The sequence below is a fragment of the Streptomyces sp. NPDC001315 genome, from assembly GCF_042896175.1.
GTDB lineage: Bacteria > Actinomycetota > Actinomycetes > Streptomycetales > Streptomycetaceae > Streptomyces.
The window spans coordinates 287199-402541 of sequence record NZ_JBIAWZ010000004.1 but is presented as its reverse complement, the minus strand read 5'-3'; the positions used below and the strand labels follow the sequence as shown (position 1 = coordinate 402541).

At 71.0% G+C, this 115343-nt stretch carries 95 protein-coding genes and 3 pseudogenes (2 of these 98 cut by a window edge); 63 read left to right on the top strand and 35 right to left on the bottom strand.

The genetic code is table 11. The annotated features are described in order from the left end of the window. Positions 1-222 carry the 3' end of an alpha/beta fold hydrolase gene (locus ACFY16_RS15225; protein ID WP_390647575.1) on the top strand. The gene continues 651 nt to the left of window position 1, outside the view, so only the last 222 of its 873 coding nucleotides appear in the window; its start codon lies beyond the left edge, outside the window; it ends in the stop codon at positions 220-222. A gap of 187 nt (positions 223-409) precedes the next feature. Here the strand turns inward: ACFY16_RS15225 and ACFY16_RS15220 are convergent. Next, positions 410-631, bottom strand: a pseudogene (locus tag ACFY16_RS15220) (response regulator transcription factor); the annotation flags it as partial. 353 nt (positions 632-984) lie between these two features. Here ACFY16_RS15220 and ACFY16_RS15215 point away from each other — a divergent pair. Then, a complete protein-coding gene (locus ACFY16_RS15215) occupies positions 985-1821 on the top strand; it encodes an alpha/beta fold hydrolase (RefSeq protein WP_390647574.1) in 837 nt (278 codons plus the stop codon). 81 nt (positions 1822-1902) lie between these two features. On the opposite strand, the gene ACFY16_RS15210 is transcribed toward ACFY16_RS15215, so the two are convergent. Genes ACFY16_RS15210 through ACFY16_RS15195 form a run of 4 tightly spaced genes read right to left on the bottom strand, consistent with a single transcriptional unit; the run spans position 1903 to position 7898 of the window. Beyond that, positions 1903-3543, bottom strand: a complete 1641-nt coding sequence (locus ACFY16_RS15210) for an ATP-binding cassette domain-containing protein (RefSeq protein WP_390647573.1) — start codon at positions 3541-3543, stop codon at positions 1903-1905. Beyond that, positions 3540-5267 carry an ABC transporter ATP-binding protein/permease gene (locus ACFY16_RS15205; protein ID WP_390647572.1) on the bottom strand — a complete coding sequence of 576 codons (1728 nt, stop codon included), beginning with the start codon at positions 5265-5267 and terminating at the stop codon, positions 3540-3542. Before ACFY16_RS15205 ends, ACFY16_RS15210 begins: the two co-directional genes overlap by 4 nt. Next, a complete protein-coding gene (locus ACFY16_RS15200) occupies positions 5264-6538 on the bottom strand; it encodes a cytochrome d ubiquinol oxidase subunit II (RefSeq protein ID WP_390647571.1) in 1275 nt (424 codons plus the stop codon). Before ACFY16_RS15200 ends, ACFY16_RS15205 begins: the two co-directional genes overlap by 4 nt. Continuing rightward, on the bottom strand, positions 6531-7898 hold the full coding sequence (locus ACFY16_RS15195) for a cytochrome ubiquinol oxidase subunit I (protein ID WP_390647570.1): 1368 nt from the start codon (positions 7896-7898) through the stop codon (positions 6531-6533). The genes ACFY16_RS15200 and ACFY16_RS15195 overlap by 8 nt, the downstream gene beginning before the upstream one ends. 401 nt (positions 7899-8299) lie before the next feature. On the opposite strand from ACFY16_RS15195, the gene ACFY16_RS15190 reads away from it, so the two are divergent. After that, positions 8300-9385: an LLM class flavin-dependent oxidoreductase gene (locus ACFY16_RS15190; protein WP_390647569.1), complete on the top strand. Its 1086-nt coding sequence runs from the start codon at positions 8300-8302 to the stop codon at positions 9383-9385. Next, on the top strand, positions 9382-9996 hold the full coding sequence (locus tag ACFY16_RS15185; protein ID WP_390647568.1) for an FMN reductase: 615 nt from the start codon (positions 9382-9384) through the stop codon (positions 9994-9996). The genes ACFY16_RS15190 and ACFY16_RS15185 overlap by 4 nt, the downstream gene beginning before the upstream one ends. 22 nt (positions 9997-10018) lie before the next feature. Here the strand turns inward: ACFY16_RS15185 and ACFY16_RS15180 are convergent, their stop codons facing one another. Next, positions 10019-12769 (bottom strand): ATP-binding protein, encoded by a 2751-nt coding sequence (locus ACFY16_RS15180; RefSeq protein ID WP_390647567.1) that lies wholly within the window; start codon positions 12767-12769, stop codon positions 10019-10021. A 198-nt stretch (positions 12770-12967) separates the two neighbouring features. Here ACFY16_RS15180 and ACFY16_RS15175 point away from each other — a divergent pair, with 198 nt between their 5' ends. From ACFY16_RS15175 to ACFY16_RS15150, 6 genes are all read left to right on the top strand, one after another. Continuing rightward, complete coding sequence (locus ACFY16_RS15175) at positions 12968-13960, top strand: helix-turn-helix domain-containing protein (protein ID WP_390647566.1); 993 nt, start codon at positions 12968-12970, stop codon at positions 13958-13960. A gap of 157 nt (positions 13961-14117) precedes the next feature. After that, the gene (locus tag ACFY16_RS15170) at positions 14118-14558 is read left to right on the top strand and encodes an SsgA family sporulation/cell division regulator (protein ID WP_390647565.1); all 441 of its coding nucleotides are present in this window, start codon (positions 14118-14120) and stop codon (positions 14556-14558) included. A 317-nt stretch (positions 14559-14875) separates the two neighbouring features. Beyond that, positions 14876-15901, top strand: a complete 1026-nt coding sequence (locus ACFY16_RS15165; protein ID WP_390647564.1) for a helix-turn-helix domain-containing protein — start codon at positions 14876-14878, stop codon at positions 15899-15901. A gap of 269 nt (positions 15902-16170) precedes the next feature. Further along, positions 16171-18918 carry an AAA family ATPase gene (locus tag ACFY16_RS15160; protein WP_390647563.1) on the top strand — a complete coding sequence of 916 codons (2748 nt, stop codon included), beginning with the start codon at positions 16171-16173 and terminating at the stop codon, positions 18916-18918. Between the two features lie 25 nt (positions 18919-18943). Further along, positions 18944-19750, top strand: coding sequence for an alpha/beta fold hydrolase (locus ACFY16_RS15155; RefSeq protein ID WP_390647562.1), 807 nt, complete (start codon positions 18944-18946; stop codon positions 19748-19750). Between the two features lie 173 nt (positions 19751-19923). Beyond that, on the top strand, positions 19924-21141 hold the full coding sequence (locus ACFY16_RS15150) for an extracellular solute-binding protein (RefSeq protein WP_390647561.1): 1218 nt from the start codon (positions 19924-19926) through the stop codon (positions 21139-21141). Between the two features lie 108 nt (positions 21142-21249). Here the strand turns inward: ACFY16_RS15150 and ACFY16_RS15145 are convergent, their stop codons facing one another. The 6 genes from ACFY16_RS15145 to ACFY16_RS15120 all read right to left on the bottom strand — a co-directional run bounded on the left by ACFY16_RS15145 (position 21250) and on the right by ACFY16_RS15120 (position 27116). Then, positions 21250-21588, bottom strand: a complete 339-nt coding sequence (locus ACFY16_RS15145; protein ID WP_390647560.1) for a GNAT family N-acetyltransferase — start codon at positions 21586-21588, stop codon at positions 21250-21252. Positions 21589-21664: 76 nt separating this feature from the next. Further along, positions 21665-22402 (bottom strand): YoaK family protein, encoded by a 738-nt coding sequence (locus ACFY16_RS15140; protein WP_390647559.1) that lies wholly within the window; start codon positions 22400-22402, stop codon positions 21665-21667. Next, positions 22383-22907, bottom strand: coding sequence for a DoxX family protein (locus ACFY16_RS15135; RefSeq protein ID WP_390647558.1), 525 nt, complete (start codon positions 22905-22907; stop codon positions 22383-22385). Before ACFY16_RS15135 ends, ACFY16_RS15140 begins: the two co-directional genes overlap by 20 nt. 43 nt (positions 22908-22950) lie before the next feature. Further along, positions 22951-23613: a hydrolase gene (locus tag ACFY16_RS15130; protein WP_390647557.1), complete on the bottom strand. Its 663-nt coding sequence runs from the start codon at positions 23611-23613 to the stop codon at positions 22951-22953. Between the two features lie 134 nt (positions 23614-23747). Then, positions 23748-25646 (bottom strand): amidohydrolase, encoded by a 1899-nt coding sequence (locus ACFY16_RS15125; RefSeq protein WP_390647556.1) that lies wholly within the window; start codon positions 25644-25646, stop codon positions 23748-23750. Positions 25647-26159: 513 nt separating this feature from the next. Continuing rightward, positions 26160-27116, bottom strand: a complete 957-nt coding sequence (locus ACFY16_RS15120) for a LysR family transcriptional regulator (RefSeq protein ID WP_390647555.1) — start codon at positions 27114-27116, stop codon at positions 26160-26162. Between the two features lie 344 nt (positions 27117-27460). Here ACFY16_RS15120 and ACFY16_RS15115 point away from each other — a divergent pair, with 344 nt between their 5' ends. The 6 genes from ACFY16_RS15115 (at position 27461) to ACFY16_RS15090 (ending at position 31730) form a co-directional block, all read left to right on the top strand. Then, positions 27461-27985, top strand: a complete 525-nt coding sequence (locus ACFY16_RS15115; RefSeq protein ID WP_390647554.1) for an SRPBCC domain-containing protein — start codon at positions 27461-27463, stop codon at positions 27983-27985. Further along, a complete protein-coding gene (locus tag ACFY16_RS15110; protein WP_390647553.1) occupies positions 27940-28929 on the top strand; it encodes an NAD(P)-dependent oxidoreductase in 990 nt (329 codons plus the stop codon). The genes ACFY16_RS15115 and ACFY16_RS15110 overlap by 46 nt, the downstream gene beginning before the upstream one ends. 17 nt (positions 28930-28946) lie before the next feature. Next, on the top strand, positions 28947-29369 hold the full coding sequence (locus ACFY16_RS15105) for a PPOX class F420-dependent oxidoreductase (RefSeq protein WP_390647552.1): 423 nt from the start codon (positions 28947-28949) through the stop codon (positions 29367-29369). Between the two features lie 98 nt (positions 29370-29467). Further along, positions 29468-30229 (top strand): DUF3592 domain-containing protein, encoded by a 762-nt coding sequence (locus ACFY16_RS15100; RefSeq protein WP_390647551.1) that lies wholly within the window; start codon positions 29468-29470, stop codon positions 30227-30229. 75 nt (positions 30230-30304) lie between these two features. Next, on the top strand, positions 30305-30976 hold the full coding sequence (locus ACFY16_RS15095) for a hypothetical protein (RefSeq protein ID WP_390647550.1): 672 nt from the start codon (positions 30305-30307) through the stop codon (positions 30974-30976). A gap of 160 nt (positions 30977-31136) precedes the next feature. Further along, on the top strand, positions 31137-31730 hold the full coding sequence (locus ACFY16_RS15090) for a sigma-70 family RNA polymerase sigma factor (RefSeq protein ID WP_390647549.1): 594 nt from the start codon (positions 31137-31139) through the stop codon (positions 31728-31730). Between the two features lie 49 nt (positions 31731-31779). Here ACFY16_RS15090 and ACFY16_RS15085 read toward each other — a convergent pair whose 3' ends face one another. After that, entirely contained in the window at positions 31780-32292 is a 513-nt protein-coding gene (locus ACFY16_RS15085; RefSeq protein WP_390647548.1) for a MarR family winged helix-turn-helix transcriptional regulator, read from the bottom strand. A gap of 114 nt (positions 32293-32406) precedes the next feature. Between ACFY16_RS15085 and ACFY16_RS15080 the strand changes: the two genes are divergently transcribed. After that, positions 32407-32919, top strand: coding sequence for a YceI family protein (locus ACFY16_RS15080; RefSeq protein WP_390647547.1), 513 nt, complete (start codon positions 32407-32409; stop codon positions 32917-32919). Here the strand turns inward: ACFY16_RS15080 and ACFY16_RS15075 are convergent. Continuing rightward, positions 32903-34630, bottom strand: coding sequence for a hypothetical protein (locus ACFY16_RS15075; protein ID WP_390647546.1), 1728 nt, complete (start codon positions 34628-34630; stop codon positions 32903-32905). The genes ACFY16_RS15080 and ACFY16_RS15075 overlap by 17 nt on opposite strands. A 193-nt stretch (positions 34631-34823) precedes the next feature. Between ACFY16_RS15075 and ACFY16_RS15070 the strand changes: the two genes are divergently transcribed. The 4 genes from ACFY16_RS15070 to ACFY16_RS15055 all read left to right on the top strand — a co-directional run bounded on the left by ACFY16_RS15070 (position 34824) and on the right by ACFY16_RS15055 (position 37537). Beyond that, complete coding sequence (locus tag ACFY16_RS15070) at positions 34824-35213, top strand: cell division protein SepF (RefSeq protein WP_390647545.1); 390 nt, start codon at positions 34824-34826, stop codon at positions 35211-35213. A gap of 75 nt (positions 35214-35288) precedes the next feature. Beyond that, complete coding sequence (locus ACFY16_RS15065) at positions 35289-36542, top strand: ATP-binding protein (RefSeq protein WP_390647544.1); 1254 nt, start codon at positions 35289-35291, stop codon at positions 36540-36542. Beyond that, the gene (locus ACFY16_RS15060) at positions 36539-36883 is read left to right on the top strand and encodes a nucleotide pyrophosphohydrolase (RefSeq protein WP_390647543.1); all 345 of its coding nucleotides are present in this window, start codon (positions 36539-36541) and stop codon (positions 36881-36883) included. The genes ACFY16_RS15065 and ACFY16_RS15060 overlap by 4 nt, the downstream gene beginning before the upstream one ends. A gap of 192 nt (positions 36884-37075) precedes the next feature. Continuing rightward, a complete protein-coding gene (locus ACFY16_RS15055) occupies positions 37076-37537 on the top strand; it encodes a DUF6099 family protein (protein WP_390647736.1) in 462 nt (153 codons plus the stop codon). Positions 37538-37740: 203 nt separating this feature from the next. Here ACFY16_RS15055 and ACFY16_RS15050 read toward each other — a convergent pair whose 3' ends face one another. Continuing rightward, positions 37741-37932, bottom strand: a complete 192-nt coding sequence (locus tag ACFY16_RS15050) for a hypothetical protein (RefSeq protein WP_390647542.1) — start codon at positions 37930-37932, stop codon at positions 37741-37743. 236 nt (positions 37933-38168) lie between these two features. Here ACFY16_RS15050 and ACFY16_RS15045 point away from each other — a divergent pair, with 236 nt between their 5' ends. From ACFY16_RS15045 to fxsT, 7 genes are all read left to right on the top strand, one after another. Then, complete coding sequence (locus tag ACFY16_RS15045) at positions 38169-39092, top strand: LLM class F420-dependent oxidoreductase (protein ID WP_390647541.1); 924 nt, start codon at positions 38169-38171, stop codon at positions 39090-39092. Between the two features lie 356 nt (positions 39093-39448). Then, positions 39449-40327: a DUF4232 domain-containing protein gene (locus ACFY16_RS15040; protein WP_390647540.1), complete on the top strand. Its 879-nt coding sequence runs from the start codon at positions 39449-39451 to the stop codon at positions 40325-40327. A 78-nt stretch (positions 40328-40405) separates the two neighbouring features. Next, complete coding sequence (locus tag ACFY16_RS15035) at positions 40406-41875, top strand: 3' terminal RNA ribose 2'-O-methyltransferase Hen1 (protein WP_390647539.1); 1470 nt, start codon at positions 40406-40408, stop codon at positions 41873-41875. Next, positions 41872-44412 carry a polynucleotide kinase-phosphatase gene (locus tag ACFY16_RS15030; protein ID WP_390647538.1) on the top strand — a complete coding sequence of 847 codons (2541 nt, stop codon included), beginning with the start codon at positions 41872-41874 and terminating at the stop codon, positions 44410-44412. The genes ACFY16_RS15035 and ACFY16_RS15030 overlap by 4 nt, the downstream gene beginning before the upstream one ends. 182 nt (positions 44413-44594) lie before the next feature. Next, complete coding sequence (locus ACFY16_RS15025) at positions 44595-46142, top strand: hypothetical protein (RefSeq protein ID WP_390647537.1); 1548 nt, start codon at positions 44595-44597, stop codon at positions 46140-46142. Next, on the top strand, positions 46139-47248 hold the full coding sequence (locus ACFY16_RS15020; RefSeq protein WP_390647536.1) for an AAA family ATPase: 1110 nt from the start codon (positions 46139-46141) through the stop codon (positions 47246-47248). The genes ACFY16_RS15025 and ACFY16_RS15020 overlap by 4 nt, the downstream gene beginning before the upstream one ends. After that, the gene (fxsT, locus tag ACFY16_RS15015) at positions 47249-51865 is read left to right on the top strand and encodes an FxSxx-COOH system tetratricopeptide repeat protein (RefSeq protein ID WP_390647535.1); all 4617 of its coding nucleotides are present in this window, start codon (positions 47249-47251) and stop codon (positions 51863-51865) included. 48 nt (positions 51866-51913) lie between these two features. On the opposite strand, the gene ACFY16_RS15010 is transcribed toward fxsT, so the two are convergent. Then, a complete protein-coding gene (locus tag ACFY16_RS15010; protein ID WP_390647534.1) occupies positions 51914-53245 on the bottom strand; it encodes a cation:proton antiporter in 1332 nt (443 codons plus the stop codon). Between the two features lie 218 nt (positions 53246-53463). Here ACFY16_RS15010 and ACFY16_RS15005 point away from each other — a divergent pair, with 218 nt between their 5' ends. The 4 genes from ACFY16_RS15005 to ACFY16_RS14990 all read left to right on the top strand — a co-directional run bounded on the left by ACFY16_RS15005 (position 53464) and on the right by ACFY16_RS14990 (position 57955). Next, positions 53464-54570: an alpha/beta fold hydrolase gene (locus ACFY16_RS15005; RefSeq protein ID WP_390647533.1), complete on the top strand. Its 1107-nt coding sequence runs from the start codon at positions 53464-53466 to the stop codon at positions 54568-54570. Continuing rightward, the gene (locus ACFY16_RS15000; protein WP_390647532.1) at positions 54567-55703 is read left to right on the top strand and encodes a caspase family protein; all 1137 of its coding nucleotides are present in this window, start codon (positions 54567-54569) and stop codon (positions 55701-55703) included. The genes ACFY16_RS15005 and ACFY16_RS15000 overlap by 4 nt, the downstream gene beginning before the upstream one ends. 101 nt (positions 55704-55804) lie before the next feature. Further along, a complete protein-coding gene (locus tag ACFY16_RS14995) occupies positions 55805-56038 on the top strand; it encodes a hypothetical protein (protein WP_390647531.1) in 234 nt (77 codons plus the stop codon). 117 nt (positions 56039-56155) lie between these two features. Then, a complete protein-coding gene (locus tag ACFY16_RS14990) occupies positions 56156-57955 on the top strand; it encodes an HEXXH motif domain-containing protein (RefSeq protein ID WP_390647530.1) in 1800 nt (599 codons plus the stop codon). A gap of 49 nt (positions 57956-58004) precedes the next feature. Here the strand turns inward: ACFY16_RS14990 and ACFY16_RS14985 are convergent. Next, positions 58005-58127 (bottom strand): annotated as a pseudogene (locus ACFY16_RS14985) (SPFH domain-containing protein); the annotation flags it as partial. Between the two features lie 68 nt (positions 58128-58195). On the opposite strand from ACFY16_RS14985, the gene ACFY16_RS14980 reads away from it, so the two are divergent. The 3 genes from ACFY16_RS14980 (at position 58196) to ACFY16_RS14970 (ending at position 62119) form a co-directional block, all read left to right on the top strand. After that, a complete protein-coding gene (locus ACFY16_RS14980) occupies positions 58196-59419 on the top strand; it encodes an arginine deiminase (protein WP_390647529.1) in 1224 nt (407 codons plus the stop codon). Between the two features lie 95 nt (positions 59420-59514). Beyond that, entirely contained in the window at positions 59515-60522 is a 1008-nt protein-coding gene (gene argF / locus ACFY16_RS14975) for an ornithine carbamoyltransferase (RefSeq protein WP_390647528.1), read from the top strand. A gap of 127 nt (positions 60523-60649) precedes the next feature. Continuing rightward, on the top strand, positions 60650-62119 hold the full coding sequence (locus ACFY16_RS14970; protein ID WP_390647527.1) for an amino acid permease: 1470 nt from the start codon (positions 60650-60652) through the stop codon (positions 62117-62119). Here the strand turns inward: ACFY16_RS14970 and ACFY16_RS14965 are convergent. Further along, complete coding sequence (locus ACFY16_RS14965; RefSeq protein WP_390647526.1) at positions 62079-62531, bottom strand: ATP-binding protein; 453 nt, start codon at positions 62529-62531, stop codon at positions 62079-62081. The two genes, ACFY16_RS14970 and ACFY16_RS14965, sit on opposite strands and share 41 nt — an antisense overlap. 379 nt (positions 62532-62910) lie before the next feature. On the opposite strand from ACFY16_RS14965, the gene ACFY16_RS14960 reads away from it, so the two are divergent. Both ACFY16_RS14960 and ACFY16_RS14955 read left to right on the top strand, forming a co-directional pair. Beyond that, on the top strand, positions 62911-63738 hold the full coding sequence (locus ACFY16_RS14960; protein ID WP_390647525.1) for an enoyl-CoA hydratase family protein: 828 nt from the start codon (positions 62911-62913) through the stop codon (positions 63736-63738). An 11-nt stretch (positions 63739-63749) separates the two neighbouring features. Continuing rightward, the gene (locus ACFY16_RS14955) at positions 63750-66017 is read left to right on the top strand and encodes a bifunctional salicylyl-CoA 5-hydroxylase/oxidoreductase (RefSeq protein ID WP_390647735.1); all 2268 of its coding nucleotides are present in this window, start codon (positions 63750-63752) and stop codon (positions 66015-66017) included. Positions 66018-66032: 15 nt separating this feature from the next. Here ACFY16_RS14955 and ACFY16_RS14950 read toward each other — a convergent pair whose 3' ends face one another. The 5 genes from ACFY16_RS14950 to ACFY16_RS14930 all read right to left on the bottom strand — a co-directional run bounded on the left by ACFY16_RS14950 (position 66033) and on the right by ACFY16_RS14930 (position 71377). Further along, positions 66033-67253, bottom strand: coding sequence for a sulfate adenylyltransferase subunit 1 (locus tag ACFY16_RS14950; RefSeq protein ID WP_390647524.1), 1221 nt, complete (start codon positions 67251-67253; stop codon positions 66033-66035). Positions 67254-67255: 2 nt separating this feature from the next. Then, entirely contained in the window at positions 67256-68158 is a 903-nt protein-coding gene (cysD, locus tag ACFY16_RS14945; protein ID WP_390647523.1) for a sulfate adenylyltransferase subunit CysD, read from the bottom strand. Next, a complete protein-coding gene (cysC, locus tag ACFY16_RS14940) occupies positions 68155-68706 on the bottom strand; it encodes an adenylyl-sulfate kinase (RefSeq protein WP_390647522.1) in 552 nt (183 codons plus the stop codon). The genes cysD and cysC overlap by 4 nt, the downstream gene beginning before the upstream one ends. A 129-nt stretch (positions 68707-68835) precedes the next feature. Then, complete coding sequence (locus ACFY16_RS14935; RefSeq protein WP_390647521.1) at positions 68836-69657, bottom strand: PaaX family transcriptional regulator C-terminal domain-containing protein; 822 nt, start codon at positions 69655-69657, stop codon at positions 68836-68838. Between the two features lie 43 nt (positions 69658-69700). Next, positions 69701-71377, bottom strand: a complete 1677-nt coding sequence (locus tag ACFY16_RS14930) for an AMP-binding protein (RefSeq protein WP_390647734.1) — start codon at positions 71375-71377, stop codon at positions 69701-69703. A gap of 62 nt (positions 71378-71439) precedes the next feature. Between ACFY16_RS14930 and ACFY16_RS14925 the strand changes: the two genes are divergently transcribed. Together ACFY16_RS14925 and ACFY16_RS14920 are read left to right on the top strand one after the other, a co-directional pair. Beyond that, the gene (locus ACFY16_RS14925; RefSeq protein ID WP_390647520.1) at positions 71440-72747 is read left to right on the top strand and encodes an acyl-CoA dehydrogenase family protein; all 1308 of its coding nucleotides are present in this window, start codon (positions 71440-71442) and stop codon (positions 72745-72747) included. Further along, the gene (locus ACFY16_RS14920; RefSeq protein WP_390647519.1) at positions 72744-73145 is read left to right on the top strand and encodes a RidA family protein; all 402 of its coding nucleotides are present in this window, start codon (positions 72744-72746) and stop codon (positions 73143-73145) included. The genes ACFY16_RS14925 and ACFY16_RS14920 overlap by 4 nt, the downstream gene beginning before the upstream one ends. Positions 73146-73194: 49 nt before the next feature. Here the strand turns inward: ACFY16_RS14920 and ACFY16_RS14915 are convergent, their stop codons facing one another. Beyond that, on the bottom strand, positions 73195-73404 hold the full coding sequence (locus ACFY16_RS14915; RefSeq protein ID WP_390647518.1) for a DUF5999 family protein: 210 nt from the start codon (positions 73402-73404) through the stop codon (positions 73195-73197). Between the two features lie 243 nt (positions 73405-73647). Between ACFY16_RS14915 and ACFY16_RS14910 the strand changes: the two genes are divergently transcribed. Continuing rightward, positions 73648-74082: a DUF6299 family protein gene (locus ACFY16_RS14910; RefSeq protein WP_390647517.1), complete on the top strand. Its 435-nt coding sequence runs from the start codon at positions 73648-73650 to the stop codon at positions 74080-74082. A gap of 130 nt (positions 74083-74212) precedes the next feature. On the opposite strand, the gene ACFY16_RS14905 is transcribed toward ACFY16_RS14910, so the two are convergent. From ACFY16_RS14905 to ACFY16_RS14890, 4 genes are all read right to left on the bottom strand, one after another. Beyond that, complete coding sequence (locus tag ACFY16_RS14905; protein ID WP_390647516.1) at positions 74213-75742, bottom strand: helix-turn-helix domain-containing protein; 1530 nt, start codon at positions 75740-75742, stop codon at positions 74213-74215. A 64-nt stretch (positions 75743-75806) separates the two neighbouring features. Then, complete coding sequence (locus ACFY16_RS14900) at positions 75807-76004, bottom strand: DUF4236 domain-containing protein (RefSeq protein WP_390647515.1); 198 nt, start codon at positions 76002-76004, stop codon at positions 75807-75809. Between the two features lie 111 nt (positions 76005-76115). After that, complete coding sequence (locus ACFY16_RS14895) at positions 76116-76685, bottom strand: shikimate kinase (protein WP_390647514.1); 570 nt, start codon at positions 76683-76685, stop codon at positions 76116-76118. After that, positions 76682-77446, bottom strand: coding sequence for a class I SAM-dependent DNA methyltransferase (locus tag ACFY16_RS14890; RefSeq protein WP_390647513.1), 765 nt, complete (start codon positions 77444-77446; stop codon positions 76682-76684). Before ACFY16_RS14890 ends, ACFY16_RS14895 begins: the two co-directional genes overlap by 4 nt. Positions 77447-77661: 215 nt before the next feature. Here ACFY16_RS14890 and acnA point away from each other — a divergent pair, with 215 nt between their 5' ends. The 4 genes from acnA (at position 77662) to ACFY16_RS14870 (ending at position 83967) form a co-directional block, all read left to right on the top strand. Beyond that, positions 77662-80379 (top strand): aconitate hydratase AcnA, encoded by a 2718-nt coding sequence (gene acnA, locus ACFY16_RS14885; RefSeq protein WP_390647512.1) that lies wholly within the window; start codon positions 77662-77664, stop codon positions 80377-80379. Positions 80380-80548: 169 nt separating this feature from the next. Continuing rightward, complete coding sequence (locus ACFY16_RS14880; protein WP_390647511.1) at positions 80549-81088, top strand: response regulator transcription factor; 540 nt, start codon at positions 80549-80551, stop codon at positions 81086-81088. Then, positions 81085-82632, top strand: coding sequence for a sensor histidine kinase (locus ACFY16_RS14875; RefSeq protein WP_390647510.1), 1548 nt, complete (start codon positions 81085-81087; stop codon positions 82630-82632). The genes ACFY16_RS14880 and ACFY16_RS14875 overlap by 4 nt, the downstream gene beginning before the upstream one ends. 234 nt (positions 82633-82866) lie before the next feature. Further along, complete coding sequence (locus tag ACFY16_RS14870) at positions 82867-83967, top strand: lytic polysaccharide monooxygenase (RefSeq protein WP_390647733.1); 1101 nt, start codon at positions 82867-82869, stop codon at positions 83965-83967. 253 nt (positions 83968-84220) lie between these two features. Here the strand turns inward: ACFY16_RS14870 and ACFY16_RS14865 are convergent, their stop codons facing one another. Further along, positions 84221-85225, bottom strand: coding sequence for an acetylxylan esterase (locus tag ACFY16_RS14865; protein ID WP_390647509.1), 1005 nt, complete (start codon positions 85223-85225; stop codon positions 84221-84223). Positions 85226-85511: 286 nt separating this feature from the next. Here ACFY16_RS14865 and ACFY16_RS14860 point away from each other — a divergent pair, with 286 nt between their 5' ends. Genes ACFY16_RS14860 through ACFY16_RS14835 form a run of 6 tightly spaced genes read left to right on the top strand, consistent with a single transcriptional unit; the run spans position 85512 to position 93275 of the window. Next, a complete protein-coding gene (locus tag ACFY16_RS14860) occupies positions 85512-86507 on the top strand; it encodes an ABC transporter permease (protein ID WP_390647508.1) in 996 nt (331 codons plus the stop codon). Next, positions 86501-87382: a carbohydrate ABC transporter permease gene (locus ACFY16_RS14855; protein WP_390647507.1), complete on the top strand. Its 882-nt coding sequence runs from the start codon at positions 86501-86503 to the stop codon at positions 87380-87382. Before ACFY16_RS14860 ends, ACFY16_RS14855 begins: the two co-directional genes overlap by 7 nt. Positions 87383-87425: 43 nt before the next feature. Next, positions 87426-89084, top strand: coding sequence for an extracellular solute-binding protein (locus ACFY16_RS14850; RefSeq protein WP_390647506.1), 1659 nt, complete (start codon positions 87426-87428; stop codon positions 89082-89084). Beyond that, positions 89081-90592: a xylan 1,4-beta-xylosidase gene (locus ACFY16_RS14845; RefSeq protein ID WP_390647505.1), complete on the top strand. Its 1512-nt coding sequence runs from the start codon at positions 89081-89083 to the stop codon at positions 90590-90592. The genes ACFY16_RS14850 and ACFY16_RS14845 overlap by 4 nt, the downstream gene beginning before the upstream one ends. Further along, positions 90589-91272: a hypothetical protein gene (locus ACFY16_RS14840; RefSeq protein WP_390647504.1), complete on the top strand. Its 684-nt coding sequence runs from the start codon at positions 90589-90591 to the stop codon at positions 91270-91272. The genes ACFY16_RS14845 and ACFY16_RS14840 overlap by 4 nt, the downstream gene beginning before the upstream one ends. After that, positions 91269-93275 carry a beta-galactosidase gene (locus ACFY16_RS14835; protein WP_390647503.1) on the top strand — a complete coding sequence of 669 codons (2007 nt, stop codon included), beginning with the start codon at positions 91269-91271 and terminating at the stop codon, positions 93273-93275. Before ACFY16_RS14840 ends, ACFY16_RS14835 begins: the two co-directional genes overlap by 4 nt. A gap of 58 nt (positions 93276-93333) precedes the next feature. On the opposite strand, the gene ACFY16_RS14830 is transcribed toward ACFY16_RS14835, so the two are convergent. The 3 genes and pseudogenes from ACFY16_RS14830 to ACFY16_RS14820 all read right to left on the bottom strand — a co-directional run. Further along, on the bottom strand, positions 93334-95316 hold the full coding sequence (locus ACFY16_RS14830; protein WP_390647502.1) for an alpha-glucuronidase: 1983 nt from the start codon (positions 95314-95316) through the stop codon (positions 93334-93336). Positions 95317-95359: 43 nt separating this feature from the next. Next, positions 95360-95887, bottom strand: a complete 528-nt coding sequence (locus ACFY16_RS14825) for a hypothetical protein (RefSeq protein ID WP_390647501.1) — start codon at positions 95885-95887, stop codon at positions 95360-95362. Positions 95888-96052: 165 nt separating this feature from the next. Further along, positions 96053-96724 (bottom strand): annotated as a pseudogene (locus tag ACFY16_RS14820) (discoidin domain-containing protein); the annotation flags it as partial. 363 nt (positions 96725-97087) lie between these two features. On the opposite strand from ACFY16_RS14820, the gene ngcE reads away from it, so the two are divergent. The 10 genes from ngcE to ACFY16_RS14770 all read left to right on the top strand — a co-directional run bounded on the left by ngcE (position 97088) and on the right by ACFY16_RS14770 (position 110736). Continuing rightward, a complete protein-coding gene (ngcE, locus tag ACFY16_RS14815) occupies positions 97088-98542 on the top strand; it encodes an N-acetylglucosamine/diacetylchitobiose ABC transporter substrate-binding protein (protein WP_390647500.1) in 1455 nt (484 codons plus the stop codon). A 41-nt stretch (positions 98543-98583) separates the two neighbouring features. Then, complete coding sequence (locus ACFY16_RS14810; RefSeq protein WP_390647499.1) at positions 98584-99510, top strand: carbohydrate ABC transporter permease; 927 nt, start codon at positions 98584-98586, stop codon at positions 99508-99510. Positions 99511-99514: 4 nt separating this feature from the next. Beyond that, positions 99515-100438 (top strand): carbohydrate ABC transporter permease, encoded by a 924-nt coding sequence (locus ACFY16_RS14805; protein WP_390647498.1) that lies wholly within the window; start codon positions 99515-99517, stop codon positions 100436-100438. A 183-nt stretch (positions 100439-100621) separates the two neighbouring features. Then, positions 100622-101821: an ROK family protein gene (locus ACFY16_RS14800; RefSeq protein ID WP_390647497.1), complete on the top strand. Its 1200-nt coding sequence runs from the start codon at positions 100622-100624 to the stop codon at positions 101819-101821. Between the two features lie 121 nt (positions 101822-101942). Continuing rightward, complete coding sequence (locus ACFY16_RS14795) at positions 101943-103037, top strand: sugar ABC transporter substrate-binding protein (RefSeq protein ID WP_390647496.1); 1095 nt, start codon at positions 101943-101945, stop codon at positions 103035-103037. A gap of 245 nt (positions 103038-103282) precedes the next feature. Further along, positions 103283-104074 carry an ATP-binding cassette domain-containing protein gene (locus ACFY16_RS14790; protein ID WP_390647495.1) on the top strand — a complete coding sequence of 264 codons (792 nt, stop codon included), beginning with the start codon at positions 103283-103285 and terminating at the stop codon, positions 104072-104074. Further along, the gene (locus ACFY16_RS14785; RefSeq protein WP_390647494.1) at positions 104071-105393 is read left to right on the top strand and encodes a sugar ABC transporter permease; all 1323 of its coding nucleotides are present in this window, start codon (positions 104071-104073) and stop codon (positions 105391-105393) included. Before ACFY16_RS14790 ends, ACFY16_RS14785 begins: the two co-directional genes overlap by 4 nt. A 211-nt stretch (positions 105394-105604) precedes the next feature. Further along, a complete protein-coding gene (gene dxs / locus ACFY16_RS14780; protein WP_390647493.1) occupies positions 105605-107533 on the top strand; it encodes a 1-deoxy-D-xylulose-5-phosphate synthase in 1929 nt (642 codons plus the stop codon). A gap of 149 nt (positions 107534-107682) precedes the next feature. Further along, positions 107683-109194: an amino acid permease gene (locus ACFY16_RS14775; protein WP_390647492.1), complete on the top strand. Its 1512-nt coding sequence runs from the start codon at positions 107683-107685 to the stop codon at positions 109192-109194. Between the two features lie 72 nt (positions 109195-109266). Beyond that, positions 109267-110736: an ArnT family glycosyltransferase gene (locus tag ACFY16_RS14770; protein WP_390647491.1), complete on the top strand. Its 1470-nt coding sequence runs from the start codon at positions 109267-109269 to the stop codon at positions 110734-110736. Here ACFY16_RS14770 and ACFY16_RS14765 read toward each other — a convergent pair. Continuing rightward, a complete protein-coding gene (locus tag ACFY16_RS14765; protein WP_390647490.1) occupies positions 110708-111079 on the bottom strand; it encodes an NTP pyrophosphohydrolase in 372 nt (123 codons plus the stop codon). The genes ACFY16_RS14770 and ACFY16_RS14765 overlap by 29 nt on opposite strands. Before the next feature lie 68 nt (positions 111080-111147). Here ACFY16_RS14765 and ACFY16_RS14760 point away from each other — a divergent pair, with 68 nt between their 5' ends. Continuing rightward, positions 111148-112164, top strand: a complete 1017-nt coding sequence (locus tag ACFY16_RS14760; protein WP_390647489.1) for a hypothetical protein — start codon at positions 111148-111150, stop codon at positions 112162-112164. Positions 112165-112200: 36 nt separating this feature from the next. Here the strand turns inward: ACFY16_RS14760 and ACFY16_RS14755 are convergent, their stop codons facing one another. Both ACFY16_RS14755 and ACFY16_RS14750 read right to left on the bottom strand, forming a co-directional pair. Further along, positions 112201-112515, bottom strand: a complete 315-nt coding sequence (locus ACFY16_RS14755) for an FG-GAP repeat domain-containing protein (protein WP_390647488.1) — start codon at positions 112513-112515, stop codon at positions 112201-112203. Positions 112516-112540: 25 nt separating this feature from the next. Next, a complete protein-coding gene (locus ACFY16_RS14750) occupies positions 112541-113626 on the bottom strand; it encodes an LCP family protein (RefSeq protein WP_390647487.1) in 1086 nt (361 codons plus the stop codon). A 267-nt stretch (positions 113627-113893) separates the two neighbouring features. Here ACFY16_RS14750 and ACFY16_RS14745 point away from each other — a divergent pair, with 267 nt between their 5' ends. Both ACFY16_RS14745 and ACFY16_RS14740 read left to right on the top strand, forming a co-directional pair. Next, a complete protein-coding gene (locus tag ACFY16_RS14745) occupies positions 113894-115012 on the top strand; it encodes a hypothetical protein (RefSeq protein ID WP_390647486.1) in 1119 nt (372 codons plus the stop codon). 284 nt (positions 115013-115296) lie between these two features. Then, a protein-coding gene (locus ACFY16_RS14740; RefSeq protein WP_390647485.1) for a stealth family protein crosses the window boundary here: on the top strand, positions 115297-115343 show its 5' end (the start). 1777 nt of this gene lie beyond the right edge of the window; 47 of the gene's 1824 nt are visible here — the first part of the coding sequence; the start codon lies at positions 115297-115299; the stop codon falls past the right edge of the window.

The following is a 115343-nucleotide window of genomic DNA, read 5'->3' as shown; positions in this document are numbered from 1 at the left end:
GGTCCGGTCAAGTACACCGAGGACGAGCTGGCGGCCATCGGACACCAGGCACTCGTGCTGCACGGCCGCGAGGACCGGATGCTGCCGGTGGCGGCCGGCTACTACCTGGCCGAGAACCTGCCCAACGCACGGCTCCACGTGCTCCCGCACGCCGGTCACTGGATCCAGATCGAGCGGGCGGCCGACTTCACCGCACAGGCCAAGCTCTTCCTCGCCGATTGACCCGCTCCGCGGGGCACGCCTTCCGCGAGGGTGACCACACCTCGCACGAGCTGGGCCAGGAGTCGGCGTTCCCGACTTCGATGGGCCCAGCTCGGGCGAAGCCGAGCGTGGGGGAGAGCACGCGGGGTCGGACCAGGGATGATGACGGCGTCTCCGGCGGCCACGATGCGGCCGGGCGCTCCCGTGGCTATGACCTGGCCCTGACCAGCCCGGCGTCGTACGCCATGATCACGGCCTGGATGCGGTCGCGCGCCCCGATCTTGGCGAGGACTCGTCCGACGTGCTTCTTCACCGTGGACTCGGTCAGGACGAGCCGGTCGGCGATCTCCGTATTCGTCCAGCCCTGACCGATGGCGACCAGGACCTCACGTTCGCGGTCGCTGAGGGTCCGCAGCCGGGGATCCTCCGGGGCGGACGCGGGGCCGACAGCGGACCCTGGTCCACTCCCTCCCGGACAGGATCCAGGAGGGCTCCGACTACGGGTTCACGTCGGCGAGCGTCGGCAGGGGCGGCTCGTTCGGCTCTCGCGCCTGCGGTCTCCGCGCTGCCGACCTCTGCGCCTGCGAGCAAGGAATGGTGCACTGTGCGACAAAAGGCTGCGTGGCGTCCGCCCTAGCGTGAACGGTGTTCCGTGCCGCGCATGCCCGCAGTCCGGCCGCCGACGGTCCGGTCTCCCCCATACGAACCGTACGACGGTGCCCTTCCGCACCGAAGGGGGGCATGGCCGCGCGCACCAGTCAATCCGGGAAGAGGAAGCAACGCATGCCGTACATCACCGTGGGTCAGGAGAACTCGACCGCCATCGACCTCTACTACGAGGACCATGGAACCGGGCAGCCGGTCGTCCTCATCCATGGCTTCCCGCTCGACGGCCATTCCTGGGAGCGGCAGAGCGCCGTCCTGCTCGACGCCGGCTACCGCGTGATCACTTACGATCGCCGTGGTTTCGGCCAGTCCAGCCAGCCGACGACCGGATACGACTACGACACCTTCGCGTCCGACCTGAACACCGTGCTGGAGACCCTCGACCTGACGGACGCCGTCCTGGTCGGGTTCTCGATGGGCACCGGCGAGGTCGCCCGGTACGTGTCCCGCTACGGCTCCGCCCGGGTCGCCAAGGTCGCCTTCCTGGCCTCCCTGGAGCCGTGCCTGCTCAAGAGCGACGACAACCCGGACGGGGTCGCCCCGAAGGAGTTCTTCGACGGCGTAGTCGCGGCGGTCAAGGCAGACCGCTACGCGTACTACACCGACTTCTACAAGGACTTCTACAACCTCGACGAGAACCTCGGCACCAGGATCAGCGAGGAAGCCGTACGCAACAGCTGGAACGTCGCCGCCGGCGGTGGGTTCTTCGCGGCGGCCGCCGCACCCTCGACCTGGTACACCGACTTCCGTGCCGACATCCCGGCCATCGATGTGCCGGCCCTGATCCTGCACGGCACGGGTGACCGCATCCTGCCCGTCGAGGGAACCGCGCGGCCGTTCCACAAGGCGCTCCCGTCCGCCGACTACGTGGAGATCGAGGGCGCCCCGCACGGCCTGCTGTGGACCCACGCGGAGGAGGTCAACGCGGCGCTCCTCACCTTCCTGGGGAAGTGACCGAACGGGAGACGGGTTCGCCTTCGAAGGCGAACCCGTCTCCCGTATGTCTTCGTGCACCTGTCCCCGTCGGTCGGCCTGCTAGGTCACCGGCTCGGGACGGAGCGGCCGTTCGGCGGCCTGGTCCAGCCGGACGACGAAGGTCGGTGTCCGTTTCAGGACGCCAAGGTCCTGCTCCTGCAGGGCGATCACCAATGCTGTCTCGGGCAGTGCCTCGGGCAGTGCGGCCAGGAGCGCTTCGGCGGTGGGGCGGTCCAGGCCGGCCACCGGCTCGTCGAGCAGGAGGATCGGTGGACGCCTCAGTACGGCGCGTGCCGTGGCGAGGCGCCTCCGCTGCCCCTGGGAAAGCAGACGTCCGCCCGGGCCCACCGGTGTGTCGAGCGGCAATGCCGACAAGCCGACGAGTTCCAGTGCGCCCCGTAGCGCGACGGTGTCGGCCGACGGTGCCGCCTGGCGCAGATTCGCCGCGACCGTGTCGTCGGCCAGCCAGTCGTCGGCCTCGACGAGGGTGACCGACTCGGCGACGGTCCGGGCGGGCAGCTCGTGCAGCGGGGTGCCGTCGAGGAGGACCGTGCCGGCGGGAGCCGCTACGCGCCCGGCGAGTCGGCCGAGCAGCGTGGACTTCCCGCTGCCATTGGGACCGGTGACCAGAACCAGACCAGGGCCTTCCACGGTCATGGTGAGTTCCGTGGCCGAGTCCAGGACAGGAAGGCCCATGGTTTCGACGGAGCGGGCGGTCGGCCGCAGTTGCCGACCTGCGGGCTGATCGTCGGCGGCAAGGGCAGCGAGGCGGCCGACCGCGTCCCCCGCCTCAGTCATCCCCTGCATCAGCCGAGGAAGCCTCTCCAAAAGCTCCCACCCGGCAGCTACCGACAACACCTCACCCACCACGACCTCGATCGGCTGGCCGGGCGCGGCGCACAAGGCGACGACCAGTACCGCCGCCTGCCCCAGCGCGGCAAGGAGACGCAACGCCGTACGCCCATGTCGCTCGGCCCCGGCAGCGGCGCTCTCGGCGGACTCGACGGCGGCCATGGCGGCGGCCGCCGCCTGTTGCGCCTGGGGCACGGCGTCCAGGCACCGCAGCTCGTTGAAGGCGGCCCGACTGCCGAGCAGCACGGTACGGTGCGCGGCCCTGGCATCGGCGGCCTCGGCGAGGTGGGTTCGCGCGCGGTGGTGTGCGTGCCGGGCACAGGCGAGGCCGACTGCCTGGACGACCAGTTCGGCCACACCCAGGACCGGCATGGCCCACAGCAGCAGGGCATCGACCACGCACGCGGTCGTGATCACCGCCCCCAAGGGTGCGATGACGTTCGCGGGCAGGCCCGCGACTGTCTCCACGTCGGTGGTGAGCCGGGTGAGCAGCGTCCCGTCGCGCTGTCCGCGCAGCTCACGAGGGGTGAGGCCGGCGGCGCCGCGGGCCAGCCGAGCGCGCAGGGCCACCTGGGTGGCGAGCAGGATCCGGTGGTTGGCCAGGCGTTCGAGGTAGCGCAGACCGGTGCGGGTCAGGGCCAGCGCCCGGACGGCGCCCGAGGGGTACATCCAGGACCAGGTGGTGTTGGCCTGGAGGGTGACCACGGCGCAGGTCGTCAGGAACCAGCCGGACACACCGAGCAGTGCGGCGCCGCTGAGCTCTCCCGCCGCGGCGAACAGCATGCCGGTCAGGAGGGCGCGACGCGGAGCCGCTGTACGCAGCAGCCGCCAGGCGCTGATCCGGTTCATCGGGCTCTCCCGTGGTCCAGCGTGATGACGTGGTCCGCCAGCGGCAGCAGTGCGGGACTGTGGGTGGCCAGCAGGACCGTACGGTCGCGGGACAGCGTGCGCAGCGCGGACAGGACGCGCTGCTCCGCTTCCGGGTCGAGGTGGGCGGTGGGTTCGTCCAGGCACAGCAGGGACGCGTCCCGCAGCAACGCCCGGACGAGGGCGAGCTGTTGGGACTGACCGGAGGACAGGCCGGTGCCGCGTTCGCCGAGCGGCGTGTCCAGCCCCTGCGGCAGCGCGGCGACGAGGTCGTCGAAGCCGAGGGAGGCGACGGCGTCCAGCAGGTCGTGGTCGCTCGCGGTGGGCCGGGCAAGGAGGAGGTTCTCGCGCAGGGTGCCCGGCAGCAGGTGAGCGGGCTGGCCCACCCAGGCGACCCGGCTGGGGTCGGCGGGGACGGACCGGCCGTTCAACAGGTGGAACGCGCGTCCGCCGTGGGGGGCGTACAGCCCGGCAGCGACGGCGAGCAGCGTGGACTTGCCGGCCCCGCTGGGGCCCGTGACGGCAAGGCACCTCCCCGGTGCGAGGTGCAGGCCGACGCGGTCCAGAGCGGGTGCCTCCCGGCCGGAATGATGGACCGTGACGGCTTCCAGGCGTACCCCGGGTGGCGCCGCGGCCCGTCGGGCATGCCGGGCAGGCGGCACCACGGTTTCCCGATGCGCGTCCAGGACCTGGGCCAGCAGGGCGGCGGCGGCGCTCGCCCGGGCGCGGGCGTGGTAGCCGGCGGCCAGGTCCCGGGCCGGCGCGAAGTAGGCGGGCACCAGGACCAGGACGAACAGCGCGGAGGAGAGGCTCATGTGGTCCGGTACGACGGGCAGGTCCAGGTAGTCGAGCAGGACCAGTCCGCAGTAGGTCGCCACCACGGCGAGGGTGCCGGTGATGAGCAGTTCGACCCACGCGGTCGACAGGAACGCGATCCGCAGCACCTTCTCGGTACGAGCGGCGACCTCCCGGTCGTGCCGGGCCAGCGAACCGGCCGCCTGGTCGTGCGCGCCGAGCCCGACCAGGGTGGGCAGGCCGCGCAGATGGTCCAGCAGTCGGGCCTGGTGGGTGCGGATCGCCGACAGTTGGGCGCGTACGGCGGTCTGCGTGCCCAGGCCGATGACCTTGAGGTTGGCCGGGAGCAGTGGGGTGGCGGCCAGCACGAGCAGGGCGACGAACCAGCTGCGGGAGGCGATCGCGGCCAGGGCGAGACCGCTGCCGAGCAGCATGGTGGTCCGCGCGGGCAGGTAGTCGGTGAGCCAGTCGGTCAGCTCGCCGACCTCGCCGTCGACGGCCTGGACCAGTGCCGCGTCGTCCAGATCGGTGCGGGCAGGGCCGTGGGCGGGCAGCACCGTCTCGATGAGCCGGCCGCGCAGGGTCTCGCGTACGGTGCGGGCGCCGCGCGCGGCCGCCGCGTCGCCCGCGGCCAGCAGCACGGCGCGCAGGGCCACACCCGCCGCGATCAGCAGGGCGGGCGGCAGTACGGCGGACGCGGGGGCACCGTGGAGTGCGGACAGGCCGCGCTGGGCGCCCCAGGAGAGCCCGCCCGCCCAGACGACCGTGCCCAGCTGGGCCGCGCCGCGCAGCAGGCCCGCGCGGCGCAGCTCCCGACGGCCGACGGCAGCCCATTCCTTCAACCGGGCGGGCACCGGGTCTTCAGCCCGTTCCACGGCCAGTTCGTCCAGGAGCGCGACGGTGGCGCTCACGAGGTGGTCTCCGCCTCGACGCCCGCTGTGTCCGCGTGGAAGTACCCGGCGCGCCGGTCCCGGCGGTCGCCCACGATCCAGGCGGCCAGGGCCGTGCAGCCCAGGACGGTGACGCCGACGGGACCGATCCAGTCGGCGACACCCGCGAACACGTCCTGGGACAGGCCGGTCGCCAGGATGCCGAGCACCACCAGCAGGGTCCGTCGCGCGACCGTCCGCAGCGTGGTGCCGGAGGGCGCCGGGGAGACCGCCAAGGGGTGGGTACGGGCAGGCAGCGGTGGGATCGCACGCTCCACCGGATCGGTGTACTTGCCGCGGAAACTGCGCCAGGCGTAGATGTTGTAGGCCAGTACGAACGGCATGCACAACCCGACGCCCAGGACCAGGAAAAGCTGGGAGGAGTGCGGGCTCGCAGCCTGATGGACGGTCAGTCCGGGCGGCACGACGACCGGTACGGAGAGCACCGCCAGGCCCAGCAGCCCACAGGCCGTCACCGTGGCCACGGCGGCGAACGGCCGCCAGTCGGGGCGGCGGCCGAAGCCGTACCAGGCGACCGCACCGGCCACGACAGCGGCGACGACCGTGAGCCAGAACAGCATGGCCCGCACGGGCTGGCCCAGCTGCAGCTGCTGCGGGTCCGCGCTCGGCAGCAGCAGGCCCAGTACGACCGCCATGACCGCGGTGACCACCAGCAGCGACCGTCCGGTGCGGCGGACGCCCGACCGCGACCAGCCCTCGGTCTTGTCCTGCAGCCAGGCGGCCCCGGCCAGCAGGTAGACGGCGACCAGACCGACCGCGCACAGCACGCTGTAGCCGCTGAGCCAGTCGAAGGTCCCGCCCTGGAAGGTACCGTTCCGCTGGTGCGGGCCGGTGAGCACGGCGCCCAGGACGAGACCTTGGCACACGGTCGCGGCGAGCGACGCCCCGCCGAACAGCAGCGCCCAACCTCGCCGGTAGCCGGTGGCCGCGCTCTGCATCTCCAGGCCCAGGCCGCGCAGGATGACGGCGATCAGCATGCCGATCAGCGGCAGGTAGACGCTGGGCAGCACCACGGCGTAGGCGCCTGGCAGGCCGGCCCAGAGGACGACGCCGGCCAGGATGATCCAGCTCTCGTTGGCGTCCCAGGCGGTGGCGACGATCTCGCCGTACTCGCGTCGGCGATCCGGCCGGGCCGCCAGGCTGAGCATGCCCACCCCGAGGTCGTAACCGTCGAGGACGACGTACATGGCGAGCGAGAAGAGGACGAGCGCGTAACTGGCGTACTCAAGCAACGAGGGCCTCCGATGCGTCGGGCGCGGTGGGTCCCGTGGACAGCGCCTCGGGGCCGGCCTTGACCGTGCGGATGATGTAGCGGGCCCAGATGGCCAGCAGGGTGACGTAGAGCAGGACGAAACCGGCCAGGCCGGCGGCGACTTCGAAGACACCGAGGTGGGAGACCGCGTCGGCGGTGCGCAGCTGGCCGTAGACCACCCAGGGCTGGCGGCCCGTCTCGGCGACGATCCAGCCGCCGGTGATGGCGATGATCCCGGCCGGGGTCATCCACACCATCCACCGCAGGAAGCGGGGGGAGTCGAACAGGCGTCGCCGCATGCGCAGGACCACGCCCGCGAAGGCCGTGCCGAACATGAGCAGCGCGGTGAAGTACATCGCGCGGAAGCCGTAGAAGGTGGTCCACATGTTGGGGCGCTCGTCGGGCGGGGTCTGCAGCAGTCCGGGCGTCGTCGTCTCGCCGCTGAGGTCCTGGGCGATGACCGAGCCGAGATGGGGAATCTCGACGTGCAGCCGGTTCTCGCCCTGGTCCGTGTCGGGGACGACGAGCAGGTTGTAGCCGTTGTTGTCGCTCTTCCAGTTGCCCTCGAACGCCTCGAGCTTGGGGAGCTGGTGCTGTCCCATGAAGACCGCCGTGCCGTCTCCCACGTACAGCTGCACCGGCATCAGCACTCCCAGCACGCCGAGTGCGATGGACAGGCAGCGGCGGGCCATGGGCTGGGCGTGGACCCGGTTCTTCACCAGGTACCAGGCGGAGATACCGCCGACGAACCAGGCGGCGCTGATCAGCACGGCCAGCAGCATGTGCGGGAAGCGGTGCGCGAAGGCGGGGTTGAGCAGGATGCTGATCCAGTCCGTGGCGTGGAACTGGCCGTCGGCCTTCCGGTAGCCGACGGGGTCCTGCATCCAACTGTTGGCCGACAGGATCCAGGTGGTGGACAGCAGCGTTCCGAAGGCGACCATCCAGCTGGCCAGGGCCATGGTGCGCGGGCGGATCCGCCCGTCCCCGTAGAGCATCAGGCCGATGAACCCCGCCTCCAGGAAGAAGGCGGTGATCACTTCCATGCCGATGGTGACCCCGATGATCGGCCCGACCGCGTGGGCGTACGTGCCCCAGTTGAGGCCGAACTCGAACGTCATCACCGTGCCCGCGACGACGCCCAGGCCGAAGCCGACGGCGAAGATCTTCTTCCAGAACCGGAAGATCTGCAGGTACAGAGGGTTCCCCGTGCGCACGTAGACCGTGTACACGACGGCCAGGAGCACGGAGAGGCCGACGGTGAGCGCGGGGAAGGTCATATGGAAGATCGCGGTGATCGCGAACTGCCATCGGGACAGTTCGACGACGGTTGACGAAGCCATGGGTACTCCCGGGGAGGCAGCGTTCTTGACGGGGTTCGCGCGTGTCGACGGCACCCGCGCGGGGCGAGGCATCAGGCGTGGGCTGCCCTGGTGGGCCTCGGCCGGAGCCGCTGCGGCGTGCCGGGGTCCGGCGCAGCGGTCGAGCCGGCCCGGGGAGAGAGGACGCGGTCGCCGCCCTGTGGCACTGACACGCTAGACGGCTGACCGGGTACGACGATTGCCTCGGAGTGCCGTGCGATTGCCCGACCGTGCACGGTGACGGCCGGACAGGCCCCGGCCCGCCGCACGGGCCGGGAGAGGGCGCTGACGGGCAAGCTCCTCTGCACGCACAGGCAGGACGACCGTCCGACCGGTGCCTACATTTCCGGCACTCACACAGCCGCCGGAACGAAGAGGCTCGCATGCAGTTCGGAATTTTCTCGGTGGGGGACGTGACCCCCGACCCGACCAACGCCCGTAACCCTTCGGAGCACGAACGCATCAAGGCGATGGTCGCCATCGCGCTGAAGGCGGAGGAGGTCGGCCTGGACGTGTTCGCGACCGGCGAGCACCACAACCCGCCGTTCGTACCGTCGTCGCCGACCACGATGCTCGGCTATATCGCCGCCCGCACCGAGAAGTTGATCCTTTCCACCGCCACGACGCTGATCACCACCAACGACCCGGTGAAGATCGCCGAGGACTACGCGATGCTTCAGCACCTGGCCGACGGCCGGGTGGACCTGATGATGGGGCGCGGCAACACCGGCCCGGTGTACCCGTGGTTCGGGCAGGACATCCGGGAGGGCATCAATCTCGCCAAGGAGAACTACGCGCTGCTGCGCCGGCTGTGGCGCGAGGACGTGGTCGACTGGGAGGGGAAGTTCCGCACGCCCCTGCAGGGCTTCACGTCCACGCCCAGGCCGCTGGACGGCGTACCGCCGTTCGTCTGGCACGGCTCGATCCGCTCACCCGAGATAGCGGACCAGGCGGCCTTCTACGGCGACGGCTTCTTCCACAACAACATCTTCTGGCCCGCCGACCACACGAGGCAGATGGTCCAGCTGTACCGGCGGCGCTACGCCTATCACGGTCACGGCCGGCCCGAGGAGGCCATCGTCGGCCTCGGCGGGCAGGTGTTCATGCGGAAGAACTCCCAGGACGCCGTGCGGGAGTTCCGCCCCTACTTCGACAACGCGCCTGTCTACGGACACGGGCCGTCGCTGGAGGAATTCACCGAGCAGACGCCGCTCACCGTGGGCTCCCCCCAGCAGGTCATCGAGAAGACGCTGTCCTTCCGTAAGACCGTCGGCGACTACCAGCGACAGCTGTTCCTGATGGACCACGCGGGCCTGCCCCTGAAGACCGTCCTGGAGCAGATCGACATCCTCGGCGAAGAGGTGGTGCCGGTGCTGCGGAAGGAGTTCGCGATCGGCCGCCCGGCCGACGTACCGGACGCTCCCACCCACGAGTCCCTTCGGACCGTTCAGGAGGTGTCCGCCGCATGAAGCTCGTCGCCGTGTCCGCGGGACTGAGCACCCCGTCCTCCACCCGCCTGCTCGCCGACCGTCTCGCCGAGTCGGCCCGCGGCGAACTCGCCGCCCAGGGCCACGACGTGCAGGTTGACGTCATCGAGCTGCGGGAACTGGCCGTCGCCGTCGCCAACAACCTCGTGACCGGCTTCCCGTCGCCCCCGCTGGCCGCCGCGATCGACGCGGTGACGGGCGCCCACGGCCTGATCGCCGTGACCCCTGTGTTCACCGCCTCCTACAGCGGGCTGTTCAAGTCCTTCTTCGACCTGATCGACCCGGACGCCCTCACCGGGAAGCCGGTGCTGATCGGGGCGACGGGAGGCACGGCCCGCCACTCCCTGGTCCTGGAACACGCCCTGCGCCCGCTCTTCGCCTACCTGCGCGCCGGCGTCGTACCCACCGCGGTGTACGCGGCGTCCGAGGACTGGGGATCCGGCGGCGACGAGTACACCGAGGGCCTGCCCGCGCGCATCAGGCGGGCGGCCGGCGAGCTGGCCGCCGTCATGGCCGCCCGCCCGGCCGAGGAGACAGCCGAGGACGACATCACCGCGCTCGAACGGCAGCTCTCCGACCTGCGCTTCGACTGACGTTGCCGGCTGTGCGGAATTCTCATCCGTCCAGCTGGAGCTTCTCCCGCAACTGGCCACGGGAGGTGATCCCCAGCTTCGGATAGATCCGGTACAGGTGTGCTCCGATGGTGCGATGGGAGAGGTAGAGCTGCTGGCCTATCTCCCGGTTGGAGAGTCCCGTGGCGGCCAGCTGCGCGATCTGCAGCTCCTGTGGCGTGAGGAGATCCGAGTCCGCGGGCATGGGCTGCGTGCCCCCCTCGCCCGCGGAGCGGAGTTCCTGGCACGCGCGCTCGTGCCAGGGCCGGGCCCCCAGCGAGGCGAAGGACTCCCTGGCAATGCGCAGCGGCGCCCGGGACTCCATCACCCGGCGTCTACGACGCAGCCAGGTGCCGTAGGCGAGCAGGAGGCGGGCCCGCGTGAAGGGATCCCGGGACAGGTCCAGGTCGAGCGCCGACCGGAATGACGCCTCGGCGTCCTCGTCGTCGGCCAGGAGGGCGTGTGCGAACCCCAGGTTGGCTCTGATCAGCCGGGCCGTGGTGGCCGCGGCCGACGCGTCGAGCCGGCTCAGGGCGTCGCGCGCCATCGCCCTGTCCTCGTCGCTCACGGCGGCCTCGGCGAGCGCCGTGATCGCCATGGTCTGCAGATACGGATGGTGGGCGGGGTCCGCGCGGTCGAAGACCCGCCACACGCACGAGAACGCTTCGGCGTGACGGCCGGCCGCCAGTCCGATCATGCCCCGCGTGATCTGGATGAAAGCGAGCATGGAGGGGTTCACCACGGCGAGTACCTGGCGTTCGGCCTGTTCGATGGCGGCCTGCGCCGTGTCCAGGTTTCCGAGCACCGCCGAGAAGTGCGCCTTCGCGATGAGCGCGCCGCCGAGCCAGCGAGCCTGGGTGGTCTCTTCCGCGAGCCGGATGGTCTCGGCCACGCTCGGCAGGCCCGATTCCCAGTCCACGATGTGCGCCGAGGTGAACGACAGGGACACCAGGGTCTGCGCGAGGAGCCCCAGCCGCCCCTGGGCCCGCAGACCGGAGACCGCTTGCCGGAGGAAGCCCGCCGCGTGGTCGTAGCCCCCCATGCACGTGGCCGCCGTACCGAGCGTGGCGGCGGCGAGGGCGTCGTAGCCGCCCTCGCTCTCCAGGCGCTCGAACCGCTGGATCACCGTCGCGCCGCGCTCGAGCGGAGCGGCGGCGGCCAGGACGTACACCAGATCGGGATGCAGCTCCGGCACGGGCAGCCGCTCGGCCGCGGCCACCACACGCTCGCGCACAGCGCGCCCCGGGTCGAACCACCAGCATCGTCGGGCGGCGGCCCGCAGAAGGCGGAGCGCGAGCTCGGGGGCACCGGCGGCCGCCGTCTCCTCCGCCGTGGCGATGAGGAGGTGCAGGCGCGGGATGCTGGTCGACACATCGATCTCGAGGCCCTCGCGCAGGAACACCGTGCGGGCCCGCTCCAGGACGTCGAGCTCCAGCGGTGCCGCCAGGTGGAGAAAGGTCGCGGCCTGGTACGTCCTGCCGAGTTCGAGGGCCAGTTCCGCCGCTTTGAGCAGGCGCTCTCCCTTGCGTGAAGGGTCTTCGCCGAGTGCGACGGCCCGCTCCAGGGCCGCCAGGGCCACGGCCGGCGCGCCTCGCGCCTCCGCTCTGGCGGCTGTCCGGTCCAGTTCCACGGCGACGGATTCGTCGGGCCGACCACTGGCGGCGGACCTGTGCCAGGTCTGACGGTCGGGCTGGCCGTCCAGGACCGTGGCCAGCGCGCCGTGCGCGGCGAGGCGCTCGGCGAGCGTAGCGGTCTGCAGGACCGCCGACCGCACGAGCGGGTGGCTGAACCGGATCCGGTATTCGTCCGCCGTGACCAGGCCGGTCGCCACCGCGGGAGACACGGATTCCGGCGAGACGACGGAGCCCGTCAGCTCCGAAGCTGCCGCGAGTACCTCGCCCAGCGCTCCTTCGTCGTCGGAGGCGGCGACGAGCAGCACGCTGCGCGCGTCGGACGGCAGGTCAAGCAGCCGTGAGGCGAATGCCCGTTCGAGTCTTGAGGTGAGAGGAACGGCTGAGGAGGTCAGGGCCGCGGCCGGTGCGCCCTGCTCGCGCAGCGCGGCGGGGAGTTCGATGAGGGCCAGGGGGTTTCCCGCCGCCGCGTCGAGCACCCGGTACCGCAACGGTGCTTGCAGCTGCGGTTCCATGGCGTCCAGGAGGGCCCCGGCGTCGGCCGTGGTGAGGGGGAGGAGCCGGAGCTCGGGCAGTGCGAGGGCATCCAGGCATGTCGTGTGTCCGTCCCGGACGCCGACCAGCATTCCGAGGGGCTCGGCCCCGAGCCGCCGGGCGATGAACGCGAGGACGTCCAGGGTCGGCGAGTCGAGCCACTGTGCGTCATCGACAACCAGCAGCACGGGCGCCTGGCCGGCCTCTTCACTGAGTAGATTGAGCGTGGCAAGAGCGATCATGAAGGACTGCGGGGCGCCCCCCGCGGGGGACGGCTCGGCCATCCCGAAGGCCCCCAGCATTGCTTCCGCCTGAACCGGCGGCAGATCCGGAACACGGCCCAGCATCGTCCGCGTCAGCTGGTACAGCCCGGCGAAGGGCAGACGGGTCTCGGCCTCCACGCCTGACGCGGTGATCACGGTGGTGCCCAAGCGCTCCGCCTGGCGCGCGGCTCGTGCCAGGAGCGCGGACTTGCCGATGCCGGGAGCGCCGCGGACCACGAGCGCCCCGCCCTCCTTGGGCAGTCCGTCGACTAGCGCATCGAGGGTGGCCAGCTCCTTGGCCCTGCCGAACAGTTCCTGATCCGACACCCGAGGACCCCCAGACACCATCTGTGAGCAGCAGAAACATTGTAGATGCGCAGGGGGATCAGGGGGTCAGGGGGCGGTCCGAGCGCAGCGCACGCCGAGCCTCACGATCGCAGTCACTTCGCAGTCATCGTGCTGATGGCCCGGACGCACACTGATCCCAGGCTGGCCGGGATGCTTGAAAGTTCGAAAGGCCCGATCATGACGCCAAGCGCTCTGCTACCCGATGCACACGGCTTCGCCGGCAATCTGCTCACCACCGACACGGTGCCCGCCCACCAACGACGGGCCTACTGGCGCGAGGCACTGTCCCAGACCTTCGGCGCCGTGGACATGTCGGTCCCCGACGAGGTGCACTCCGGCACGATCCGTACGGCGCCCCTGGGCCCGGTCCAGGCCACCACGGTCGAGGGCGACCCTCTGGAGGCCCTGCGCACGCGGCGGCTCATCGCGCAGGGCGACGAGGACGCGTACGTGGTCGTGAAGCTGTTGAGCAGGGGGGTCGCCCGACTCGAGCAGGACACCCGCGACGTGGCGTTGCGGGCCGGGGAAGTCTTCGTCTACGACCTGGCACGCCCGGTCCGGCTGATCCTTCCCCAGTGCTTCCAGACGAAATCCCTCGTTCTGCCACGGCAGGTTCTGGGCCTGAGCGAGTCGGACCTGCGGCAGATCACAGCTTCTCCCCTCAGCCCCGACACGGGACTCGGCGGGCTGCTGGCCGTCCTTGTGTCCCGGCTCGCGGACACCGCGGGATCGTATCGACCGCACACCGCCGAGCTGCTCGCGCGCAACGTGGCGGATCTGCTGGCCGGCCTGGCCGATGAGCGCCTGGGCAGGAGTTCCGAGGGGACGCCGAGCGGCGATGCGGCGATGCTGCTGAGGATCCGGACGTTCATCGGCCGGCACCTTGCCGATCCCGGCCTGACCCCGGAGGTCATCGCCCGCGCTCACCACATCTCCGTGCGCTACCTGCACAAGATCTTCGAGGGCGAGGACACCACGGTCAGCCGCTGGATCCAGAGCCGCCGCCTGGAAGCGTGCCGGCGGGATCTGGCTCACAGGGATGCTGCGGGTCTTGCCATCGCAGCGGTGGCACATCGGTGGGGTTTCGCCAGTGCCGCCCACTTCAGCCGGGTGTTCCGCGCCGCCTATGAGATGTCCCCCAGCGAGTGGCGTGCCGCCAACAGACCGTAGTCGCGGCCCCTGCGGGCTTCTCGATCAGTGGAAGTCCGCGCTCGGTGCTCTCACGGACAACGCCTCGTACGTTCCTCGGCAAGCCACTGCCGCCGGCGGTTTTAGCGTCATTTGCATAGACGCTGCCCCCCAAAGAACCCGCTGATCGGGGTAAAGAATGACTCAGCCGTTTTCCAGCGCCGACGGGACCTCGGTCACCCATGAGGTGGTGACACACGTCGTCGTCGCGGACGAACCGCCGGTATCACTGCCCGCCGAGCTGCGCTATGACAGGGCAGACCCCTATGCCGTATGCCTCTCCCTCGGAGCGGCGTCGACCGGCACGGTCGACTGGGTGTTCGCGCGCAGCCTCCTGTCGGAGGGATTGAGCCGACCGGCGGGTGTCGGAGACGTCCTGGTGATACCCCGGCACCGCTGCCATCGGGACTCGGTACGCATTGTCGTCAGGTCCACCGCGGGGTCCGCCCTGCTGGTCATCGCGGCTTCGGCGGTCGCCGCGTTCTTGAAGCAGACCGAAATGGTGGTGCCGCCGGGCACGGAGGGACTCCACATCGACCTGGACCGCGTCGTGGCCGAAATCATGGCGGGAAGCGAGTGACGTGTCGGCTCGGGAGGCAAGCCGCCCCTCGCTGTCGCCGACTTGGCCGCAGGGGCGCTCCACACACGTGTCGACGACCTCGCGGAGGGGGACGGCCGGTTCGTGAGGTCGCCCGGCCGGAGGCGATTGCGACCTGGGCAGGGGCGGCCGTCCGCCCGCGTGCCGCCGGCAGCACCGGCAACGCCTCGGCTGTGCTCCGGCGCATCGCGAAGGTCAGAACCCCTTCTTCATGCCTGATCTAGCGGATTCGCGCGATGTGCCGCCGCACGCCCGTCGGCACGATATCTGGAGAACACATCGGCTGAAGGGTGGAGACCATGGCGGACGCAGCGACACGGGAGGCCGGACTGCAGCCTTCGGGCACATTCCACACCACGGATTCGGTGCCCAGGCAGCGAAGACGAACCTACTGGCGCGAGGTCCTGTCCCAAACCTTCGGAGCTGTGGACATCAGCGTGCCCGAAGAGGTGTATTCCGGCACGCTCCGTACGTCACCGCTGGGCCGCATCCGGGGCGTCACGGTGGACGGCGACTCCATGCAGACCCTGCGCACCCGGCGGCTCATCGCAGGGAGCGCCAACGACGACCACGTGGTCGTGATGCTGCTGAGCAGCGGGGCCGCCCGGGTCGAGCAGGACGCGCGCGATGCGTACGTGCGGCCGGGGCAGCTCTTCGTCTATGACAGGGCGCGCCCGCTACGGCTGACCTTCCCCGAGACCTTCCAGACGAAGTCCCTCGTCCTGCCACGGCACGCCCTGAGCCTGAGCGAGTCGGACCTGCGGCAGATCACGGCGTCTCCCCTCGACTCCGGGACGCCGCTCGGCGGACTGCTGTCGCCCTTCCTGTCCCGGCTCGTGGACACCGCGGGAACGTATCCGCAGCGCACGGGCGAAGCGGTCGCCCGCAACGTCGTGGACCTGCTCACCTTGCTGGCCTACGAGCGAGGCAGCGGTGACACCACCGGCACACCGAGCGCCGCCCGGGTGTTGCTGCTGCGGATCCAGGCGTACATCGTCCGACACCTGGCGGATCCGGACCTGACACCGGAGGCCATAGCCCACGCCAACCGGATCTCCCTGCGCTACCTGCACAAGCTCTTCCAGACCGAGGGCATCACCGTCGGTCGGTGGATCCAGCGCCGCCGGCTGGAGCAGTGCCGACGCGAGCTGGCCCGCCGGGAGGCGGCGGGCCGGACCATCGCCGCGGTGGCCCACCGGTGGGGTTTCACCAGCGCAGCCCACTTCAGCCGGGTGTTCCGGGCCGCTTACGGGATGTCTCCCGCCGAGTGGCGGGACTCCGCGGCACGAGAGCCCCGTACCTACTCGTTGCCACCCGCCGCTTAGAGCCACCGTCCTGGCGCGGACGCTCACCTGCGACGAGTACCACCGTCGATCCCCACACCGGGACCTTCGCCTGCGGCGTGACCCGAATCACGGGCCCATGGGTCGGGGTGTGGCACTGAGCTGCAGATTTGCGATAGTGGACCCGCGGACCGTCGTCTGCGCCCCGCCGACCTCCCACCGGCACGGGCGGGCGACGACGAAGGGTGGAATCGCCGGTCCGCGCGGATTGACCGGTATTCGGCCGGCGAGTGCGGACAGGGGGCGTGAGAGTGGCGAGGGCAGGCGGATCGCTGTCCCGAAGCGGTCTGCGCGGACGTGAGGACGAGCTCGAAGAGCTGGGCGCACTGATCGCCTCGGTGGCCCGCACCGGAAGCGGTGCGCTGGCCCTGATCCGGGGCGAACCGGGAATCGGCAAGACCACGCTGCTCGCCGAGGTCGTCGCCGAGGCCACGGCAGCCGGATTCTCGGTCGGCCTCGGGAAGGCCGATGACCTGCATCACATCGTGCCGCTCTCGTCGCTGGCGGCCTGCGTCCTGCACGGCGATCAGCCGCTGCTGTCCCCCGACGCCTTCGCTGACCTCGCACACCGTCACGATCAGCGGATCTGGCTGGTGGAGCGCCTGGCGGAGGCGGTCGAAGCCAGAGCCGGCCGCGTGCCGGTGCTGATCGCGCTGGACGACGTGCAGTGGGCCGACCCGCTCAGCCTGTTCGCCTTGAGGCAACTGCCGACCCGCCTGCGCAGCTCGCCGGTTCTGTGGATACTCACCGGGCGACAGGGCCCCGCCGGGCCCGCGGAGGAGATCGTCGCAGCGACGAGCGACGCACTCCCGACGGTCACTGTGCGGTTGGGCCCCCTGTCCGGCGCGGCCATCACCCAACTGATCGGCGACACACTGGGGGCAGCCGTCGACGAGCGGGTGCGGGATCTGCTCGACGGAGCCGGCGGGAACCCGTTTCTGGCGGTCGAGATGCTCGCCGGACTGCGCACCGCCGACCTCACGGACGAGGCTGTGCCCCCGGGGCTCGTGGTGGGTGTGCGCGGCAGACTCGGATCGCTGCGGCCCGGCACCCTGCAGTTCCTTCAGATGGGAGCGGTGCTGGGACGCCGGTTCGCCTTCCACGACGCCGCCGCGCTCTGTGGCCAACCGCCCGCCACGTTGATCGCGGCGCTCGAGGAGGCGGTGGGTGCCGGACTGCTGGACGACGACGGCGACCAACTCGTCTTCCGGCACGATCTGCTGCGCCAGGCGGTCTACGTCGACATCCCGCCGTCAGCCCGGAAGGCTCTGCACCGAGAGGCCGCCAACCACCTTGTCTCCGTGGGCCACCAGCCGATCGACGCGGTGTCGCACATTCTCCGGAGCGCCCTGCCCGGGGACGAGGAAGCGGTGGCGCTGCTGCAGCGAGCCGCGGACGACGTACTGCCGGTCACGCCGGGTCTCGCGGCCGACCTGGCGATGCGCGCCCTGGAACTGGTGCCGTCCGCGCGGCCGTTGAGGTTCGTGGTGGGGGAGCAGGCGATCGTCTGCCTGACCCGGGCCGGCCGGAATCGAGAGGCGTTGCTGACCGGCGACCGACTGCTGGCCGGCCGGCCGCCCCTGGAGGCGTTCAGCCGGCTGCAGGCCGCCCTCGGCGGGACGCTGTGGAACATGGATCTCGCCGAGGAGCTGCGCCACCGGGCCGAAGCGGCCCTCGCGATCGGGGGCGCCGCCCCGGAGGTCGCGGCGAGGCTGGCCGCCCTGCGTGCGCTGGCCCTGTCCCGGGGCCATGATCTTGTCGCGGCTCGTGCGGCCGGCGAGAACGCGCTGCGTGCCGCCACCGCGATCGGTGACCGGGAGGCGCACGTCCTGGCCCTGTCCGGGCTCGGTGAGATCGCGCTCAACGCGGGTGAGAACGCCCTCGCGCTGGAGCGCTTCACCGCGCTCAGCGCCGTCGACTCCGCCTTCCTTCCCGAAGAGATCGTCGCGTACCAGCATCTGGACGACTTCGAGTCCGGCGAACGGCTGCTCCTTCGGGCAGCGGACAACGCCGGGTCGCCCCGCCAGGCCATGCTGCTGTGGGCACAGGGCCAGCAGCATCTGGGGCTCGGCAGGCTCGACGACGCCGACGCCGACTTCATGACCATGGAGCGCCTGGAAAACGACGTACAGGTACCCGTCCAGCAGGTGAACGCCAGTGTGATCCGCTCCCGGATCGCCCTTCTGCGCGGCGACCGGGAAGCGGCGCGGCAGCACCTGGCCACGGCGCGGGAAAGGCTGGCGGTCAAACCGAATCCGGGCAACACGGCCGCGGTGCGCTTCCTGGAAGCGGTCCACGCCGAGGCCGACGGGGACATCGGGCTCGCCGTCGACCGGATTCGTCAGGTGCAGGAGGAAGGCCCCTTCATGCGCTGGCGGCTGCTGCGCACCTGGGTCGATGCGGCGATACGCATGGCCCTGCACGGCGCGGACCACGGGCTCGCCGAGGATCTGGCCGCCCAGGCCGAAGCCCACGCCGACCGCAACCCGGCCGTGCCCACCGCCGCGGGCATCGCGGCGCAGGCCATCGGCCTCCTGACAGACGATCCCGCCTCGCTGGAACGCTCCGTGGCACTGCTCAAGGCGAGCCCTCGCCCGCTGGTCCGGGCCGCCGCCTGCGCCGACCTCGGACGGGCACTGCTGGCAGCGGGCCGGAAACCTCAGGCGGTGGCCGCCCTGACTCAGGCCCACGGCACGTTCGCCGAGTCAGGCGCGCACGCGGCAGCGGCACGCGTACAACGCGATCTGGAGGGTGTGGGGGCCGGCAGCCGCAGGGCGGCGACCACCCAACGCCCCGTCCAGGGATGGGGGGCCCTCACGACCTCGGAGAAGAAGGTCGCGCGCCTCATCGCCGAGGGCCACACCAACAGGTCGGCCGCCGACCTGCTCGTCGTATCTCCGCACACGGTCAACACCCATCTGACCTCCGTCTTCCGCAAGCTGTCGGTCAACTCCCGGGTACAGCTCGCCAACCTGGTCCTGGCCTTGCGCGACGACTGAGCAGACCCATTGGTACGTTCACGCGATGCCGGCCACACCTGAACGCGCTTGGCTGGGGAACCCCACGCATTCGGAGGCCATCGCCGTGCACGGATCCACCCCCGTACCGCCGACCGTCGTGCTCGTGCACGGAGCGTTCACCGACGCCTCCTTGTGGGCGGGAGTCATCAGCCATCTGCGCGCCGTCGGACTGAGTGTGCGCGCCGCGGCGAACCCGCTGCGCGGCCTGGCGCAGGACGCCGCCCACATCAGGAGCGTCGTGCGCCACCTCGACGCCCCGGTCGTGCTGGTGGGCCACGGCTACGGTGGCGCGGTCATCACCCAGGCCGCCACCGATGCCGACAACACCGTGGCGCTGTGCTACGTCGCGGCACTCGGCCTCGACGCCGGCGAGTCCGTCCTGGACATCACGAGCCGCTTCGCCCCCATGCCGGTGATCGACGCGACCCTCACCGCCGCCCTCCCCGCTTCGTGCGGCGCCGCTCCGGAACGCGAGCTGTACATCCGTAGGGAACGGTTCCCGGAGGTGTACGCCGCCGATCTGCCGTCCCGCGTCACGGACGTGTTGGCCGTGGCGCAACGTCCGATCGCCTGGAGCGCGCTGACCGGAAGGTCGGGGCCGCCGGCCTGGGCCTCCAAGCCGTCCTGGTACGCCATCGCGACCGCCGACCGGACGCTCAACCCCACCGCTCAGCGCTTCATGGCGCAGCGCATGGCCGCCACCGAGTGTCTGCTGGACGGTTCGCACGCCGTTGTGCTGTCGCAGTCCGGCGCCGTTGCGGCGATGATCCGGGAAGCCGTCGAGCAGGGCACCGGCAGGACGGGGGTATAAACCGTTCGGTTCCGGCCCGGTCACCCCGGTTCTTTCCTGTGTGTTTACTCTGACCGAGTCGCGATGGGACCCCTTGGATTCCGCCAGCATTCCCGAGACCGACACTCCGGCCACAGATGTCACTCGGGAAAGGCACCACCATGGTCTCTTCAGTCAGACCGACAGCGCGGCGGATGGCCGCTGTCTTCGCAGCCGCCGCCCTGGTCCTGGCCGCCACCGGGTGCGGTGGCGCGACCGGCGCAGGATCCGCCACCGGCGAGGTGACCTCCATCACCGCGCTCGACTATTACACCGACGCGGCGGAACACGCCCAGTGGAGCGAGCGGCTCACCACCTGCGGCAAGGCCGCCGGCGTAACGGTCGAGCACACGAGCGTTCCGGGGGCGTCGCTCATTCCCAAGGTCCTGCGGCGGGCGTCGTCGCGGACCCTTCCCGACCTGTTGATGCTGGACAATCCCGATCTTCAGCAGATCGCAGGGACCGGTGCGCTGACCCCGCTGGACCAGTACGGCATCGACGCCGACGGCTTCGCCGAGGGCATCCTGTCGGCGGGCACCTACAAGGGAGAGGTGTACGGACTCGCGCCCACCGTCAGCACCGTCGCCCTGATGTACAACAAGGACATGCTCTCCGAGGCCGGTGTCGCCGTGCCGAGGACCTGGGACGAGCTGAAGAAGGCGGCGGCCGAGCTGACCCGCCCGGGGCGCTACGGCATGGCGGTCGACGCGAACGCCACGTTCGAGGGCACCTGGCAGTTCCTGCCCTTCCTGTGGTCCAACGGCGGGGACGAGAAGCAGCTGGACAGCCCGCAGGCCGCGCAGGCACTCCAGCTGTGGGTCGACCTGGTGAAGAGCGGATCCATGTCGAAGTCGGTACTGAACTGGACCCAGGCCGATGTCCATGACCAGTTCGTCGCCGGCAGGACAGCCATGATGGTCAATGGCCCCTGGCGGATCTCCGCCCTGAACAAGGCCGAGAACCTGCACTGGGGGGTGGCCCCGCTCCCCGTCCGCCGGACGGGGCAGGCCCTCGTCACACCGCTCGGCGGGGAGGTGTGGACGGTCCCGCACACCGCTTCCAAGGCCCGGCAGGGGAAGGCCGCCCAGGTGCTCGCCTGCCTGAACGACCCCCCGCACATGCTCGCCCTGGCCAAGCAGAACCTCACCGTGCCCTCCCGCTCCGCGGTGGCCGCCCGGTACGCCCAGCAGGTCCCCTCGATGGCGGCGTTCGTCAAGAGCGTCGAAGGAGCCCGGGCCCGCACCAGCGAGCTCGGCGACAAGTGGCCCAAGGCCGCGACCGCCATCTACACCGCGATCCAGGCCGCGCTGACCGGCGAGCAGACACCGGAAGAGGCACTCAAGCGTGCGCAGCAGACGGCGACCAGCCCCTGACAGCGACCGGGACGTGGCCCGGGCACGCTTGTGGGAGCTGATCGCTCAGTGGATGTTCCTCGTGGGGGGCGGTCCCCTTTCCGCCCGGTCCGTGTATCGACTCGGCCGTCAGCCCAACTCCGTGTCCAGCCACTGCAGGACCTCCGGGGTCACCGGGTCGGTGATGTCGTCGAACTCCCCATGCTTGTGAAGGTACTTGGCGACATAGGGGCAGACCGGCACGATGCGCTTGCCTGACGCGCGCACGTCGGTGAGCGCCTCCCGCACCAGCTGCGCGGCCAGCCCCTGCCCGGCGAACGCGTCGTCGACCTCCGTGTGGTAGAAGACCCGCTGCTCACCACGGTCGCGGTACGCGGTCAGGCCGGCGCGCTCTCCGTCGACCAGGATTTCGTAACGGTGTCGGTCGTCCACTCGCTCGACGGTCGGAGTGGCGGAAGGCTGGCTCATCGGGATCGGGATCCTTTCGGTCGGGGCGGTGCGGGTCGGCGGGGCGGGCGGTGCCACCGGTGGGCCGGTCTGTCGTTCAGGGCCGAGGCCGGATCCAGGCGGCATCGGCGGTCGAGAGACGATGGGTGGTCACGGAGGTGACCGCGAGCAGGACCAGCGCGAGGGTCAGGGTGATGACGAGATGCCCGTGCAGCACGAGCTGGGCTCCGATGAGGGCGCCGAGGAACATGGCGAGCACGGAGAGGATCCGGCGGCCGGGGCGGGGTGCCTCGCCGCCGGCCGGGGTGGAGTCCGCGGCCAGGCCCGTCAGCGTCAACGTGAGCACGGTCGTGGTCAGGTCCGGGACACCGAGGCGCCGGGCGACCGCGTTCTGCAGGCCCATGGCGAGCCCCAGGAACACGATCAGCGTGTACCGGACGCCGGTGGTGACCTCGCCGTCCGACACTGCGGCGACCGCCACCGTCACCGCGACCAGGATCGTCTGCACGGCCGTGGCCGCGCCCAACAGGTGCCCGCGGTGCGTGGCGAACCGCGTGCCGAGTCTGCCCCCCGCCAGCGCGCCGAGGAGGAACGCGGCCAACGAGACGACGGACGCGAGCGCGGACAGGCCCTCGGCGCCGGCCAGGGCGAACCCCAGGAAGACCACGTTGCCGGTCATGTTCGCGACGAAGACGTGCCCGAGCGCCAGATAGCTCACGGCGTCGATCAGGCCGGTGCCCACCGTCAGGGCCAGCATCAGGGGCGGCAGCGGACCGTGACGTTCCTCTCCACGCGGCACCAGCGTGCGGACCGCGTCACTCAGCAGTGCGCGCATATCGATTCCCTTCTGTCGTGGTGGCGGGCCGGTGCAGCACCACGCGGGTGAGCAGTGCGCTCACCGGCCCGACCACGATCGCGACGACGGCGACCCAGGCCGGCCAGGGGGTGACGCCCAGCGCGTGGTCCACGGACCATCGTCCTGGCCCGGTGAGGGCCAGTGCGGCGGAGACGACGACAAGGACGAGGGGGTATTCGTAGCCGTCGTTCTGCACCCACAACCCCTTGGGCCACTTCACGGTGCCGGCGACCGTCATCACGCCCATCGCGGCCATCGCCGCCAGGGGCGTGAGCAGCCCGACCGCCAGGAACAGGCCGGAACCGATCTGACTGGCCCCCGCGACGAGGGCGGTCAGCCGCCCGCCGCGGAAGCCGTCGCGGCGGAACTCCTCGGTCCCGCCCGCCAAGCCGTTGCCTCCGAGTCGGAAGCTCACCTTCTGTACCCCGTGCCCGGCGATGAGCAACCCCACCACCAGCCGGAGGACCAGCAGTCCAGCGTCCATCGTGTTCCTGCCTGTTTCTGACGTTCCTGTTCCGGTGCGGGGATCAGCCGGCGGCGTGGGCGCCGATGACGGCCTGCGCGTAGACGAGCCCGAGGCCGTAGGCGCCGCCGTGCTCCTTCACCACGTCCGTCACGGCGGTGTACGTCTCCGCACGAGCCCAGTCCCGCTGGAGCTCCAGCAGCACCTGCACCCAGGTCACCGGGACCGCGCCGCCCTGCACCATGCGCTGGATCGCGTGCTCGTGGGCCTGCGGGCTGACACCGCCGGACGCGTCGGTGACGACGTAGACCTCGTAGCCCTGGGCGATCGCGGACAGCGCGGGCAGGACGACGCAGACCTCGGTCCACAGGCCGGCGATGACGAGCTTCTTACGGCCGGTCGCCTTGACGGCCTCGACGAAGTTCACGTCCTCCCAGGCGTTCATCGTGGTGCGGTCGATGATCTTCTGCTCGGGGAAGACGGCCGCGAGCTGCGGCATGATCGGGCCGGAGAACGACTCGGCGGCCACGGTGCTGAGCACGACCGGCACGTCGAACGTCGCGGCGGCCTTGGCCAGGCCCACGGTGGAGTTGATGATGGCGGTGCGGTCGCCGCTGCCGGTGCCGAAGAACATCTGCGGCTGGTGGTCCACGAAGAGCACCGCGCAGTTGTCCGGGGTGAGCAGGTCGGGGCTGGGGGCGGCGGTGACGTTGGCGATGTCGACCATGATGGTGAACCTTTCTCGGTTACGGTGACACGGACCGCTGTCCGTGTCGTGCTGCGGGAAGAACCCGTCCGGTCGGACGGAGCTGGTGGGTGTCCCGGAAGGGGCGGCTCAAGGGCCAGGCCCCTTCCGGGAGTTCAGAGGTCGAAGCAGGGATCGAAGGGGGTGCTCGCGGACTCCGGGACGAGGCCGCGCGCGATGCGCCACTGGCGATGCTGCTCCGACTCGGCGACGGCCTGGCCGAGCGACTCCGCCTGACGTGCGCCCGCCAGTCCGGCCCCGAGGGCCCGCCCGGCCGCCTGGTAGCCGCCGAAGTGCGCCACCGGGCTCCAGGCCGGGCTGACAGGGGGAAGTTCCTCGTCGAGGCCCTCGTACTCGGCGGCGGCGTAGACGATCCGGCCGCCGGTGACCGTCAGCAGCGACTCGATGTGCGCGATGTCCGGCTCGGGCACGGTGAAGTAGTCCTCGGACAGCACCGCGAGGTCCCCATAGCACCCCGGGCGCAGTACGCCCTTGACCTGGTCCTCGCCGGTCAGTGCGGCGCCGGCGCGGGTGAACATCGCCAGCGCCGTCTGCCGGTCGACGCGGTTCGCCGGCGGGCGGAGGGTCAGATCGCCGACGGTGCGGCCGCTGACGAGCCAGTGCAAGGCGACCCAGGGGTTGTAGGTGGACACCCGGGTGGCGTCGGTGCCGGCGCCCACGGTCAGCCCGCGGTCCAGCATCGCCCGGACCGGCGGGGCGTCCGCGGCGGCGCCGGGGCCGTAGCGGCGTAGGAACGCCTCGCCCTGGAAGGACAGGCGGTTCTGTACGGACATGGCTCCGCCGAGGGCGGCGATGCGGTCGAGGCTGTCGGCGGAGACGGTCTCCGCGTGGTCGAACAGCCATCGGTTCCCGGCCGGGAAGAGCCCGTCCGCGGCGAGCTTCTCGAACACCGCGAGGTCACGGCGGATGGTTTCGTCGTAGGTGGCGTGCAGCCGGAATCCCCAGCCGTTCTCCATGAGCAGGCGCACCGCCTTCTCGAACTCCACCTCGTAGTCCGGGGCGTGTTCCGGCCGTGGCTGGGCGAAGTTCTCGAAATCGGCGGCCGCCCAGGTGAGATTCTCTCCCGCACCGTTGAGCCGTAGCCATTCGTCCCCGTCCTCGGGGCGGGCCATTTCGATCCAGCGGGCGAGATCGTCGATTTCCTGGCCGGCTGTCTGCGGGAACAGGTGATAGGCGATGCGCATCGACAGCTGTCCGGCCTTGGCCAGTTCGATGACGGTGGCGTAGTTGTCGGGGAAGTTCTGGAACCCGCCGGCGGCGTCGATCGCCGAGGTCAGTCCGAATCTGTTCAGTTCGCGCAGGAAATGCCGGGTCGAGATCTTCCTGTCCTCGCCCTCCAGCACCGGCGCCTTGGCGAGGGTCGAGTAGAGGATGAGGGCGCTGGGGGCGGCCAGCAGCATGCCCGTGGGTTCCCCGTCCCGGCCGCGCACGATCTGTCCGCCCTTGGGATCCGGCGTGTTTCTGTCGTAACCGGCGGCCTTGAGCGCCGCGCGGTTGAGTACCGCCGACTGGTACAGGTGCAGGACGAACACCGGGGTGTCCGGGGCGGCGGCGTTCAGTTCGGCGACGGTCGGCAGCCGGCGTTCGGCGAACTGCTCGGCCGACCAGCCCCCGACCACGCGTACCCACTGCCCCTTGGGGGTACGGGCGGCCTGCTCACGCAGCATCGCCAGGCCCTGACGCAGGCTGCGCACGCCGTCCCAGCGCAGTTCCAGGACGTAGTTGAGGCCGCCGCGGATCACGTGCAGGTGGGCATCGTTGAGGCCGGGGATCATCCGCCGGCCGAGGGCGTCGACCACCTTCGTCGCCGGACCGATGTGCGGGGCCACGTCCTTGTCGTCGCCGACGACCGTGATGACACCGCCCCGGACGGCGAGCGCCTGCGCATGCGGGCGGCTCGGGTCCCCGGTGTGGATCCTCGCATTGCGGACGACGAGCTCCGCGGCATCGTCGATGGCGTGCGGAACCAGCCCACCGACCGGCATTGTTGACATCTCTTGAAAACCCCCTCCGGGAAAAGTGACTTCGACTCAAGTCGTGGCCGGCAACGGCGGACGAGGGCGATCCGGTCTTGTGGTGAATGCCCGTCTGCTCGAATCGAACCGAGAGTGAATTCCACCGACTCTCGTCGTGCCCTGAGAACCAGGGCAGACCCTGTGTGTGAGGGGTCGCGGTTGCTTCGCCATTCACGGTAGGGGCGTTTATCTGCTCCCAGTGTTCTCCCAGTGCACTGGAATTTGCCTCAGCGGGCACCTGTGCATCCGTGCTCCGGATGACCTCGGATGGCCGGAGGCCGGCAGTGCCTCGCTCCGTGCGCTGCAGAGCACCACCGCATGCGTCCTGGCCCGTGCCTTAACGGCTGTGAGCCGTCGGTGCGCGCGATGACTCGATGCGAGCACCACCGCGTCGTCAAGGGGAATGCTGCCTGCCGCTGCACACGGGCCGGAAGTCCGGGAGAACGTACCCGCGCTTGCGCCTGGCCCCTGTCGCCAGTCGCGGGCCGCTCATCACCAGTCGCGGGCCGCCGCCCGGAGGCGCTCGCGTACGTGGATCACGTCCGGGTTGGCGTCGGAGCCGGGCCGTTGGACCAGGAAGAGGGTGTTGAGCGGTGGTTCCTCCGGATCGTGGAGGAGTGTGAGGCGGCCGGCGTCCAGGTACTCCTGGCACAGCGAGCGGGGGAGCACGCTGTAGCCGGCGCCCGCGTTGACCGCCGACAGGACGGCGTACAGGTTCGGCACGGTCACCGCGGCCCGCTCGGTGAGCTGTTTGCCGAACACGGTGCGCCAGTAGCGGCGGGCGATCGGCAGGTCTTCGGCGTAGGTGACCAGGGGGACGGTCCGCAGGGCGGCGCAGAGGTCGTCGGCCTCGGGGCGCTCGGCGATGCGCTCGCCCCAGGTGGGGTCCGCGACCAGCACGTATTCCTCGTCGGCCAGCGGCGTCGAGGGCAGCGCGCGACCACGGGGCCGCCGGGTGGCGATGACCAGGTCGTGCTGTCCGGCCCGCATCTCCTCCAGGAGGGGCTCGGTCACCCCCTGCGTGACGCGCAACTGCACGCCGTCGGCGACGAGGGGTGCCAGCGCGGGCAGCACCCGTACGCAGAGCAGCTCGGACGGGCCGGCGAGATGGACCGGCAAGGCGTGTCCCGCGAGCGTGCCCTTGCCGCCTTCGAGCGAGGTGAGCGCGTCCAGGGGGCCCGCGACCCGACCGGCCAGTTCATGGGCGGGCCGGGTGGGCTCCACGCCTCGCGGGAGCCGGGTGAACAGCTCGCGTCCCGTCTGCTGTTCCAGGGTGCGGATCTGGGCGGTCACCGTCGGCTGCGACAGCCCGAGCAGCGGGGCGGCGGCGGTGAACGATCCGGAGCGGTACACGGCCAGGAAGGTGCGCAGCAGGTTCAGGTCGGCGTGTGACGGAAGCCGCCGCCCGTCGCTCTCGGTTCCGTCGGCAGGGAGCGTCCGGTTCCTCATACCGGCCAGAGTAGCGCCGTACGGCATCGGAGTTCCGATATCAGAAATCGGTGCATCTATTGGTAGTCCGATGGCACGGGGGCCTACCGTCCAGAACGTCGCCGAGTGGCGGCAGCCGCCGCGAGCGGCAAGCATGCAGCCAAGGGCACCACGGGCAGTCCAGGGCGAAGATCCTGTTCCCGAGACCGGCGTGGTTCCGCTTGTCGACCCCGCCCGCCTCGCCGTGCGGGCCGACGGCGGCCCGGAGCGCGCCGGCCGGAACCCCGTCTCCTACGGCCCCGCCCGGCGCCGAGCCGCTCAAGAAGTTCGGCTGGCTCCCCGGTGCCCCGGAAAGGATCATGAGCATGACCGTGCAGAACGCGATCAACTGGCCCGAGCGCTACCTCCCGGGCACCGGCGACAACTTCGTGTCCAACGAGGTGATCGTCAAGGGCCTGACCGCCGCGCAGGTATGGCACTACCTGGTCGACACCTCCATCTGGGAGTCGTACTACGACAACGTCGCCGACATCTCCTTCCCGCAGGGCGATGGCCCCGAGCTGAAGGACGGCGTCGGCTTCAGCTTCGGCACCTTCGGCTTCCCGCCCCTGACCGCGCGGGTGGTGGAGTTCCAGGAGCCCGCCGATGGTGTGCCGGGGCGCCTGTCGTGGACGGCGAAGCAGGACGGCCTGCCGCAGGAGCGGCTGGACGTGCTGCACGCCTGGCTGGTGGAGGACCTGCCGGGCGGCCGGGTCCGGATCCTGACCCAGGAGACGCAGATCGGGCAGCCTGCCGCGGCCCTGGCCGACGAGCGCCCGAACCCCATGCTCAACGGCCACCAGGCGTGGCTGGACGGACTGGTCCGCGCCGCCGCCGGGCACTCGGACTGAGCGCCGTACCACCCCGGCCCACGACGAACAGGAAGAACAGGAAGCCGACGAAGATGACCGACAAGCGCACCGTGAGCGTCCTGGGCACCGGCATCATGGGTGCCGCGATGGCCCGTAACCTCGCCCGTGCCGGACACACCGTCCGGGCCTGGAACCGCAGCCGGGACAAGGCCGAACCGCTGGCCGCCGACGGTGCGCACATCGCCGGCACACCCGCCGAGGCGGTCCAGGGCGCCGACGTCGTCCTGACCATGCTGTACGACGGCCCCACCACCCTGGACGTGATGCGCCAGGCGGCGCCCGCACTGCGTCCCGGCGCGGCCTGGGCGCAGTCGACCACCGCGGGCGTCGAGGCGATAGGTGAGCTGGCCGCCTTCGCCCGCGAGCACGGCCTGCACTTCTACGACGCCCCCGTGCTGGGCACCCGCCAGCCCGCGGAGGCCGGTCAGCTGACCGTGCTGGCCGCCGGCCCGGCCGAGGCGCGGGACGTCGTGACGCCGGTCTTCGACGCCGTGGGTGCCCACACGGTGTGGACCGGTGAGGACGGTGCGGCCGGCAGCGCCACCCGGCTGAAGCTGGTGGCCAACAGCTGGGTCCTCGCGGCCACCGCCGCGGCCGGCGAGGTGCTGGCCCTGTCGAAGGCGCTGGGGGTGGCTCCGCAGAGCTTCTTCGATCTGATCGCGGGCGGCCCGCTGGACATGGGCTATCTGCGGGCCAAGGCCCAACTCGTGCTGGACGACCGGCTGTCCCCGCCCCAGTTCGCGGTGGCGACCGCCGCGAAGGACGCCCGGCTGATCGTCGAGGCCGGCGCGCGCGACGGAGTCCGGCTCGACGTGGCCGCCGCGAGCGCCGAACGCCTGGAACGCGCCGCCGCGCAGGGACACGCCGACGAGGACATGGCCGCCGCGTACTTCGCCAGTTTCGACGACAAGCCCACCGCCTGACACAACAAGGAGTCCCGATGTCCAAGCCACCGCTGCCCCCGGAGGCCGTCGCCCTGCTGCGACGCCCCAACCCCTGCGTCATGGCCACTCTGCGCGCCGACGGCGCGCCCGTGTCCACCCCCACCTGGTACCTGTGGGACGACGGCCGGGTGCTGATCAGCCTGGACGAGGGCCGGGTACGCCTGAAGCACCTGCGCCGCGACCCGCGCGTGACCCTCACCGTCCTGGCCGAGGACGACTGGTACACGCACGTCACGCTCATCGGCCGTGCCGCCGAGATGTACGGCGACGAAGGCCTGGCGGACATCGACCGCCTCGCCGCTCACTACATCGGCAAGTCCTACCCGGACCGGGTGCGGCCCCGCGTCAGCGCCTGGATCGAGGTCGAGCGCTGGCACGGCTGGGGCGCGATGAAGGACAGCGACCAGGCGTCCACATAAGCCGCAGCGGCGGAGCGGAGCGGCGGCCGAGTGCCGTCCAGAACGACGAACACCGGACCGGTGCGCAACCTCCTGGTGCCCTCGACGGTCACACCCGAGTGACCACGACCCAGATATTGCGCGGCCGCGGTGTCTCCGCCGCCCTTGACGCCGACGGCGTCCACCTCACCCGTTCCGGAGAACGCGTCGACATCCCGCTGGCGGCGGTCCGGGAGGCCCGTGCCGCCGGTGACAGGGCCGTCGAGATCGTGCTCACGGACGGTGTCGCGCACCGCGTGGAGGGCGGCAACCCGACCGCCAACGCCGCCTTCGCCGCTGCTTTGACCACCGCGCTGCCCGAGCGGCGCGACCCGGCCGGGAGCGCCCTGGTCACCGTCGTCGCCGAGCCGCGCCGCGGCATCGACTACCGCTGGCTGGCACTCTTCGCCTCCGGCCCGCTCGCGTTCGTCGCCTACGCCGTGTGGGTCGGCGTCACCCACGGCACGCGCGTCCTGGGGGTGGTCGTCGGGGCCGTACCGCTCGTGCTGGGCATCGCCTTCATCGGCACCGCCATACACGAGGTGTTCCGCCGTACGATCCTGCGGCGGCGGGGCATCACCGTCCTGGCCGAGGCGGTCGGCAGGTCCGGCAAGAAGCACACCGTGTACGAGTACACCGACACCGACGGCGCCGTGCGCCAGTACCGGTGCAAGCGCAACAAACCGCGGCTCCAGCTCGCTTACGACCCGCTCAAGCCCGAGCGGGCCGCCCACGCCATATGGCTGCCCGAACTCCTGTTCAGGCTCGTGGTGCTCGTCGGCGGCTCGGTCTTCTGGCTGTTCGTCGGGGTGACGATGGTCTTCGGTGTGCTCTGGGACTGACCGGACCCGCGTTCCGGCCGTGAAAATCCGTACTCACGTCTGACGACCGGAACACCAATGCAAGGATGGGGCGCCATGACAGCTGGGCGGTGTGTTCGCACGGTACGGGCCGCGGTGTTCGCGGCCGTCTGTGTGCTGCTCGCCGCCCTGGGTCACGTCATGATGTCCGGTTCGCATGTGCCCGGTCGGGTGCTGGCTGCGGGTCTGGCCATGACCGGTGCCGCCGGCTGGTGTCTGGCAGGCCGTGAACGCGGGCTGCCGCTGGTGGTGGCCGTCGTCGTCGCCGCTCAGACGGTGCTGCACTCGGCGTTCTCGCTCGCCCGGCCGACATCCGGGGGCATGACCTCCATGGGCATGGGCCACACGGGCCACCTGGACATGAGCCGCATGGATCACATGGACATGAGTCACATGGACATGGCTCACATGGATTACATGGGGCAGTCCATGGGCGGCTCGTCCATGGGCGGCGGCACGTCATCCTTCGGCATGCTCGCCGCCCACCTCCTCGCCGCGCTCCTGTGCGGGCTCTGGCTGGCGTACGGCGAGAAGGCCGCCTTCCGCATCCTGCGGGCCGTGGCCGGCCGGCTCGCGGCACCGCTGCGGCTGCTGCTCGCCCTGCCCGCCACCCCGGACCGCCCGCGCATCGGCGCACGCCGCCCCCGCTCGGACCGGGCGCCGCGACTGCTCCTTCTCGTCCACGCGATCACCTCTCGAGGGCCGCCCGTGGGGACCGCTGTCGGCTGACGACAGCTGGTATCCCGAGGCCGCCGTATGCGCCTCGGTCACGGCCGCGCGCCCGCGCAGGCGCCGTAGGCCGTCTCCCCGCTCACCGGACCGTCCGCGCCGTCGTATGCGCCGAGGTCCGGATCCGGGACGACCCGGACGAACCCGAGAAGGACACCAGGTGATCCCCTCCACCCTGCCCGTCGCGCACACCGAAGGCGACAAAGCGACATCGGCCGACGAGTCGACAACCGCGTGGGCGCTCGCCGCCCGCGGCGGTGACGCGCGGGCGGTCGAGCAGTTGGTGCGCGCGCTGCAGCGCGACGTCCTGCGGTACGTCGCCCATCTGTGCGCCGATCCGCAGGCGGTCGACGATCTGGCACAGGACACGTTCCTGCGGGCGCTGGGCAGTCTGCACCGCTTCGAGGGGCGCTCCTCGGCCCGGTCCTGGCTGCTGTCCATCGCCCGCCGGGCGGTGATCGACAGCTATCGGTACGCGGCCGCCCGGCCCCGGCTGTGCGACGTGGCGGACTGGCAGCTGGCGGTCGAACGCGCCCAGCCGCACGACCTGCCCGGCTTCGACGACGGAGTCGCTCTGCTGGACCTGCTGGCCCTGTTGCCGGTCGAGCGGCGGGAGGCGTTCGTCCTGACCCAGCTGCTCGGCCTGCCGTACGCGGACGCGGCCGCGCTGAGCGACTGCCCGGTCGGGACGGTCCGTTCCCGCGTCGCGCGGGCTCGGGCGACCCTGCTGGACCTGCTGGCCGAGGCGGCCTGAGTCCGGCGGAAGGCGAGGGCGCCCCGCTTGCTCCGCGGCGGCGCCCCGCTTACTCCGCGGCGGCGCCCTGCTCGCCCCCGGTGAGGTCGGGCAGCAGCCCGCACACCGCCTCGCGCTGGGCGGGGCCCATGACGCCGGCGAGGGCCTGGGTCACCGTTTCGGCGAGGGGGCCCGAGGCCTCCCGCAGCAGGCTCCGGGCCTTTTCGGTGAGGGTGACCTCGACGCCGCGCTTGTCGCCGCACACGGACTTGCGGGTGACGAGCCCGGAGTGCTGGAGGCAGGCGATCTGGTAGGTGAGCCGGGTCTTGGGGCGGCCCAGGAGCTCCGCGATCCGGGTCATCCGCACGCCCTCGCGGGGCTGCTCCGCGAGCAGGCACAGGACGAGGAACTCGTCGTGCGAGACGTCCAGCCGTTCCTTGACCACGGAGCGCAGCCGTTGTTCCACCGCCCCCGTCGCGGCGAGCAGGAGCATCCAGGCGCGCAGCTCGGCGGGGAGCAGCCCGGCGCCCTGCGCGGACGGACATTCGGGCAGGTCGGCGGGGTGCTCAGCGGGGTCTGCCATGGTCCAGAGTCTACCTGTTGTCCAAATTTGCACGACTAGGTTGTTCAATTTTGGATATCCGGCTACTGTGGCGCACCTCGAACATCCAAATTTGGACCACTTGGGAGAAGGATCATGACCGTCGCCGTGGAAACCGGACTCTGGCAGCTCGACCCGAGCGCCTCCACCGTCGCCCTCGGGCACCGGACGATGTGGGGCCTGGTCAACGTCAAGGGCACCTTCTCCGGCGTGTCCGGACGGGGCGAGGTCGCCGCCGACGGCACCGCCACCGGCACCCTCACCCTGGACGTCGCCTCCCTCGACACCAAGAACGCCAAGCGCGACACCCACCTGCGGTCCGCCGACCTCTTCGACGCCGACAACCACCCCGAGATCACCTTCGTGGCGCGCCGCGCCGAAGTGCGCGACGGCGGCACGGCGCAGGTCTCCGGTCAGCTGACCGTGCGCGGCGTCAGCCGGCCGCTGTCCTTCTCCGCGCGGCTGACCGGCGCGGACGCCGATGCGCTCACGCTGGACGCCGAGTTCACCGTGGACCGGGAGCAGTTCGGCATGGGCTGGAACCAGCTGGGCATGATCCGCGGCCTGACCACGGTCACCACCACGCTCCGCTTCACCCGCGCTTCGTGAGCCGCACGTCCGTGCTCGACAGCGTCTGCGGCGCGGGCGTGAAGGCACGCAGCCGGATCCGTACGCCGGCACGGGGGAGGACGAACCTGCCGGTCGGCGGGCGGAGTTCGTAGTCGGCCGTGGCGTGGGCGGGGAGCGTCGCCGGGCCGCGCACGATCGACCAGTACTTGTTCATGCCCTGGCCCGTGGTGAGGGTGAAGTGCGGCGTGAGCGCGCTGTCGTCCGTGTTGGTGACCCGCAGGCTCAGCAGGGACACGGCCGTCGTCGAGACCCGCCGCACCGCGGTGACCCGCATCCGCAGCGGCGGCGCCCCCGTGACCGCCCAGACCGCGCTCACCAGGGCCGGGGCGAGGACCAGCAGGACGACGGCGGCCCGGGCCGGCCGGCGGTGCGGACCGCGCAGCGGGCGGGGGCGCGGCTGCCACGCGTCGGCGAACTCCGCCGGGGGCGCGGTGACCGCGGCCGCCAGCCACAGCGGCGTCATCATCAGGTAGTAGCCGTCCTGGGAGCGCGTCGCCAGGTAGAACGCACACCAGGGCAGCACGGTCGCCGCGGGCCCGAGCCGCCGCACGAACAGCACGAACAGCGCGAGCAGCGCGGCGGCCAGCAGCAGGCTGGCGTGCCCGTACCAGTCGACCCGGTCGCTGCCGTCGGTCAGGTACAGCGACACGCCCACCAGCCCCTGGCCGTGCAGCACCGCGCCCTGGGTCAGGGGCAGCGCGATCCCGCCCAGCCAGGTGCCGGGCTCGTGCACGATGAAATACGTGTCGACCAGCAGCCATACGGCCGCGGCGACCCCGGCGACCCGCAGCAGCACGGCTGTCGCCGCCCGCCCGCCGAGCTCGCCGCGGCGCACCGCGTAGATCCCGGCCAGCAGGAACGGTGCCAGGAACCACGGGAGTTGCTGGGCCGCGCAGGCCGCCCCCAGGCACGTGGCCCGCGCGATCCCGGCCGCCCCGAGCCGGCCGCCCTGTCCGATCCGCGGCCAGCGCACCACCACCGGCACCAGCAGCGCCAGGGCCAGGATCGCCGGATAGCCGAGCCGGGCGTACGACGGCAGGAAGCCGAAGCCGAGGAACAGCATGGTCGCCGCCGACCGCCACGGCACCGGCAGCATCCGCCAGGTCGTCACCGCGGCGACGACGAGCGCGCCGGTGGTCATCGCCGTGGCGGGCGTGCCGGCGTGCCCCAGCCACAGCAGCGGCGTGGTCAGCAGCGGGGCCAGCGGCGGATAGCCGTAGGTGAAGTCGTAGCCGCCGGTCACCGTCGGTGTGACCGCGACGCCGTGGGTGAACAGCCAGGGCCAGGGCTGCCCGTAGACGGCGTGCCCCGCGACCAGTTCCCTGGCGGCCTGGGCGGTCAGGACCGCCTCGTCGCCGCCGTTGTGGGCCATGCTCCACGCGCACAGGGTGAGCGTCACCGCGGTCAGCAGCACGCACAGGTCCACGCGCGCCAGCGACCGGGTCCGGCGCACCACCAGGGCCAGCACCCCGCACACCAGGATCGAGGCGTAACACACCGAGATGACGGCGGCCACGGCGAGCCGGTGGCTCGCCGCCGTCGTCCACACCGAACGCGTTCCGATGAAGAGACTGACGTCGGCCAGGAGGGTGAGGACGCGGTGCCACTGCGCGGGCGGTTCCGGGGCGGCGGACACCGCCGACTGTGTCCGCCGGCCGGGTGTCACCAGCTGTGTTTCTGCCAAGTGCACGCCAGCGGACGGTAGTCGCTCCCGGTGAGCGGGGCGTCGCCGGACGTGAAGAGTCCGGTGTGAGGGCGGTAAGAGGCCGCGCAGGCGGGGAATCCGCCGGTCGCGCACCGTGTCGCTGTTGGGCCGTACGGGTGACTTGGCGTAAGAATTGGCTGGTGCAGGCAATGAACGCGAGTCAGATCGGGGGGAGCCGGTGAACCGTTACGACGCCACCGATGAACAGTGGGAGGGGCTCGCCCAGGTCGTTCCGCTGCGCGGCCGGGACGCCTGGCCGTCCGCGGTGGGCCACCGCTCGCTGCCGGACGCGGTGACGGAGACCCGTCGCCGGTTCGTCGTCCTACGGGTCAACGTCTTCGCCGACGCCCGCGAGGTCGCCGAGACGCTGATGGCGGGCATCCCGGTACTGCTCGACCTGACCGGCGCGGAGACCGAGGTCGCCAAGCGGGTGCTGGACTTCAGCACGGGCGTCGTCTTCGGACTGGCGAGCGGGATGCACCGGGTCGACCGGAACGTGTTCCTGCTGACACCGCCCGGGACCGAGGTGAGCGGGCTCATGGAGGGGGCCGGGGTTTCCGGCACCTGACGGCGGTCCCCCGATCGTAGGAAAAGCGTCCCGGGCGGAACGGTTCCCCTGATCCCGGAGCCCTACCGTCCGGATATGGCCCTGCCTTTCGTGCCCTCGGCACCTTCCGCGCCTGTCGCTGCCGCCGCCGTATCGTCTGCCGTACCTTCGGTGCCGTCCGCACCCTCGGTGACTTCAGTGCCGCCCCCGGCGCCGCCGAGGGACAGCCAGGCATTCACGGACCGGCCGCGCCTCACCGAGCTGCGGCTGTCCGCCTTCGCCGGGCACCGGCGCGCGGGGTTCCCGCTCGGACCGTTCACCCTCTTCGCCGGGCCCAGCGGCGGCGGCAAGTCGAGCGCGCTGCGCGCCTACGAGGCGCTCGCCCGGCTCGGCGGCGGCGCCGAGCTCGGCGAGGTGTTCGCCGACCCGGCCGCCTGCGTACCCGAACGGGCCCGGCCCGACGCCCAGCGCCGCCGCGGCTTCCGCATCGGCTGTACGGCGGACGGACCCGAGGGGCCGGTCCGGCTCGACGTCGCCGTCCAGGCCGAGCCCGAACTGCGCATCGTGGGGGAGCGGTTGACGGCCGGTGGACTGGTCCTGCTGGAGACCGCCCTGCGTGATCCCGGCCGGCGTGCGGTGCAGGCCGCCTGGTACACGGCCGGGTCGGCGCCGGTGACTCGCGCCCCGCTGCCGGACGACCGGCTCGGTACCGCGCTGCTGCCGCTGCGGGTGGCCGGCAAGACGGACGGACAGCGCCATGTGCTCGCCGCCGCCGAACAGATGGTGGTCGCGCTGCGCTCCGTCTTCCCCTGCGATCCCCGGCCGGAGCGGATGCGCGCCCCCGTCCCGCTCGGCTCCGGGCGGCTGCTCGGCGGCTGCGACAACCTCGCCGACGTACTGTGGCGCACCCGGGCCGAGTGCGCGCGGCGGCACGGGCAGTTCGTCGCGGCGGTCCGGGCCGGGTGCGCCGGACCCGTCGCCGACGTGCTCGCCGAACCGTTGCCCGGCGCAACGGTCCGCGCGCTGCTGGACCGGGGCGACGGCATCCGTACCGACTTCGGGCGGCTCGGCGACGGCGAGCTGCGCTACGTCGCCCTCGCGCTGGTGCTGCTCACCGGCCCCGGTGTCCTCGATGTCGACCCGGCCGGCGAGGTGCCCGCCGCCATGCAGACCCTCACGGTGCTCACCGACGGCCTCGACCGGGCCCTGGACGTACGGCAGCGCGCCGAACTGCTGCGGCTCGCGGCGCGGATGTGCGAGGGCGGCCACCTGCGCTGCGTCGGCGCGGTGAGTGACGCAGCGTGGGCCGCCGGGGCGGAGGGAGTGACGGTGGTACATCTGGACGCGTGACGAAAGAGCCCCAGCATCTGGACGTGGCCGAACTGCAGCGGCGCCTGGCCGAGTTCGCGGCGGCGCGCAACTGGCAGCCGTACCACACCCCGAAGAACCTCGTCGCCGCGCTCAGCGTGGAGGCCTCCGAACTGGTGGAGATCTTCCAGTGGCTGACGCCCGAGGAGTCGGCGCGCGTCATGGAGAACCCGGACACCGCGCACCGGGTGACGGACGAGGTCGCCGATGTGCTCGCGTATCTCCTGCAACTGTGCGAGGTGCTCGGGATCGACGCGCTGGCGGCACTGGACGCGAAGATCGACCGGAACGAGCGGAGGTTTCCGGCGCCGGGGGAGTCGTGAGGGCCCGGGCACTCAGGAGCCGATCGGTCCGCTTTCACTCTCCGGAGTTGTTTGCCCAGCCGAAATCGATTTGTTGTCCGAAGATTTCCGTCTTCCTCTGGCTTTTCGCCCCACAGTCCTTCACTCTGGGTAGTGGACATCGGGGTTCGGGCGGACGTGCGAGGAACACGTCTCGGCGGACGGGGGCAGGCCATGGACGCGGTGCGGCTCATCCTGACGAGCGGGCGTGCTCTCGCCGGGAGCAGTGAGGTGTCGGAGATCCTGACGGAGGTGTGGCAGGCGCAGGCCCTGGCGCAGGCGATAGGCAGTCGGCTGGCGGTCTCGGGCCCGCCCGAACTGCGCGGCGAGGCCCTGGGGTTGACCGAGCTGGCGGGCAGGGGCTGCGGTGTGCTGGACACGCCGGAGCTCGACCCCGGGGACCTGCGCGCCGCCCAGCTCACCGAACTGGACGACGCCCGCCAGACACTGCTCAGTCTCGGCGGCCTGCTGGGTGAGGTCGGCATCGCCCTCGTCGGCATCGCCAGCGGCGCGGACGACGAGGGAACGTACTGGCAGTGCATGGAGGCGATCGACGCGGCGGACGAATCCCGGGACCGGGTCCGGGAGATGCTGCGGAAACTGGCGGACCAGGATCAGGTGTTGCCGGAGAGATGAGGCGGGTGGGGCGCGGAACTGCGGGGTCGTTGCCCACGCGGACCGGAACGCTTCCCACGACATCCGCCAACGCGGCACTGCGGTGTGGAACGCGGGGCGTGAGTCACGCGTCCCTGCCACCCCGTAACCCGGGGTGTCTGGACGGAGGAGTCCACCCGGCAGCCAGCCGGGCACTACCTCCAAGCCGGTCCTTCAGGGCCGGGTCAAGTTGACCCGACGGCGTCAGTCTCCTCGGCCGGCGTCCGCCCCGTGCTTCCGGCCGACTGCGACTGCAGGTCCGCGTCCAGGGCGGAAAGGTCCGCGTTCAGCGCCGCCATGAGCTCCTCCATCTGCTGCAGCAGACCCTTGGGCTGCGCGGTGCCCCCGCCCTGCTGCGGCACGGTTTCCTCGGACATGACGGCCTCCTCGGCCCAGGCCTCCGGGGAGGCCGACACGGGTGACACCCCGGCGGTGACCGGCGGTGCGGGCGCCGGTCGGTCCGGCTCCGCCCGAGCCAACGATCACCGTCGGGCCAGGTCACTGGCCCGGGCAGGCCGCCGTGTGCGGGGTTGACGGATTTCACCCGCGCGGGGACGGAAGGGGGCAGGGGGAACGGTGGGAATGACGGGCACTCCGGGTGCAGGATGGAGGTATGGATCTTCGTATCTTCACCGAGCCCCAGCAGGGGGCGACCTACGACACCTTGCTCACCGTGGCGAAGGCCACCGAGGACCTCGGGTTCGACGCCTTCTTCCGGTCGGACCACTATCTGAAAATGGGCGACGTGGACGGCCTCCCCGGCCCCACCGACGCCTGGATCACCCTCGCCGGCCTCGCCCGCGAGACCAAGCGCATCCGCCTCGGCACGCTGATGACCGCCGCCACCTTCCGCCTGCCCGGCGTGCTGGCGATCCAGGTCGCGCAGGTCGACCAGATGTCGGGCGGTCGCGTCGAACTCGGCCTGGGCGCGGGCTGGTTCGAGGAGGAGCACACGGCGTACGGGATTCCGTTCCCGAAGGAGAAGTTCGGCCGCCTCGAGGAGCAGCTGGAGATCGTCACCGGGCTGTGGGCGACGGAGGTCGGGAAGTCCTTCGAGTTCCACGGGAAGTACTACGACCTCACCGACTCGCCCGCGCTGCCCAAGCCGGCGCAGCGGAAGGTCCCGGTGCTGATCGGCGGCCACGGCGCGACCCGCACTCCGCGGTTGGCCGCGCAGTACGCCGACGAGTTCAACATGCCGTTCAGCTCGGTCGAGGACAGCGAGCGGCAGTTCGGCCGGGTGCGGGCCGCCGCGGAGGAAGCCGGCCGCGGGGCCGACGACCTCGTCTACTCCAACGCTCTCGTGGTCTGCGTCGGCAAGGACGACCAGGAGGTCGCCCGCCGCGCCGCCGCGATCGGCCGCGAGGTCGACGAACTGAAGGCCAACGGCCTGGCCGGTTCCCCGGCCGAGGTCGTCGACAAGATCGGCCGCTACGCGGAGATCGGCTCCCGGCGGTTCTACCTCCAGATGCTGGACCTCAGCGACCTGGATCACCTGGAGCTGATCTCGGCCCAGGTGCAGTCGCAGCTGTCGTAGTACGAACACGAAGGTTCTCGTGACGCGACGAGAAGGCTGACGCAGGGCGAACGAGAAGAGGGAAGGGGCGGCGGGGTGGGTCTGCCTACCTCGCGCCTCGCGTCGCCTTCTCCCCGGCAGGCGCGCGGCCGTCCCCGTGGCGTCCGCCGGCGGCCGGCCCGGCAGGAACGCCGCCAGGCCAGGGCGCCCAGGGCAGCGGCGGAGCCGATGGCCAGGCCCGCCGGGCCCAGCGCGAGGGCCGCGGCGAGCATGGACTGGCCCAGGCCGTAGCCGTGACGCGCATCTGTGACATGCCTGTGACTGGAACTGTGGCCTCCACCACACTCTGGGCGACCAGCCCCTGGTGAAGTGGCCCGATGCACAGACGTACCCCCCTCGCCCCGGCCGCAGTCGCCGCCGCCCTCCTGCTCCTCACCGCCTGCGGATCGGAGCTCGTCGGTTCGGCGAACCCGTCGGGCGGCGCGGTGCCGCAGCCCCAGGGATCCGAGGCGGAGCAGGACGGTGTACGGATCACCACGGTGACCACCCCGTCCCACAGCACCGGTTCAGCGGGCATCTCCGCGGCCTACGAGGTCACCAACCGCGGCACCGAGGCCTTCACCTACACCATCACCTTCACCTTCACGACGAGCAGCGGCGAGGTGCTGGACAACGTCCGGCACACGGTGGGCGCGGTCGGCCCCGGGCGGACGGTGAAGGGAACCGTCGACGCGAAGGAGGCGGCGATGATGGCGACGTCCGCCGAGGCCGTGAAGATCTACGAGGTCACCCGTGTCCCCGCGGACGAGGCGCCGGCCACGTCGGGACCGTGCCCGTCCTCCGGGATCCGCGTCTGGGCCGACGAAGGCGACGCGGCCATGGGGCTGCGTCTCGTGGGACTGCACCTGGAGAACTGCGGAACCCGCGACTACCCGGTCGACGGCTACCCGCAGGTCACCGTCCTCGACGAGGACCTGAAGCGGATCGACGACATCAAGATCTCCCAGGGCGGCGGCGGCATGTCCACCGTGGATGGCTTCGACGACCCGCCCCGGCCGGTGACCCTGAAGCCCGGCGAGAGCGCGACGGCGAGCCTCGCGTGGCACAACACCACCCAGTTCGGCACACCCGTCAACGCCCCGTATGTCAGGGTCCTGGCGAAGTCCGGCGCCGCGCCGGTCACGGTGACCCCCCACCTCGACCTCGGAACCACGGGCAAGCTGGGCGTGAGCGCGTGGAAGAGGTCCGAACAGTGAGCGCCCGGCGCACCGGCCGCCCGCCGAGCGCGGCAAAACCGGTGGTCATGGGCCGGTTCACCCGGGAGACTCGGACACATGTTCCTGACGATCGGTACCACCGGCACGAAGGAGCGCCCCGCGACCGACCTCGGGTTCCTGCTGCACAAGCATCCCGAGAAAGCGCAGGCGTTCTCCACCTCCTACGGCAAGGCGCACGTCCTCTACCCCGAGGCGGACGCCGAGCGCTGCACGGCGGCGCTGCTGCTGGAGGTCGACGCGGTGGCGCTGGTGCGGCGAGGCAAGGGCAAGGGGCGCGGCGGCGCACCCGACGCGGCGCTCGCGCAGTACGTCAACGACCGCCCCTACGCGGCCTCCTCGCTGCTCGCGGTCGCGCTGAGCGCGGTGTTCTCCAGCGCGATGCGAGGCGTGTGCAACGCCCGGCCGGAGCGCGCCGAGCAGCCCCTGCCGCTGCGCATCGAGGTGCCCGCGCTGCCCGCCCGCGGTGGCCCCGGCCTCGTCGGACGCCTCTTCGAACCGCTCGGCTGGACGGTGACCGCCGAACCGGTGGCACTGGACGCCGAGTTCCCGCAGTGGGGTGACTCGCGGTACGTACACCTCGTACTCGAATCGGCGACGCTGACCCTCGCCCAGGCCCTGCGCCACCTGTACGTCCTGCTCCCCGTCCTGGACGACGCCAAGCACTACTGGGTCGCCTCCGACGAGGTCGACAAGCTGCTGCGGGCCGGTGAGGGCTGGCTGCCCGACCACCCGGAGCAGAAGCTGATCACCAGCCGTTACCTGTCGCGCCGCTGGTCCCTGACCCGGCAGGCGATGGAGGCGCTGGAGCTGGTGCGGCTCGCGGAGGCCGACGACAGCGCCGTCGAGGAGATCGACAACGCGGTCGAGGCCGAGGCCGAGACGGAGGAGAAGCCGACCCCGCTAGCCGTGCAGCGCCGGGACGCGATCATCGCCGCACTGAGGGAGTCCGGGGCCGCCCGGGTCCTCGATCTCGGCTGCGGACAGGGCCAGTTGGTGCAGGCACTGCTGAAGGACGTCCGGTTCACGGAGATCGTGGGCGTGGACGTCTCGGTCCGGGCGCTGACCATCGCCTCCCGGCGGCTGAAGCTGGACCGGATGGGGGAGCGGCAGGCGTCGCGCGTCCAGCTCTTCCAGGGATCGCTCGCCTACACCGACAACCGGCTCAAGGGCTACGACGCCGCCGTGCTCAGCGAGGTGATCGAGCACCTCGACCTGCCCCGGCTGCCCGCCCTGGAGTACGCGGTGTTCGGCTCGGCCCGCCCGCGCACGGTCCTCGTGACGACCCCGAACGTCGAGTACAACGTCCGCTGGGAGACCCTCCCGGCCGGACACGTCCGGCACGGCGACCACCGTTTCGAGTGGACGCGCGAGGAGTTCCGGACGTGGGCGCGGGCGGTGGCCGAACGGCACGGGTACGGCGTGGAGTTCGTCCCCGTCGGGCCGGACGACCCGGAGGTGGGGCCGCCCACACAGATGGCCGTGTTCAGCATGAAGAACGTGAACGAGAAGGAGGCGAAGGCGGCATGACCGAGAGCCGGCAGGGGCGCACCCTGCCCGTCACCGACCTCTCCCTCGTCGTCCTCGTCGGCGCCTCCGGCTCGGGCAAGTCCACCTTCGCCCGCCGGAACTTCAAGCCCACCGAGGTCATCTCCTCGGACTTCTGCCGCGGCCTGGTCTCCGACGACGAGAACGACCAGGGCGCCACCCGGGACGCCTTCGACGTCCTGCACTACATCGCCGGCAAGCGGCTCGCGGCCGGCCGGCGCACCGTCGTCGACGCCACCAGCGTGCAGCAGGACTCCCGCCGCCAGCTGATCGACCTCGCCAAGAAGTACGACGTGCTGCCCATCGCCATCGTGCTCGACGTGCCGGAGGAGGTGTGCGCCGAACGCAACGCGGCCCGCACCGACCGCGCCGACATGCCGCGCCGGGTGATCCAGCGCCACATCCGTGAACTCCGCCGCTCTGTACGGCACTTGGAGCGCGAGGGTTTCCGCAAGGTGCACGTCCTGCGCGGCGTGGCGGAGGTCGAGAACGCCACCGTCGTCACCGAGAAGCGCTTCAACGACCTGACCCACCTCACCGGCCCCTTCGACATCATCGGCGACATCCACGGCTGCGCGAACGAACTCGAGTCGCTGCTCGACAAGCTGGGCTACACCGACGGCGTCCACCCGGACGGCCGTACGGCGGTGTTCGTCGGCGACCTGGTCGACCGCGGCCCGGACAGTCCCGGCGTGCTGCGCCGCGTCATCTCGATGGTCAAGTCGGGCAGCGCCCTGTGCGTGCCGGGCAACCACGAGAACAAGTACGGCCGTCACCTGAAGGGCCGCAAGGTCCAGCACACCCACGGCCTGGCCGAGACCATCGAGCAGATGGAGCGCGAGACCGAGGAATTCCGCTCCGAAGTAAGGGAGTTCATCGACGGACTCGTCAGCCACTACGTCCTGGACGGCGGCCGGCTGGTCGTCTGCCACGCCGGTCTGCCGGAGAAGTACCACGGCCGCACCTCCGGCCGGGTCCGCTCCCACGCGCTGTACGGCGACACCACCGGCGAGACCGACGAGTTCGGCCTGCCGGTGCGCTACCCGTGGGCGGAGGACTACCGGGGCCGAGCGGCCGTGGTCTACGGCCACACCCCGGTCCCGCAGGCCACCTGGCTGAACAACACGATCTGCCTGGACACCGGCGCCGTCTTCGGCGGCAAGCTCACCGCGCTGCGCTGGCCGGAGCGAGAGCTGGTCGACGTACCGGCCGAACGGGTCTGGTACGAGCCGGCGAAGCCGCTGCGCAGCGAGGCGCCCGGTGGGCACGACGGACGTCCGCTGGACCTGGCGGACGTGCACGGCCGCCGGGCCGTCGAGACCCGGCACGCCGGCCGGGTGGCGGTCCGTGAGGAGAACGCGGCCGCGGCCCTGGAGGTCATGAGCCGCTTCGCCGTGGACCCGCGCCTGCTGCCGTACCTCCCGCCGACCATGGCGCCGACGGCCACCTCGCAGGTGGAGGGCTACTTGGAGCACCCGGCCGAGGCGTTCGCGCAGTACCGCGAGGACGGCGTCGAGCGGGTCGTGTGCGAGGAGAAGCACATGGGCTCTCGGGCGGTGGCGCTGGTCTGCCGGGACGCCGAGGCGGCGCGCAAGCGCTTCGGCGTCGACGGACCGTCGGGGTCCCTGTACACCCGTACCGGCCGCCCGTTCTTCGACGACGAGTCGGTCACGGAGACGATCCTCGACCGGCTTCGTTCGGCGGTCGACGCGGCCGGCCTGTGGGCGGAGCTCGACACGGACTGGCTGCTGCTCGACGCCGAGCTCATGCCGTGGTCGCTGAAGGCGGCCGGGCTGCTGCGCAGCCAGTACGCGGCGGTGGGCGCCGCCTCCGGGGCGGTGTTCCCGGGTGTGCTGGCCGCGCTGGAGGGCGCGGCGGCCCGGGGCGTCGAGGTGACGGACCTGCTGGCGCGACAGCGCGAACGGGCCGTGGACGCCGCCGCGTTCACGGAGGCGTACCGCCGCTACTGCTGGACGACGGACGGCCTGGACGGGGTACGCCTGGCGCCGTTCCAGATCCTGGCCGTCCAGGGCCGCAGTCTCGCCGCGCTGCCCCACGACGAGCAGCTCGCCCTGCTCGACCGGCTCGTCGAGCACGACGGCACCGGGCTGCTCCGGACGACCCGGCGCCTGTACGTCGACACCGGTGACCCGGAGTCGGTGCGGGCCGGTGTCGACTGGTGGCTGGAGATGACGGGCCGGGGCGGCGAGGGCATGGTCGTCAAGCCGCTCGGCGCGGTCGTACGCGGCGAGCAGGGGCGGCTGGTGCAGCCTGGCATCAAGTGCCGGGGCCGCGAGTACCTGCGGATCATCTACGGTCCCGAGTACACGCGTCCCGACAACCTGACCCGGCTGCGCGGGCGGTTCCTGAACCACAAGCGCTCGCTCGCGATCCGCGAGTACGCCCTCGGCCTGGAGGCCCTGGACCGGCTGGCGGACGGCGAGCCGCTGTGGCGGGTGCACGAGGCGGTGTTCGGGGTGCTGGCGCTGGAGTCGGAGCCGGTGGACCCGCGCCTCTGAGCCGCCGTCCGAGGCCCCGTCATCCCTGATCGGCCGATCAATTCCGGCCAGGATTGCTCCCGATGGGGTAATCCTGGCCGGACGGTGCGATTCCGATCCCATCCGTCCCTGGTTCATCCCCTGGTTGCCGTGCTAACTTCGCTGGTCGGTCAGGCAGGCGTACCGACTCAGGGGGAAAGTCGGTGGAGACAGGCGCGGGATTCGGCGAGCCCGAGGACGCTTCCGGGCGCACCCGAGGCCTTCAGCTGCTGTCACAGCTGACCGAGGCCCTGTGCGATCTGGGTTGCATGGAGGACGCGCAGGGGCGGGTGCAGTTCGCCGCGGTGCTGGGGGACCAGCTCAACCGGCAGGTCGACGTGCGCGGCGTCCGGCTGCGCGAGGACGTGGTGGCCGTGGTGCGCGCGGCACTGAGCGTGGCGGGCGGGGAACACGTACTCATCGGCGTGGTCCGCATCCTCGAAGGAGCCCCGGCCGGTGACGACCTCGACCGGCTGATCGCCCCCGCCGCCCCGCAGGCCGGGCTCGGGACACCGCCCGGACCGCTCTCCAGGGACGACGAGAAGAACGCCCGCATCGCGCTCGCCCGGGGCGAACTCTCCGCCGCCCGGCTGCGGGACGCCCTGGTCGAGGAGCTCAACGGCCTCGACCTCCCCGCCGGACTCTCACCCGACCAGCTCTTCACCCACATCCTCGAATGGAACGCACAGCACGACGGCCTGCCGCCCGCGGTGCTCCTCCTCGACCTGGCGGCCCGGCTCGCCGTGGCGCCCGGGCACCGTGCGATCCTGACCGACTGGGTCGACGACTGGGCCCAACGCGCGGATCTGGCCAAAGAGGTGGGGCGCCGCCGGAAGTCACGTCCCGCCGCGGCGAGCGATCCGGACATTCCGCGTTCCCTCATCGTCGCCGTCGAGCCGGCCCGCGACGGAACCGGCGAGGTCGTCGTACGCTCCTGGCTCAACAGCGCGCCCGGCCACTGGGATCCGCAGCCCGGCGAGCCGGTCACCACCACCCTGGACGCCCTCGGAACGGCCGTCGAACGCGCGTTACAGCAGGGCGCCCGGCTCTGGGCGGATCAGTACGACGCGGCCAGGAGCGACGGACAGCAACCGCCGTACGTCGAGTTCGTCCTTCCGTATGACCTCCTCAACCACGATGTGGCGGGGCTGACGTTCAGAATCGGCGACGGACGGCCATTGCCGCTCGGACTCAAGTACGGGGTTCACCTACGCAGCCTGGAGCGGATGCGTACCAAGGACGCGCTGGTCCGCAGCCAGTGGCAGGAGCGCTGGCGCACCCTGCGGCAGCACGGCGTCGCCGTGCACGGCTGGAGCGAGACCGACGCCCAGCGACTCGACGTGTGGCTGACCGAGCTCGCCGGGGAATCAAGTCATACGGCAGTGGTGTTGGACGCCCCGGTGGACGACTACGCCCTGGAGGCGTTCAAGGCCGCCATCGCGGAAGGGATAGGGCTCGCGATCTGGGACCGCAGAGGGATCTTCGTCGAGGAAGTGCGCGAAGTGGCGACCGCGGTGTTCGCGTCCGTGCCGATGCCCGCGCAGATCCCGATGGCCATCCACCGGCTGCGCCGCCAGGCCGAGCTCAACACCCGGGGCCCCCATCTCCTACTCGGTCGACATATCGGCTTTTTCTGGGACGATCCCACTCGGCTCGTCGACATCCAGACCACTGACCCCGGCGATCTCGCCAGCGAGGAGGCACCGGCATGAGTGCGCAGGAGCAGACGGCCCCGAACAGCTGGCGCGTCTTCCACGCCACCGGCCGTGCACCGGACGTCGTCCCACCGCCGCTGCCGGAGCCGCCGCCCTGGCGCCGGTTCCGCGGCGGCCCGCCGGAGTCCGCCCCACCGGACGACCCGCAGGCCGCGGTGCGCCGGCTGGGACCCCATGTCATCACCCCCCAGCTCGCTGCCGACGAGATCGACACGGTGAACGCGGCCCTGCTGCTGCGCAGGCCCCTGTTGATCACGGGGCCGCCCGGCGTCGGCAAGTCCACCCTCGCCTACCTCATCTCCCGGGAGCTCGGTCTCGGCCGCGTTCTGGAGTGGAACATCGTCAGCCGGACGAACCTGCGGGACGGCCTGTACGTCCATGACGCCATGGGCCGCGCCCAGGCCATCGCCGCCTGGCAGGCCGGTCTGCGGAACGCGGCGGGGGCCGAGGGGGCCGTCGAGGGCGGCGAAGACGCGAGCCCCGACACGGACGTCAACCTGGCGGTTTCGTCAAAGGATCGTCAACTGCCCCCGGTTCTGGGTGAGTTCATCACCCTGGGGCCCTTGGGCACGGCGCTGCTGCCCTACGATCGTCCCCGGGTGCTTCTTGTCGACGAGCTCGACAAGAGCGACATCGACCTGCCGAACGACCTGTTGCACGTCCTGGAGAACGGAAGTTATGACGTTCCGGAACTGGTGCGCGACGCCGCCGACGCGGCGCGCGTCCACACCAGCGACCCCGGGGGCCGTGCCGTCGTGCGGGGCGGCCGGATCGAGTGCCGGGAGTTCCCGGTCGTGGTGATCACCAGCAACGGGGAACGCGAATTCCCCGCGGCCTTCCGTCGGCGCTGTCTGCCGCTGGAGATGCGTACTCCCTCGCGGGAGCAGCTTCTGGCCATGGTGGAGGGGCATCTGGGCGCCCGGCCGCAGGGCACGGAAGACCTGGTGGACCTGTTCGTGCAGCGGGTCCAGGCCGGCGGCACCCACTCCCTCGACCAGCTGCTCAACGCTGTCCAGATGACTACCGCGGGTGGTTTCCAGGCCGACGGTGACGGGCGTAAGCTCGTGGAAATGCTCCTCCGCGACCTCGCGAAGGGCCGCTGAATGACCGGCTTCCCCCGGGAGCACGCATCCGGACTCGGCGACGGGGATCCCGTATCGGGGTCGTCGCCTCCTTCGGCGTTCCCCGAGTCCGCCCTGTACGCGAGTGAGCACGGAGCCCCGCTGTCGGCTGCCGGGGCACCCTCGGCTGCCCCGGACTCCGATCCCCACTCCCGTGCACAGCTGTTCTCCGGGGAGCAGACGGGACCCCGCTGGCAGGAGGTCGCCGACGCGGTCTGGCTGGCCGCGTACTGGTCCCGCCACGGGGGCCCGCAGGACCGGCGGCAGGCCCCGTCCCCGGGGTCCGCAGACGGACGTACCCGCCCACGGCCCGTGCGACCGGAGGCGGCCGAGGACGCCGCGAACATCGACGACGTCCAGCACACCGAGGAGGTACGGCGGCCGGACCCGGCCGCTGCCGTCGACGACGTACGTACCCCGGCCCCGCCTGCCCAGGACCCTCGTCCGCCCGGCACACAGACCCCGCCGGAGACACCCGGGACGTCCGCGACCCGGCCCGGGCTGCGCGACCCCGGAGCAACGCCGACCCCTGCGCCCCGGCTGTTACCCGACCCCGAGGGCCACCTCAGACTGCACATCGGCCCGCCGCTGCTGCCGGCCGCCGAACCGGAGCGGCCCGGGCCCGGCCGCCGTACCGCCCTGCTCGCGCGCGCCCTGCACCAGCTCGCCCGCCGCATCCCCTCCCGCGACACCCTGGAACTCGACGAGGAGACCACCGCCGAGCAGGGAGTCGTGGACGGCCTGTGGATGCCCTTCCTGCGTCCCGCCCGCACCTCCGCCTTCGACCTGGTGGTGCTCACCGACGACGCCCCCACGATGCGGATCTGGGAGGACACCACCGCCCGCCTCGCCCAGGCCGCCGAGCACAGCGGCGCCTTCCGGGGCGTGCGCACCGTCGCGGTGAACGTCCCCCGCACCGGCCGGGCAACCCTGCGCCGCGGCCCCGGACAGGTCGCCGCGGACCCCGCGGAACTGCTCGACGGACGCGGCGGCCGTGTCTTCCTGGTCGTCACCGACGGACTCGCCCACGGCTGGGCCGCCCCCGCCGCCGACGAACTGCTCGGCCGTCTCGCCCACGCCGGCCCGACCGCCCTCGTCCACCTGCTGCCGCCCCACCTGCGCCACCGCTCCTCGCTGTACCCCTACCAGGCGGTCCTGGAGGCCGGCGGTTTCGGCGCCCCCAACGACGGCCTCGGACACTGGGCCCCGCCCGGCGGCCCCGACCCCCTGCGACCGATGCCCGACACGGGCGACGGCGCCGTCGCGGTGCCCGTGCTGTCCCTGAAGCCCGGCTCCCTCGCCGCCTGGGCCGACCTCGTCACCGGGGAGCGCGGGGTACGCCGTGCGCTGCCCGTCGTCCTGGCGGGCACCCTCACCAAGGGCGCGCCCGCGCCCGGCCTGCGCGCCCCGCGCTTCCCACGCGCCGCCACCGCCGCCGTACGCCGCTTCTTCACCCTCGCCACCCCGGCCGCCCGCCGCCTCGCCACCCAACTGGCCGCCATTCCGTTCGAATTCGACCTCGTGGAACAGCTGCGCCGGCGCACCATGCCGGAGACCGGCCCCGATCACCTCGCCGAGATCCTGATGGGCGGGCTGATCGACTGGGACAGCGGCGGCGAGGGCCGCCCCGAGTTCGCCGAGGGAGTGCGCGAGGCGCTGCTCGCCACCACCACCCGCAGCCAACTCGCCCGCACCGTCAGCCTGGTGGGCGAACTGCCCGCCGCGGGCGAGCGCGGGATCGCGCTGCGCGCGGCCCTGCGCGACCCGATGGGCACCACGCTGCCCGACCCGGCCGAACACGGCTGGGTGCGCAGCGAACTTGCCGTGATGCGCGCGCTCTCGGGTCCCTACTCCGAACGCGCCAAACGCATCGAACCCAATCTCTCCAGGCCGGCGCCCCAGGTTCCCCACAGGGCCGAACGGACGACGGTTACCCCCGGTCGGGTGATCAAAGGGGACGCGCCCGGTGAAGGGGAAAACCTCCCACCGTCGAACGTCCCCGACGAACCTGGAGAACCCGTGCCGAGCCTGGCAACCGACGAGATCCCATACGAAGCCCCGGAGGCTGAGCCGCTCATGCAGAGCACCACGACCGCAACGCCGGCCCTTCTGGTGAACGTTCCGCTCAGGAACACGTCGTTCGTCGGCCGCCAGGCGTTGCTGAGGGCCGTGGAGGAGCAGCTCGAATCCCAGGACACGGCGGCCGTGCTGCCGAACGCACTGCACGGCCTGGGCGGCGTCGGCAAGTCCCAGCTGGCCCTGGAGTACGTCTACACCCACCAGCACGACTACAACGTGATCTGCTGGATCCCGGCCGAGCGGGAGAGCCTCATTCTGGCCGCGCTGGCCTCCCTGGCGACGCAGCTGGGCGTCGCTCCCTCCGGACAGGACAGCCTCGGCGCCCCCGCCGCGAACACCGCCGTGCCCGCGGTCCTGGAGGCACTGCGCACCGGGACGCCGTACGACAACTGGCTGCTGGTCTTCGACAACGCCGAGGACGTCGAGGCGGTGCGCAACTACTTCCCCGCCAACGGTCCGGGGAAGGTCATCGTCACCTCCCGGAACCGCGCCTGGGAGAGGGTGGCCACCTCGCTGCCGGTGAACGTCTTCGACCGCGAGGAGTCGATCGAGCTGCTCCAGAAGCGCTCGCCCGACCTGACGGCCGATGACGCCGACCGGCTCGCCCACGCCCTGGGCGACCTGCCGCTCGCCGTCGAGCAGGCGGGCGCCTGGCGTGCTGTCACCGGCATGCTCGTCGACGAGTACCTCGAAGCGCTCGACCGGCGCAGCCCGGAGATCCTCGAACTCGACCCGAACCCCGACTACCCGGTCTCCGTCGCCGCCGCCTGGGACATCTCGCTGGAGCGGATCCAGGACAACAATCCGGGCGCCCGGCAGCTCCTCGACATCTGCGCCAGCATGGCCCCCGAGCCGATCCCGCGGTCCATTCTGCGTGGCAGCCGTGGTGTCAGCATCACGTCCGAGATCGACCCGCTGCTGCGTGATCCGATCAAACTGAACCGTGCTGTCCGCGACCTCAGTCAGTTCTCCCTGGTCAAGGTGGACCCGCGGTCGGACACCCTGCAGATGCACCGCCTGCTGCAGACCGTGCTCCTGGCCAAGCTGAGCCCCCAGGAGCGGGAGCGGATGCGGGACGCCGCGCACCAGCTGCTGTCGGCCGCCAAGCCGGGCGCCTACGGGTCGCCGCTGGAATGGCACGCATATCAGGCGCTGCTGCCCCACGTGTTCACCTCGCAGGCGGTCACCAGCACCGACACCTGGGTGCGTGAACTCGTCTCCGACACCGCGTGGTTCCTCTACTACTGGGGCGACCACGACGGCGCCGCGGCCTTCGCCCGGCAGGCCTGGAGCGCCTGGCTCGCGGCCTCCGGCGAGGAGGACATCCACGTCATCCGCATGTCGAAGAGCCTCGCGTTCCTCCTGCGCCAGGTCGGTCAGGTCTCCGAGTCGATCCCGCTCACCGAGAAGGCGCTGGAAGTCTCCCGCCGGATCGAGGTCGAGCCCGAGGAACTGATCGACTCCCTGTGCGAGATGTCCGACGCCTACCGCTACCAGGGGCGGTTCGAGGATGCGCGGGGCCTGGGCAAGGAGGCCACCGAGCTGGCCCGGTCCCAGTTCGGCGGCGACGACCCGTCCGCGCTGCGGGCCACCCACAGCTGGGGCGTCGACCTGCGGCTGTGCGGGCAGTTCCGGGAGGCGCTGCCGCTGGACCAGGAGAACGCCCGGCTGCGCGACCTGCTGTTCGGCCCGGCCAGCTTCTTCACCCTCAACACCCTCAACGGCCTCTCCATCGACATGCGGGAAGCCGGTGACTACCCGGGCGCGCGCGAGTTCCAGGAGGACGTCCACCGGCGGGCGCGCGCCGCGTTCGGAGAGGAACACCCGCTCACCCTGCGCATCGCCCGCAACCTCGCGGTGTGCCGGCGCCGGGACGGGGCGCTGGAAGAGGCCGCCAAACTCTCCGAGGAGACGCTGCGGCGCTTCGTCAACCGCTACGGCAACGAACACTTCGACTCGCTCTCCACGGCGACCAACGTGGCCGTGGACCAGCGCCTGACCGGGAACCTCGACAGCTCCCGCCAGCTGGCCGAGCTGACCCTGCGGCGCTATGAACAGCGGCTTGGCCAGAACCATGCCTACACGCTGCTGACCAAGGCCAATCTGGCCGCCACCATGCGGGCGCTCGGTGCCCTCGACAGTGCGCAGGAGCTGGAGGACGACGCGCTGCGCAGGCTGGCCGAGACGGTGGGCGCCCGCCATGTCACCACGCTGACCGTCGCCATCGGCCGGGCCAACACGGCCTACGCGCGACTGGACTTCGAACGGGCGCACGAGATCGACGTCGAGAATCTCCCCCTGCTGACCGAGGCGGCCGGCGAGGACCACCCGCTCACCCTCTCCTGCACCGCCAACCTGGCCCTCGACCTGCGGGGCCTGGGCCGCGGGGCCGAGGCGGACGGCCTCGAGCGCAAGGCCGTGGACGGCTTCACCCGCGTGCTGCGCGCCGACCACCCCTGGCTCCTCGCAGCCCGCCGGCGCCGGCGCATCGAGTGCGACATGGCCCCGATGCCGCTGTAGTGACCGAGGAGCCACACCCGAGTCGGGTGTGGCTCCGGTTGGTTCACGTCACCCGACGTCCGCCGCCGGCGTCGCGGGGGTGCCGCCCTCGTTCTCGGGGTGGCGGAGCACGGAGGCGCTCGGGTCCTGGGGCGGTGGGGTGGGCCTGGAGCGCTCCGGTAGCCGCTGGATCAGCAGCAGGAACGGCTGGGTGAGGAGAGTGGTGGCCAGGGCCATGAAGACCAGGACCGTGTAGAGCGGTTTGCTCAGCAGGTGCGCCTGGTAGCCCGCGTTGAGGGCGATCAGTTCGGTGAGGCCGCGGGTGCTCATCAGGACGCCGACGGTCCACGCGTCGTTCCGGTCCAGGCCGCTCAGCCGAGCCGCCGCCGTACTGCTGCCGATCTTCGTCGTGACCGCCAGCACCGTCGCCAGCAGCAGGGCGACCCACCCTGTGGTGTCCATGCTGTTGAGCGCGACGGACTGGCCCGAGATGACGAAGAAGAAGGGCAGGAGGAGGGAGCTGACCTCGTGCAGGGGCCGTACCAGGTCCGGATCGAGTGTCCCGTTCTTCTCTCGCGGCACCACCGCACCCGCGAGCAGCGCGCCGAAGATGACGTGCAGGCCGAGGGAGTGCGTCACCCAGGCCGAGCCGAGGGCGAAGCCGATGAGCAGCGCGAACCGGAGGGAGGGTTCCATCCGCGTGCCCCACAGCAGCCTGCGCAGGAGTGGCCGCGCGGCCACGAGCATGAGCGCGATGAAACCGATCGCCAGGACCGCCCGCCACGGCCAGCTCAGGGACTCCTCGCCGCCGCTCTCCAGCAGCGTCCCGGCCAGTACCGTCCACCCGATCACGTCGAGCAGCCCGGCCGCGGACACCGCCACTACACCGGGCACCGTGCGGGCCAGGCCGTTCTCCCGCACTATGGCCGTCAGTACCGGAACCGCCGTGATCGACAGCGCGACACCGGCGAACACCACCATGGAGGGGGAGAGGTGCCGTGGCATGCCCAGGGTTCGTAACTGGTCCTGGAACAGCAGCGCACAGCCGCAGCCCACGGCCATCGGGACGGCGAACGCCGCCGCCGCCACGGTCACCGTGGAACGAGCTCGGTCGCCCAGGACCGTCAGATCGAGTTCGTAGCCCACCGCGAACAGGAACACCACCAGGGCGAACTGTGCGAACCCGGTCATCGCCGGGCCGATCTCCTTGGGGAAGAGCGTCCCGTACGCGCCGGGTGCCACCGCGCCGAGGAGTGAGGGACCGAGCGCTATGCCCGCCGTCAACTGGCCGACGATGTACGGCTGTTTCAACCGCCGGGCCAGGTAGCCCGCGGCGTGCGCGGCCACCAGGATCAGGGCCGAGGCACCCACGAAATGCATGACCATCGCATCAGGGCTCACGGTGTCCCCCTGTTGTCCAGTTGGCGGGGCCGGTCGTCCGGCGGGAGTGGTCTCGCGCCTTTGCTCGACCACAACTTCCTTATGATACTGGTAACTTGAGGTCGCAACGACGGTCGTACACGGCGCGGCACCAGTGTCACGGGGGGCATATGACGGCGGTCGTCTTCATTCATGGGACCGGGGTCCGGGAACCGGGCTTCTCTGCGCTGGTGGGGCGCGTGGCGTCAGGACTGACCGCGCTGCGCGACGGACTTCGCATCGTGCCCTACTACTGGGGTGGTGCGCACGGCGCCACGCTCGCCGCCGGCGGGGCGAGCCTGCCCCCGGTGGCGGGTACCTCCCGCGGCCTCGCCGAGACCCCGGTGACACCGGAAGCCGACGACGACACGGCTGACGCCTGGGCCGCCCTGTACGCCGACCCGTACGCCGAACTCGCCCTCGCGGCCGCCCGCGCGGCATCGGTGACCGAGCGCCCGCCCGGCTTCGTACCGGCGCAGCACAAGCTCCAGGCGCAGCTCGCCGCCCTCGCCGCGCAGGGCGACGCGCCCGCCGCCGACCTGGGCCCCGGTCTGGCCCGCGCCGCCACCGACCTGGCCGCCCATCCGCTGCTCGCCCCGGCCGCCGACGCCCTCGACCCGGACGACCTCGCGGCCGTCGCCGCCCGCAGCCTGACCGCCCGCCTCATCGCCGACACCCTCGCCGCGGACGCCCCGCTCGTCCCGGCCGGGGACACCCGCGACACCGTCACCGAGCAGCTCGCAGAAGCCCTCGGCGCACCGCCCCGGGGCACGGAGCGCGGGCTGCGATCCCTGCTGCTGCGCGCCGCGGGCTCGGCCGCCTCCCGTGCCGTCGTACGCCGTCGGCGCGCCCTCACCGAGGCCGCCCACCCCGCCGCCGGGGACATCCTGCGCTACCTCAGTCGCGGCACGGCCGTCCGCGCCGACCTGCGCACCCTTGTCGCGGGCCTGGAGCCGCCGGTCGTGCTCGTCGGGCACAGCCTGGGCGGCATCATCGCCCTGGACACGCTGGTCTCCGCCCCGCTGCCCCAGGTCCGGCTGCTGGTGACCGCCGGTTCCCAGGGGCCGTTCCTGTACGAGTCGGGCTCCCTGCCGTCCCTCGAACACCCCGCACCCCTGCCGCCGCACGTCCCCGACTGGCTGAATCTGTACGACCCCCGCGACCTGCTCGGCTACCTCGGCGCGGGCCTCTTCCCGGGCCGCGTCACGGACGTGGCCGTCGACAGCCGCCAGCCGTTCCCGGCCGCTCACAGCGCCTACTGGACCAACCCGGCGGTCTACCGGCACATCGTGGACCGGCTGCCGTGACGGGCTCGACGCCGTCCGCACCGCGCGTCGACCCGGCCCGCGTGCACGCCCTGATCGTCGGGGTCGAGGCCTACGATGCCGGTCCCGCCTGGGACCTGCCCGGACCCGCCCGGGACGCCGTGCGCTTCCACCGGCTGCTGCTCGACGCCGGCGTGCCGGAGGAGCGACTCCGTCTCCACCTCGCCCCGTTGGCGCCGTACACCCCGGACGTCCCGTACGCGCCCGCCGACCACGCCACACTGCGCCGCGCCCTGGTCCGCGAGCTGTCCGCCGCACAGGGCGACATCCTGTGGGTGTGGTGGGGCGGGCACGGCGTCCTGGACCGGGACGGCCGGTTCCGGCTGTTCTGCTCCGACGCCACCACCGCCGACAAGCTGGGCATCGACCTGGACTCGGCGCTCGCCCGGTACGCCGGAGACGCCGTACCCGCCCTCACCCGGCAGCTGTGGATCGTGGACGCCTGCGAGACCTTCGAGGAGGCCCTCGGCTTCCGGGAGCCGTTGCCGCCGGACGCCCTGCCCGCGGGACGGCCCAACCTGGCCCACCAGCAGACCGTGCTGCGCGCCGCCGGCCGTGGCCGGGCCGCCGCCAACGACCCCGTGCGCGGAACGGGCCTCTTCTCCGACGTCCTGCTCGGTCTGCTGGCGGACCGAGCCGCCGTACTGCCGGGGCTGCCCGATCCGGAGGAACTGTTTCCCGCCGTACGGACACGCATCGCGGCCCTCAGGGAAGCGGGCCGTACTCTGCAGCATCCCGAGATCCGGCTGCAGAGCCCCGAACGCACCGAGATCCTGCCTCCGGTGGGGCAGCCGGCCGAGCCGCGACCGACGTCGCCGTTGCAGCGGGCCGTGGCGGCCCTCCTGGAATACCCGCTGATGGGTGACCCCACCGAACGGCAGACGGTGGTCGCCGCGCTGGACCGTCGGGTCACAGAGACACTGCCCCGTCACAGCAAGGCCCGTACGGACGCAGCCAACATCCTCACCGGGCTCGGCCGGCGCCGCCCGGAGGCGCTGTGGCAGTTGTACGACGCCGTGGTGTCCGTGGACGACGACCCCGATCGCGGGCGGGAACTCGCCCAGGCACTACGGGAGTTCGAGGCCGCGAGCAGGCGGCCGCGTGATCGGAAATGATCGAGTGGCGCGATCGTACGGTTTTCGACCTGGGCAGGAATGGCCATGATGGAAGAGGACACGGCGGCATCACGTGCCACCGTGCGAGAAGGGGGAACATCTTGGACCAGTCGCCCGCACTGCACCACGCCGAAGGCGTCCGTGACTCGGCCCGCGTCCCGGGTGCCGACGTCTGGGAGTCGGATCTGGCGGACGTCGCGGCGCTGCCCTTGACCGCCGTGGACGGTCTCACCCCGCTCCGCTCCACCGCCCGCCTGCTCCAGGAGGTGCTGCGCGCCCGCAGCAGTATCAGGGGCTCGGGCGAGGGCGGCGGAGGCGGTGCCCGGGCCGAATAGCCGCCGCCCGCCCCTCCCGACGGCAGTGCCACGGGCCCCGACGAAGCCTCCGCGTGCCGCCGGGGGTCCCGCCTGCCCGCGGGAGCACACCCGCACCCGACCGGAGGTCCCCCACGCATGACCAGCGAGCAGCGCCCCGCTCCGTTCCGTATGCCCGAACGGCTCTTCGTGGAACTGGCCGCCGGAGGTGGCTCGGCGGAGGCCGTCGCCTTCCTCGAACGCGGGGAACGGGCACGCCGACTGCTGCTCCTGCGGACCCTGCTGGACCGGCTCGACGCGCTGCCCACCCCGCTGAGCCCGGCCGCCGAGGCCTGGCGCGTTCTGAAGGAGGCGGCCCAGCGGGCGCCCGGGCCCGTCGAGCGGCTGCTGCTCGCCCCGGCGACCGGTGGCTGGATCGCCCACATGCTGCGCCGGGTGCACGGCACCGCCGCAGGCCCGCCCGTCTGGGCGGAGGCGGGCCACCTGGGCGCGCTGGCGGTCTCCGCGTCGCTGTGCGCCGGGACGGAGGCGGCCCTGCGGGTCCCCCTCACCGACGGCGAACTGCACCTGCCCGGCCTCGGCATGGTCCGACTCCCGGACGCGGAAGGCGGGTTGGTGATCGGCCGGGCCCGTACGAGCGGCGGTGAACTGACCCTCACCGGCCCCGTGAGCGGCGGCGGGCCCGTGACCCTGAGGCTCCGCCCGGCCACGGCACCGCTGCGGGGCAGGGGAGCCGCGGCGCCCGTCGCCGCGGCGGTCGGCGCCGGGGGAGCACCGACCGGGCAGCCCCTCCCGGCGGCCGGTCCCGACGACTCCTCCTGTTGGCTGCCCCTGCGCACCCTCACCCATCACGGCCCCGCGGGAGCCGTCGCCATCCCCCTCGACGACCTCGACCCCTACCGCGACCTCGACGACCCCGTGGCGCCCGCCCGCCTGGACGACGCCGAGGCCGAGGCGTGGCAGGGGCTGTTCGACGAGGCGGTCGCGGTGCTGGGCGTGCCGGGCGGGAACGGTCCCGGGCGGCTGGATCCGGCGGCGATACGGGCTGTGGTGCCGTGGGGCCGTACCTCCGTTCTGCCCCCGGCCCCGGCGACGGTACGGATGTCCGCCTCCAGCGGGGACTCCTTCGGCGCGATGGTGATCGCCCGCCCTGGTTCCGTGCTCGCCCTCGCCGAGACGCTCGTGCACGAGTTCCAGCACAGCAAACTGGCCTCCCTCCTCCACCTCTTCCCCCTCCTCGACGATGACCGCACGGAGCGCTATTACGCCCCGTGGCGTGCCGACCCGCGCCATCTCACCGGACTCCTGCACGGCGCCTACGCGTTCACCGGCGTCGCCGGTTTCTGGCGGGACCGCCTGACTCACGCGGAGCACACGGAGGCGGCCGAACAGGCCGGTTACCACTTCGCGCTGCGCCGTCTGCAGTGCCGTCTGGTGGTGCGTACGTTGCTGACCAGCGGCCGCCTCACCGTCCAGGGCCATGCCCTCGTGTCGGGCCTCGCCGGCACGCTGGACCCCTGGCTGCGCGAACCCGTCCCCCCGGCCGCCCTCACCCGCGCCCGCACCGCCGCCGTCCTGCACCGCACGGAGTGGCGGCTGCGCAACGTCGCCCCGCCCGACCCGGCCGCCTCGCCAGCCCCGTCCGACCCGGGCGCGCCGAACGTTCCCCGGTTGCGCGCCGACCGCACCCCGTGGCCCGACCTCAGCACCCACGCCTTCGCCACCCGCCCGGCCGCCCCTCGCACCGCCGACGAGCACCTCGCCGCCGGCGATCCGGCAGCCGCGCTGGCCCAGTACGCGGCCACCCTCGCCGACGCCCCGTCCGAACCCCACGCCCTGGCGGGCTGGATAGTCGCCCGAGCCGCCCTCACCCCCGACCGCACGAGCCGCCGCATGCTGGCGCGACCGGAGTCGTTGCAGCCTTTGCCGGGCAGGTGACCCCGCCGGTTGACGAACAGGGCCCGGCCCACCCAGCCGTAGCCCCTCGGGCGAAGGCGGCAGGGTCGCCGATCCGGTAGGTGACCGTGGCCTGCACCGCCACGTCCTGGAAGTCGGAGGCGCGGGCGTGGAACGGCATGGCCGGTTCCCGGTCGTCGACCGGGACCGAGGACGAGAAGAAGGGGCGCGGAAATGTGCGAGCGGCGGGTCAACGCGCCCCCCGATGGTCAGGATGGAGGCATGGGATTCCATGTCGACTCCGAGACCGGGCGGCTGCGCCGCGTCATCCTGCACCGGCCGGACCTCGAGCTCAAAAGGCTCACCCCCAGCAACAAGGACGCCCTCCTCTTCGACGACGTGCTGTGGGTGCGCCGGGCGCGCGTCGAGCACGACGGGTTCGCGGACGTACTGCGCGACCGGGGGGTCGCCGTCCACCTCTTCGGCGACCTGCTGACCGAGACCCTGGCGATCCCGGGGGCGCGGGCGCTGGTCCTGGACCGCGTCTTCGACGAGAAGGAGTACGGCCCCCTGGCCACCGACCACCTCCGCGCGGCCTTCGAGACCCTGCCCGCCGGCGAGCTGGCCGAGGCTCTCGTCGGCGGGATGACCAAGCGGGAGTTCCTCGAGGTGCACGAGGAGCCGACCTCGGTGCGCTTCCACGCGATGGAGCTCGACGACTTCCTCCTCGGCCCTCTGCCCAACCACCTCTTCACCCGCGACACCTCCGCCTGGATCTACGGCGGCGTCTCCATCAACGCGATGCGCTGGCCGGCGCGGCAGCGCGAGACCGTCCACTTCGAGGCGATCTACCGGCACCACCCGCTGTTCCGCGGCGAGACGTTCCATGTCTGGTCGGAGGGGCAGGCCGACTACCCCTCCACCATCGAGGGCGGGGACGTCCTCGTCATCGGCAACGGCGCCGTCCTCATCGGCATGAGTGAGCGCACCACGCCCCAGGCCGTGGAGATGCTCGCGCACAAGCTGTTCGCCGCCGACTCCGCCCGGACGATCGTGGCCCTCGACATGCCGAAGCGGCGCGCCTTCATGCACCTCGACACGGTCATGACGATGGTCGACAGCGACACCTTCACCCAGTACGCGGGGCTGGGGATGCTCCGCTCGTACACCATCGAACCGGGCGTCGGTGAGAAGGAGCTGAAGGTCACGGATCATCCGCCGGAGCACATGCACCGCGCGATCGCCGCCGCCCTCGGGCTGAGCGAGATCCGCGTCCTGACCGCCACCCAGGACGTGCACGCCGCCGAGCGCGAGCAGTGGGACGACGGCTGCAACGTCCTCGCCGTCGAGCCGGGCGTCGTCGTCGCCTACGAGCGCAACGCCACCACCAACACCCACCTGCGCAAACAGGGCATCGAGGTGATCGAGATCCCGGGCAGCGAGCTGGGCCGGGGGAGGGGCGGACCGCGGTGCATGAGCTGTCCGGTCGAGCGGGACGCCGTATGAGTGGACGTGGTGAGTACGCGCCACTCGCATAGAAATTCTGAATGTCGTATAGAATTCCAAGGGTCCCTGTATCTCGTACCCGTTGGAGCGCCCTCATGGCGACAGTCCCGACCGCCCTCGCCGGCCGCCACTTCCTCAAGGAGCTGGACTTCACCGAGGAGGAGTTCCGCGGCCTGATCGAGCTGTCCGCCGAGCTGAAGGCCGCCAAGAAGGCCGGGACCGAGACGCCGTACCTGCGCGGGAAGAACATCGCGCTGATCTTCGAGAAGACCTCGACGCGCACCCGCTGCGCGTTCGAGGTCGCGGCCGCAGACCAGGGCGCCTCGACGACGTACCTCGACCCGTCCGGCTCGCAGATCGGGCACAAGGAGTCCGTACGGGACACCGCACGCGTCCTCGGCCGGATGTTCGACGCGATCGAGTACCGCGGCGACAGCCAGGCCGGCGTCGAGGAACTCGCCGCGTACGCCGGGGTCCCCGTCTACAACGGCCTCACCGACGACTGGCACCCCACCCAGATGCTCGCCGACGTGCTGACGATGACCGAGCACAGCACCAAGCCCCTGAAGGAGATCGCCTTCGCCTACCTCGGCGACGCCCGCTTCAACATGGGCAACTCCTACCTGGTCACCGGCGCCCTGCTCGGCATGGACGTGCGCATCGCCGCGCCGAAGTCGTACTGGCCCGCCCAGGAGATCGTCGACCGCGCCCGCGAGCTCGCCGCGACCAGCGGCGCCCGCATCACCCTCACCGAGGAGGTCGCCGAGGGCGTCCGGGGCGCCGACTTCGTCGTCACCGACGTCTGGGTCTCCATGGGTGAGCCCAAGGAGGTCTGGGCCGAGCGGATCGAGGCCCTCGCCCCGTACGCCGTCACCATGGACGTCCTGCGCGCCACCGGCAACCCGGACGTGAAGTTCCTGCACTGCCTGCCCGCGTTCCACGACCTCGGCACGAAGGTCGGGCGCGACATCCACGAGGCGTACGGCCTGGAGTCCCTCGAGGTGACCGACGAGGTCTTCGAGTCGGCCCACTCCGTCGTCTTCGACGAGGCCGAGAACCGGCTCCACACGATCAAGGCGGTCCTGGTCGCGACGCTCGCCTGATCTCGTCCGGTCGCTCCCCGGCCGAACTCGCCCTATCCTGACCGGCGGCCCGGAACCACCCATTCCACGGCCGCCGCGCGACCCCACCCCGTCGCACCCGCACCACCAGAAACGAGCACCACCCCGCATGCCCGCTCCCGCATCAAAGCTCCGGATCAAGTCCCCCGCCCTCCTCGTCGCCGAATCCGGCGCCGACCGCGCGGGCCACGGCCTCAAGCGCACCATGGGCCTCTTCCAGCTCATCTGCTTCGGTGTCGGCGCGATCGTCGGCACCGGTATCTTCGTCGGGCTCTCCGACTCGGTCGCCCAGGCCGGCCCCGCCGTCGTCGTCTCCTTCGTCCTCGCCGCGATCACCTGCGTGTTCACCGCGTTCTCGTTCGCCGAGCTGGGCGGTGCGATCCCGGTCTCCGGATCGTCGTACTCCTTCGCCTACGCCGGCCTCGGCGAGACCACCGCCTTCCTGGTCGGCTGGTGTCTGCTGCTCGAGTACGGCATCTCCATCTCCGCCGTCGCCGTCGGCTGGAGCCAGTACGTCAACGAACTGCTCGCCAGCCTCGTCGGCTGGCGGCTGCCCGCCGCACTCTCCGCCGGACCGGGCGACGGCGGCGTCGTCAACCTGCCCGCCGTGGTCGTCATCGCGATGGCCTGTGTCCTGCTGGTGCGCGGGGTGCGCGAGAGCGCCCGGGCCACCACCGCCATGGCCGTGGTCAAGCTCGCCATCCTGGTCGCGTTCTGCGCCATCGGCTACAGCGCCTTCAAGGACGGCAACCTCACCCCCTTCGCGCCGGCCGGCATCGGCGGCATCGGCGCGGGCACCACCGCCGCCTTCTTCTCGTACATCGGCTTCGACGCGATCACCACGGCCGGCGAGGAGGCGAAGAACCCCCGCCGGGACATCCCGGTGGCGGTCCTTGTCTGCATGGGCGTGGTCACCCTGCTGTACTGCGCGGTCGCTCTCGCCGCGATCGGTGCCATCGGCGCCGACGCGGTCGGCGGCCGGCCCGCCGCGCTGTCGTACGTCGTCAACGAGGTCACCGGCTCCACGGTCGGCGGCGCGGTCATCGCCTTCGGGGCGGTCGTCGCCATCGCCTCGGTGGTGCTCGCGGTGATGTACGGCCAGAGCCGCATCCTGATGTCGATGTCCCGGGACGGGCTCGTCCCGCGCGTCTTCGAGAAGGTGTCGCCCAGGACCTCGACCCCCGTCGCGGGCACCCTGATCATCGCGATCGTCTTCGCGGTGCCGGCCGCCTTCTCCTCGCTCGACGCCGTGGTCAACCTGTCCACCATCGGCACGCTCGCCCTCATGGCCGTCGTCAACATCGCCGTGATCGCGCTGCGCCGCCGCGAGCCGGGCCTCGCCCGCACCTTCCGCGTGCCGTTCTACCCCGTGCTGCCCGTGGTCGGCGTCGGCTTCTGTCTGTACCTGATGTACGAGACGGACTGGACGACCTGGCTCCAGTTCGCGGTGTTCCTCGCGGTGGGGCTGGCCGCATACGTCGGCTACGGCCGCCGGAACTCAAGGCTGGCCGCGGCGGCGACCGAGGCCGATGCCACGGTCACGCCGGACGCCGCTGAGGCGGCACCGCAGCCAGCCTGAACCAGACCGCCTTGCCGGTCTCGGTGAGCCGGTGGCCGCAGGACGAGCTGAGGGCGCGGATCAGCAGCAGGCCGCGCCCGTGCTCCTGCCAGGGGTCGGGCATCCCGCGGGCCGGGCGGGTGAGCTCGCCGGGCGGCATCGGGTCCGGGTCGTGCACCTCGACCTGGCAGCCGGTCGGCCGAAGCTCCACCACGAGCTCTATCGGAGCGGACCCCGAGGTGTGCTCCACGGCGTTCGCCACCAGCTCCGCGGTGAGCAGCTCCGCCGTGTCGCTGTCCGTGGCGTGCTCCACCTCGGCCAGCGCCGTGCGGACCAGGGCACGGGCCACGGGCACGGCCGCGGTGGTGTGCGGCAGTGCGATGCGCCAGGAGGATGAGGCGGAGGGGCGTTCGTGCAAGGCGAGTCCGTTCATGGCGCAGGCATCCCTGTGATCAACATCGGGCCGTCCTGCTTTCAACCCTAGGAATGGTACGGCGCCCCCCGACAGAGACGTACGACGGGCGTCGTCCGGGACCTTCGGCCCCGACATCGGGCGGCTTACCCGGGCCAACGGTCCGTCTCCCACGACTGCTCCCACTGTTACCGCCTTATCGACGGCCCGTGCCGACCTGTTACAGATGTGACGGATATGACGGATGTGACAAGGGTCGGGCACGGGACGACTCGCGCACGCGGTGGTCAGGCGCCGCCCCTATCGCGTTGCGGTGACGGCAGTCACATATGGGTGATAGCTTCGTGGGGTAGAGACCGGTCAGGCAGTGTCCGCGCCACCGCCCGAGGAGGCCGCCCTCATGAGTCCCTTCACCGGCTCCGCCGCCCGCACCTCCGACTGGCGGCACCTGCGCGTCGACCACACCGACGGGGTCGCCACCGTCACCCTGGCCCGCCCCGACAAGCTCAACGCGCTCACCTTCGGCGCCTACGCCGACCTGCGCGACCTGCTTGCCGAGCTGTCCCGGGAGCGGTCGGTACGGGCCCTGGTGCTGGCGGGCGAGGGCCGCGGTTTCTGCTCCGGCGGCGACGTCGACGAGATCATCGGCGCCACCCTGGGCATGGACACCGCCCAGCTCCTCGACTTCAACCGGATGACCGGGCAGGTCGTGCGGGCCCTACGGGAGTGCCCGTTCCCGGTGATCGCGGCGGTGCACGGGGTGGCGGCCGGGGCGGGGGCGGTGCTCGCGCTGGCGGCGGACTTCCGGATCGCGGACCCCTCCGCCCGCTTCGCGTTCCTCTTCACCCGCGTCGGCCTGTCCGGTGGCGACATGGGGGCCGCCTATCTGCTGCCCAGGGTCGTCGGCCTCGGGCACGCGACCCGGCTGCTGATGCTCGGCGAACCCGTGCGGGCACCCGAGGCCGAGCGGATCGGCCTGATCAGCGAACTGACGGAGGAGGGCCGGACGGACGAGGCCGCCCTCGCGCTGGCCCGGCGCCTGGCCGACGGCCCGGCCCTCGCGTACGCCCAGACGAAGGCGCTGCTCACGGCCGAGCTGGACATGCCGCTGGCGGCGGCGGTGGAACTGGACGCCGCGACCCAGGCCCTCCTCATGAACGGCGAGGACTACGCCGAGTTCCACGCCGCCTTCACCGAGAAGCGGGCGCCGAAGTGGCGGGGGAGGTGACGGAGGTGACCATGAAGGTCGCCGTCGTCGGAGGCGGACCCGGGGGCCTGTACGCGGCCGCGCTGCTCAAACGCCTCGACCCCGCCCGGGAGATCACTGTCTGGGAGCGCAACGCCCCCGACGACACCTTCGGTTTCGGTGTCGTCCTGTCCGACGAGACACTCGGCGGCATCGAACACGCGGACCCGGTGGTGTACGAGGCGCTGAAGGCCGAGTTCGTGCGCTGGGACCACATCGACATCGTGCACCGGGGCGTGCGCCACCGCTCCGGCGGGCACGGTTTCGCCGCGCTGGGCCGGCGCCGGCTCCTGGAGATCCTGCACGAGCGGTGCCGGTCGCTGGGTGTGGAGCTGCGCTTTTGCACCGAGGCGCCGTACCCGGCCTGGCTGGCGGAGGCGTACGACCTCGTCGTCGCCGCCGACGGAGTGCACAGCACGACCCGCGAGGCCTACGCCGACGTCTTCCGGCCCACGCTGACCGGCCACCGCTGCCGCTATGTCTGGCTCGCCGCGGACTTCGCCTTCGACGCCTTCCGCTTCGAGATCGCCGAGACCGAGCACGGCGTGATGCAACTGCACGGCTATCCCTATTCCGCCGACGCGTCGACGGTGATCGTCGAGATGCGTGAGGAGGTGTGGCGGGCGGCCGGCTTCGACGAACTCGACGAGGGGGAGTCGATCGACCGCTGCGCCAAGATCTTCACCGACGCGCTCGGCGGGCGGCCGCTGCGCTCCAACAAGTCGGTGTGGACCACCTTCCGTACGGTGGTCAACGAGCGCTGGTCGCACGGCAACGTCGTCCTCCTCGGCGACGCAGCCCACACCGCCCACTTCTCCATCGGCTCCGGCACGAAGCTGGCCGTCGAGGACGCGCTGGCCCTGGCGGCCTGCCTGGAGGAACAGGACTCCACGGCCGAGGCCCTCGCGGCCTACGAGGAGGAGCGCAAACCCGTCGTCGCCTCCACCCAGCGGGCGGCCCGCGCCAGTCTGGAGTGGTTCGAGAACGTCGAGCTGTACCTGGGCCAGCGGCCCCGTCAGTTCGCCTTCAACCTGCTCACCCGCAGCCGCCGCGTCACCCACGACAACCTGCGGCTGCGCGACGCCCACTTCACCGGGGCCGTGGAGCGCGAGTTCGGCTGCCCGCCCGGCACGCCCCCGATGTTCACCCCGTTCCGGCTGCGCGGCCTGACCCTGCCCAACCGGGTCGTCGTGTCGCCCATGGACATGTACTCGGCGGTCGACGGCGTGCCGGGCGACTTCCACCTGGTCCACCTGGGCGCCCGGGCGCTGGGCGGGGCCGGGCTGGTGATGACCGAGATGGTGTGCGTGAGCGAGGAGGGGCGGATCACCCCCGGCTGCGCCGGCCTCTACACCGGCCGGCAGGGCGAGGCATGGAGGCGGATCGCGGCGTTCGTGCACTCACAGGCACCGGGCACCGCGATCGGCGTCCAGCTGGGCCACTCCGGCCGCAAGGGCTCGACCAGGCTGATGTGGGAGGGCATGGACGAGCCGCTGCCGTCCGGCAACTGGCCACTGGTGGCGGCGTCCGCCCTCCCGTACCGGCCGGACAGCCAGACCCCGCGAGCCCTGAGCCGGGCCCAGCTCACCGACATCCGTGAGCAGTTCGCCGCCGCCGCCTGTCGTGCGGCGCGCGCCGGCTTCGACCTTCTCGAACTGCACTGCGCCCATGGCTATCTGCTCTCGGGCTTCCTCTCCCCCCTGACGAACCACCGCACGGACGCCTACGGCGGCTCCCTCGCGAAACGGCTCCGCTTCCCGCTGGAGGTCTTCGACGCCGTACGCGGGGTGTGGCCGCAGGAGCGGCCCATGACCGTCCGCATCTCCGCCACCGACTGGGCCGAGGGCGGTACGACGGGCGACGACGCCGTCGAGATCGCCCGCGCCTTCGCCGCGCACGGCGCCGACGCGATCGACGTGTCGACGGGGCAGGTGGTGTCCGACGAACAGCCGGAGTTCGGCCGGTCGTACCAGACCCCGTTCGCGGACCGCATCCGCCACGAGGCGGGCATCCCCGTGATCGCGGTCGGCGCGATCTCGTCCTGGGACGACGTCAACTCCCTGATCCTGGCCGGCCGCACCGACCTGTGCGCCCTGGCCCGCCCCCACCTCTACGACCCCCACTGGACCCTCCACGCGGCAGCCGAACAGGGCTACGAGGGCCCGGGCGCACCCTGGCCGACGCCGTACCGCGCGGGCAGCAGACCCCCACGGACGGGACGCACGGACGCGCCCCGGCCGCGGCTGGGTCTGCGGGGTTGAGCAGCCGAGGCGGGGTCAGGAGTCGAGGCCCCGCAGGTCGGCCATGCCCGCCGTGAGGGTCGCGCCGTCCGCCGGGTCGATGAGGATGAACGCGCCGGTGCGACGGGAGGTCGCGTAGTCGTCGAGGGCGAGGGGCTCCGCCGTGCGGAGCGTGATGCGGCCCAGGTCGTTCGCGCTGAGGGTGTCCGCGTCGCCGAGGTGCTTGACGATCGCCTTGACCGTGCGGGTCGTGTGCTTGAGCAGGACCCGGTCGCCGACGCGGAGCGGGTGGTCGGCCAGGTGGCACACGGCCGCGTGCACGTCCTGGGTGAGCGCGGGCGCGTCCGCACCGGCGGTGATCATGTCGCCGCGCGACACGTCACGCTGGTCGGCCAGGCGGACCCCGATCGACTGCGGTGCGTACGCCGCCCGGACGGCGGTGCCGAGCACGTCGATGGCGGTGATCTCGGAGGTCTCGCCGGAGGGGTGCACGGTCACCCGGTCGCCGACCCGCAGCGAGCCGGACACCAACTGGCCCGCGTAGTGGCGGACCTCACCGTCGCGGATCACGTACTGGACCGGGAAACGGGCGGGCGCGTCGGCCGGGTCCCCGGCCACGGGCACGTTCTCCAGGAACTCCAGCAGCGCCGGGCCCTGGTACCAGTCCATGTGCGCCGAGCGGTCCACGACGTTGTCGCCGACGAGCGCCGAGACCGGGATCGGCGTGAAGGAGGGGAGGCCCAGCTCGGCCGCGTGGCCGGCGAAGTCCTCGACGATGCGGTCGAACTCGGCCTGCCGGTAGCCGACGAGGTCCATCTTGTTGACCGCGAGGACCACGTGCGGGACGCGCAGGAGGGCGGCCACGGCGGCGTGGCGGCGGGTCTGCTCGACGACGCCGTTGCGGGCGTCGACCAGGACGACCGTCAGCTCGGCGGTGGAGGCGCCGGTGACCATGTTGCGGGTGTACTGCACGTGGCCGGGTGTGTCGGCGAGGATGAACCGGCGCCGGGGCGTGGCGAAGTAGCGGTACGCCACGTCGATCGTGATGCCCTGCTCGCGCTCGGCGCGCAGGCCGTCGGTGAGGAGGGCCAGGTCGGGCGCGTCCTTGCCGCGGTTGCGGGAGGCGTGCTCCACGGCCTCCAGCTGGTCGGTGAGCACCGACTTGGAGTCGTGCAGCAGCCGGCCGACGAGCGTGGACTTGCCGTCGTCGACCGAACCGGCGGTCGCGAAACGGAGGGTGTCGATGGTCGTGCTCATGCTTAGAAGTACCCCTCGCGCTTGCGGTCTTCCATCGCGGCCTCGGAGAGCTTGTCGTCGGCGCGTGTGGCGCCGCGCTCGGTGAGCCGGGACGCGGCGATCTCGGTGATGACCTGCTCGAGGGTCACGGCGTCGGAGTCGACGGCGCCCGTGCAGGACATGTCACCGACCGTGCGGTAGCGCACCTGCCGCTTCTCGACGGTCTCGCCGTCCTTGGGGCCGCCCCACTCACCGGCGGTCAGCCACATCCCGCCCCGCTGGAACACCTCGCGCTCGTGGGCGAAGTAGATCTGGGGCAGTTCGATGCCTTCGCGGGCGATGTACTGCCACACGTCCAGCTCGGTCCAGTTGGACAGCGGGAAGACGCGGACGTGTTCGCCGGGGGCGTGCCGGCCGTTGTACAGGTTCCACAGTTCGGGCCGCTGGCGGCGGGGGTCCCACTGGGAGAACTCGTCGCGCAGCGAGAACACCCGTTCCTTGGCGCGGGCCTTCTCCTCGTCGCGGCGTCCGCCGCCGAAGACCGCGTCGAACTTCTCGCTCTGGATCTTCTCGGTGAGGGGGAGGGTCTGGAGGGGGTTGCGGGTGCCGTCGGGGCGCTCGCGCAGCACTCCGCGGTCGATGTAGTCCTGCACGGACGCGACGTGCAGGCGCAGTCCGTGGCGTTGCACCGTGCGGTCGCGGTACTCGAGGACCTCGGGGAAGTTGTGTCCGGTGTCCACGTGCAGCAGCGAGAAGGGCACGGCCGCGGGGGCGAACGCCTTCAGCGCCAGGTGCAGCATGACGATGGAGTCCTTGCCGCCGGAGAACAGGATCACCGGTCGCTCGAACTCGCCCGCCACCTCGCGGAAGATGTGCACCGCCTCGGACTCGAGCGCGTCCAGGTGGGACAGCGTGAAGTCGCTCATACCAGCCCCCGCTCCGCCAGCACCGCGTACACCGCGTCCGCCGACTCCCGCGGGCTCTGCTCCTGCGTGCGCAGCACGAGCGCCGGGTCGGACGGAGGTTCGTACGGGTCGTCGACGCCGGTCAGACCGGTCAGCTCGCCCGAGGCCTGCTTGGCGTAGAGCCCCTTCACGTCCCGCTCGCTGCACACCTCGACCGGGGTGGCGACATGCACCTCGATGTACGGCGTCGCGCTCGCGTCGTGCCGCTTGCGCACCGCCTCGCGGCTGTCGGCGTAGGGCGCGATGACGGGGACGACGGACAGGACGCCGTTGCGCGCGAGCACCTCGGAGACGAGTCCGATGCGCTGCACGTTGGTGTTGCGGTCCTCGCGCGAGAAGCCGAGGCCGGCCGAGAGGAAACGGCGGATCTCGTCGCCGTCGAGGACCTCCACGCGGTGTCCCTCGGCCTTCAGCCGGTCGCCGAGCAGCCGGGCGATGGTCGTCTTGCCCGCGCTCGGGAGCCCCGTCAGCCAGACTGTGGCCCCTTGAGCCCTTGGCGTGGTGGTCATGCGCAACCGTCCTCTTTCCTACCCGGCGTACAACCCGGTGAACAGTAGGTAAGAAGTCTGAGAGGACCGATTAAGGAACCTGAGGTTTACCTGAGTGACTCATGGTGCGCAAGGGAGCACAGGGACTTGTCATGGGGTGTTCACGCCCGCGAAGACCGCCCCGGCGTCCCTGAGTCGCGCGTGCAGCCCTCGGAACACCGCCACCGAGCGCTCGCCCGGCCAGACCGCGGGGAGCAGCCGGATGGGCAGACCGGGGTCGGTGTAGGGCAGATGACGCCAGGAGTCCAGGGCGAGGAGGTAGTCGCGGTAGGCCGCCTCGGGCGGGGTGTCCGCCCGCCGCTCCCAGTCGTGCAGCACGCGCGCGTGCCGGTCGAGGAACTCCTCGTGCTCCTTGGCGATCGCCGCCAGGTCCCACCAGCGGGAGACCGTCTCGACGGTCGGCGCGAAGCCGAGGTGCTCGCCGCGGAAGAAGTCGACGTACGGATCGAGGCGCAGCCGCTGAAGCGTGTGCCGGGCCTCCTCGTACAGGCGGGCCGGGGCGATCCACACGCCGGGTGCGGCGGTGCCGAAGCCGAGGCCGGCCAGGCGGGAGCGCAGGACGTGCCGCTTCTGCCGCTCCGACTCCGGGACGGAGAACACCGCCAGCACCCAGCCCTCGTCCTCCGGCGGCGCGGTGGCGTAGATCCGGCGGTCGCCGTCGTCCAGCAGCTGGCGCGCCTCCGGCGACAGTTCGTACCCGGCCGCGCCCTGGTCCGTGCGCGCCGGCAGCAGCAGACCGCGCCGTTTCAGCCGGGACACCGACGAGCGCACGGAGGGCGCGTCGACGCCGACCGCGGCCAGCAGTCTGATCAGCTCGGCGACGGGCACCGGGCCGGGCATGAAGCGGCCGTACGCGCCGTAGAGGGTGACGATGAGGGACCGGGGGGCGTGCTGCTCGGACACGTTGATCATCTTAGGTCGTCGCTCTCGCTACGGGTCACCACCAATGGGTGCATCACCGCTGGTCACCCTCGCTGCGCAGCCTGAACCGCTGCAGTTTGCCGGTCGCCGTGCGCGGCAGCGCGTCCAGGAAGACGAACTCGCGCGGGCACTTGTACGGCGCCAGCTCCTCCCTGACGAAGGCGCGCAGTGCCTCCGCGTCCGCCCGCGCGCCCTCCCGCAGGACGGCGTACGCCACCACGACCTGCCCCCGCGCCTCGTCGGGCTGCCCGACCACCGCCGCCTCGACGACGTCCGGGTGGCGCAGCAGCGCGTCCTCGACCTCCGGGCCCGCGATGTTGTACCCGGCCGAGATGATCATGTCGTCGGCGCGGGCGACATAGCGGAAGTAGCCGTCGGGGTCCCGGACGTAGGTGTCGCCGGTGACGTTCCAGCCGTCCCGCACGTACTCCCGCTGCCGTGGGTCGGCGAGGTACCGGCAGCCGACCGGACCACGCACCGCCAGCAGCCCGGGTTCCCCGTCGGGTACGGGTTCGCCGTTCTCGTCCTGCACGCGCGCGTGCCATCCCGGCACGGGCACCCCCGTCGTACCGGGCCTGATGTGCTCGTCCGCCGCGGAGATGAAGATGTGCAGCAGCTCGGTCGCGCCGATGCCGTTGATGACCCGCAGCCCGGTCCGCTCGTGCCAGGCCCGCCAGGTGGCCGCGGGCAGGTTCTCGCCCGCGGAGACACAGCGGCGCAGCGACGACATGTCGTGCCCGTCCAGCTCGGCGAGCATCGCGCGGTAAGCGGTCGGCGCGGTGAAGAGCACGGAGACACGGTGCTCGGCGATCGCGGGCAGCAGCTGCCGGGGGGCGGCCTGTTCGAGCAACAGGGCGCTGGCGCCGGCCCGCATCGGGAAGACGACCAGCCCGCCGAGCCCGAAGGTGAAGCCGAGCGGGGGACTGCCGACGAAGACGTCGTCCGCGTGCGGCTTGAGGACCTGCTTCGAGAAGGTGTCCGCTATCGCCAGGACATCCCGGTGGAAGTGCATGCACCCCTTTGGACGGCCGGTCGTCCCGGAGGTGAAGGCGATCAGCGCGACGTCGTCGGCCGCGGTGTCCACGGCCACGTACGGCGTGCCGGGCGCCGGACGGTTCAGGAGGTCGTCGGGGGCGTCACCGCCGTACGTCGTGATCCGCAGCCCGGCCACCTCCGCCTTGGCCAGGTCGTCGACGGCTCGGACGTCGCACAGCGCGTGCCCCACCCGCGCGATCTCACACATCGTGCGCAGCTCGTGCGGGCGCTGCTGGGCCAGCACGGTGACGGCGACCGCGCCCGCCTTCAGCACCGCCAGCCAGCAGGCGGCCAGCCACGGCGTGGTGGGACCGCGCAGCAGCACACGGTTGCCCGGGACGACGCCGAGGTCACCGGTCAGCAGGTGGGCGAGGCGGTCCACACGGGCGCGCAGGTCGCCGTAGGTCCAGGTCCCGGCGGACGGGGTGCGGAACACCGGCCGGCCGGGATCGGCGTGGTCCAGAAGCTCGGCCGCGCAGTTCAGCCGTTCGGGGTAGCGCAGCTCCGGCAGGTCGAAGCGGAGCTCGGGCCACTGGTCGGGCGGCGGGAGGTGGTCACGCGCGAAGGTGTCGACGTGGGCGGAGCGGATCGGACCGTCCATTGGCGGTTCGCCCCCTTGCCGTCGTGGGCGTCGTGGTGGGCTCGCACCACGAGCGTATCGTGTTGGTGACGGCAGTCAACGGTGCGCGATACCGTCGGGGTGGGGCCGTGGCGGACGGCTCCGCAGGGAGGTCGCCGATGCCCGCATTCTCACTCGAACCGGAACAGATCGCCCGGTGTGCCGAGCTGCGCACCCTGGCCGCCGAACGGCTGCGCCCGATCGCCGACAAGGGCGAGCCGGGCCGCGTCAACCGGCCCCTGGTCGCGGAGCTGGGCCGGCTGGGCCTGCTGTCCCGGCTGTTCACGTCCGGCGCGCTCGACCTCTGTCTGCTGCGGGAGTCCCTGGCGTACGCCTGCACCGAGGCCGAGACAGCCCTCGCCCTCCAGGGCCTGGGCGCCCATCCGGTTCACGCCCACGGCACCCCGGCCCAGCGGGAACGCTGGCTGCCCCGGGTGGCCGACGGCACCGCTGTGGCCGCGTTCGCGCTGAGCGAGCCGGGGGCCGGGTCGGACGCGGCGGCGCTGGCCCTACGGGCCGAACCGGACGGGGTGGCGCCGGCGCCAGGGGTCGAACCGGACGGGGTGGCGCGGGCGCTACGGGTCGAACCGGAAGGGTCGCGCACGGGTGACGCCCCCTCCGGTCACGCGCGGCACGCACCCGTCGGCTCCGAGGCGCCCCCCGGCCCCGCACGGCACGCGTCCCTCGCCGCCGAGCCCGACGGCCCGTCCGGTGCGCGCTGGCGCCTCACCGGCGAGAAGTGCTGGATCTCCAACGCCCCCGAGGCCGACTTCTACACCGTCTTCGCGCGCACCACCCCGGGCGCCGGCGCCCGGGGTGTGACCGCGTTCCTTGTCCCCGCCGACCGCCCCGGCCTCACCGGCACGGGCCTCGACATGCTCTCCCCGCATCCCATCGGCGCCCTCGACTTCGACGCCGTACCCGTCACCGCCGACGACGTGCTGGGCGGGACCGACCGGGGCTTCCGGGTCGCCATGGGCACCCTCAACCTCTTCCGGCCCAGCGTCGGTGCCTTCGCGGTCGGCATGGCCCAGGCGGCCTTGGATGCGGCCCTGACGCACACGGCCCAACGCGACGCGTTCGGCGGTAAGTTGAGGGACCTTCAGGCCGTCGCCCACCAGGTGGCCGAGATGGCCCTGCGCACGGAGGCGGCCCGCCTGATGGTGTACGCGGCGGCGACGGCGTACGACGAAGGCGCCCCGGACATCCCCCAGCGTGCCGCCATGGCGAAGCTGCTCGCCACCGAGACCGCCCAGTACGTCGTCGACGCGGCCGTCCAACTGCACGGCGCGCGGGCGCTGGAGCGCGGCCACCTGCTGGAGCACCTCTACCGCGAGGTGCGCGCACCGCGCGTCTACGAGGGTGCGAGCGAGGTTCAACGGGGCATCATCGCCAAGGAGTTGTATGCCAAGCTGGAGGTGTCGTGACCGCCGAGCGCGTCAACCCGCCCGAGCTGTCCCCGCCGACCGGCTTCTCCCACGCGGTCGTCGCCGACGGGTCGCGCCTTGTGTTCCTGGCCGGCCAGACCGCGCTGGACGCCGATGGCAAGGTCGTCGGCGCGACGTTGCCGGAGCAGTTCGAGCGGGCGCTCACGAACCTGCTGACCGCGCTGACCGCGGCCGGGGGCACGGCCGCCGACCTGGCCCGGGTCACCGTGTACGCCACGGACGTCGCCGACTACCGCGCCCGCGCCCCCGAACTCGGCCGTATCTGGCGGCGGTTGGCGGGACGCGACTACCCGGCGATGGCGGTGGTCGGGATCGTGCGCCTGTGGGACGAGCAGGCGCTGGTCGAAATGGACGGGTTCGCGGTCCTGGGTCCGTGACCGACGGGTTCGCGGATCCTTGGAGGACCGTGCTTCGGAGTGACCGTACTCAGGCGGCGATCGCCGGCCGTTCGGCGGGCGCCCGGTGCGGGGCGACGACCCGGCCGTCGGGCCGCAGCTCACCGGTGTCGTCGAAGGCGATCGTGCCGTCGCACATCAGGCTCCAGCCCTGCTCGGGGTGGGCGGCGACGACGTGCGCGGCGACGACGTGCGCGGCGGGGGCGTCGGCCGAAGGACACGAAGGCTGGTGGACACACATGGCGCACCTCCACATCGGGGGGACCGCCCGTACGGCCGGTCCCGTGTGACCCGTATGAAGAGACCATGCTCCCGTCGTGAGGTCACCGGAACGGCCTACCGCGAAGCGTGACAACACCCGGACAACCCGGCGACCGTTCCCCGACGGTCGATGCGGACTCGCCACCGAAGGAGTGACGATCACGGCCGCGGGGACGGTTGCCGGGTACCAGTGGAGATCCCCCACACAACAGGAGGTCTTCCCATGCCGTTCCGCCCCGCCCTCGCCGGCGTCGCCACCGCCGCGGCCGCGCTGTTCCTGCTGGCCGCCCCCGCCGCGCCCGCCACCGCAGACCCCTCCGAGTCCGTGACGGTCGACCCCAAGGGCCGTGTCGAGGCCGACGGCACCGTCACCCTCTCCGGCACCTACCGCTGCTCCGGCAACACGGGCTCCGTCTTCGTCAGCTCCTCCGTGAGCCAGGACTCCCCGGACATCCGCCACGGCATCGGCGGCACCCGGGCGGTGTGCGACGGCGTCAAGCACCGCTGGGAGAACACCGGCCGCACCTCCCAGGACACCCTGAAGCCCGGCGCGGCCCGGGTCGAGGCCGTGGTGATGGAACTCCGTCCCGAAGGCATCCTGCTCCTGCCCGTCGTCCACGCGGACAAGGAGCGGGACATCACGCTGACGAAGGATTGACGTTCTCTCGGAACAGCGACAGTCCGCAGGCGGGCCACCGGAAAGTCCCGGAGAAGCCCCACGGATGCCGCCGTACCCGTCCCTGACCCGCTTCATCGCGGGTCGGGCGTGGTACGGCGGCATCCGCCGTTCAGATGTCCCGGAAGATCTCGATCTGCGCCCCGATGGAGTTCAACCGCTCCGCCAGATCCTCGTACCCGCGGTTGATGACGTACACGTTCCGCAGCACGGACGTGCCCTCGGCGGCCATCATCGCCAGGAGTACGACCACGGCGGGGCGCAGGGCCGGGGGGCACATCATCTCGGCGGCGCGCCAGCGGGTCGGGCCCTCGACCAGGACCCGGTGGGGGTCCAGGAGTTGGAGGCGGCCGCCGAGGCGGTTGAGGTCCGTCAGGTAGATCGCGCGGTTGTCGTAGACCCAGTCGTGGATGAGGGTCTTGCCCTGTGCGGAGGCCGCGATGGCCGCGAAGAACGGGACGTTGTCGATGTTCAGGCCCGGGAACGGCATCGGGTGGATCTTGTCGATCGGCGCCTCCAGCTTGGAGGGCCGGACGGTGAGGTCCACCAGTCGCGTACGGCCGTTGTCGGCGAAGTACTCGGGCGTACGGTCGTGGTCGAGGCCCATCTCCTCCAGGACCGCCAGCTCGATCTCCAGGAACTCGATCGGCACCCGGCGCACCGTTAGCTCCGACTCGGTGACCACGGCGGCGGCCACCAGGCTCATCGCCTCGACCGGGTCCTCGGAGGGGGAGTAGTCGACGTCGACATCGATGTCCGGCACGCCGTGCACGGTGAGCGTGGTGGTGCCGATGCCCTCGACCTTGACGCCCAGCGCCTCCAGGAAGAAGCACAGGTCCTGGACCATGTAGTTGGAGGAGGCGTTGCGGATGACCGTGACGCCGTCGTGCCTGGAGGCCGCGAGCAGCGCGTTCTCGGTCACCGTGTCGCCGCGTTCGGTCAGGACGATGGGCCTGGCCGGGCGGACCGAGCGGTCCACCGTGGCGTGGTACTGCCCCTCGGTCGCGGCGATGTCCAGGCCGAACCGGCGCAGCGCGATCATGTGCGGCTCGATGGTCCGTGTGCCGAGGTCGCAGCCGCCGGCGTACGGCAGCTTGAAGCCGTCCATGCGGTGCAGCAGCGGACCGAAGAACATGATGATCGAGCGCGTCCGGACGGCCGCCTCGGCGTCGATCGCCGCCATGTCCAGCTCGGCCGGCGGCACGATCTCCAGGTCGACGCCGTCGTTGATCCACCGGGTGCGCACGCCGATCGAGCCGAGCACCTCCAGCAGGCGGTAGACCTCCTCGATGCGGGCGACCCGGCGCAGTACCGTGCGTCCCTTGTTGAGCAGCGTCGCGCACAGCAGCGCCACGCACGCGTTCTTGCTCGTCTTGACGTCGATGGCGCCGGAAAGCCGACGGCCGCCGACCACCCGCAGATGCATCGGGCCCGCGTAGCCCAGAGAGACGATTTCGCTCTCCAGCGCTTCACCGATTCGGGCGATCATCTCAAGGCTGATGTTCTGGTTGCCGCGCTCGATGCGATTGACGGCGCTCTGGCTGGTACCGAGCGCCTCGGCGAGCTGTGCCTGTGTCCAGCCCCGGTGTTGCCGGGCGTCACGGATGAGCTTGCCGATACGTACGAGGTAGTCGTCTGCCATGAGGTTGAGGCTATCTCAGATATGAGATGGCGCCTTCTGGGGGGTCCATTCGGGTGAAAGGCCGTCAATGTCGCCTGGTGGTACGGGTACGGCGCCATCCGAAAGGTCCGGGCAAATCCACCGATGTCGTATGACGTCCGGTGCTGCTGTGGGTGTGGCGCGGGCCGTTCTTCCCGCCGGTCGTGATCGACCACGAGTGCCGGTTGATGTTCAGGCGCACTCCGGGCAGGATCCGGAAACTCTTGCGGAAGGTGAGGGGCATCGGGGCCTCCGTTCGGGGGCGCGGAAAACGTCCGTCTGCTTGCGCGTACCCCGACTTGACGTACTTGTGCCTACCCGTCTCGGCGTACTGGTGGGCGGGCCTGTCCCGGAGTCAGCCGTGGCGCCGCAGCAGCCGGTTCGCCGTCTCCGCCGGCGCCTCGTCCCCGGTGTGCACCGTCCGCGTCGCCATGAGCCGTACCGCCGGGTCGTCGAGCCACTGCGCGAGGAAGTCGTGCCCGTCGACGATCCAGTCCCGCCCCTTGTCCCGCGCGCACCGCTGTCTCAGGATCCTGAGGGACACCTCCCGGTCGGGGGAGGGCAGGACGTAGAGCACCTCGCGGCAGCGGCGCAGGGCGGCTCGGACCACCGTGAGGTGTTCGGTGCCGGTGTAACTCGTGTGGCCCGCGCCCAGTGCGACGACGGCGTCCGGGTGGTCGGCGACGACCCGCGCCACCGCATGCGCCCGGGCCGGCTCCCACTCGGCCTCGGTCGCGAGCCGGCCCACCACGCCCATGTGTTCCCGCAGTCGGGCGAGGTTCCAGCCCACCTCCGCGTAGTACGCGTCGGCGACGGCGTCCAGATCGACGAACGGCATGCCCGTCGCGGCCGCGACCTCCCGGCCGAGAGTGGTCTTCCCCGCCCCGGCCGGTCCGATCAGTACCAGGGGGCCGGCTCCGGTCACGGCTTCTCGTAGACGGACACGTGCGCGCGGCTGTCCGCCGTGAACGGGCTCCGTCGCCAGTCCGCGTGCCGCTCGCGCAGCCGCATTCCGGCCAGGCGCGCCATCAGGTCCAGCTCGCTCGGCCAGCAGTAGCGCAGGCGCAGCGGGCGCAGGGTGGTCCCGCCCGCGTCGAACGTCACGCGCTGATAGGTGACCGCCTGCTCCACCGGGTCGTGCCGCAGGAACTCCATCTTCACCGAGTCCTCCGACAGTGTGCGCGTGGCCACCCGCTGATGCCGGTCGAACTCGGTCAGATCCTGTACGAAGGCCTCGATGACGAACAGACCCCCTGGTTCCAGTACTTCGGCGACATTTCGGAAGCAGTCGATCTGGCGTTCCTGGCTCGGCAGGTTGAAGAGCGTGTTGAACACCAGGTAGGCCAGCCGGAACGGGCCGTCGACCGCCACGTCGGCCATGTCGCCGATCGTCACCGGGATGTCCGTACCGCCGGGCTTCGCGCGCAGCCGCTCGACCATGGCGGGCGAGCCGTCGATGCCCTCGACGCGGCACCCGTGCGTGGTCAGGGGAAGTGCCACCCGGCCGGTCCCGATCGCGAGCTCCAGGACGCGTGTGCCGGCCGGGGCGAGGCCGGCCAGGAAGTCGACGGTCGTGGCGGGGTCGTAGAAGTCGTTCTCGTCGTATTCATGGGCGTAACGGTCGAAGAACGCGGGGTCGTTCAGTCCGGTCACGGCGGAGCAGTCAACCACCGCGGTGTGGGCCATGCCACTGAATATCGGCACGGCGCAGCCGGGCCGGGCATGACCATCCAGCCCCCATGTACTAGAGTTATCTCGACATCGAGATATCTGCCGAGGTGCACCGCGGCCGCCACCCCCTAGTAAGGGTTACCTAACTTAGCCTTACCTTAACGGATCGGCCAAGTCGGCGTGGCGGCAGGATCGACGGTGGTACGCGCACATCAATGAAGGAGACTGTCGTGTCGGCGAACAGCTTCGACGCCCGCAGCACGCTGCAGGTGGGCGACGAGTCGTACGAGATCTTCCGGCTGGACAAGGTGGAAGGCTCGGCTCGCCTTCCGTACAGCCTGAAGGTGCTGCTGGAGAACCTGCTCCGCACCGAGGACGGCGCGAACATCACCGCCGACCACATCCGCGCCCTCGGCGGCTGGGACTCGCAGGCCCAGCCGTCGCAGGAGATCCAGTTCACGCCGGCCCGCGTGATCATGCAGGACTTCACCGGTGTGCCCTGTGTCGTGGACCTCGCCACCATGCGTGAGGCCGTCGCGGCGCTCGGCGGCGACCCGGCGAAGATCAACCCGCTCTCCCCGGCCGAGATGGTCATCGACCACTCCGTCATCGCCGACAAGTTCGGCACCAACGACGCCTTCAAGCAGAACGTCGAGCTGGAGTACGGCCGCAACCGCGAGCGCTACCAGTTCCTGCGCTGGGGTCAGACCGCGTTCGACGACTTCAAGGTCGTCCCGCCGGGCACCGGCATCGTCCACCAGGTGAACATCGAGCACCTGGCGCGCACCGTCATGGTCCGAGGCGGGCAGGCCTACCCCGACACCCTGGTCGGCACCGACTCGCACACCACCATGGTCAACGGCCTCGGCGTCCTCGGCTGGGGCGTCGGCGGCATCGAGGCCGAGGCCGCGATGCTCGGCCAGCCGGTCTCCATGCTCATCCCGCGCGTCGTCGGCTTCAAGCTCACCGGTGAGCTGACCCCGGGCACGACCGCCACCGACCTCGTGCTGACCATCACCGAGATGCTCCGCAAGCACGGCGTCGTCGGCAAGTTCGTCGAGTTCTACGGCGAGGGTGTCGCGGCCACGAGCCTCGCCAACCGCGCCACCATCGGCAACATGTCGCCGGAGTTCGGCTCCACCGCCGCGATCTTCCCGATCGACGACGAGACCCTGAACTACCTCAAGCTCACCGGCCGCTCCGAGCAGCAGGTCGCGCTCGTCGAGGCGTACGCCAAGGAGCAGGGCCTCTGGCTGGACCCGAAGGCCGAGCCGGACTTCTCCGAGAAGCTCGAGCTGGACCTGTCGACGGTCGTCCCCTCGATCGCCGGCCCGAAGCGTCCGCAGGACCGCATCGTCCTCGCCAACGCGGCCGAGCAGTTCAAGCAGGACGTCCGCAACTACGTGGACAGCGTGGACGAGGCGGGCCAGGAGTCCTTCCCGGCCTCCGACGCCCCGGCCGTCCACCCCGACGGCGCCGCGTCCAACCCGGTCCAGGTCACCGCCCCCGACGGCACGACCTACACCCTCGACCACGGTGCGGTGACGGTCGCGGCCATCACCTCCTGCACCAACACCTCCAACCCGTACGTCATGGTCGCCGCCGCGCTCGTCGCGAAGAAGGCCGTGGAGAAGGGCCTGACCCGCAAGCCGTGGGTCAAGACCACCCTCGCCCCGGGCTCCAAGGTCGTCACCGACTACTTCGACAAGGCGGGGCTCACCCCCTACCTCGACAAGGTCGGCTTCAACCTCGTCGGCTACGGCTGCACCACCTGCATCGGCAACTCCGGCCCGCTGCCGGAGGAGGTCTCCAAGGCCGTCAACGACCACGACCTCGCGGTCACCTCGGTCCTCTCCGGCAACCGGAACTTCGAGGGCCGTATCAACCCCGACGTCAAGATGAACTACCTGGCGTCCCCGCCGCTGGTCGTGGCGTACGCCCTCGCGGGCTCCATGAAGGTGGACATCACCAAGGACGCCCTGGGCATCGACCAGGACGGCAACCCGGTCTACCTGAAGGACATCTGGCCCTCCGAGGCCGAGGTCAACGACGTCGTGGCGAACGCCATCGGCGAGGACATGTTCAGCAAGTCCTACCAGGACGTCTTCGCCGGCGACGCCCAGTGGCAGTCGCTGCCGATCCCGACCGGCAACACCTTCGAGTGGGACCCGCAGTCCACCTACGTCCGCAAGCCCCCGTACTTCGAGGGCATGACGATGGAGACCACCCCGGTCTCGGACATCACGGGCGCCCGCGTGCTCGCCAAGCTGGGCGACTCGGTCACCACCGACCACATCTCCCCGGCCGGTGCGATCAAGGCCGACACCCCGGCCGGCAAGTACCTCACCGAGCACGGTGTGGAGCGTCGTGACTTCAACTCCTACGGCTCGCGCCGCGGCAACCACGAGGTCATGATCCGCGGTACGTTCGCCAACATCCGCCTGCGCAACCAGATCGCGCCGGGCACCGAGGGCGGCTACACCCGCGACTTCACCCAGGACGGCGGTCCGGTGTCGTTCATCTACGACGCCTCCCGCAACTACATCGAGCAGGGCACCCCGCTGGCCATCCTGGCCGGCAAGGAGTACGGCTCCGGCTCGTCCCGCGACTGGGCCGCCAAGGGCACCGCGCTGCTCGGCGTCAAGGCCGTCATCGCCGAGTCGTACGAGCGCATCCACCGCTCGAACCTCATCGGCATGGGCGTGCTCCCGCTGCAGTTCCCGGAGGGCGCGAGCGCCGAGTCCCTCGGCCTGACCGGCGAGGAGACCTTCTCCTTCACCGGCGTCGAGGAGCTCAACAACGGCACCACGCCGCGCACGGTCAAGGTCACCACCGACACCGGTGTCGAGTTCGACGCGGTCGTCCGCATCGACACCCCCGGTGAGGCGGACTACTACCGCAACGGCGGCATCATGCAGTACGTGCTGCGCAACCTGATCGGTAAGTAAGCCCCGGTAGAACCCGGTAGAACCCGGTAGAACCCGGTAAGACGGTGAAGGGCCGCATCCCCCGGTACGGGGATGCGGCCCTTCACCGTCTCCGACCGTTTTTCCAGGTCATCGCCGATCCTCAGGGTGAACACAGGGTTCCCCCAGTGGACTGCGACACGATCGGTACATGACTGGCACCTCTGGGCCTCGAAGCGGCCGCGTCCGTGTGCTGATCGTCGATGACGAGCCCGATCTCACCGCGGCGGCGCGCGGCTGCGCCCCGCACGCCGTCGTCCTCGACGGGCTCGGGGCCGGCGCCGACGACTACGTCACCGAGCCGCTCTCCCTGGAGGAGGTCGTACTGCGGCTGCGCGGCCTGCCGCGCCGGCCCGGCTGCGAGGAGACCCGCGTCGAGGACTCCGTACGCGTCCTCGGCGACCTCGTCCTGACCGGCGAGACCCGCGAGGTGCACCGCGCCGGTGACCGGATCCGGCTCACCGCCAAGGAGTTCGACCTGCTCAATCTGCTGATGGACCATCCGCGCCAGGTGCTCAGCAAGCCACAGATCCTCGACCACGTGCGGCACAGCACCTTCCACACCGGCGGAAACCTCGTCGAGGTCCACATCTCCGGCCTGCGCAGGAAGACCGACCGGGGCCGGGCGCCGCTGATCGACACCGTGGGCGGCATGGGCTACGCCATCAGGCCGGTGGAGGACGGAAGATGAACCGTACGACTCTCCAGCGCGCCCGGCGCGGTGGAACGCCCGCCGGGCCGCGGGGACGCTCGCTCCGTATCCGCCTGCTCGTCCTCATCGGCGCCACCCTCGTCGCCGTGTGCGCCGCGATGGCGCTCACCACCGTCTTCGCCCAACGCTCCTGTCTGCTGGGCGACCTGGACGACCGCGTCGCGGGCGCCGCCGAACACGGCCTGGGCGGGGCCTCGCTCCACCCGGACCTCGACCGGGATCTGACGTTCCTCGACGAGGGCGGGCACCCCGCCGGGATGCTCGCCGCCCGCCTCGACGAGGACGGCACGATTCTCGCCGCCGCGCTCGTCGGCGAGGACGCCCCGCCGCGGAACCTCGACCACGCCCAGACCGCCGCACTGACGGGCATCGCGACCGACGGCTCGCCACACACCCGCAACGTCCCCGGCCTCGGCACCTACCGGGTCACCGCACTGGAGGCGGGCGGGGTACGCGTCCTCGCCGGACTGCCGATGGACGAGGTCCAGGACATGATCAGCCGCCTGGTGATGGTGGAGGGGGTCGTCGCCGCGGCCGGCCTCACCGTCGCGGGCTGCGTCTGCGCCGTGGTCATACGACGGCAACTGCGCCCCCTCGGCCGGGTCGCCGCCACCGCCGTCGAGGTCTCCCGCGCACCGCTGTGCCCGGGCGAGGTCACCGCCCTCACGCGGGTGCCTGAACGGGACACCGACCCCGGCAGCGAGGCCGGCCAGGTCGGGGCCGCCCTCAACCGCTTGATCGACCACGTGGAGTCCTCGCTCGCCGAGCGTCGGCGCAGCGAGGAGCGGGTACGCCACAGCGAGGAACGCATGCGTCGCTTCCTCGCCGACGCCAGCCACGAACTGCGCACTCCGCTCGCCTCCATCGCCGGATACGCGGAACTCATGAACCGCGGCACCGACCGGATCGAGCCGCTCCTGGCCTGGCGCCGGGTCCTTGCCGAGTCGGCCCGGATGACGGGCCTGGTCGAGGACCTGCTGCTGCTCGCCCGGCTCGACGAGGGCCGGCCGCTGCAGTCCGCCGAGGTGGACGTCGCGTCACTGGTCGCCGAGGCGGTGTGGGACGCGCGAGCGGCGGGCGACGGCCACGACTGGCAGCTGGAACTCGCCCTCGACACGCCGGTGCTGGTCGTCGGCGACGAGGGCCGCCTCCACCAGGTCGTGGCCAACCTCCTGGCCAACGCCCGGGTGCACACACCCGAGGGCACGAGGGTCGTCGCCACCGTGGAGGCCCACGGCGCCACCTGCGCGATCCGCGTCCGCGACGACGGCCCCGGCATCCCGCCCGACCTGCTCCCGTCGGTCTTCGAACGCTTCACCCGGGGCGACGCCTCCCGCACCCGGGCCGCCGGCACGGCGGGCGGCTCCGGCCTCGGCCTGGCCGTCGCCGCGGCGATCACGTCCGCGCACGGGGGCCGCGTCGACGCGCGCAGCGAGCCGGGGTGCACGGAGTTCACGATCGAGTTGCCGACAGTGGAGGACGTCGCGGTGCCGGGCGGCTCCCGCCAGGTTCTCCACCGTTGATCCCCTCTTCCGCGGACGGCTCCACGGTGAAGGGCCAGTACGGGCGCCGAAGCCCTGGCAGTCCGTCACAGGCGTTTACAACGGCGTCATCCGGCGCTACCTTCCGCATCAGTGGGGTGGGAGCGCTCCCATACCGGTGGACCGGAACCCGCCCGGAAGTGCCCCCACCCCCGTCATTCACGTGCGCACGTTCCTCACGACCGCCGAGCGAAGGGACGTAAATCTGTCATGAATATGACAAGGTCGATCGCGAGATCGACCGCGACTCCCCAGCGGGTACGGCGATTACCGCACCTCACCTCCCGCCGCGCCCTGTTCCTCGTCCTCCTGGCCCTGCTCACGACGGTCCCGGCCCTCGGTCTGATCGTCACGGCCGGCGGCCGGGCGGAAGCCCACGGGACCCCGATGAAACCCGGTAGCCGCACTTTCCTGTGCTGGCAGGACGGGCTCACCGACACCGGAGAGATCAAGCCGGTCAACCCGGCCTGCAAGGCCGCCCAGCAGGTCAGCGGCACCACCCCGTTCTACAACTGGTTCTCGGTGCTGCGCTCGGACGGCGCGGGCCGCACCCGCGGCTTCGTGCCCGACGGTGAGCTGTGCAGCGGCGGCAACACCAACTTCACCGGCTTCAACCAGCCGCGCGACGACTGGCCGCTCACCCATCTCACCTCGGGTGCGACCGTCGACTTCTCGTACAACGCCTGGGCCGCGCACCCGGGTTGGTTCCACGTCTACGTCACCAGGGACGGCTTCGACCCGACCAAGACGCTCACCTGGGACGACATGGAGGACCAGCCCTTCCTCACCGTCGACCACCCGCCGCTCAACGGCACCCCGGGCACGGTCGAGGCCAACTACTCCTGGACGGGCCAACTGCCCGCCGGCAAGTCGGGGCGCCACATCATCTACATGGTCTGGCAGCGCTCGGACAGCGCGGAGACCTTCTACTCCTGCTCCGACGTCGTCTTCGACGGCGGCAACGGCGAGGTGACGGGCATCCACGACCCGGGCAACCCGACCGACCCCGTGCCGGGCGCCTGCACCGCCACCCGCACGACCACCAACAGCTGGAACGGCGGCTACCAGTCGGAGGTGACCGTCACCAACTCCGGCGACGTCCCGATGCTGGGCTGGATGGTCGACTGGACGCTGCCGAGCGGCCAGTCGGTGGCCAGTCTGTGGAGCGGCAACGCGACATACAGCGGACAGGACGTGATGGTCCACAACGCCGACTGGAACGGCTCACTGAGTCCGGGCCAGAGTACGACCTTCGGTTACGTCGTCTCCGGCTCCGGCGGTGACAGCGCGACCGATCTACCCTGTCGGGTCGGCTGAACCGCCGCTCTGGGCGGACCCGGTGGGCGGTGAGCCGATGCCCACCGGGTCCGCGAGCCGGTCGGTCCCACGGGGGGAGTTGGGCGTGACCGGATGGAACGTGGCTTCGGTGACCCCGCGATGCGACAACGTTGTCGAGTTGTCCGTACATGACTCTACCGCCTCAACGGACAACGATGTCAAGCGACTTGGTGCGACCCCTGGTCCGGAGGGATCACACCAAGTCGCCGGGGAACGCGGGGCCCGCACGTCTTCACGCCGACGGTGGAGTGTCCTCCAGTACCTCCCGCAGCCACAGCAGTTGGCGGCGCACATGCACCGCGTCGCCGCCTTCGTGACCGTTGAACGGATAGGCGTGGATCTCCTTGCGGGGGTCCGCGCCGGTCAGGTCCGCGTAGCGGTTGAAGGCGGCGTACGCGCCGCTCGGCGGGCACACCGTGTCCCGCAGACCGACGCCGAAGTGGGCCGGGGCGTGAGCGCGCCGGGCGAAGGAGATGCCCTCCAGGTAGGCGAGGGTGCGGTAGGCGGCCTGCTCGCTGCCGCGGTGGACGGAGAGGTAGGCGGTGATCTCGCCGTAGGGGCTCGCGTCCGTGAGGTCCAGGGCGCGGCGGATGCCGCACAGCAGCGGAGCCGTGACCAGGGCCGCCGCGAGGTCGGGGACGAGTCCCGCGACGGCCAGGGCGAGCCCGCCGCCCTGACTGTTGCCGACGGCCGCGGTCCGCGTGGCGTCCACGCCGGGCAGTGCGCGCACCGCGGCCACCGCGCGCACCGCGTCCGTGATCAGCCGGCGGTAGTGGTGGTCCCGGGGGTCGAGCAGGCCGCGTGCCGCCGGGCCCGGGCCGCCCGGCGCGGTGGCGTGCGGATCCGGGGTGGCGCCGCCGTTGCCGTACTGGTCGCCCTGGCCGCGATTGTCCATCAGCAGATGCGCATACCCGGCGTTCACCCAGGTCAGCCGCTCGTGCGGAAGGCCGCGGCCGCGCCCGTAGCCGGCGTACTCGACGACGGCCGGGAGCGGCTCGCGCACCCCGGCCGGCCGGCTGAACCAGGCGCGTACCGGGTCCCCGGCGAAGCCCCGGAACGTCACGTCCCAGCTCTCCGTCAGCCGCAGCCCGGTCTCGACCGGCAGCACCGACACCAGCGGGTCCGTCTGTGCTGCCTCCTTGAGGGTGTCGCGCCAGAACGCGTCGAAGTCGGGCGGCTCTTCGGGCAGCGGCCGGTGGGCTTCCAGTTCCCCCGGCGGCAGGTCGAACGCGGGCACGGCGGCACCTCGCAGGAGTCGATCGTTGCGGTCGTGTTCCAGAAATTTCCGGGAGACCGTAGCAGCCAACTGCGCTGTTCTACCCCGCTCGTAAGCGACTGCAACGCCACATGAACGTCTCGGCTTCCCCCGTGCATCACCCATTGACAGCGCTTTCCAGGTGCCCTTACGTTGCCGCAGAGTTACCGGTAAGTGCCTGAAAGTTTCGGTCCGGCGTCCCCGGTGTGGGCCCGACCTTGCGCACGCGTACTGCCTCAGTTCCACCCACGCCACGGGAGATCAGAGCATGAGCACCTCCACCACGCCGGCTCCACCACCCAACACCCAGGACCCGCCGCCCACGAAGAGGGCTGTCTCCCGTTCCGCGCGCCCTTCCGCGCGCCGTGGCTGGCGGCAGGCGCTGCGCCGCGACTGGCAGTTGTACTCGCTGGCCGTGCTGCCGCTGCTGTTCTTCCTGGTCTTCCGTTATCTGCCGATGATCGGAAACGTCATCGCCTTCCGCCGCTTCGAGCCGGGCGGCTCGATCCTGGGCGAGCAGTGGGTGGGCCTGCGCTATGTGCGTATGTTCCTGTCGGACCCCACCTTCTGGCAGGTGTTCCGCAACACCCTGTGGCTGGGCGGCCTGACGCTGGTGTTCTGCTTCCCGATCCCCATCGTGCTGGCCCTGCTGCTCAACGAGGTCCGCCGGCGGTCCCTGAAGCGGTTCGTGCAGTCGGTGTCGTACCTCCCGCACTTCCTGTCGATCGTGATCGTCGCGGGCATCACCATGCAGATGCTCGCCACCGACGGGCCCGTCAACCATCTGCTCGGCGCCCTCGGCCACGACCCGATCCGTTTCATCCAGGAACCCGAGTGGTTCCGCACGATCTACGTCGGCTCGGAGATCTGGCAGACCGCCGGCTGGGGCACGATCCTCTACCTCGCCGCGCTCACCACGATCGACGAGGACCTGTACGAGGCCGCCCGTATCGACGGCGCCAACCGCTGGCAGCAGATCTGGCACGTCACCCTGCCCGGTATCCGCCCCACCATGATCACGCTGCTGATCCTCAACATCGGCACGTTCATGGCGGTCGGCTTCGAGAAGGTCCTGCTGCTGTACAACCCGCTGACCTATCCGACCTCCGACGTGATCTCGACGTATCTGTACCGCGCGGGTGTCGAGTCCAACAGCTTCAGCTACGCGGCCGCCATCGGCCTGTTCGAGGCGATCATCGGCCTGTTCCTGATCACGTCCGCCAACCAGCTCTCGCGTCGCACAGTGGGGACCAGCCTGTGGTGAGCGTCAACCGGCCCACGCGCGGTTACCGCGTCTTCCAGGGGATCAACGGGGTGATCCTCACCCTGGTCGTGGTCGTGACCCTGTACCCCTTCGTCAACATCGTCGCCCGCTCGTTCAGCGGGGAGCGGCAGATCCGCGCCGGCGAAGTCGCCTTGTGGCCCAAGGGGTTCAACCTCACCACGTACAAGATCGTGTTCGAGGACTCGATGTTCTGGCGGAACTACGGCAACACCGTGTTCTACACGGTCGTGTCCACCGCCGTGGCGATGGTCCTGACGACGTGTTACGCCTACGTCCTGTCGAAGAAGCACCTCAGGGGCCGCGGCTTCCTCGTCGGTGTCGCCGTGTTCACGATGTTCTTCACCGGCGGTCTGATCCCGAACTACGTCCTGGTCACCAGCCTCGGTCTGAAGAACAGCGTCTGGGCGATCGCCCTCCCGAACGCGATCAGCGTCTTCAACCTCCTGGTGATGAAGGCGTTCTTCGAGAGCCTGCCGAGCGATCTGGAGGAGGCCGCGGAGCTCGACGGCCTGAGTACGTACGGCATCCTGCTGCGTATCGTGCTGCCGTTGTCCAAGGCGGTCGTCGCGACCATGGTGCTCTTCTACTCGGTGTCCTTCTGGAACTCCTGGTTCAGCGCCTTCCTCTACATGGACAAGTCCGAGCTGATGCCGGCCACCGTCTATCTGCGCAACCTCATCTCCGGCGCCACCACGGGCGGCAACGCCGGCGCCACCGACGCGCAGCTCAGCCAGGTCGGGGCGAACATCCAGGCCGTCACGATCGTGTTGACCTCGCTGCCCATCCTCAGCGTGTACCCGTTCGTGCAGCGCTACTTCGTCTCCGGCGTGATGCTCGGCGCGGTCAAGGGCTGACAGATACCGCCCCTCAATCGACGTACAGAACAAGGGAGTTCCAGTGCAGAACGCAGGGCAACTGTCGCGGCGTCAGATCCTGGCCGCCGCGGGTTTCGTCGGCCTCGCCACTCTCACCGGCTGCGGCAGCGGCGACGACGGTGGTGGTGACTCCAAGGACCTGTCGAAGAAGCAGAACGGCGCGATGAAGGAGTACCGCGCCGGCCAGCAGTTCAAGGCGGCCAAGGCGCTGTCCTTCTCGGTCCTGCACAACGACAACCCGGTCTATCCGATGAAGAGCAGCTGGCTGTTCTGGAAGGAACTCGTCAAGCGCACCGGCGTCACCCTGAAGACCGTCTCCGTCCCCCTGGCGGACTACGAGAAGAAGCGCAGCGTCCTCATCGGCTCGGGCGATGCCCCGTTCCTGATCCCCAAGACCTACCACCCCTCGGAGGTCGCGTTCGTCTCGTCGGGCGCGATCCTCCCGGTCAGCGACTACGTGAAGCTCATGCCCAACTTCCTCGACAAGGTGAAGCGGTGGAAGCTGGAGCCGGAGCTCGACTCCATCCGCCAGTCCGACGGCAAGTTCTACCTGCTGCCCGGCCTGCACGAGAAGGTCAAGTCCGGCTATTCGCTGTCGCTGCGCACCGACGTCCTCGACAAGCTGGGCCTGGCCCTGCCCACCACCTGGGACGAGGTGTACACGGTCTTCAAGGCGATCAGGGAGGAGTACCCGGACCGCTACCCGTTCTCCGACCGCTGGAGCAAGAACACGCCCTACCCGGCCGCCGCGCTGTTCAGCTATCTCGGCCAGGCGTACGGCGTCAGAGCCGGCTGGACGTACGACAACATCAGCTGGGACGCGGACGCGCAGAAGTTCGTCTTCACCGGCGCGACGGACGCCTTCCGGCAGATGCTCGAGTACGTGCGGAAACTGGTCGCCGAGAAGCTGGTGGACCCGGAGAGCTTCACCCAGACCGACGACGACGCGGTGCAGAAGCTGCTGGGCGAGAAGTGCTTCGCGATCAGCGCCAACCCGCAGGAGCTGGTGCAGAACTACCGCTACAACCTGGAGAAGCAGGTCAAGGGCGCGAAGATCGAGATGATCCCGGTGCCGCTCGGGCCCGCCGGTCCGGTGGTGCTGAGCGGCGCCCGGCTGGAGAACGGCGTCATGGTCTCCAGCAAGGCGCTGAAGAGCGACAGCTTCGTCGCGATGATGCAGTTCGTGGACTGGCTCTGGTACTCGGACGAGGGGCAGCAGTTCTCCAAGTGGGGCGTCGAGGGCGTCACGTACACCCGCTCCGGCAGCCAGTACCAGCTGAAGGACGGCATCAGCCTCATGGGCTCCGACCCGGACGCCCCGAAGGACCTGCAGAAGGACTACGGCTTCTTCAACGGCGTCTTCACCTACGGCGGCAGCTGGGAACTCGTCTCCTCCTCGTTCAGCCCGGACGAGAAGAAGTTCCAGGACGCCATGGCCCAGCGTGAGCAACTGCCCATCGGGCCGGCCCACCCGCTGCAGTCCGTGGAACAGGAGCAGGCGACGCTCTGGGAGACACCGCTCAGGGACCACGTCACCCAGAACACGCTCAAGTTCGTCCTCGGCAAGCGCCCGATGTCCGAATGGGACTCGTACGTCAGCGAGCTGAAGGCGAAGAACATGCAGCAGTTCGTCGACATGCACAACAAGGCGTCGGAACGCTTCAAGAAGGACAACGAATGATCCGCGTCCCCGCCGAGCCGAGTGGCCGGTTCCCCGACGCCTGGCGTCACTGCGTCGGCACCGGCCGCCTCGACCTCGCCCTGCGCGCCGACTACCAGGACTCGCTGAAGCTCCTCCAACGCGAGATCGGCTTCCGGTACATCCGGGGGCACGGGCTGCTCAGCGACGGCATGGGTGTTCATCGGCCGTACGAGTGGGAGGGCACCCGCCGGGTTCGGCACTCCTTCACCCACGTCGACCAGGTCGTCGACGCCTATCTGGGGCTCGGCATCCGCCCCTTCCTCGAACTCGGCTTCATGCCGGGTGAGTTGGCCTCTGGTGAGCAGACCGTGTTCTGGTGGCGGGGCAATGTCACCCCGCCCCGCTCGCACCGGGAGTGGGCCGACCTGGTCCGTGCCACGCTCACCCACCTCGTCGACCGCTACGGCCTCGACGAGGTGCGCACCTGGCCGATCGAGGTGTGGAACGAGCCCAACCTGCCCGACTTCTGGGAGGGCGCGGACGAGGCGGCCTACCACCGGCTGTACGAGGTGAGCGCGCACGCCGTGAAGGAGGTGGACGCCTCGCTGCAGGTAGGCGGCCCGGCCCTCTCGCCCGGCGCGGACGACTGGCTGGAGCGGTTCGCCGAGTTCACCGAGCGCCGCGAGGTTCCCGTCGACTTCGTGTCGAAGCACGCCTACACCTCGGGACCCGCTCAGCACGTGCCGTTCGGCGTGCACCAGACGCTGGCCCCGGCGACCGGCCTGCTCGACCAGTTCGCCGCGACCCGCGATCGCCTGAAGGGCAGTCGCCTGGCCGAACTGCCCGCCTACATAACGGAGTTCAACTCCTCGTACCGCCCCGACAATCCCGTTCACGACACCGCGTTCCACGCCGCGTACCTGGCGCCGGTGCTCGCCGCCGGCGGCGACCACGTCGACTCCTTCTCGTACTGGACCTTCAGTGACGTCTTCGAGGAGACCGGCATACCGACCGCGCTCTTCCACGGGGGCTTCGGACTGCTGACCCACCGCCAGGTGAAGAAGCCGACCTACCACCTGTACGCCTTCATGGCCCGCATGGGCCCCGACCTGCTCGCCCGTGGCGACGACCACCTGGTCACCCGGCACGCCGACGGCCGGGTGACCGTCCTCGCCTGGGCGCCCGTCGACGCGAGCGGCGAGACACCCGGGCCGGAGCGGCACCGCCTGCGCCTGTCCGTCCCGCTCGGCGCCGCGGAGGCGTTCGTACGGCGGTCCGTGGTGGACGAGGAGCACGGCAACGCCCGTACCGCCTGGCAGCGCATGGGCAGCCCCCGCTCCCCGAGGCCGCACCAGCTCGACGTCCTGCACGAGGCGGCCGAGCCCGCCCGCCGGCACTCGCGGCTGCCCGTCGAGGACGGCCGGGTGGACCTGGACCTGACGCTCGGCCGTCACGAGATCACCCTCGTCGAGGTGACCCCGGTCGTGGAGGAAGCCCCGCCCTGGTGGGACGAGCGCCGGCTGCTCGGACGGGAGGTCTCCCGGTGAGTGCGCCTCAGACCACCGCGTTCGGCGACGGCCTCCTCTCCCGTGCCGCCGCGCTGATCCACACCCTGGTCACCGTCGGGGCCCTGCTGCTCGCCGCCGCCTCACCCGGTCTGGCCGGACTGCTGCTCGTGGGCACCGACCCGGCCAACCTGCCGCTGGCCGCCGTATGCCTGCTGCCCCTCGGCCCGGCCGTGTCCGCCGCCCTGTACGCCCTCCACCACCGCGACCGCGACCTCACCGACCTGCACCCCGCCCGCAGCTACTGGCGCGGCTGGCGCCTCAACGCGCTGCCCGCCCTGAAGCTGTGGGCGCCGCTGCTCGCCTGGCTCACCGTGATCGCCTTCACCCTGACCCACTTCTCCGCCACCGGACTGCCCGGCTGGTGGGCGGTCCTGCTCGGGGGCATCGGCGTGGGCTCCCTCCTGTGGGGCGCCCACGCGCTCGTGCTCACCTCGCTGTTCGCGTTCCGCGGCCGGGACACCGCCCGCCTCGCCGGGTACTTCCTGTTCCGGCACGGCCGCGCCACCCTCGGCGCCGCTTCCCTGCTCGTCCTGACGGCCGCCATGACCGCCGTGCTGACCGAGGCCCTGCCCGCCCTGCTGGCCGCCCCGCTCCTGCTCTCCCTGCTGCACAGCAGCCGTGGGGTGATCGCCGAGACCCAGGAGGACTTCACCGCATGACCCACAAGATCCGGTACGGCGGCGACTACAACCCGGAACAGTGGCCGGAGACCGTCTGGGAGGAGGACCACCGCCTGTTCACGACGGCCGGCATCGACACGCTCACCGTCGGCGTCTTCTCCTGGTCCCTCACCCAGCCGGCCGAGGACACCTACGACTTCACGGTCCTCGACCGCATCCTCGACCGTGCCGCGGCCGAGGGCCGCCAGGTCTGTCTCGCCACCGGCACCGCCGCCCTCCCGCCCTGGCTGGCCCGCGCGTACCCCGAGGTCAACCGCACCGACTTCGAGGGCCGCCGCCACCGCTACGGCCAGCGGCACAACTTCTGCCCCAGCTCACCCGCCTACCGCCGCCTGGCCACCGCCCTGGCCGGCCGTCTCGCCGAACGGTACGCGCACCACCCGGCGTTGATCACCTGGCACATCAACAACGAGTACGGCGGTGCCTGTTACTGCGATCTGTGCGCGGAGGCCTTCCGGGACTGGCTGCGCGACCGGCACGGCACCCTCGACGCCCTCAACGACGCCTGGTGGACCACCTTCTGGTCGCACCGCTACACCGACTGGGCCGAGATCGAGCCGCCGAGCGCCCTCACCGAGCACTGGCGCGGCCCCGACCACACCGCGTTCCAGGGCATCACCCTCGACTACCAGCGCTTCATCACCGACGCCCTGCTCGGCTGCTTCACCGCCGAGAAGGACGCCATCCGTGCCCATGACCCGGACACCCCCGTCACCACCAACTTCATGGGCCTGTACCGCCCGCTCGACTACCACCGCTGGGCGCCCCACCTCGACTTCGCCTCCTGGGACAGCTACCCGCCCCTCGACGCCCCGCCCACCCAGCCGGCCCTCGCGCACGACCTGATGCGCGGTCTGAAGGACGGCGCCCCGTTCTGGCTCATGGAGCAGACCCCGTCCACCACCGCCTGCCGCGACGTCAACCCGCTCCGGCGTCCCGGCGAACTCCGCCTCGCCACCTGGCAGGCCATCGCCCATGGCGCGGACGCCGCCCTCTACTTCCAGATGCGCGCCTCGCGCGGTGCCTGCGAGAAGTACCACGGGGCGGTGATCGGCCACGCGGGCCGCGACGACACCCGGGTGTTCCGTGAAGTGGCCGATGTGGGCCGTGAGTTGGCCGAGCTCGGCGACGCGACCCTCGGTGCCCGCACTCCCTCCCGGACGGCGCTCCTCTTCGACTGGGACAGCTGGTGGGCGCTGGAGATCTCCGACGGCCCCTCCCGGCTGGTGCGCTACGTCGACGTGGTGCACGCCTACTACCGGGCCGCCCGCGAGGCCGGCGCCGACGTCGACGTGGTCCCGGTGACCGCCGACCTCACGCCGTACGACGTGGTCCTGGCCCCCGCGCTCCACCTGGTCAAGGGCGACCTCGCCGAACGCCTGGAGGCGGTGGCCCGGCGCGGCGGCAGCGTCCTCGCGACCTTCCTCACCGCCCGCTCCGACGAGCACGACCGCGCCTTCCTCACCGACCTCCCCGGCCCTCTCGCCCCCCTCATGGGCATCCGCATCGACGAGTGGGACTCCCGTCCGGCGGACGTCGTGCAGCCGGTGCTGCTGGAGGACGCGCAGGTCGAGGCACGTCTGGTCTTCGAGATCGTGCAGCTGCGCGGCGCCCAACCGGTCGGCACGTACGGCTTGGACTTCTACGCGGGCACCCCGGCGGTCACCCGGAACGCCTTCGGCGCGGGGGAGGGCTGGTACGTGGCGACCGCCCTCGACCAGCCCGGCGTCGACCGGATCGTCCGCCGCGTCCTCAGCCGCCACGACCTGATCGGCCCGTACGCGGACCAGCCGGACCTGGAGACCGCGACCCGCGTCACCCCCGACGGCACCGTCCTGCTGTTCCTCCTCAACCACGCCCCGGCCGCGGCCCACCTCACCGCCCACACCACCGCCACCGACCTGCTCACCGGCAAACGGATCGAGCGGGACGAGCCCCTCACCCTGGACCCGCTGGGCGTGGCGGTGCTGCGCGTACAGTGAGGTGCTCTCCCGGCTGCCGACGCCGGGAGATTCCCGCCCACCTGGCGGTCGCGCAGGATCAGAGGTAGATCCGGCGGCCGTGCCGGTCCGGGATCCCCGACTTGCGCAGGAAATAGCTGTTGATCTGGTCGCGCCACTCGCGGGCCCCGCGGAGCTGCTCCTCGTAGCGCTCCGCCACCCGCGCGTGGCGCGCCGGGTCCATCAGGTCCGCGAGCCCCGCCCACACGCGCCGGGCCTCCTCGACCTCCGCCACGCCCTCGAAGTGCGTGTCGTAGATGTGCTGGATCACCGTCTTCCCGCTGTGCAGGACATGCCCGTACGGCACATGGTGGAAGAACAGCAGCAGCTCGTCGGGGCAGGTGTCCGGCGACTCGTAGACCTCCGCCCACGGCTTGCCGTACTGCGCCGCGTAGCCGGTGCCGGTGGCGGCGCCGCGGTCGACGCCGATGCCGTCCCGGTCGGCGAAGTGGTAGGTGCCCCAGGGGCTGTACTCGTAGCCGTCGACGCTGGGCCCGTAGTGGTGGCCCGGCTGCACCATGAAGCCCACGCCGAGCGGGGCGGTGTACTTCTCGTACGTCCGCCAGGAGCCGGACAGGACCGTGCGCAGGCCGGCGGCCAGGTGTTCCTGGGCGGGGCCGAAGGTCAGCCCGATCCACTCGTCCAGCACCCGGTGGGGATCCGCGGCCGGCTGCCAGGCGAGCCGCCCGAAGGTGTACAGATTGGCCTGGGCCAGTGGATGTCCGGTCCAGAACGGGTCGTCGCCGACGTTGGACACCGCGACCAGCCCGTCCGCCAGCTCCCCGACCTCCGGGCCCCCGTCGCCCTCCGGCCGGAACCGCAGCGCCTCGCTCCACATCGGTCCCAGCCAGCACACGTGCCGCTGCTGCCCGGTGTACTCCTGCGTGGCCTGCACCTCCACTGCCAGCCGGGTCCGCGGCATGGCCCCGAGTACGGGTGAGACGGGCTCGCGCACCTGGAAGTCCATGGGGCCGTGCTTGACCTGGAGCACGGCGTTGGCGGCGAACTCACCGTCCAGCGGCGCGAAATGCTCGTACGCGGCCCGCGCCCGGTCCGTCGAGCGGTCCCGCCAGTCCTGCGTGTGGTTGTAGACGAAGGCCCGCCAGTGCACGGTGCCGCCGTGCGGGGCGAGGGCGGCGGCCAGCATGTTCGCGCCGTCCGCGTGCGAGCGGCCGTAGGTGAACGGGCCCGGCTGGCCCTCCGAGTCCGCCTTCACGACGAACCCGCCGAAGTCCCCGATCGCCCCGTACACATCGCGTACCGCCCGCGCCCACCACTCCCGCACCGACTCGTCCAGCGGATCGGCCGTGGGCAGACCGCCGAGCACGACCGGCGCGGCGAAGGTGACCGACAGATGCGTCCGGATCCCGTACGGCCGCAAGGCGTCCGCGATCGCGGCGACGTCGCCGATCCGGTCGGTGAGCAGGTGCGCCTCGGTCTCGTGCACGTTGACGTTGTTGACGGCCACGGCGTTGATCCCGCAGGCCGCGAGCAGCCTGCCGTAGGCCCGTACGCGCTCCAGCTCACCGCGGGCCCGCCCGTCCTCCCAGAACAGCGACCCGCCCGCGTACCCGCGCTCCACCTGGCCCATGACCGGGTGCACGGCCACGTTGTCCCAGTGGTCCACCATCCGCAGCGCCAGCGCCGGACGGTGCACCTCACGCCGCCGGTCGCCCCGGAACGCGTCCTCGCCGAGCCGTACGACGTGGAACAGGCCATGCAGCAGACCATGTTGGCCGGACGCGAGGACGGTCGTACGGCCGTCCTCGCGCCCGAACACGAACTCCTCGTCGTCCCCGAGAGGGTCCCCGGTCAGCTCCAGCATCAGGTCGTGCGGCTCGGTGTCCCGCACGATCCGGCCCCCGAACCGCCCGCAGGCGTCGGCCACTTCGCTGCGGACCGTCTCCACCAGCGGACCCGATCCGCGGATCAGGGTCCGCCGGCTGCCGAGCGCCCGGAAGGCGGCGGGCGGCAGCCAGGCGGGGTCGACGCCCTCCGACAGGACGGGCACGGGCAGCGGCATGAATCCCTCCGGGGTGTGTGGATCCAGGACGGGTCCTGGTCTTCTAGGCGATGGCCGCGCCGGTGCCGCGCGCGGCACCGATGAGGTCGGAACGGCCCGCTTCGTCGTAGACGCTGATGTCCACGTACGCGCCCTCCGGGATGTCGAAGTCGAGGACCGTGAGGTCCACGGTCTCCGACGTACCCGGCGCGTTGAAGGTGCCCAGGTCGTGGTAGGTGCCGCCGGACGTGTAGCCGACGGCGACGTAGAAGGTGTCACCGTCGTTCTTCGTGTCGTAGACCCAGAGCTTCTCGTCGTAGGGATGGAACTCCACCTTGCCGACGAACCAGCCGTCGTCGACGAGCTCCATCTTGACGGCCAGCCCGCCGGCGTCGTTCGCGAAGTAGGTGTTGTCGAACGGGTCGGTGAGGTTCCCGCCGCTGCACGGGCAGTTGTCGGTGTCGTAGTAGTACGCGTGGAACGTGGGGTTCGGGCTGTAGGCCTGGGCGGGCGCGGCCGTGCCGAACAAGGCCGCCGCCACCGTCAGGACCGCTCCCGCGAGCAGTCCCGTGAGCCGTCTGCTGATACTCATCCGTGCTTCGCCCCCCTGCCATCGACGTGCCGCCGGGTGTGCACCGGGCGGCACGTCAATTGTGGGACACGAGACACGCGTGGGGTACCCGGCGACTTCCGCGAATTACCGGATCAGGCCAGCAACTCGACCTCCGTCAGCGTGGCTTCGCCGTCCAGGACCAGCCGGTAGCCCGCCGCTGCCGCCCGTGGAGAACTGGACGTCGGCGAGCTGGAGGATGCCGGAGGCGCCGTTGTTCCTCGTGACGTCCAGCCGGTACGCGGCGGCCGGTTGGGCGAGGTCGTACGACTTCGTCCGCGACCGCTCGGAGAAGGTCTCGCCGGAGCGGGTGTCGAGGGTCTTCCAGTCCTTGCCGTCCTTGGAGCCCTGGAGGGTCCAGTCCTTCGGGTCGCGTTCGGCGAAGTCGTCGGCGGAGGTGAGGGCGTACGTCACGATCTTGAGCGGCTCGTCGAGGTCGAACTCGACCCAGCCGGTGGGCTCGAAGGTCAGCCACTTGGTGCCCGGCTCGCCGTCGGCGAGGTTCTCCTTCACCTCGCCACCGGCCGTGTTCTCGGCGCCGGCCCGCACGTCGGTGACGTGGTCGGTCACGTTGCCCGGGATGCCGGTGCGGTAGCCGCCGTCGACGCCCGAGGCCCGTCGGGTGCCGTCCGGTGCCGTGTCGACGGTGTTGAGCCAGTCCGGCGCCCGGTCGCCCGCCTCGAACGAGGAGGTGAACTCCTGGTCCGCCCGCGCGACCGCGGGCAGCGCGACCGCGGCCCCCCGCGAACCCACCGCCATGACGAAGGCGGCCGCGAAGACGACCGCCGTACCCCGTCCGTGCCGGGCTCTGTGCCGCATCCGAGGGAGTCCTTCATGTACTGGACAACGTTGTCAACGCCGGGCGCAGGGACCCGTAGGGGGTCAAGTGACTTGTGATGTCAAGGGCGTTGCCTGTGGCATTCGGGGCCTATGTCGCGGATTTTTCCAGCAAGGCGGTCACAGGCCGCTCATATTTCCGCGAGGTCTCAACTCGGATAAGACCATTGGCCAACCCTGCATTCGATCTTGCTCCGTTGACGGGAAGTGGACTATACCTGTCGGCGATTCACCCGATCCGTTCTTCACGATCCGCACTTCCTGCACGACCCTGCTTGACCTGACCGCGGTGCCGGGGAGGATCCGGTTCACCGCCTGAGTCCTGGAGAAGGCGAGGACTTGAGCATGGGATCCACTTCCGCCGAGAACAACGGCACCGCGGGTGTCGGCCGCCGCGATCTGATCAAGCGGTCCGCCGCGCTCGGCTTGATCTCCGTACCGACGATGAGCTTCCTGTCCGCCTGTGCCAGCAGCGGCGGCGACGACAACGGGAACAAGGCCAAGACCGGTGAGAAGACCGCCAAGAACCCCCTGGGTGTGAATGACACCGCGGGGATGGAGTTCGTCCTCTTCGACGGCGGCTTCGGCAAGGAGTACGCCCAGGACGCCGTGAAGGTCTACCAGAAGAACTTCCCCAAGGTGAAGGTGAAGTTCACCGCCACCCAGAAGATCCAGTCCACGCTGCAGCCCCGCTTCAACCAGGGCACCCCGCCGGACCTGATCGACAACTCCGGCGCCGAGCAGATGGACATGGGCGTCCTGGTGGGCAAGAAGCAGCTCGCCGACCTCACCCCGCTCCTGGACGCCCCGTCCTACGACGACCCGAACAAGAAGGTCCGCGACACGCTGCGCCCCGGCATCGTGGAGATGGGCCAGTTCGACGGCGACCCTGTCTGGATCATGTACTACGCCTACACGGTGTACGGCGTCTGGTACTCGCAGAAGGCCCTGGACTCCCTCGACGCGGAGTACCCGCAGACCTGGGACCAGATGCTCGCCGTGTGCGAGAAGGCCAAGAAGAAGGGCATGGCGGGCTGGACGTACGCGGGCAAGTATCCGTACTACCTCCCCTTCTCGCTCTACCCGATGATCGGCAAGGTCGGCGGCCGGGAGGTCCTCGACGCCATCGACAACCTCGAGCCGAACGCCTGGAAGCACCCGGCCGTCAAGGCGTGCTTCGACGCCTACTACGAGCTCTACAAGAAGGGTTACATCCTCAAGGGCACCCCCGGTATCGACCACATCCAGTCGCAGACCGCGTGGGCCAAGGGCAAGGCGCTGTTCATCCCCAACGGCTCCTGGGTGGAGAACGAGTCGGCGAACGTCATCCCGAAGGACTTCAACCTCGCCGTCTCCGCGCCCACCGGCCTCGACAGCTCCGACAAGATGCCCTTCGGCACCATCTGGGCGTCCGGTGGCGAGCCCTTCGTCGTGCCGGCCAAGGCGAAGAACTCCGAGGGTGGCATGGAACAGCTGCGCATCATGCTCAGCGAGGCGTCCTCGAAGAACTTCACCAGCAAGGTGAAGTCGCTGACCGCGTTCAACGGCGGCACCACCGGGATAACCCTGACCCCGGGCCTCACGTCCGGTGTCGCGGCGCTGAAGCTGGCCGGGGACAACGTCCTGAACCCGCGGCTCCAGGACTGGTACGTGCAGCTGCAGAAGGAGCAGATCGGTGTGGCGGGCCTCGGCGAGATGATGGCCGGCCGTCTCACCCCGGCGGAGGCCATCAAGAAGATCCAGGGCTTCGCCGACGCGGCCGCCAAGGACACGTCGATCAAGCACTACAAGCACCAGTAACCACGACCACTGACAAGCACCTTCACGGCACCGGAGTGGCGATGCAGCACGGCAAGTACCGGTTCATTGTGGGGTTCCTGGCGTTGCCCCTCGGACTGTACGCGCTCTTCGTGGTGTGGCCGTTCATCCAGTCCATCTACTACTCGTTCACGGACTGGACCGGCCTGAGCCCCGAATTCAAGATGGTCGGCTTCGACAACTACAAAAGGATGTTCCACGACGACATCTTCTGGAAGTCGTTGAAGCACAGCCTGCTGTTCGCGTTGGTGCTGCCGCTGGTGACGATCAGCCTGGCGCTGTTCTTCTCCTTCATGATCAATGTGGGCGGACGGAGAAGGAGGGGCGGTCCGGTGATTTCCGGCGTTCGCGGCTCCTCCTTCTACAAGATCGTCTACTTCTTCCCGCAGGTGCTCTCGATCGCGATCGTCGCCCTGTTGTTCGCCTTCGCGTACAACCCGGACAGCGGCGCGATCAACTCCCTGCTGCGGGGCATCGGGCTCGACAGCGTCCAGCCGCTCTGGCTGGGCGACCCGAGCCTCGCCCTGTGGTGCGTGATGGCGGTGCTCGTCTGGTCCTCGGTCGGCTTCTTCGTGGTCCTCTTCTCCGCCGGTATGGCCTCCATCCCGGCGGACCTGTACGAGGCCGCGCTGCTCGACGGGGCGAGCCGCGCCACCACGTTCTTCCGGATCACCCTGCCCCTGCTCTGGGACACGGTGCAGTCCGGCTGGGTCTACATGGGCATCCTCGCGCTGGGCGCCGAGTCGTTCGCGGTCGTACAGATCATGACGACCGGGCCCGGCGGTCCCGACTACTCGACCACCGTCATGGTCCTGTACGTGTACCAGAAGGCGTTCCGTGACGGTCAGGCCGCCTACGCGACCACCATCGGCGTCGCCCTTCTCGTCGTCACGCTGGCCTTCGCGGCGATCGTGATGCGACTGGGCCGGCGCGAGCGGCTGGAGTACTGAGCAGATGAAGACGACCGATACCCCCGCCTCCGTACCGGCCGAGTCCGGTGCCCCCGTCACCAAGGCCGACATCGCGGCCGGCGCGCCCACGAAGGGGAAGAAGGAGGGCAACGTCCTCAATGTCTTCTCCCACGGCATGCTCATCCTCTGGGCGTTCATGGTCGTGCTGCCGCTGCTGTGGGCGGTGATGACGTCCTTCAAGGACGACAGCTCCATTTTCAGCTCGCCCTGGGCGCTGCCGGACAAGCTGCACTTCGACAACTGGGCGCGGGCCTGGACCGACGCCAACATGAGCGATTACTTCCTCAACACCATTCTGGTGGTGGGCGGTTCGCTCATCGGCACCCTGGCGCTCGGCTCGATGGCCGCGTACGTGCTGGCCCGGTTCGACTTCCCGGGCAACCGCTTCATCTACTACCTGTTCATCGGCGGCATGAGCTTCCCGATCATGCTCGCGCTGGTCCCGCTCTTCTACGTCGTGAACAACATGGGCCTCCTGAACACCATCCATGGCCTGATCCTGGTCTACATCGCCTACTCGCTGCCGTTCACGGTCTTCTTCCTGACCGCGTTCTTCCGCACCCTGCCGGCTTCGGTGGCGGAGGCTGCCTTCGTCGACGGGGCCTCGCACTCCCGGACGTTCTTCCAGATCATGCTGCCGATGGCCAAGCCCGGTCTGATCAGCGTGGGGATCTTCAACTTCCTCGGGCAGTGGAACCAGTACATGCTCCCGACGGTGCTCAACACCGACCCGGACAAGCGGGTGCTCACCCAGGGCCTGGTGCAGCTCGCGGCCAGCCAGGGTTACAAGGGCGACTGGTCCGGCCTCTTCGCCGGCCTGGTCATGGCGATGCTGCCCGTACTCGCGGCGTACATCGTCTTCCAGCGGCAGGTGGTGCAGGGGCTCACCGCGGGGGCGCTCAAGTAGCGCTTCGGAACCGGCTGTGCGCACACCGTTCCCATGATCGGGGACGGTGTGCGCCGCGGTGCGCAAGACCCCGGATACTGTTCAACCTCTTGACGGGAGGCGACCCGAACGGCTCAGCTTAGAGTTCACTAGTTGGACATGGACGGGGCCTCATCGATGCGGTCCCGCGCGCAGGAGGTCGTCGTGGAGACTCCCGGGTCGCAGTCGTCACTGCACCGAGCCAACCTGGAGCGGGTCGTGCGAGCCGTGCGGCTGGCGGGATCGCTCACCCAGGCGGAGATCGCGAGGACCACGGGGCTGTCCGCGGCGACGGTTTCCAATATCGTCCGTGAACTCAAGGACGGCGGAACGGTCGAGGTCACGCCCACCTCGGCGGGCGGCCGCCGGGCCCGCAGCGTCTCTCTGAGCGGCGACGCCGGCATCGTCATCGGTGTCGACTTCGGGCACACCCATCTGCGGGTGGCGGTGGGCAACCTCGCCCACCAGGTGCTGGCCGAGGAGTCCGAACCGCTGGATGTGGACGCCTCCTCGACACAGGGCTTCGACCGGGCGGAGGAGCTGGTCAACCGCCTGATCTCGGCCACCGGTGTGGACCGCACCAAGGTCGCGGGCGTCGGCCTCGGCGTGCCCGGCCCGATCGACGTGGAGTCCGGCACGCTCGGCTCGTCCGCCATCCTGCCGGGCTGGAGCGGCACCAGACCCGCGCAGGAGATGCGGGGGCGGCTCGGCGTGCCCGTGCACGTGGACAACGACGCCAACCTCGGCGCCCTCGGTGAACTGGTCTGGGGCAGCGGCCGCGGCGTGCGTGACCTTGCTTACATCAAGGTCTCCAGCGGTGTCGGCGCGGGCCTGGTGATCGAGGGGAAGATCTATCGCGGTCCTGGCGGAACAGCGGGCGAAATCGGGCACATCACACTCGACGAAGCAGGCCCGGTCTGCCGCTGCGGCAACCGGGGCTGCCTGGAGACCTTCGCCGCCGCGCGCTATGTGCTCCCGCTCCTCCAGCCCAGCCACGGCACGGATCTGACCATGGAGGGCGTCGTCCGGCTGGCCAGGGACGGAGACGCGGGCTGCCGGCGGGTGATCGCCGACGTCGGCCGTCACATCGGTAGTGGGGTGGCCAATCTCTGCAATCTGCTGAACCCGAGCCGGGTGGTGCTGGGCGGTGATCTCGCCGAGGCCGGTGAGCTCGTCCTCGGCCCGATCAGGGAGTCCGTGGGCCGCTACGCCATCCCCAGTGCGGCGCGTCAACTGTCCGTGCTCCCGGGGGCACTTGGGGGCCGTGCGGAGGTGCTCGGTGCACTCGCGCTGGCGCTCAGCGAGATGGGTGATTCAACCCTTTTGGACAGCACGCTGCACGCGACGGCACCTGCCTTCACTTAGAGAACGAAACCCGTCGTTGCCAACCCGTTAAGTATTTACTTCTTGACGTCGTACGTGCGGCCGAGTTGACTTCCAGCCACCTCGGCCGCAGCGTTGCGGCCCTGTCAGGGAGGCACCCCCAATGAACGCAACGATGCGCAGAGTCGTGATCGGCACCGCCGCGGTTTCGATGGCCCTTTCGATGGCCGCTTGTGGCAAGGCCGGCGACAAGGACTCCGACAGCAGCAGCTCCTCGGGCGACAAGACCATCGGTCTTCTGCTCCCCGACAGCGTCACCGCTCGCTACGAGAAGTTCGACAAGCCGCTCTTCGAGGCCAAGGTCAAGGACCTCTGCGCGGACTGCAAGGTCGAGTACGCGAACGCGGCGGGCGACGCCGCCAAGCAGGCCCAGCAGGTCAGCAGCATGATCACCAAGGGTGTCAAGGTCCTCGTGATCAGCGCCCAGGACTCCGCTGCCATCAAGTCCTCGATCCAGACCGCGGTGGACAAGGGCATCAAGGTCGTCGCGTACGACCGTCTCGCCCAGGGCCCGGTCTCGGCGTACGTCTCCTTCGACAACGTCAAGGTCGGTGAGCTGCAGGGCCAGGCGCTGCTCGACGCGCTCGGCTCCAAGGCCACCACCAAGTCGAAGGTCGTCATGATCAACGGTGACGACGCCGACCCGAACGCCGGTCAGTTCAAGGAAGGTGCCCACAAGACCCTCGACGGCAAGGTCGACATCGCCTACGAGCAGTCCGGCCTGTGGAAGGACACCGTCGCCGCCCAGAAGATGTCCGCGGCCATCACCCAGATCGGCGCCAAGAACATCGCGGGCGTCTACGCCGCCAACGACGGCATGGCCGGTGGCATCGCGAACACCCTCAAGGGTGCGAAGATCAGCGGCATCCCGCTGACCGGTCAGGACGCGGAGCTCGCGGGTATCCAGCGCATCGTCGCCGGCACCCAGTCCTCCACCGTCTACAAGGCCTTCAAGCCGGAGGCGGACGCCGCTGCCCAGCTCGCGGTCAACCTGCTCGAGGGCAAGGACATCAAGTCCCTGGCCACGCAGGAGCTGACCAGCGGCTCCGGCAACAAGGTGCCCTCGCAGCTGCTGACCCCGGTCTCGGTCACCAAGGCCAACATCAAGGACACGGTGATCAAGGACGGTCTCTACACCGTCGCCGACATCTGCACCGCGGACTACGCCGCGGCCTGCAAGACCGCCGGCCTGCAGTAAGCACGTATCTCGGGCGGACCACTCGCACGACGAGTGGCCGTCCGAGTCATGACCGCCCCGCGGTCCCGCGAACCTGTCCGACGCCTGCCCCGCCTTCACACCCCGCTGCGGGGCGGGCGTCGGATGGAACCGTTGCCAAGCGCAGCGGATTCGCGCATGTTCATCCTGTAAACCTTGTGCGTTTCGCACATCCCTCCGCGCCTGTTCTCGAGCGCGGCATCCCCGCCGGTCAGGCGGCGAAGGAGATGGTTCACGTGTCCGCTACGCCCGTGCTGGCGTTGCGCGGAGTCTCCAAGCGATTCGGTGCGGTCCAGGCCCTCACCGATGTCGAGCTGGAGGTCCACGCCGGAGAAGTGGTCGCCCTGGTGGGCGACAACGGCGCAGGAAAGTCGACCCTGGTCAAGACGATCGCCGGTGTCCACCCCATCGATGAGGGCGTCATCGAGTGGGAGGGCAAGCCGGTCAGCATCAACAAGCCGCACGACGCCCAGGGACTCGGCGTCGCGACGGTCTACCAGGACCTCGCCCTGTGCGACAACCTCGACGTGGTCGGCAACCTCTACCTCGGTCGCGAGCTGCTGCACCGGGGCGTCATCGACGAGGTGACGATGGAGCAGAAGGCGCGTGAGCTGCTGAGCACGCTCTCCATCCGGATCCCGAGCGTGCGCATCCCGATCGCCAGCCTCTCCGGCGGTCAGCGCCAGGTCGTGGCCATCGCCCGCGCCCTGATCGGAGACCCCAAGGTCGTCATCCTCGACGAGCCGACCGCCGCCCTCGGCGTCGAGCAGACCGCGCAGGTCCTCGACCTGGTCGAGCGGCTGCGCGAGCGCGACCTCGGCGTCATCCTCATCAGCCACAACATGGCCGACGTGAAGGCGGTCGCGGACACCGTGGCCGTCCTGCGCCTGGGCAAGAACAACGGCTCCTTCTCCGTGAAGGACACCAGCCACGAAGAGATCATCGCCGCGATCACCGGAGCCACGGACAACGCCGTGACCCGTCGTGCGGGGCGTCGCAGCACGGAGGCCGCGAAGTGAGCGAGACGTCAAAGGTTTCCAAGGCGGACGCCGAGGTGGAGCAGCAGACCACCGTGGCTCCCAAGGACGACCCCACGGCCGCTCCGGTGGCCGTCGTCGACCCGCGGCTGCTGGTCCGTGAAGAGGGCCTCAAGGGCTACCTCACCGAGTTCAAGCGCAAGGTGAAGGGCGGCGAGCTGGGCTCGCTGCCGGTCTTCATCGGCCTGATCATCATCTGGACGATCTTCCAGGTGAAGAACGACCGGTTCCTGAGCGCCGACAACCTGTCGAACATCAGCTACTTCCTCTCGGCCACCGGCATGCTCGCCATCGGCCTGGTGTTCGTCCTGCTGCTCGGCGAGATCGACCTCTCCGTCGGCTCGGTCAGCGGCCTCGCGTCCACGGTCTTCGCGGTGTTCGTGGTCAACCACGGCATGAACGCCTGGTTGTCCCTGATCCTGACCATCGTGACCGGCGTCCTCATCGGCGCGCTGCACGGCTGGTTCTTCGCCAGGATCGGCGTACCCGCCTTCGTCGTGACACTGGCCGGCTTCCTCGGCTGGAACGGCCTGATGCTGTGGCTGCTCGGTTCGAGCGGCACCATCAACATCCCGGCCGAGAGCGGCCCGGTGCACCTGCTCGGCCAGAGCTCCTTCTTCATGGACCAGGCCATCATCGGCGCCTACGTGCTGGCCGGCCTCGCCGTCCTGTCGATGCTCGTGGGCTCGTTCATGGACCAGAGCCGCCGCAAGGCCGCCGGGGTGCCCTTCCGGCCCACCAGCGAGATCCTGCTGCGCGTCGGGGCGCTCGCCGTGGCGTCCTTCGCCGCCGCGGCCGTGCTGAACAACGCCTCCGGTGTCTCCAACGCCCTGGTGATCTTCCTCGCCTCCCTGGTGATCGTGGACTTCGTGCTGCGGCGCACCACGTACGGCCGCAAGATCTTCGCGGTCGGTGGTGGCATCGAGGCGGCCCGCCGGGCCGGTATCAGCGTGCCCATGGTCCGCATCAGCGTCTTCGCCATCTCCGGCGGTTTCGCGGCGGTCGGCGGTATGTTCTTCGCCGGCCAGACCGCGAGCGCGACGCTGAACGCCGGTGGCGGCAACACGCTGATGCTCGCCATCGCGGCGGCCGTCATCGGCGGTACGAGCCTCTTCGGCGGCCGCGGAAACGTCTGGTCGGCCCTCCTGGGCATGCTGGTCATCCAGTCGATCCAGACCGGTCTGGACCTGCTCAACATGAACACCTCCATCCAGTACATGATCACTGGTGCGGTGCTGCTGGGCGCGGTCGTCATCGACTCCGTCTCGCGCAAGAGCCAGAAGGCCGCCGGGCGCGCGTAACGCGTCGGCGTCCCAAGGGGTCGCTTTCAAGTCCCTGTGCCCGGCACCAATGGCGGTGCCGGGCACAGGTATGCCATGGGCAGGGCTTTTCTTGGGTACGGCCGTTCGCGTGACGTACGACGCACAGCCCGGACGCCGCCCGCAAAGGCGGAACATTAGACTCGTCAGGCCCGGCAACAGCTCGATCAGCTTTTACTGCAAGGAGGCACGGGTGCCGCTGCTGACCCGCATCAGGGGACCGCGCGATCTGGACCGGCTCAGCCTGGAGGAGCTGGACCAGCTGGCAGAGGAGATCCGGACCTTCCTCGTCGACGCCGTGTCCAAGACAGGCGGCCACCTCGGCCCCAACCTCGGTGTGGTCGAGCTCACCATCGCCCTGCACCGGGTCTTCGAGTCGCCGAAGGACAAGGTCCTGTGGGACACGGGCCACCAGTCCTACGTGCACAAGCTGCTCACCGGCCGCCAGGACTTCTCCAAGCTGAAGATGAAGGGCGGCCTGTCCGGCTACCCCTCGCAGGCCGAGTCCGAGCACGACGTCATCGAGAACAGCCACGCCTCCACGGTCCTCGGCTGGGCCGACGGCCTGGCGAAGGCCAACCAGCTGCGCGAACGCGACAGCCACGTCGTCGCCGTGATCGGTGACGGCGCGCTGACCGGCGGCATGGCCTGGGAGGCGCTCAACAACATCGCCGACGCCAAGGACCGCCCGCTGGTCATCGTCGTCAACGACAACGAGCGCTCGTACGCCCCCACGATCGGCGGCCTCGCCAACCACCTCGCCACCCTGCGCACGACCGACGGCTACGAGCGCTTCCTCGCCCGGACCAGGGAGGTGCTGGAGCGCACTCCCGTCGTCGGCAGGCCGCTGTACGAGACCCTGCACGGCGCCAAGAAGGGCCTGAAGGACTTCATCACCCCGCAGGGCATGTTCGAGGACCTGGGCCTGAAGTACGTGGGCCCCATCGACGGCCACGACATCGAGGCCCTGGAGTCCGCGCTGGCCCGCGCCAAGCGCTTCGGCGGCCCCGTGATCGTCCACTGCCTCACCGAGAAGGGCCGCGGCTACCAGCCCGCCCTCCAGGACGAGGCCGACCGCTTCCACGGCATCGGCCCCATCCACCCCGACACGGGCCTGCCGGTCAAGGCTTCGGGCGCCGACTGGACCTCCGTCTTCGGCGACGAGATGGTCCGGCTCGGCCAGGAACGCGAGGACATCGTCGCGATCACGGCGGCGATGCTCCAGCCGGTCGGCCTGAAGAAGTTCGCGGACGCCTTCCCGAACCGGATCTACGACGTCGGCATCGCCGAGCAGCACGCCGCCGTCTCGGCCGCCGGGCTCGCCGCCGGGGGCGTCCACCCCGTCTTCGCCGTGTACGCCACCTTCCTCAACCGCGCCTTCGACCAGGTGCTGATGGACGTGGCGCTGCACAAGTGCGGCGTCACCTTCGTCCTGGACCGGGCCGGCGTCACCGGCACCGACGGCGCCTCCCACAACGGCATGTGGGACATGTCGATCCTCCAGGTCGTCCCCGGCCTGAGGCTGGCCGCGCCGCGCGACGCCGACCAGGTCCGCGCCCAGCTGCGCGAGGCCGTGGCCGTCGAGGACGCGCCGACCGTGGTCCGCTTCTCCAAGGGTGCCGTCGGCCCCGCCGTACCGGCCGTGGGCCGGGTCGGTGGCATGGACGTGCTGCGCGAGCCGGGCACCGCCACCCCCGACGTGCTCCTCGTCTCCGTCGGCGCGCTGGCCCCCATGTGCCTGGAGATCGCCGGTCTGCTCGACAAGCAGGGCATCACCACCACCGTCGTCGACCCGCGCTGGGTCAAGCCCGTCGACGAGGCCATGGCCCCGCTCGCCGAGCGGCACCGCGTGGTCGTCACCGTGGAGGACAACTCCCGTGTCGGCGGCGTCGGCTCAGCCGTCGCGCAGGCCCTGCGCGACGCGGGCGTCGACGTCCCGCTGCGCGACTTCGGCATCCCGCCGCGCTTCCTCGACCACGCTTCCCGTGCCGAGGTCATGGCCGAGATCGGGCTCACCGCCCCCGACATCGCCCGCCAGGTCACCGGCCTGGTCGCGAAGCTCGACGGCCGGTTCGACCGGCCGACCGCCGAGGTCGACTCGGTGGAGCCCGCGCGTGACTGACGACTGACGCCGACACGCCCGGATGGGCCGGTTTCTCCACTGTGAAGGTGGTGAAACCGGCCCATTTGCGTGAATGGTCCCGCGTCGGGGCATACGCACTAAGCCCCCTCTCGATCATGTCGAGGACGACAAGCGTGGGAGGTACACCCGTGAGCAGCACCCTCTTCCGGACGAAGAACGTCGAGCAGTCCATCCTCGATACCGAGGAGCCGGAGCACGCGCTCAAGAAATCCCTGTCCGCGCTGGACCTGACCGTCTTCGGCGTCGGCGTCATCATCGGCACCGGCATCTTCGTCCTGACCGGCAAGGTCGCCAAGGAGACCGCCGGCCCCGCGGTCGCCCTGGCCTTCGTCGTGGCCGGCGTCGTCTGTGCCCTGGCCGCCCTGTGCTACGCGGAGTTCGCCTCCACCCTTCCGGTGGCGGGATCCGCGTACACCTTCTCGTACGCCTCCCTCGGCGAGCTGCCCGCCTGGACGATCGGCTGGGACCTGGTGCTGGAGTTCGCGCTCGGCACCGCGGTGGTCGCCGTCGGCTGGTCCGGGTACATCCGCTCGCTGTTGGACAACGCCGGCTGGCACCTGCCGGCCGCGCTCGGCAGCCGGGAAGGCGCCCACGGCTTCGGCTTCGACATCCTCGCCGCCGTGCTCGTCCTGGTGCTGACCGGGATCCTCGTGCTCGGCATGAAGCTCTCCGCGCGCGTCACCCAGGTCGTCGTCGCCGTCAAGGTGACCGTCGTCCTGATCGTGATCATCGCCGGCGCGTTCTTCATCACGGGCTCCAACTACAGGCCGTTCATCCCGAAGGCGCAGCCCGTGCAGGCGGGCAGCGGCCTGCAGTCCCCGCTGGTCCAGCTGATGTTCGGCTGGGCCCCCTCCAACTTCGGCGTGCTGGGCATCTTCACCGCCGCCTCCGTCGTCTTCTTCGCCTTCATCGGCTTCGACGTGGTGGCCACCGCCGCCGAGGAGACCAGGAACCCGCAGCGGGACATGCCGCGCGGCATCCTCGGCTCCCTGCTGATCTGCACCACCCTCTACGTCGCCGTCTCGGTCGTCGTGACCGGCATGCAGCACTACAGCAAGTTGTCCATCGACGCCCCGCTCGCCGACGCGTTCAAGGCCACCGGGCACCCCTGGTACGCGGGCGTGATCAGCTTCGGCGCCGCCGTCGGCCTGACCACGGTCTGCATGATCCTGCTCCTGGGACAGACCCGGGTGTTCTTCGCGATGAGCCGCGACGGCCTGCTGCCCCGCTTCTTCTCCCGGGTCCACCCGCGCTTCAAGACCCCGCACCGGCCGACCATCCTGCTCGGTGTGATCATCGCGATCCTCGCGGGCTTCACGAGTCTGAGCGAACTCGCCGAGCTGGTGAACATCGGCACGCTGTTCGCCTTCGTGGTCGTCGCGCTCGGCGTGATCATCCTCCGCCGCACCCGCCCCGACCTGCACCGCTCCTTCCGCACCCCCTGGGTGCCCTTCCTCCCGGTCGTCTCGGTCCTCGCCACGCTCTGGCTGATGCTGAACCTTCCCGCCGAGACCTGGCTTCGCTTCGCCGTCTGGATGGTGATCGGTTTCGTCGTCTACTTCCTGTACGGCCGCTCGCACAGCCGCCTCGGTCGGCATGAGGAGACCACGATCGAAGAGGTCCGCCAACACGGGGAGTAATCGTTCCGTCCGGCCTGTCGGCCCCGTATGTCCCGATCGGATGGGACTGCTGAGCCGGATAGCGTGCTCCCCATGCTTGCCGCACCGCTCGCGCCGCCACGTTCCGTAGCCGTAACCGCAGCGAAGGGGGCGTACTGGAAGCGGCTGCTGCCCCTGCTGGCGGTGCTGGCCTGCGCCACCCGAGTCCCGTCCTTCGCCCGGCCCTTGTGGAGCCCGGACGAGGGTTACCTCGCCGTCCAGGCCCGCATACTGGCGCAGGGCGGGCGGCTGTACGAGACGGTCGTGGACCGCAAGCCGCCGCTGGTGCCGTGGCTCTACGAGGGGGCGTTCGCCCTGTTCGGGTCGGACTCCCTCACCCCCGTACGGGTGCTGGCGGTGCTGGCCCAGCTGCTCACCGCCGTGCTGCTCGCCTCGCTCGCCCGGCGCCGCTGGGGCGACGGTGCGGGGCGCACCGCCGGGGTGCTGTACCTGCTGGTCTCGGTCGGGCTCAACCCCGAGGACGCGCAGGCCGCCGGTTTCGAGGTGTTCATGCTGCCCTGCACGGCCGCCGCGATGTGGTGCGCGGACCGGCGCCGCTGGGCAGCGGCGGGCGCGGCCGTCGCGGGAGCCTTCCTCGTCAAACAGACCGGCGGTGCGGTGTTGCTGCCGGTGCTGTGGCTCTGCGGACGCTCACGGCCGGGCCTGCTGCGGCTGGCGACCGGGGCGGCGGTGCCGGTGCTCTGCGCGGCCCTGGCCACCGACCCGGCGGGTTTCCTCTTCTGGACCGTCACCGGCTCCGCGGCGTACGCCTCCTTCACCGGCTCCGAACTGCACGTCCTGGTCCGGGGACTGACCAACACGGCCATCCTCGCCGTGGCCTGCGCGGGCCTGCTCCCGCCCGTCGTACGAGTCCTGCGCATCGCCCGTACGGGCGCGGCGGACCTGTGGCTGTGGCTCGCCGCCTCGGCCGGAGCGGTGCTGCTGGGCTTCCACTTCTTCGGCCACTACTACCTGCAACTCATCCCGCCGGTCGCCCTGCTGGCCACGGCCGCGCTCCAGATCCTCCCCCGGGACCGCGGCACGACCGCACTGCTCACCTCGTCCTGCTGCTGCGCCGTGTTCCTGTCCTGGGGCCTGCTCGCCCCCCGCCCCGAACTCGCGCACGCCCAGCGCCTCGCCGCCGCCGTCGCCCACCGCACCGATCCCACCGACCGCGTCCTGTTCTGGGGCATGCACCCGGAAACGTACTGGCTGGCCGACCGCACCCCCGCCAGCCGCTACCTCACCGCCGGCCTCCTCACCAACTACAGCGGCGGCCGCGACGGCCCCCAGGTCGGCGAGAAGTACGCCGTCGCCGGCACCTGGCCGGCCTTCCGCACCGAGCTCGCCGACCGGCCCCCGTCACTGATCATCGACGACTCCCGCGGCAGGCCCTACGCCCCGTCCCGGCTCCCCACCCTGCGGCGGCTGCTGGCGGCGGGATACGAGGAGGTGGGGACGGTGGACGGGGCGGTGCTGTACGGGCGGGTGGCTGTCAGCCCCGTACCGTTCGTGGTCCCGTGACCTCCGCGCCCAGCTCCGTCACCCGGCGGCGGAGCTCGCGGTCGGCCGTGACGACCAGGCGGGGGTGGTCGATGGCGCGGGCGACCAGGTCGACGATGTGGTCGTCGCCGCTGCCGGGCGCGGACTCCACCCGTACGCCGGGCACGGACTCCACACCGCGAGCCGCGCCCTCGACCACGAGGACGATCTCCACGGGGCCGTCGTGGCCCGGCACGCCGTCCACCGCCAGCCGGTCGCGCAGACGTTCCGCGGCGCCGCGCCGGTCGCGCCACCATCCGTCGGGCACCGACCCGACGACGTTCGCGGCATCGACGATCACGAGGGGAGTGCGGGCGTCGTCCATGGGGCCAGGGTCGCACGGCGAGCGCCCCGCATGGGGTGCGGCTTCCGGCGGCGACATACAGTGAACCGGTGAACGGAGACTGGTTCATACGCGGCCGCGACGGCCGGCTCAGTGTCTATCTGTCCTCGGGCGAAGCCGCCCTGTGCCGCGCCGAGCGCGGACCCGGCGGTCCATGGGCCGCCCCCCGCAAGGTGGGCGGCGACCAGAAACTGCACCCCGTCCTGGCGATCGGCCAGGGCATCGACGGCTACGCCCATCTGGTCTCCTGGCGGCCCACCGCGGCCGGCGAGTCGGGCCTGGTGCACTCCACCCACTTCCGGCCCCGGCTCGCGGCCCTGGACTGGAACCCCGTCGGGCACCCCGACAAGAAGGGCGACCGTACCGGCACCCCCGCGGTCGCCGTCGACGCCCAGGGGCGCGCGCACATCTTCGTCCGCAATCTGGGCACCGGCGTCAGCATGCTCGCGCAGAAGGAGAAGGGCGGCTGGGAGCCGTGGCGCGACCTCAAGGGACGTGACGTCCAGGGCGACCTCGAGGCGGTGACGGGGGAGTCCGGACGCGTCGAGCTGTACGCGGCCGTCCCGGGAGCCCTGCTGCACTGGCGGCAGGAGAAGCCGGGCTCCCCGCCCGTGCTGGAGGAAGCGATGGAGGCCACGCCCCGCCCGGGCACGCTGCGCGCCCTGGCCACCTCGCCGGAGAGCAGCACCCTCTTCTTCACCGACGACTCCGGCGACCTGTGCGCCTGGCGCCCCGGCGGCAAGCCCGTCCCCCTGCTGGCCGCCGCCGGCCCGGGCCCCGTCTCCGTCGTCCGCTGCGAACTCGACGGCACCGACTGCACGTTGCTCGCCCAGCGCTCGGCCTCGGGCCGGGTCGCCTTCGCCGCCTATCCCACCGAGGAGGAGTCGGCCGGCGCCTGGTGGACCGACTCGGGCCCCCGGCTCCCCGCGGACGCCGAGGTGTCCCTCGCGGTGGACGAGGAGGGGCGGGTGGTGGCCGCAGCCATGTCCCCGTCCACCGGCCAACTGCTCCTCACCCGGCGGAAGGACGAGCCGGGGCTGGCGCTGGAGGCGTGGCGGGAGCTCTGACGCTCCGGCGCCGGCCCGGTGGTGGGACCGTGGGGCTCAGGCCATCCGCAGCATCCACTGCCATCCGCCGACTCCCACCGTGACCGGATCCCCGAGACCCGTGTCCGTCCCGGCGTGGAAGAGCAGCGCGCTCGACGTATCGGCGTTCGTGGTCGTCCACAGGTCCGGCCGGCCGTCCGCGTCGAGGTCGCCCGCGGTCACCAGCGGCCGGTCCGCGGCCGTCCAGGTGCCGCCCGTGACGGCCTGGCGCGCGCCCAGCGTCCCGCGGCCGGTGTTCGGGTAGAGCCACAGCGTGCCGGTGGCCCGGTCGCGGGCCAACCGGCGGGGCGGTGCCCGCAGTTGTCCCCGCATGATGAGTCTCTTTCTCAGTGATGTGTCAGGAACTTCCGCCGGTGGCCGGGGACTTCTTCGCCGACTCGGGAATCTCCGAGTCGGTGCGCAGCGCCTTCCACAGAGTCGAGGCCTGCGGTTCGGCGGCCACGACCCGGTTCGGGTCGGTCTTGTCGTACGCCACCGGGAGCATGATCGTTTCCATGGTGGACGGGTCGACGCCGTTCAGACTGCGGCTGAACTCCGCCAGTTTGGTGAGGGAGGCGAGGTCGGAGTCGGTGGTGAGCGCCGCGGTGAGCTTGTCGGCGATCTTGTACGCCTTGGTCGGGCTGCCCAGCAGATCCTGCTTCTTGATCTCGGAGAGCAGGGCGATCATGAACTGCTGCTGGAGGCCGATCCGGCCGAGGTCGCTGCCGTCGCCGATGCCGTGCCGGGTGCGCACGAACTGCAGGGACTGGGTGCCGTCCAGCTTGTGTGTGCCGGCGGTCAGGTCGAGGCCGCTGGAGGTGTCGTGGATGTCCTGGTCGACGGTGACGGTCACCCCGCCGATCGCGTCCACCAGCCCCTTGAAGCCGGCGAAGTCGATCTCCATGTAGTGGTCCATCCGGATCCCGGACATCTGCTCCACGGTCTTGACCACGCAGGCCGAACCGACCTGGGAGTAGATGGAGTTGAACATCACACGCTTCGCCGACGCGACCTTGGAACCGTCGGACTTGGTGCACTCGGGACGGGTCACCAGGGTGTCGCGCGGGATGCTGATCGCGACGGCCTCCTTGCGGCCCTCGGGTATGTGCACGACCAGCGCGGTGTCGGAGCGCGCTCCGGAGACGTTGCCCGTCTTGAGGGCGGCGTTGGCGCCGGCGCGCGAGTCCGAGCCCAGGACCAGGATGTTCTGACCGGACGTCGGCAGCTTCTCGGGCCGGTCGTCGCCGAGCGCCTTGTCGAGGTCGACGCCCTTGATGTTGCCGTTGAGGTCGCTGTAGAGCCAGTAGCCGGTGCCGGCGGCGGCGATGACGAGGACCGCCAGCGAGAGCAGGATCCACCGGACCGTGCGGCGCCGGCGGCGTGGCGTGCCGCGCCGGGGGGAGCGGTGCGAACTGCGCGGGCTCTCGACGGCTGAGGTCGTCATCGGATCGGTGTCCTCGTCTTCTTCTCGTGCCCGGGCTCGGGAGTGCTCGCGCGATCGGACAGACCGGTGACACGCTTCAGGCGTTGTACACCAGTGATCCAAATCACGTGAACTGCTCTCGGGGGACGGCGAGGTGTCGTGCTGCCGCCGCCACCGGCCGGCCATCAGGCCGGCGGCCCGATGGCCGGGAAGTGTATGTGCCGTGCATATGATGTGAGAATTCCAGGCCCCTGCGTCGAGGCCGGCCAAGTCTTCAGGGAGTCCGTCATGGTGATGCGGGGTCGCTCCGCGCAGCAGCGTCGTTCCTCCGGAGCCGTCGCTGTCGCCGTCGGGTCGCGGCCGGCCGTGACCGGCACCGCGGAGGGCGCCTGGCTGGTGCGTGGCAAGGACGGCCGGCTCACCGCGTACGCCCCCTGCCGGGGCGGACTGCTGCGCTGGACCGAGACACGACCGGGCGGCCCGGACTGGTCGGGGCCGGAGTTCTTCGAGGTCGCGGACCTCACCCATCTCGCCGTGGTCCAAGGTGCCGACACCTACGTCCACTTCGTGGGCCGACGGGAGCGGCGGGCCGCGGGCGGACCGGCCGTGGATGTGGTGCACGCGATCCAGTACCAGACCGGGCGGCCCGTCACCGAGTGGCGTTCCCTGGGCAATCCGCACCGCGAACCGGACAAGGCGCGCAATTTCGGCGTGCCGGCCGGCGCCGTGGACACCGCCGGCACCGTGCACGTCTTCGCCCGGAACGCGGGCGGCGGGCTCATGATGCGCCGAGAGGGGAAGGGCGGTCGCTGGGAGCCCTGGGCCGACCTGCGGGGCGGCGACATCCAGGACGGGATCGTGGCGACGGCCACGTCGAGCGGCCAGGTCGAGGTGTTCGCTCCGGCCGGCGGCGCGGCCCTGCACTGGATCCAGCCGGAGCCCGGCGGTTCGCCGCAGCGGTCGCACGACGTACGGCCGGGCCCGCTGGCCGGATCCGTCGCCGCCGTGGAGACCGCGCCCGGCCGCCTCACCTGGTTCTGGACCGACCCGACGGGCTCCGGGCTCGTCTGCCACCGGCGCGGCGGCTGGGCCGTGCCGCTCGGCGGCACCCCCGGGGACGGCGCCAACGCGGTGCTGCGCACCACCCTCGACGGGTACGACTGCACGGTGATCGCGCATCGCGGCGCGGCCGGCGGTGTCCTGGTCGGTGTCTGCGGCACGGAGGCCGAGTCGTCGGGGCTGTGGTGGACGGACCTCGGCAGGACCTGTCTGGGGGCGCCGGCCCTGGCGCACGACGCCTACGGCCGGGTGGTGATCGCGGCCTTCGATCCGGACGGCACCCTCCGGGTGGCCCGGCAGGCTCCCGAACCGGGGCTGTCATTCCTGGAGTGGGTGTGTCCGGGGTGAACGTTGCTCCGTAGCCCTCGCGCCCTCGCGGCGCGGAGTTATCCGTGAGTTCCTCGAAGATGTGGGATTCATGACAGAAGTTCCACAGCAACCGATTACTTCTGGACAGTTTGCGGAACTGGTGTAAACATTCTGTCCGATCGGTAAGGCTCGAGTAAACGACAGGTACAGCGGGGGTTCACGGGGAGTGAACCGGTCGGTTCGGGTGGCCATCGCACATGGGGGTGCGGTTGCCGGTCAGGGTGGGGAAATGTGCCGGGGTGATCTGCCCGGCCTCGACTTGGATGGTGCGGAAACAGGTGAGCCTCAACAATCCAGAGGCAAGCGCGCT

Bases quoted from the DNA above. Each gene is read 5' to 3' on its own strand.
- ACFY16_RS15045 (WP_390647541.1), top strand. From the start codon at position 38,169: ATGGATCTTCGTATCTTCACCGAGCCCCAGCAGGGGGCGACCTACGAC.
- cysD (WP_390647523.1), bottom strand. From the start codon at position 68,158: ATGAGCGACTTCACGCTGTCCCACCTGGACGCGCTCGAGTCCGAGGCG.
- ACFY16_RS15095 (WP_390647550.1), top strand. From the start codon at position 30,305: ATGACAGCTGGGCGGTGTGTTCGCACGGTACGGGCCGCGGTGTTCGCG.
- ACFY16_RS14745 (WP_390647486.1), top strand. From the start codon at position 113,894: ATGGTGATGCGGGGTCGCTCCGCGCAGCAGCGTCGTTCCTCCGGAGCC.
- ACFY16_RS14955 (WP_390647735.1), top strand. From the start codon at position 63,750: ATGAAGGTCGCCGTCGTCGGAGGCGGACCCGGGGGCCTGTACGCGGCC.
- ACFY16_RS14770 (WP_390647491.1), top strand. From the start codon at position 109,267: ATGCTTGCCGCACCGCTCGCGCCGCCACGTTCCGTAGCCGTAACCGCA.
- ACFY16_RS14870 (WP_390647733.1), top strand. From the start codon at position 82,867: ATGACAAGGTCGATCGCGAGATCGACCGCGACTCCCCAGCGGGTACGG.
- ACFY16_RS15105 (WP_390647552.1), top strand. From the start codon at position 28,947: ATGTCCAAGCCACCGCTGCCCCCGGAGGCCGTCGCCCTGCTGCGACGC.
- ACFY16_RS15050 (WP_390647542.1), bottom strand. From the start codon at position 37,932: ATGTCCGAGGAAACCGTGCCGCAGCAGGGCGGGGGCACCGCGCAGCCC.
- ACFY16_RS14810 (WP_390647499.1), top strand. From the start codon at position 98,584: ATGCAGCACGGCAAGTACCGGTTCATTGTGGGGTTCCTGGCGTTGCCC.
- ACFY16_RS14845 (WP_390647505.1), top strand. From the start codon at position 89,081: ATGATCCGCGTCCCCGCCGAGCCGAGTGGCCGGTTCCCCGACGCCTGG.
- ACFY16_RS14790 (WP_390647495.1), top strand. From the start codon at position 103,283: ATGGTTCACGTGTCCGCTACGCCCGTGCTGGCGTTGCGCGGAGTCTCC.
- ACFY16_RS14795 (WP_390647496.1), top strand. From the start codon at position 101,943: ATGAACGCAACGATGCGCAGAGTCGTGATCGGCACCGCCGCGGTTTCG.
- ACFY16_RS14755 (WP_390647488.1), bottom strand. From the start codon at position 112,515: ATGCGGGGACAACTGCGGGCACCGCCCCGCCGGTTGGCCCGCGACCGG.
- fxsT (WP_390647535.1), top strand. From the start codon at position 47,249: ATGACCGGCTTCCCCCGGGAGCACGCATCCGGACTCGGCGACGGGGAT.
- ACFY16_RS14935 (WP_390647521.1), bottom strand. From the start codon at position 69,657: ATGATCAACGTGTCCGAGCAGCACGCCCCCCGGTCCCTCATCGTCACC.
- ngcE (WP_390647500.1), top strand. From the start codon at position 97,088: ATGGGATCCACTTCCGCCGAGAACAACGGCACCGCGGGTGTCGGCCGC.
- ACFY16_RS15115 (WP_390647554.1), top strand. From the start codon at position 27,461: ATGACCGTGCAGAACGCGATCAACTGGCCCGAGCGCTACCTCCCGGGC.
- ACFY16_RS14835 (WP_390647503.1), top strand. From the start codon at position 91,269: ATGACCCACAAGATCCGGTACGGCGGCGACTACAACCCGGAACAGTGG.
- ACFY16_RS15055 (WP_390647736.1), top strand. From the start codon at position 37,076: ATGGACGCGGTGCGGCTCATCCTGACGAGCGGGCGTGCTCTCGCCGGG.
- ACFY16_RS15140 (WP_390647559.1), bottom strand. From the start codon at position 22,402: ATGCGCGCACTGCTGAGTGACGCGGTCCGCACGCTGGTGCCGCGTGGA.
- ACFY16_RS14900 (WP_390647515.1), bottom strand. From the start codon at position 76,004: ATGCCCCTCACCTTCCGCAAGAGTTTCCGGATCCTGCCCGGAGTGCGC.
- argF (WP_390647528.1), top strand. From the start codon at position 59,515: ATGGCGACAGTCCCGACCGCCCTCGCCGGCCGCCACTTCCTCAAGGAG.
- ACFY16_RS14925 (WP_390647520.1), top strand. From the start codon at position 71,440: ATGCCCGCATTCTCACTCGAACCGGAACAGATCGCCCGGTGTGCCGAG.
- ACFY16_RS15065 (WP_390647544.1), top strand. From the start codon at position 35,289: ATGGCCCTGCCTTTCGTGCCCTCGGCACCTTCCGCGCCTGTCGCTGCC.
- ACFY16_RS14915 (WP_390647518.1), bottom strand. From the start codon at position 73,404: ATGTGTGTCCACCAGCCTTCGTGTCCTTCGGCCGACGCCCCCGCCGCG.
- cysC (WP_390647522.1), bottom strand. From the start codon at position 68,706: ATGACCACCACGCCAAGGGCTCAAGGGGCCACAGTCTGGCTGACGGGG.
- ACFY16_RS14980 (WP_390647529.1), top strand. From the start codon at position 58,196: ATGGGATTCCATGTCGACTCCGAGACCGGGCGGCTGCGCCGCGTCATC.
- ACFY16_RS14765 (WP_390647490.1), bottom strand. From the start codon at position 111,079: ATGGACGACGCCCGCACTCCCCTCGTGATCGTCGATGCCGCGAACGTC.
- ACFY16_RS15175 (WP_390647566.1), top strand. From the start codon at position 12,968: ATGACGCCAAGCGCTCTGCTACCCGATGCACACGGCTTCGCCGGCAAT.
- ACFY16_RS14875 (WP_390647510.1), top strand. From the start codon at position 81,085: ATGAACCGTACGACTCTCCAGCGCGCCCGGCGCGGTGGAACGCCCGCC.
- ACFY16_RS14890 (WP_390647513.1), bottom strand. From the start codon at position 77,446: ATGGCCCACACCGCGGTGGTTGACTGCTCCGCCGTGACCGGACTGAAC.
- ACFY16_RS14990 (WP_390647530.1), top strand. From the start codon at position 56,156: ATGACCAGCGAGCAGCGCCCCGCTCCGTTCCGTATGCCCGAACGGCTC.
- ACFY16_RS15215 (WP_390647574.1), top strand. From the start codon at position 985: ATGCCGTACATCACCGTGGGTCAGGAGAACTCGACCGCCATCGACCTC.
- ACFY16_RS15195 (WP_390647570.1), bottom strand. From the start codon at position 7,898: ATGGCTTCGTCAACCGTCGTCGAACTGTCCCGATGGCAGTTCGCGATC.
- ACFY16_RS14910 (WP_390647517.1), top strand. From the start codon at position 73,648: ATGCCGTTCCGCCCCGCCCTCGCCGGCGTCGCCACCGCCGCGGCCGCG.
- ACFY16_RS14825 (WP_390647501.1), bottom strand. From the start codon at position 95,887: ATGAGTATCAGCAGACGGCTCACGGGACTGCTCGCGGGAGCGGTCCTG.
- ACFY16_RS14960 (WP_390647525.1), top strand. From the start codon at position 62,911: ATGAGTCCCTTCACCGGCTCCGCCGCCCGCACCTCCGACTGGCGGCAC.
- ACFY16_RS14970 (WP_390647527.1), top strand. From the start codon at position 60,650: ATGCCCGCTCCCGCATCAAAGCTCCGGATCAAGTCCCCCGCCCTCCTC.
- ACFY16_RS15145 (WP_390647560.1), bottom strand. From the start codon at position 21,588: ATGAGCCAGCCTTCCGCCACTCCGACCGTCGAGCGAGTGGACGACCGA.
- ACFY16_RS14965 (WP_390647526.1), bottom strand. From the start codon at position 62,531: ATGAACGGACTCGCCTTGCACGAACGCCCCTCCGCCTCATCCTCCTGG.
- ACFY16_RS15210 (WP_390647573.1), bottom strand. From the start codon at position 3,543: ATGAACCGGATCAGCGCCTGGCGGCTGCTGCGTACAGCGGCTCCGCGT.
- ACFY16_RS14750 (WP_390647487.1), bottom strand. From the start codon at position 113,626: ATGACGACCTCAGCCGTCGAGAGCCCGCGCAGTTCGCACCGCTCCCCC.
- ACFY16_RS15040 (WP_390647540.1), top strand. From the start codon at position 39,449: ATGCACAGACGTACCCCCCTCGCCCCGGCCGCAGTCGCCGCCGCCCTC.
- ACFY16_RS14860 (WP_390647508.1), top strand. From the start codon at position 85,512: ATGAGCACCTCCACCACGCCGGCTCCACCACCCAACACCCAGGACCCG.
- ACFY16_RS15130 (WP_390647557.1), bottom strand. From the start codon at position 23,613: ATGGTCGACATCGCCAACGTCACCGCCGCCCCCAGCCCCGACCTGCTC.
- ACFY16_RS15080 (WP_390647547.1), top strand. From the start codon at position 32,407: ATGACCGTCGCCGTGGAAACCGGACTCTGGCAGCTCGACCCGAGCGCC.
- ACFY16_RS14905 (WP_390647516.1), bottom strand. From the start codon at position 75,742: ATGGCAGACGACTACCTCGTACGTATCGGCAAGCTCATCCGTGACGCC.
- ACFY16_RS14830 (WP_390647502.1), bottom strand. From the start codon at position 95,316: ATGCCGCTGCCCGTGCCCGTCCTGTCGGAGGGCGTCGACCCCGCCTGG.
- ACFY16_RS15165 (WP_390647564.1), top strand. From the start codon at position 14,876: ATGGCGGACGCAGCGACACGGGAGGCCGGACTGCAGCCTTCGGGCACA.
- ACFY16_RS15150 (WP_390647561.1), top strand. From the start codon at position 19,924: ATGGCCGCTGTCTTCGCAGCCGCCGCCCTGGTCCTGGCCGCCACCGGG.
- ACFY16_RS15125 (WP_390647556.1), bottom strand. From the start codon at position 25,646: ATGTCAACAATGCCGGTCGGTGGGCTGGTTCCGCACGCCATCGACGAT.
- ACFY16_RS14880 (WP_390647511.1), top strand. From the start codon at position 80,549: ATGACTGGCACCTCTGGGCCTCGAAGCGGCCGCGTCCGTGTGCTGATC.
- ACFY16_RS15120 (WP_390647555.1), bottom strand. From the start codon at position 27,116: ATGAGGAACCGGACGCTCCCTGCCGACGGAACCGAGAGCGACGGGCGG.
- ACFY16_RS15135 (WP_390647558.1), bottom strand. From the start codon at position 22,907: ATGGACGCTGGACTGCTGGTCCTCCGGCTGGTGGTGGGGTTGCTCATC.
- ACFY16_RS15170 (WP_390647565.1), top strand. From the start codon at position 14,118: ATGACTCAGCCGTTTTCCAGCGCCGACGGGACCTCGGTCACCCATGAG.
- ACFY16_RS15085 (WP_390647548.1), bottom strand. From the start codon at position 32,292: ATGGCAGACCCCGCTGAGCACCCCGCCGACCTGCCCGAATGTCCGTCC.
- ACFY16_RS14805 (WP_390647498.1), top strand. From the start codon at position 99,515: ATGAAGACGACCGATACCCCCGCCTCCGTACCGGCCGAGTCCGGTGCC.
- ACFY16_RS15035 (WP_390647539.1), top strand. From the start codon at position 40,406: ATGTTCCTGACGATCGGTACCACCGGCACGAAGGAGCGCCCCGCGACC.
- ACFY16_RS15020 (WP_390647536.1), top strand. From the start codon at position 46,139: ATGAGTGCGCAGGAGCAGACGGCCCCGAACAGCTGGCGCGTCTTCCAC.
- ACFY16_RS15185 (WP_390647568.1), top strand. From the start codon at position 9,382: ATGAAGCTCGTCGCCGTGTCCGCGGGACTGAGCACCCCGTCCTCCACC.
- ACFY16_RS15030 (WP_390647538.1), top strand. From the start codon at position 41,872: ATGACCGAGAGCCGGCAGGGGCGCACCCTGCCCGTCACCGACCTCTCC.
- ACFY16_RS15190 (WP_390647569.1), top strand. From the start codon at position 8,300: ATGCAGTTCGGAATTTTCTCGGTGGGGGACGTGACCCCCGACCCGACC.
- ACFY16_RS15155 (WP_390647562.1), top strand. From the start codon at position 18,944: ATGCCGGCCACACCTGAACGCGCTTGGCTGGGGAACCCCACGCATTCG.
- ACFY16_RS14950 (WP_390647524.1), bottom strand. From the start codon at position 67,253: ATGAGCACGACCATCGACACCCTCCGTTTCGCGACCGCCGGTTCGGTC.